The organism is Streptomyces sp. NBC_00503, from assembly GCF_036346895.1.
Taxonomy (GTDB): Bacteria; Actinomycetota; Actinomycetes; order Streptomycetales; family Streptomycetaceae; genus Streptomyces.
Genome location: NZ_CP107855.1, coordinates 2720732 through 2835244, shown reverse-complemented (window position 1 = coordinate 2835244; position 114513 = coordinate 2720732). Strand labels below are relative to the sequence as shown.

At 72.2% G+C, this 114513-nt stretch carries 94 protein-coding genes, 3 tRNA genes and 1 pseudogene (2 of these 98 only partly in view); 47 read left to right on the top strand and 51 right to left on the bottom strand.

Going from position 1 to position 114513, the window contains the following annotated elements; genetic code table 11:
* Positions 1-2: a 2-nt sliver of a hypothetical protein gene (locus tag OG490_RS13205; protein ID WP_330296478.1), read on the top strand. The gene continues 412 nt to the left of window position 1, outside the view; only 2 of the gene's 414 nt are visible here; its start codon lies off the left edge, out of view; only part of the stop codon is in view: it crosses the left edge, with 2 bases visible at positions 1-2.
* A gap of 84 nt (positions 3-86) precedes the next feature.
* Positions 87-1544 (top strand): S28 family serine protease, encoded by a 1458-nt coding sequence (locus OG490_RS13200; RefSeq protein WP_330296477.1) that lies wholly within the window; start codon positions 87-89, stop codon positions 1542-1544.
* Between the two features lie 70 nt (positions 1545-1614).
* On the opposite strand, the gene OG490_RS13195 is transcribed toward OG490_RS13200, so the two are convergent.
* Both OG490_RS13195 and OG490_RS13190 read right to left on the bottom strand, forming a co-directional pair.
* Positions 1615-3459, bottom strand: a complete 1845-nt coding sequence (locus tag OG490_RS13195) for a glycoside hydrolase family 3 protein (RefSeq protein ID WP_443065951.1) — start codon at positions 3457-3459, stop codon at positions 1615-1617.
* A 192-nt stretch (positions 3460-3651) separates the two neighbouring features.
* The gene (locus tag OG490_RS13190) at positions 3652-4554 is read right to left on the bottom strand and encodes a LysR family transcriptional regulator (RefSeq protein WP_330296475.1); all 903 of its coding nucleotides are present in this window, start codon (positions 4552-4554) and stop codon (positions 3652-3654) included.
* A gap of 82 nt (positions 4555-4636) precedes the next feature.
* Here OG490_RS13190 and OG490_RS13185 point away from each other — a divergent pair, with 82 nt between their 5' ends.
* On the top strand, positions 4637-5602 hold the full coding sequence (locus tag OG490_RS13185) for an EamA family transporter (protein ID WP_330296474.1): 966 nt from the start codon (positions 4637-4639) through the stop codon (positions 5600-5602).
* On the opposite strand, the gene OG490_RS13180 is transcribed toward OG490_RS13185, so the two are convergent.
* Positions 5559-5936, bottom strand: a complete 378-nt coding sequence (locus OG490_RS13180) for a GNAT family N-acetyltransferase (RefSeq protein WP_330300908.1) — start codon at positions 5934-5936, stop codon at positions 5559-5561. The genes OG490_RS13185 and OG490_RS13180 overlap by 44 nt on opposite strands.
* Positions 5937-6156: 220 nt before the next feature.
* Entirely contained in the window at positions 6157-6747 is a 591-nt protein-coding gene (locus tag OG490_RS13175) for a DUF937 domain-containing protein (RefSeq protein ID WP_330296473.1), read from the bottom strand.
* Between the two features lie 309 nt (positions 6748-7056).
* Here OG490_RS13175 and recD2 point away from each other — a divergent pair, with 309 nt between their 5' ends.
* Together recD2 and OG490_RS13165 are read left to right on the top strand one after the other, a co-directional pair.
* Positions 7057-9303 carry an SF1B family DNA helicase RecD2 gene (gene recD2, locus OG490_RS13170; protein ID WP_443065803.1) on the top strand — a complete coding sequence of 749 codons (2247 nt, stop codon included), beginning with the start codon at positions 7057-7059 and terminating at the stop codon, positions 9301-9303.
* 182 nt (positions 9304-9485) lie between these two features.
* On the top strand, positions 9486-10775 hold the full coding sequence (locus OG490_RS13165) for a citrate synthase (protein WP_243335006.1): 1290 nt from the start codon (positions 9486-9488) through the stop codon (positions 10773-10775).
* A 385-nt stretch (positions 10776-11160) separates the two neighbouring features.
* Here OG490_RS13165 and OG490_RS13160 read toward each other — a convergent pair whose 3' ends face one another.
* Positions 11161-13467, bottom strand: a complete 2307-nt coding sequence (locus tag OG490_RS13160; protein ID WP_330296472.1) for a heavy metal translocating P-type ATPase — start codon at positions 13465-13467, stop codon at positions 11161-11163.
* 119 nt (positions 13468-13586) lie between these two features.
* Positions 13587-13820: a heavy-metal-associated domain-containing protein gene (locus OG490_RS13155; protein WP_330296471.1), complete on the bottom strand. Its 234-nt coding sequence runs from the start codon at positions 13818-13820 to the stop codon at positions 13587-13589.
* A 200-nt stretch (positions 13821-14020) separates the two neighbouring features.
* Here OG490_RS13155 and OG490_RS13150 point away from each other — a divergent pair, with 200 nt between their 5' ends.
* Positions 14021-15268 (top strand): cation:proton antiporter, encoded by a 1248-nt coding sequence (locus tag OG490_RS13150; RefSeq protein ID WP_330300906.1) that lies wholly within the window; start codon positions 14021-14023, stop codon positions 15266-15268.
* On the opposite strand, the gene OG490_RS13145 is transcribed toward OG490_RS13150, so the two are convergent.
* The gene (locus OG490_RS13145) at positions 15246-15998 is read right to left on the bottom strand and encodes a TetR/AcrR family transcriptional regulator (protein ID WP_330296470.1); all 753 of its coding nucleotides are present in this window, start codon (positions 15996-15998) and stop codon (positions 15246-15248) included. The two genes, OG490_RS13150 and OG490_RS13145, sit on opposite strands and share 23 nt — an antisense overlap.
* A 141-nt stretch (positions 15999-16139) precedes the next feature.
* Between OG490_RS13145 and OG490_RS13140 the strand changes: the two genes are divergently transcribed.
* On the top strand, positions 16140-18395 hold the full coding sequence (locus tag OG490_RS13140) for an MMPL family transporter (protein WP_330296469.1): 2256 nt from the start codon (positions 16140-16142) through the stop codon (positions 18393-18395).
* A 51-nt stretch (positions 18396-18446) separates the two neighbouring features.
* Here the strand turns inward: OG490_RS13140 and OG490_RS13135 are convergent, their stop codons facing one another.
* The 3 genes from OG490_RS13135 to OG490_RS13125 all read right to left on the bottom strand — a co-directional run bounded on the left by OG490_RS13135 (position 18447) and on the right by OG490_RS13125 (position 20981).
* Positions 18447-18647 carry a helix-turn-helix transcriptional regulator gene (locus tag OG490_RS13135; protein ID WP_030297784.1) on the bottom strand — a complete coding sequence of 67 codons (201 nt, stop codon included), beginning with the start codon at positions 18645-18647 and terminating at the stop codon, positions 18447-18449.
* 359 nt (positions 18648-19006) lie between these two features.
* A complete protein-coding gene (locus OG490_RS13130; RefSeq protein WP_330296468.1) occupies positions 19007-20020 on the bottom strand; it encodes a Gfo/Idh/MocA family protein in 1014 nt (337 codons plus the stop codon).
* 46 nt (positions 20021-20066) lie between these two features.
* Positions 20067-20981, bottom strand: coding sequence for a sugar phosphate isomerase/epimerase family protein (locus OG490_RS13125; RefSeq protein WP_330296467.1), 915 nt, complete (start codon positions 20979-20981; stop codon positions 20067-20069).
* Positions 20982-21083: 102 nt separating this feature from the next.
* Between OG490_RS13125 and iolC the strand changes: the two genes are divergently transcribed.
* From iolC to OG490_RS13105, 4 genes are read left to right on the top strand one after another with little or no spacing between them, the layout of a single operon-like run.
* Positions 21084-22082 (top strand): 5-dehydro-2-deoxygluconokinase, encoded by a 999-nt coding sequence (iolC, locus tag OG490_RS13120; protein WP_330300905.1) that lies wholly within the window; start codon positions 21084-21086, stop codon positions 22080-22082.
* 7 nt (positions 22083-22089) lie between these two features.
* Positions 22090-22932 carry a 5-deoxy-glucuronate isomerase gene (gene iolB, locus OG490_RS13115; RefSeq protein WP_330300904.1) on the top strand — a complete coding sequence of 281 codons (843 nt, stop codon included), beginning with the start codon at positions 22090-22092 and terminating at the stop codon, positions 22930-22932.
* Positions 22929-24827 (top strand): 3D-(3,5/4)-trihydroxycyclohexane-1,2-dione acylhydrolase (decyclizing), encoded by a 1899-nt coding sequence (iolD, locus tag OG490_RS13110; RefSeq protein WP_330296466.1) that lies wholly within the window; start codon positions 22929-22931, stop codon positions 24825-24827. Before iolB ends, iolD begins: the two co-directional genes overlap by 4 nt.
* 11 nt (positions 24828-24838) lie before the next feature.
* Positions 24839-26338: a CoA-acylating methylmalonate-semialdehyde dehydrogenase gene (locus tag OG490_RS13105; protein WP_330296465.1), complete on the top strand. Its 1500-nt coding sequence runs from the start codon at positions 24839-24841 to the stop codon at positions 26336-26338.
* A gap of 107 nt (positions 26339-26445) precedes the next feature.
* Here the strand turns inward: OG490_RS13105 and OG490_RS13100 are convergent, their stop codons facing one another.
* From OG490_RS13100 to OG490_RS13065, 8 genes are all read right to left on the bottom strand, one after another.
* Positions 26446-27681 carry a hypothetical protein gene (locus tag OG490_RS13100; RefSeq protein WP_330296464.1) on the bottom strand — a complete coding sequence of 412 codons (1236 nt, stop codon included), beginning with the start codon at positions 27679-27681 and terminating at the stop codon, positions 26446-26448.
* Positions 27682-27742: 61 nt separating this feature from the next.
* Positions 27743-28777 carry a WxL protein peptidoglycan domain-containing protein gene (locus tag OG490_RS13095; RefSeq protein ID WP_330296463.1) on the bottom strand — a complete coding sequence of 345 codons (1035 nt, stop codon included), beginning with the start codon at positions 28775-28777 and terminating at the stop codon, positions 27743-27745.
* Between the two features lie 99 nt (positions 28778-28876).
* Positions 28877-30169 (bottom strand): hypothetical protein, encoded by a 1293-nt coding sequence (locus OG490_RS13090; RefSeq protein WP_330296462.1) that lies wholly within the window; start codon positions 30167-30169, stop codon positions 28877-28879.
* A gap of 343 nt (positions 30170-30512) precedes the next feature.
* On the bottom strand, positions 30513-31730 hold the full coding sequence (locus tag OG490_RS13085; RefSeq protein ID WP_330296461.1) for a S8 family peptidase: 1218 nt from the start codon (positions 31728-31730) through the stop codon (positions 30513-30515).
* Between the two features lie 314 nt (positions 31731-32044).
* The gene (locus OG490_RS13080; RefSeq protein WP_330296460.1) at positions 32045-32461 is read right to left on the bottom strand and encodes a GNAT family N-acetyltransferase; all 417 of its coding nucleotides are present in this window, start codon (positions 32459-32461) and stop codon (positions 32045-32047) included.
* A 260-nt stretch (positions 32462-32721) separates the two neighbouring features.
* Positions 32722-33459: a 4'-phosphopantetheinyl transferase family protein gene (locus OG490_RS13075; RefSeq protein WP_330296459.1), complete on the bottom strand. Its 738-nt coding sequence runs from the start codon at positions 33457-33459 to the stop codon at positions 32722-32724.
* A gap of 48 nt (positions 33460-33507) precedes the next feature.
* Entirely contained in the window at positions 33508-34032 is a 525-nt protein-coding gene (locus OG490_RS13070) for a hypothetical protein (protein WP_330296458.1), read from the bottom strand.
* 232 nt (positions 34033-34264) lie between these two features.
* A tRNA-Arg gene (locus OG490_RS13065) sits at positions 34265-34337 on the bottom strand.
* A 332-nt stretch (positions 34338-34669) separates the two neighbouring features.
* On the opposite strand from OG490_RS13065, the gene OG490_RS13060 reads away from it, so the two are divergent.
* From OG490_RS13060 to OG490_RS13040, 5 genes are all read left to right on the top strand, one after another.
* Positions 34670-36286 (top strand): dynamin family protein, encoded by a 1617-nt coding sequence (locus OG490_RS13060; RefSeq protein WP_443065802.1) that lies wholly within the window; start codon positions 34670-34672, stop codon positions 36284-36286.
* A 4-nt stretch (positions 36287-36290) separates the two neighbouring features.
* Complete coding sequence (locus tag OG490_RS13055) at positions 36291-38117, top strand: GTPase (RefSeq protein ID WP_330296456.1); 1827 nt, start codon at positions 36291-36293, stop codon at positions 38115-38117.
* Positions 38118-38254: 137 nt separating this feature from the next.
* Complete coding sequence (locus tag OG490_RS13050) at positions 38255-38662, top strand: single-stranded DNA-binding protein (protein ID WP_330296455.1); 408 nt, start codon at positions 38255-38257, stop codon at positions 38660-38662.
* 245 nt (positions 38663-38907) lie between these two features.
* Entirely contained in the window at positions 38908-40077 is a 1170-nt protein-coding gene (locus OG490_RS13045; RefSeq protein ID WP_330296454.1) for a thioester domain-containing protein, read from the top strand.
* A 218-nt stretch (positions 40078-40295) separates the two neighbouring features.
* Complete coding sequence (locus OG490_RS13040) at positions 40296-41507, top strand: ALF repeat-containing protein (protein WP_330296453.1); 1212 nt, start codon at positions 40296-40298, stop codon at positions 41505-41507.
* A 38-nt stretch (positions 41508-41545) separates the two neighbouring features.
* Here the strand turns inward: OG490_RS13040 and OG490_RS13035 are convergent, their stop codons facing one another.
* Positions 41546-42259 (bottom strand): hypothetical protein, encoded by a 714-nt coding sequence (locus tag OG490_RS13035; RefSeq protein ID WP_330296452.1) that lies wholly within the window; start codon positions 42257-42259, stop codon positions 41546-41548.
* 343 nt (positions 42260-42602) lie between these two features.
* Here OG490_RS13035 and ettA point away from each other — a divergent pair, with 343 nt between their 5' ends.
* Genes ettA through OG490_RS13020 form a run of 3 tightly spaced genes read left to right on the top strand, consistent with a single transcriptional unit; the run spans position 42603 to position 45469 of the window.
* Positions 42603-44267 carry an energy-dependent translational throttle protein EttA gene (gene ettA, locus OG490_RS13030; protein ID WP_330296451.1) on the top strand — a complete coding sequence of 555 codons (1665 nt, stop codon included), beginning with the start codon at positions 42603-42605 and terminating at the stop codon, positions 44265-44267.
* A gap of 18 nt (positions 44268-44285) precedes the next feature.
* Positions 44286-44762, top strand: a complete 477-nt coding sequence (locus OG490_RS13025; protein ID WP_330296450.1) for an acyl-CoA thioesterase — start codon at positions 44286-44288, stop codon at positions 44760-44762.
* Positions 44759-45469 carry a hypothetical protein gene (locus OG490_RS13020; RefSeq protein ID WP_330296449.1) on the top strand — a complete coding sequence of 237 codons (711 nt, stop codon included), beginning with the start codon at positions 44759-44761 and terminating at the stop codon, positions 45467-45469. Before OG490_RS13025 ends, OG490_RS13020 begins: the two co-directional genes overlap by 4 nt.
* Here the strand turns inward: OG490_RS13020 and OG490_RS13015 are convergent.
* Positions 45466-45870 (bottom strand): globin, encoded by a 405-nt coding sequence (locus OG490_RS13015; RefSeq protein ID WP_330296448.1) that lies wholly within the window; start codon positions 45868-45870, stop codon positions 45466-45468. The genes OG490_RS13020 and OG490_RS13015 overlap by 4 nt on opposite strands.
* Before the next feature lie 118 nt (positions 45871-45988).
* Here OG490_RS13015 and OG490_RS13010 point away from each other — a divergent pair, with 118 nt between their 5' ends.
* Positions 45989-46978, top strand: coding sequence for a methyltransferase domain-containing protein (locus OG490_RS13010; protein ID WP_330296447.1), 990 nt, complete (start codon positions 45989-45991; stop codon positions 46976-46978).
* An 18-nt stretch (positions 46979-46996) separates the two neighbouring features.
* On the opposite strand, the gene OG490_RS13005 is transcribed toward OG490_RS13010, so the two are convergent.
* The 14 genes from OG490_RS13005 to OG490_RS12940 form a co-directional block, all read right to left on the bottom strand.
* Positions 46997-48097: an FHA domain-containing protein gene (locus OG490_RS13005; protein WP_443065801.1), complete on the bottom strand. Its 1101-nt coding sequence runs from the start codon at positions 48095-48097 to the stop codon at positions 46997-46999.
* Between the two features lie 78 nt (positions 48098-48175).
* Positions 48176-49495: a vWA domain-containing protein gene (locus OG490_RS13000; RefSeq protein WP_330296446.1), complete on the bottom strand. Its 1320-nt coding sequence runs from the start codon at positions 49493-49495 to the stop codon at positions 48176-48178.
* 26 nt (positions 49496-49521) lie between these two features.
* Complete coding sequence (locus OG490_RS12995; RefSeq protein ID WP_330296445.1) at positions 49522-51336, bottom strand: protein phosphatase 2C domain-containing protein; 1815 nt, start codon at positions 51334-51336, stop codon at positions 49522-49524.
* Positions 51337-51339: 3 nt separating this feature from the next.
* Complete coding sequence (locus OG490_RS12990; RefSeq protein WP_330296444.1) at positions 51340-54081, bottom strand: tetratricopeptide repeat protein; 2742 nt, start codon at positions 54079-54081, stop codon at positions 51340-51342.
* Positions 54078-55397 carry a hypothetical protein gene (locus OG490_RS12985; protein ID WP_330300902.1) on the bottom strand — a complete coding sequence of 440 codons (1320 nt, stop codon included), beginning with the start codon at positions 55395-55397 and terminating at the stop codon, positions 54078-54080. The genes OG490_RS12990 and OG490_RS12985 overlap by 4 nt, the downstream gene beginning before the upstream one ends.
* Before the next feature lie 98 nt (positions 55398-55495).
* Positions 55496-56428, bottom strand: a complete 933-nt coding sequence (locus OG490_RS12980) for a glutamate ABC transporter substrate-binding protein (RefSeq protein WP_330300901.1) — start codon at positions 56426-56428, stop codon at positions 55496-55498.
* A 191-nt stretch (positions 56429-56619) separates the two neighbouring features.
* Entirely contained in the window at positions 56620-58026 is a 1407-nt protein-coding gene (locus OG490_RS12975) for a hypothetical protein (RefSeq protein WP_443065800.1), read from the bottom strand.
* Positions 58027-58211: 185 nt separating this feature from the next.
* Positions 58212-59234, bottom strand: a complete 1023-nt coding sequence (locus tag OG490_RS12970) for an N-acetylglucosamine kinase (protein ID WP_330296443.1) — start codon at positions 59232-59234, stop codon at positions 58212-58214.
* The gene (locus tag OG490_RS12965; RefSeq protein ID WP_330296442.1) at positions 59225-60490 is read right to left on the bottom strand and encodes a 6-phospho-beta-glucosidase; all 1266 of its coding nucleotides are present in this window, start codon (positions 60488-60490) and stop codon (positions 59225-59227) included. The genes OG490_RS12970 and OG490_RS12965 overlap by 10 nt, the downstream gene beginning before the upstream one ends.
* A 5-nt stretch (positions 60491-60495) precedes the next feature.
* Positions 60496-61404 carry a carbohydrate ABC transporter permease gene (locus OG490_RS12960; protein WP_330296441.1) on the bottom strand — a complete coding sequence of 303 codons (909 nt, stop codon included), beginning with the start codon at positions 61402-61404 and terminating at the stop codon, positions 60496-60498.
* 5 nt (positions 61405-61409) lie between these two features.
* Positions 61410-62387: a carbohydrate ABC transporter permease gene (locus tag OG490_RS12955; protein WP_330296440.1), complete on the bottom strand. Its 978-nt coding sequence runs from the start codon at positions 62385-62387 to the stop codon at positions 61410-61412.
* Positions 62388-62392: 5 nt separating this feature from the next.
* Complete coding sequence (locus OG490_RS12950) at positions 62393-63727, bottom strand: ABC transporter substrate-binding protein (protein ID WP_330296439.1); 1335 nt, start codon at positions 63725-63727, stop codon at positions 62393-62395.
* Positions 63728-63885: 158 nt separating this feature from the next.
* Complete coding sequence (locus OG490_RS12945) at positions 63886-65127, bottom strand: ROK family transcriptional regulator (RefSeq protein ID WP_330296438.1); 1242 nt, start codon at positions 65125-65127, stop codon at positions 63886-63888.
* Positions 65128-65312: 185 nt separating this feature from the next.
* Positions 65313-66410 carry a mechanosensitive ion channel family protein gene (locus OG490_RS12940; protein WP_330296437.1) on the bottom strand — a complete coding sequence of 366 codons (1098 nt, stop codon included), beginning with the start codon at positions 66408-66410 and terminating at the stop codon, positions 65313-65315.
* Between the two features lie 260 nt (positions 66411-66670).
* Here OG490_RS12940 and OG490_RS12935 point away from each other — a divergent pair, with 260 nt between their 5' ends.
* On the top strand, positions 66671-67213 hold the full coding sequence (locus OG490_RS12935; RefSeq protein WP_330296436.1) for an HNH endonuclease: 543 nt from the start codon (positions 66671-66673) through the stop codon (positions 67211-67213).
* 42 nt (positions 67214-67255) lie between these two features.
* Here OG490_RS12935 and OG490_RS12930 read toward each other — a convergent pair whose 3' ends face one another.
* Positions 67256-70105 (bottom strand): beta-N-acetylglucosaminidase domain-containing protein, encoded by a 2850-nt coding sequence (locus tag OG490_RS12930; RefSeq protein WP_443065799.1) that lies wholly within the window; start codon positions 70103-70105, stop codon positions 67256-67258.
* A 429-nt stretch (positions 70106-70534) separates the two neighbouring features.
* Between OG490_RS12930 and OG490_RS12925 the strand changes: the two genes are divergently transcribed.
* Genes OG490_RS12925 through OG490_RS12915 form a run of 3 tightly spaced genes read left to right on the top strand, consistent with a single transcriptional unit; the run spans position 70535 to position 73056 of the window.
* Complete coding sequence (locus OG490_RS12925; RefSeq protein WP_330300899.1) at positions 70535-70714, top strand: hypothetical protein; 180 nt, start codon at positions 70535-70537, stop codon at positions 70712-70714.
* A 12-nt stretch (positions 70715-70726) separates the two neighbouring features.
* Positions 70727-72796, top strand: coding sequence for a 4-alpha-glucanotransferase (locus OG490_RS12920; RefSeq protein WP_330296434.1), 2070 nt, complete (start codon positions 70727-70729; stop codon positions 72794-72796).
* 20 nt (positions 72797-72816) lie between these two features.
* Positions 72817-73056 carry a hypothetical protein gene (locus tag OG490_RS12915; protein ID WP_330296433.1) on the top strand — a complete coding sequence of 80 codons (240 nt, stop codon included), beginning with the start codon at positions 72817-72819 and terminating at the stop codon, positions 73054-73056.
* Between the two features lie 87 nt (positions 73057-73143).
* Here the strand turns inward: OG490_RS12915 and OG490_RS12910 are convergent, their stop codons facing one another.
* Positions 73144-73656: a MarR family winged helix-turn-helix transcriptional regulator gene (locus OG490_RS12910; protein ID WP_330296432.1), complete on the bottom strand. Its 513-nt coding sequence runs from the start codon at positions 73654-73656 to the stop codon at positions 73144-73146.
* Between the two features lie 105 nt (positions 73657-73761).
* Between OG490_RS12910 and OG490_RS12905 the strand changes: the two genes are divergently transcribed.
* The 4 genes from OG490_RS12905 (at position 73762) to OG490_RS12890 (ending at position 78001) form a co-directional block, all read left to right on the top strand.
* Positions 73762-75084 (top strand): MFS transporter, encoded by a 1323-nt coding sequence (locus OG490_RS12905; RefSeq protein WP_330296431.1) that lies wholly within the window; start codon positions 73762-73764, stop codon positions 75082-75084.
* Positions 75085-75151: 67 nt separating this feature from the next.
* Complete coding sequence (locus OG490_RS12900) at positions 75152-76093, top strand: EamA family transporter (protein ID WP_330296430.1); 942 nt, start codon at positions 75152-75154, stop codon at positions 76091-76093.
* Positions 76094-76134: 41 nt separating this feature from the next.
* Positions 76135-77088, top strand: coding sequence for a DMT family transporter (locus tag OG490_RS12895; RefSeq protein ID WP_443065798.1), 954 nt, complete (start codon positions 76135-76137; stop codon positions 77086-77088).
* A gap of 10 nt (positions 77089-77098) precedes the next feature.
* Positions 77099-78001, top strand: coding sequence for a LysR family transcriptional regulator (locus OG490_RS12890; RefSeq protein WP_330296428.1), 903 nt, complete (start codon positions 77099-77101; stop codon positions 77999-78001).
* Between the two features lie 182 nt (positions 78002-78183).
* Here OG490_RS12890 and pepN (OG490_RS12885) read toward each other — a convergent pair whose 3' ends face one another.
* Positions 78184-80769, bottom strand: coding sequence for an aminopeptidase N (pepN, locus tag OG490_RS12885; protein ID WP_330296427.1), 2586 nt, complete (start codon positions 80767-80769; stop codon positions 78184-78186).
* Between the two features lie 102 nt (positions 80770-80871).
* On the opposite strand from pepN (OG490_RS12885), the gene OG490_RS12880 reads away from it, so the two are divergent.
* Positions 80872-81111: a ribbon-helix-helix domain-containing protein gene (locus OG490_RS12880; RefSeq protein WP_330296426.1), complete on the top strand. Its 240-nt coding sequence runs from the start codon at positions 80872-80874 to the stop codon at positions 81109-81111.
* Positions 81047-81547, top strand: a complete 501-nt coding sequence (locus tag OG490_RS12875; RefSeq protein WP_330296425.1) for a DUF1203 domain-containing protein — start codon at positions 81047-81049, stop codon at positions 81545-81547. The genes OG490_RS12880 and OG490_RS12875 overlap by 65 nt, the downstream gene beginning before the upstream one ends.
* A 60-nt stretch (positions 81548-81607) precedes the next feature.
* Here OG490_RS12875 and OG490_RS12870 read toward each other — a convergent pair whose 3' ends face one another.
* On the bottom strand, positions 81608-82636 hold the full coding sequence (locus tag OG490_RS12870; RefSeq protein ID WP_330296424.1) for an aspartate-semialdehyde dehydrogenase: 1029 nt from the start codon (positions 82634-82636) through the stop codon (positions 81608-81610).
* Between the two features lie 252 nt (positions 82637-82888).
* Here OG490_RS12870 and OG490_RS12865 point away from each other — a divergent pair, with 252 nt between their 5' ends.
* Complete coding sequence (locus OG490_RS12865; RefSeq protein ID WP_330296423.1) at positions 82889-84385, top strand: M28 family metallopeptidase; 1497 nt, start codon at positions 82889-82891, stop codon at positions 84383-84385.
* A gap of 111 nt (positions 84386-84496) precedes the next feature.
* Here OG490_RS12865 and OG490_RS12860 read toward each other — a convergent pair whose 3' ends face one another.
* Together OG490_RS12860 and OG490_RS12855 are read right to left on the bottom strand one after the other, a co-directional pair.
* The gene (locus OG490_RS12860) at positions 84497-87820 is read right to left on the bottom strand and encodes a S8 family serine peptidase (RefSeq protein WP_330296422.1); all 3324 of its coding nucleotides are present in this window, start codon (positions 87818-87820) and stop codon (positions 84497-84499) included.
* A gap of 273 nt (positions 87821-88093) precedes the next feature.
* Positions 88094-88660, bottom strand: coding sequence for a CGNR zinc finger domain-containing protein (locus OG490_RS12855; protein WP_330296421.1), 567 nt, complete (start codon positions 88658-88660; stop codon positions 88094-88096).
* A gap of 141 nt (positions 88661-88801) precedes the next feature.
* Between OG490_RS12855 and OG490_RS12850 the strand changes: the two genes are divergently transcribed.
* Positions 88802-89683, top strand: coding sequence for a pyridoxamine 5'-phosphate oxidase family protein (locus OG490_RS12850; RefSeq protein WP_330296420.1), 882 nt, complete (start codon positions 88802-88804; stop codon positions 89681-89683).
* 14 nt (positions 89684-89697) lie between these two features.
* Here the strand turns inward: OG490_RS12850 and OG490_RS12845 are convergent, their stop codons facing one another.
* Positions 89698-90657 carry a hypothetical protein gene (locus OG490_RS12845; protein ID WP_330296419.1) on the bottom strand — a complete coding sequence of 320 codons (960 nt, stop codon included), beginning with the start codon at positions 90655-90657 and terminating at the stop codon, positions 89698-89700.
* A gap of 288 nt (positions 90658-90945) precedes the next feature.
* Positions 90946-93501, bottom strand: a complete 2556-nt coding sequence (pepN, locus tag OG490_RS12840) for an aminopeptidase N (RefSeq protein WP_330296418.1) — start codon at positions 93499-93501, stop codon at positions 90946-90948.
* A 109-nt stretch (positions 93502-93610) separates the two neighbouring features.
* Here pepN (OG490_RS12840) and OG490_RS12835 point away from each other — a divergent pair, with 109 nt between their 5' ends.
* Both OG490_RS12835 and OG490_RS12830 read left to right on the top strand, forming a co-directional pair.
* On the top strand, positions 93611-94267 hold the full coding sequence (locus OG490_RS12835) for a mycothiol-dependent nitroreductase Rv2466c family protein (protein WP_330296417.1): 657 nt from the start codon (positions 93611-93613) through the stop codon (positions 94265-94267).
* A 42-nt stretch (positions 94268-94309) separates the two neighbouring features.
* On the top strand, positions 94310-95005 hold the full coding sequence (locus OG490_RS12830) for a hypothetical protein (RefSeq protein ID WP_330296416.1): 696 nt from the start codon (positions 94310-94312) through the stop codon (positions 95003-95005).
* 39 nt (positions 95006-95044) lie between these two features.
* Here the strand turns inward: OG490_RS12830 and OG490_RS12825 are convergent, their stop codons facing one another.
* The 3 genes from OG490_RS12825 to OG490_RS12815 all read right to left on the bottom strand — a co-directional run bounded on the left by OG490_RS12825 (position 95045) and on the right by OG490_RS12815 (position 98799).
* On the bottom strand, positions 95045-95701 hold the full coding sequence (locus tag OG490_RS12825; protein WP_330296415.1) for a superoxide dismutase: 657 nt from the start codon (positions 95699-95701) through the stop codon (positions 95045-95047).
* 163 nt (positions 95702-95864) lie between these two features.
* Positions 95865-97286 (bottom strand): amino acid permease, encoded by a 1422-nt coding sequence (locus OG490_RS12820; protein ID WP_330296414.1) that lies wholly within the window; start codon positions 97284-97286, stop codon positions 95865-95867.
* Between the two features lie 106 nt (positions 97287-97392).
* Complete coding sequence (locus tag OG490_RS12815) at positions 97393-98799, bottom strand: amino acid permease (protein ID WP_330296413.1); 1407 nt, start codon at positions 98797-98799, stop codon at positions 97393-97395.
* Between the two features lie 283 nt (positions 98800-99082).
* Between OG490_RS12815 and OG490_RS12810 the strand changes: the two genes are divergently transcribed.
* Positions 99083-99673 carry a biotin transporter BioY gene (locus OG490_RS12810; protein WP_330296412.1) on the top strand — a complete coding sequence of 197 codons (591 nt, stop codon included), beginning with the start codon at positions 99083-99085 and terminating at the stop codon, positions 99671-99673.
* Between the two features lie 10 nt (positions 99674-99683).
* On the opposite strand, the gene OG490_RS12805 is transcribed toward OG490_RS12810, so the two are convergent.
* Both OG490_RS12805 and OG490_RS12800 read right to left on the bottom strand, forming a co-directional pair.
* Positions 99684-100091, bottom strand: a complete 408-nt coding sequence (locus tag OG490_RS12805) for a hypothetical protein (RefSeq protein WP_330296411.1) — start codon at positions 100089-100091, stop codon at positions 99684-99686.
* Between the two features lie 102 nt (positions 100092-100193).
* Entirely contained in the window at positions 100194-101633 is a 1440-nt protein-coding gene (locus tag OG490_RS12800) for an amino acid permease (RefSeq protein WP_330296410.1), read from the bottom strand.
* A gap of 219 nt (positions 101634-101852) precedes the next feature.
* Here OG490_RS12800 and OG490_RS12795 point away from each other — a divergent pair, with 219 nt between their 5' ends.
* Together OG490_RS12795 and OG490_RS12790 are read left to right on the top strand one after the other, a co-directional pair.
* Positions 101853-102338: a ribose-5-phosphate isomerase gene (locus tag OG490_RS12795; protein WP_330296409.1), complete on the top strand. Its 486-nt coding sequence runs from the start codon at positions 101853-101855 to the stop codon at positions 102336-102338.
* 80 nt (positions 102339-102418) lie between these two features.
* A complete protein-coding gene (locus tag OG490_RS12790) occupies positions 102419-103228 on the top strand; it encodes an Fpg/Nei family DNA glycosylase (RefSeq protein WP_330296408.1) in 810 nt (269 codons plus the stop codon).
* Between the two features lie 97 nt (positions 103229-103325).
* Here the strand turns inward: OG490_RS12790 and OG490_RS12785 are convergent, their stop codons facing one another.
* Positions 103326-104561, bottom strand: coding sequence for a GNAT family N-acetyltransferase (locus tag OG490_RS12785; RefSeq protein WP_330296407.1), 1236 nt, complete (start codon positions 104559-104561; stop codon positions 103326-103328).
* Positions 104562-104677: 116 nt separating this feature from the next.
* Between OG490_RS12785 and OG490_RS12780 the strand changes: the two genes are divergently transcribed.
* Together OG490_RS12780 and OG490_RS12775 are read left to right on the top strand one after the other, a co-directional pair.
* Positions 104678-105823, top strand: coding sequence for a PP2C family protein-serine/threonine phosphatase (locus OG490_RS12780; RefSeq protein WP_330296406.1), 1146 nt, complete (start codon positions 104678-104680; stop codon positions 105821-105823).
* A 150-nt stretch (positions 105824-105973) separates the two neighbouring features.
* Positions 105974-106789, top strand: a pseudogene (locus OG490_RS12775) (ABC transporter ATP-binding protein); the annotation flags it as partial.
* Between the two features lie 13 nt (positions 106790-106802).
* Here OG490_RS12775 and OG490_RS39175 read toward each other — a convergent pair.
* Entirely contained in the window at positions 106803-107402 is a 600-nt protein-coding gene (locus OG490_RS39175; RefSeq protein WP_443065797.1) for a DUF4232 domain-containing protein, read from the bottom strand.
* Positions 107403-107517: 115 nt separating this feature from the next.
* Here OG490_RS39175 and OG490_RS12765 point away from each other — a divergent pair, with 115 nt between their 5' ends.
* The 3 genes from OG490_RS12765 (at position 107518) to OG490_RS12755 (ending at position 109710) form a co-directional block, all read left to right on the top strand.
* Positions 107518-108912 (top strand): pyridoxal phosphate-dependent decarboxylase family protein, encoded by a 1395-nt coding sequence (locus OG490_RS12765; protein WP_330296404.1) that lies wholly within the window; start codon positions 107518-107520, stop codon positions 108910-108912.
* Complete coding sequence (locus OG490_RS12760; protein ID WP_330296403.1) at positions 108909-109385, top strand: HD domain-containing protein; 477 nt, start codon at positions 108909-108911, stop codon at positions 109383-109385. The genes OG490_RS12765 and OG490_RS12760 overlap by 4 nt, the downstream gene beginning before the upstream one ends.
* Positions 109386-109515: 130 nt before the next feature.
* Positions 109516-109710: a hypothetical protein gene (locus OG490_RS12755; protein WP_330296402.1), complete on the top strand. Its 195-nt coding sequence runs from the start codon at positions 109516-109518 to the stop codon at positions 109708-109710.
* A gap of 55 nt (positions 109711-109765) precedes the next feature.
* Here OG490_RS12755 and OG490_RS12750 read toward each other — a convergent pair whose 3' ends face one another.
* Positions 109766-110002: a hypothetical protein gene (locus OG490_RS12750; RefSeq protein ID WP_330296401.1), complete on the bottom strand. Its 237-nt coding sequence runs from the start codon at positions 110000-110002 to the stop codon at positions 109766-109768.
* Positions 110003-110113: 111 nt separating this feature from the next.
* Positions 110114-110184, bottom strand: a tRNA-Gly gene (locus tag OG490_RS12745).
* Positions 110185-110351: 167 nt separating this feature from the next.
* On the opposite strand from OG490_RS12745, the gene OG490_RS12740 reads away from it, so the two are divergent.
* The 5 genes from OG490_RS12740 to clpX all read left to right on the top strand — a co-directional run.
* Positions 110352-110428, top strand: a tRNA-Pro gene (locus tag OG490_RS12740).
* 185 nt (positions 110429-110613) lie between these two features.
* Positions 110614-112017, top strand: coding sequence for a trigger factor (tig, locus tag OG490_RS12735; protein ID WP_330296400.1), 1404 nt, complete (start codon positions 110614-110616; stop codon positions 112015-112017).
* Between the two features lie 297 nt (positions 112018-112314).
* Positions 112315-112932: an ATP-dependent Clp protease proteolytic subunit gene (locus OG490_RS12730; RefSeq protein WP_250739480.1), complete on the top strand. Its 618-nt coding sequence runs from the start codon at positions 112315-112317 to the stop codon at positions 112930-112932.
* 82 nt (positions 112933-113014) lie between these two features.
* Positions 113015-113686, top strand: coding sequence for an ATP-dependent Clp protease proteolytic subunit (locus tag OG490_RS12725; RefSeq protein ID WP_330296399.1), 672 nt, complete (start codon positions 113015-113017; stop codon positions 113684-113686).
* A gap of 153 nt (positions 113687-113839) precedes the next feature.
* Positions 113840-114513, top strand: the 5' portion of a protein-coding gene (gene clpX, locus OG490_RS12720; protein ID WP_330296398.1) for an ATP-dependent Clp protease ATP-binding subunit ClpX. It continues 613 nt past the right edge of the window; the window shows 674 of its 1287 coding nt (coding positions 1-674); the start codon lies at positions 113840-113842; its stop codon lies off the right edge, out of view.

Genomic DNA, 114513 nt, shown 5'->3' with positions numbered 1-114513 from the left:
GACGGTGCGACCCAACTAGGTCTGGTCAGCTGTGCGTTGACCCCGCTAGGTTCACGGCGACCGAAGTGAACTCAAGGGGAGGGTGAATGCGCAAGACGCTCGGATGGCTGCTGTCACTCGTGGTGCTCATCGGCACCATGGGGGCAGCCGGCTTCACGGCACAAGCGGCCACCGCCGCAGGGCCGGCCGCCGCCACGGATGCCACCGCCGCCACGACCACGGACATCAAGGACCAGATCCTCTCCATCCCGGGGATGAGTCTGATCGAGGAGAAGCCGTATCCCGGATACCGCTTCTTCGTACTGAACTACGAGCAGCCGGTCGACCACCGCGCGCCGTGGAAGGGCACCTTCAAGCAGCGTCTGACCCTGCTGCACAAGGACGTCTCCCGGCCCACCGTGTTCTTCACCTCCGGCTACAACGTCAACACCAACCCGCGCCGCAGTGAGCCCACGACCATCGTCGACGGCAACCAGGTGTCGCTGGAGTACCGTTTCTTCACCCCCTCCCGGCCCGACCCGGCCAACTGGTCCAACCTGGACATCTGGCAGGCCGCCAGCGACCAGCACCGGATCTTCACCGCGCTGAAGAAGGTCTACAAGAAGAACTGGCTGGCCACGGGCGGCAGCAAGGGTGGCATGACGGCCACCTACTTCGAGCGCTTCTACCCCCGTGACATGGACGGGGTCGTCGCGTACGTCGCACCCAACGACGTGGTCAACAAGGAGGACTCGGCCTACGACCGGTTCTTCACCCAGGTCGGCACCAAGGAGTGCCGCGACAAGCTGAACGCGGTGCAGCGCGAGGCGCTCGTGCGCCGCGACCCGCTGGAGGTCAAGTACGCGGCCGCCGCGGCCGAGAACGGCTGGACCTTCACCACCGTCGGCAACCTCGACAAGGCCTACGAGGCCGTCGTGCTCGACTACGTGTGGGCCTTCTGGCAGTACAGCCTGCTCTCCGACTGCGCCTCCCTCCCGGTCGCCGCGACCGCGAGCGACCAAGAGATCTGGGACACCGTCGACACGATCTCCGGCTTCTCGGCCTACGCCGACCAGGGACTGGAGACGTACACCCCGTACTACTACCAGGCGGGTACGCAGCTCGGTTCGCCCGACATCAAGCAGCCCCACCTGGGCAACCTGAGCCGCTACGGCTACCAGCCGCCGCGCAACTTCGTGCCCCGCGACATCCCGATGACCTTCCAGCCGGGAGCGATGAAGGACGTGGACAGCTGGGTCAAGCACAACGCGAACCAGATGCTCTTCGTCTACGGGCAGAACGACCCGTGGGGCGCAGAACCGTTCCACCTCGGCTACGGGGCCCGCGACAGCTACGTGATGATCGCGCCGGGCGCCAACCACGGGGCCAACGTGGCCAAGCTCCAGGACGGCGAGAAGGCCCTGGCCACCGCCAAGATCCTGCAGTGGGCCGGAGTAGCCCCGGCCGCCGCGCTCGCCGATTCGGCGAAGGCCGCGCCGCTGGCAAAGCCGGACGCGCAGCTCGACCGGCGGGACGTGGAGCGCGAGCCGATGCTGCGGCCGTAGTACCGCGGTAGTACCGCCGTAGTACCGACGCCGCAGGGGCCACGCGCCGGCCGGGCGCCAGGGACATTCCCTAGGGCGCGTACGCCAGCCCGTGGCCCAGCGGGTAGCGGCCCGGCACCGGGACCGGCAGGCGCCCGGTGGGCCGCAGCGCCCCGGTGATCACCCGGGCCGCCGCCCGCAGCTCCACGTCGGTCCAGGTGTACGTCGCCAGCTCGGCCGCACACGTCGGCAGCCGGGCCGGGTCGTAGGGGTTGCGCAGCGCGAGCAGGACCACCGGCACCCCGGTGGCCAGCAGTTCCCGGACCAGCTCGCGCTGCGGGCTCTCGCCCTCCGGGACGTTGTACGTGCACACGAGCACGGCGGCGTTCCCGGGCGCGGCCGCCACCGCGCGGGCCGTCGCCACGGCCGTCGCCCGGCAGCCCAGCGCGGACAGCTCCCGGGCCAGTACCGACGTAGGGGGACCCGTAGTACCCGTGGGGGAGGCCGGGTCGGCCCCGGTGACCAGCAGCAGCGGCCGGGCCGTCGGGTCCAGCGGGAGCAGCTTCACCGGATTGGCCAGCAGCGTCGTCGTACGGGCCGCGATCTCGTCGGCGGCCGCCAGGTGCGCCGGGATCCCGACCGTCGCGTCCACGGCCGCGGTGACCGCCGCGGCCGTGACCGCCGTCCGTGCCGTGTCGAACAGACCCCGGCGGGCCTTCAGTTCCAGGATCCGCAGGACGGACTCCTCGATCCGGGCCCGCGTCAGCTCGCCCGATTCCACGGCCGCCAGCACGCTGCGGTGCGCGAGCCCCAGGTCCGGAGGGTTCAGCAGCTGGTCGCAGCCCGCCTTCAGGGCCAGCACCGGGACCCTGTCGTCCCCGTACTTCTGCCGTACCCCGGCCATGTCCAGGGCGTCGGTGACCACCACCCCCTGGAACCCGAGGCGTTCGCGCAGGATGCCGGTGACGATGGGCCGCGACAGGGTCGCGGGATCCCCCGAGGGGTCGAGCGCCGGGAAGACGATGTGCGCGGTCATGACCGCGTCCACACCCGCCGCCACGGCCGCCCGGAAGGGAGGCTCGTCCAGCTCCTCCCACTTTTCGCGAGTGTGGGTCATCAGCGGCAGCCCCACGTGGCTGTCGGTGCCGGTGTCCCCGTGCCCCGGGAAGTGCTTCACGGTGGCGGCCACCCCGGCGCCCTGGTACCCGCGGACCTGGGCGGCGACCAGGGCCGCCACGGCGTGCGGGTCGGAGCCGAAGGACCGTACGCCGATCACGGGGTTGGCGGGGTCGACGTTCACGTCGGCCACCGGGGCGTAGTTGTGCCGGATGCCCATCGCGGCCAGCTCGGCGCCCGCGATCCGCGCGGCCCGGCGGGCCTCGGCGGTGGACCCGTCCTCTCCCCGCGCCAGCGCGCCCAGCGCCATCGCCCCCGGGAGCAGGGTCGCGGGCTTGCCGATCCGTGCGACGGCGCCGTGCTCCTGGTCGATGGACAGGAGCAGCGGGATGCCCGGGACTCCGTCGGTGCCCGGGGCCGTGGCCGCCCGCTGGAGACCGGCCGACAGCTCGGCGATCTGGTGCGGGGTACGGGTGTTGTGCGCCCAGCCGAAGTAGACGATCCCGCCGAGGTGGTAGCGCGAGACCAGCTCGGCGGCGGTGCGCACCCCGAACAGCGCCCGGTTCTGTTCGGCGTCCTCCGGGTCGGGATCGGTCGCCGAATGCCCGTACGCCCGCGACACGAAGAGCTGCCCGACCAGTTCGGCCGGGCTCATCCGGGCCATGGCCGCGCGCAGCGCCGCCCGGTCGGGGGTGCGCGCGGGGACCTCGTCGCCGGGCCGGTGGTCGTCGGGGAGCGGTCCTCCGGGGGCCGGTCCGGCTGGGGCCCGGGAGGTGGTGACGGCGGCCGAGACGGCCCCCGCAGCGGTGACGGCGGCCATGGCGGCCGCGGCGAGCAGGGTCCGGCGGGAGGCTTGGTACGGCACGCGCCGGACGCTACTGCCGGGCCGCGCCCCCGGAGCGGCGGACACTCGACAGGTCCCCCGGACGGGGGCCATCCGGGCCATCGGGGTCATCGGGTCATCGCGGTCATCGGGTCATCGAGGTCAACGCGGTCATCGGGTCCCCGCCGGTCAGTGCTCCTGCCGCCAGTGCTCCTGGAGGGTCCGCACCGCCTCGGTGATCGCGGGCCGGCGGGCCGCTCCGGTCCGCCACAGGGCGTACAACCGGCGCACCGGACCCGGCTCCAGGGCCACGGCCACCGCCCCCGGCGGCAGCGCCCCGGTTCCCAGGCGCGGTACGACGGCCACCCCGAGCCCGGCCGCGACCAGCGCGACGATGGTGTGGTTCTCCTCGGCGACGTGCGCGATGTCGGGCTCGTACCCGACCGCGCGCAGGGTCCGTACCAGCCAGTCGTGGCAGACCCGGCCGGGCGGCTGGCACACCCACCGCAGCCCGCCCAGATCCTCCCTGCGGATGACGGCGCGGCGGGTGAAGGGGTGCCCGGCCGGCACCACGAGGTCGCAGGGGTCGTCCCCGATCACCGCCTGCTCCACCCCCTCGGGGGTGGGCAGCGGGGCGATGTCCCAGTCGTGGGCGACCGCCAGATCGGTGACGCCCCGGGTCACCAGGTCCACCGAGAGGTGGGGGTCCACCTCCGTCAGGCGTACTTCCAGCGCCGGATGCCGGGCGGCCAGATCGGCCAGCACCCCCGGCAGCAGCCCGCGCGCGGCCGAGGCGAAGGCGGAGACGGTCAGCAGCCCGCTCGGCTGCCCGCGCCGCTCCTCCAGAGTGGTCTCGGCGCGCTCCACGATGGCCAGCAGCTCCTGCGCGGTGTCCGCCAGGTGGTGCGCCTCCTCGGTGAGCGCCACCCCGCGCCCGCGCCGCTCCAGGAGCGTGGTCCGGGTCTCCCGCTCCAGCTTGGCGATCTGCTGGGAGACGGCGGAGGGGGTGTATCCGAGTGCGGCCGCGGCGCCCGCGACCGAACCGTGGACGGAGACGGCGTGCAGGGCGCGGAGCCGGGCGAGATCGAGCATGGGAGAAGCGTAAGCGTTGCTTCATCCATCCCGGAAGAGATCCGCGCTGGTGCTAAATGGTCGCGGGGACGATGCTCGGAGCATGCGTCCCGTACACATCGCACTCGCCGTACTCGTCGCCGCCGTCTGGGGCTTCAACTTCGTCGTCATCGAGATCGGCCTCGGCCACTTCCCTCCGCTGCTCCTGTCCGCCCTGCGCTTCCTCGTCGCCGCCGTCCCCGCCGTCTTCTTCGTCGGACGGCCCAAGGTCGCCTGGAAGTGGATCGTGGGAGTCGGAGTCGCCCTCGGCATCGCCAAGTTCGGCCTGCTCTTCACGGGGATGGCGCACGGGATGCCGGCCGGGCTCTCCTCCCTGGTCCTGCAGATCCAGGCCGTCTTCACCGCCGTCCTCGCCGCCGTCTTCCTGCGCGAACGCCCGGGCCGGGTACGGATCCTGGGCATGGCGGTGGCGCTCGCCGGGATCGCCGTCGCAGCCGTGGACGGGGGGACGTCCGGGCCGGTGCTCGGCTTCGTGCTCGTGGTCGCGGCCGCCGCCTGCTGGGGCGTCTCCAACGTCCTGACCCGCAGGGCCGCGCCGCCCGACGCGCTCAACTTCATGGTCTGGGTGTGCGTGATCCCGGTGCTGCCGCTGTTCGCGCTCTCGCTGCTGATCGAGGGCCCCGAGCGGGATCTGGCCGCCCTGAGCGGCCTCGACTGGTCCGGGGCCGCCGTGATCGGGTACGTCGCCTGGGTGTCCACCGTCTTCGGCTTCGGGGCCTGGGGCTACCTGCTGCGCCGCTACCCGGCCTCCGCCGTGGCGCCGTTCTCGCTGCTGGTCCCGGTGTTCGGGATGTCCTCGGCCGCGCTGGTCCTCGGGGAGGGGATCTCGGGGCTGCGTTGGGCGGCCGCGGCCCTGCTCGTCGGCGGAGTGGCGCTCACCTCGCTGGCTCCCGGGAGCGCGAAGCCCCGTACGGCCGACCCCGAGGGGGCGGCGGATTCCGGATGGACCACGGGGCCTACGAGGCCTACGGGTGCTCCCGTAGGGGCAGCCGCCAGTCCTGCCCCGTGAGGGTGACCCCGTAGGACCGGTGGGGGCGTTCGGCGACCAGGGTGAATCCGGCGCGCTGGTAGAGGGCGCGGGCCGAGGTCAGCACGTCGTTGGTCCAGAGCACCAGCTCGCGGTAGCCGACCGAGCGCGCGAAGTCGACCACCGTGGCGGCGAGCAGGGCGCCGATGCCGTGGCCGCGGCCCGCCGGGTCCACCAGGAGCAGCCGCAGCCGCGCGGTGCCGGGGGCGCCGTCCTCGCGCACGCACATCACCGAGCCGACCGGTTGGCCGTCCAGCTCCGCGATGCAGAGCGCGTGATTCACCCGGCTGAGTGATTCTCCCGGTTTCAGCTCAATAGGTGCGCCATTGGCGAAGTACGTTACTGGTCTCTTTCGGGAGCGGTCAGGGCTTGGCCGTCACGATGATCCTAGGGTTGGAGTGAGAAGCCGCCTCATTCGTGAGGGGGAGGAGTCACGGCGCCCGAGGATAGCGAGGCGTGGGTGGGGCGAGGCCGGGGGATGGCTCTCGCCCCACCTTTATGCCTGCCAACCAGGTGTGGCGGGCCGGATTCGAGGGCTACTTCTTGCCGCCGCCCAGGATCTGGCCCAGCAGGTCGCCGAGGCTGCCGCCGGCCGACGGGGCGGCCGGGGCCGCGCCCGCCGCTCCCGGCACGGCTCCGGGGGAGGGGATCGGGGAGTCGGCGCCGGACCCGGCGGCCGACGGGGCGGCGCCGCCCCCGCCCTTGCCGGCGGCCGCGCGCTTGGCGAAGACGGCCAGCAGCACCGGGATCAGCAGCTCGATGACACGGGCGATCGTGGGTGCGGGAATGCCGGTCTTCTTGGAGACGGCATTGGCCACGGGCTTGCTCACCTTGGCCAGCACCCCGGCCATCATCCCGCCGCTGAGCATGCCGCCCAGGCCGCCGCCGAGGGTGGCCACGCCTTCCAGCGGGGCCTCGGTCACCTCGGCGAAGGCCTGGCGGACCTCGTTGCCGTCGTCGTCATCGGTGTCGGCCTTCGCCTGGAGGTCGCCGGTCATCGCGCCGATGGTGGTCGCGACGGTGTCGCGGGCGCCGGTCGCGTCGGTGCCGAGGAGTCCGGCGATCTCGGTGAGCCGGTCTTCGCCGAGCTCGTTGATCACGTCGTCCTGGAATGAAGGTTCGCTCATGCCTGAAACGCTACTTCTGTGGTGATTTACCGGCACCTTGTATCGCGCTGGGGTCACCCTTGGGTAATGGTGGAGTAAAGCTGTGAATCGGCGTGCAACCACCGGCGGGGGTCGCGGGTCGTATGTTGCGTCGGCGCTTCCGGGGAGGGATCTGGGGGGATCGGGAAGTCCGACGAGGGAGGGGTAACCGTGAGGGGGTCCGGCCGGAAGGCCGGACCCCCTTTCGGTTTTCTTCCGCTTTTCCGGGCCGCGGCGGGTAGTTGTCCACAGGCCCGGCGGGCTGTCGGCGCCACGCGGTAGTTTCGGGTCGTGAATACCAACGCGGCGGTGCAACCGGCAGTGGTCGAGGGGGTGCTGGAGCGCATCACCTATGCCAATGAGGAGAGCGGATACACGGTCGCCCGGGTGGACACCGGCCGCGGCTCCGGTGACCTGCTGACGGTCGTCGGATCCCTCCTCGGGGCCCAGCCGGGCGAATCGCTGCGCATGGAGGGCCGCTGGGGCTCGCACCCCCAGTACGGCAAGCAGTTCACCGTCGAGAACTACACGACGCTCCTGCCCGCGACCATCCAGGGCATCCGGCGCTACCTGGGATCCGGACTGATCAAGGGCATCGGCCCGAAGATCGCCGACCGGATCGTGGAGCACTTCGGCACCGACACCCTCGACGTCATCGAGGACGAGCCGAAGAGGCTGATCGAGGTGCCCGGCCTCGGCCCCAAGCGGACGAAGATGATCGGCGCCGCCTGGGAGGAACAGAAGGCCATCAAGGAGGTCATGGTCTTCCTCCAGGGAGTCGGCGTCTCCACCTCCATCGCGGTGCGCATCTACAAGAAGTACGCCGACGCCTCCATCTCCGTGGTCAAGAACCAGCCCTACCGGCTCGCCGCCGACGTCTGGGGCATCGGCTTCCTCACCGCCGACCGCATCGCCCAGGCCGTGGGCATCCCGCACGACAGCCCGGAGCGGGTCAAGGCCGGCCTCCAGTACGCCCTGTCCCAGGCCACCGACCAGGGCCACTGCTTCCTGCCCGAGGACCGGCTCATCTCCGACGGGGTCAAGCTGCTCCAGGTGGACACCGGACTGGTCATCGACTGTCTGGCCGAGCTCGCCGCCGACCCGGAAGGGGTCGTACGGGAATCCGTGCCGGACCCGGCGGGCGGCCCGGACCCCCTCACCGCCGTGTACCTCGTCCCCTTCCACCGGGCCGAGCTCTCCCTGGTCGGCCAGGTCCGCCGGCTCCTGAACGCCGACGAGGACCGGATGCCGGCCTTCCAGGACGTGGACTGGGAGAAGGCGCTGGGCTGGCTCGCCGGCCGGACCGGGGCCAAGCTCGCCCCCGGGCAGCGGGACGCGGTCCGCCTCGCCCTCACCCGCCGGGTCGCCGTCCTCACCGGAGGTCCGGGCTGCGGCAAGTCCTTCACCGTCCGCTCGATCGTGGAACTGGCCCGCGCCAAGAAGGCCAAGGTGGTGCTCGCCGCCCCCACCGGCCGGGCGGCCAAGCGGCTGGCCGAGCTCACCGGGGCCGAGGCCTCCACCGTGCACCGGCTGCTGGAGCTGAAACCGGGCGGGGACGCGGCCTACGACCGCGACCGGCCGCTCGACGCCGACCTGGTGGTCGTGGACGAGGCCTCGATGCTCGACCTGCTGCTGGCGAACAAGCTGGTCAAGGCCGTGGCGCCCGGAGCCCACCTGCTGCTGGTCGGGGACGTGGACCAGCTGCCCTCGGTCGGCGCCGGCGAGGTGCTGCGCGATCTGCTCGCCGAGGGCGGGCCGGTCCCCGCCGTCCGGCTGACCACCATCTTCCGGCAGGCCCAGCAGTCCGGGGTGGTCACCAACGCCCACCGGATCAACACCGGCCTGCCGCCGATCACCGACGGACTGCCCGACTTCTTCCTCTTCCCCGAGGAGGACACCGAGGAGGCCGGAAAACTCGCCGTGGACGTCGCCGCCCGTCGTATTCCGGCCAGATTCGGACTCGACCCGCGCCGCGACATCCAAGTGCTCGCCCCCATGCACCGGGGCCCGGCCGGAGCCGGAAACCTCAACGGCCTCCTCCAGCAGGCCATCACCCCGGCCCGGCCGAACCTGCCCGAGAAGCGCTTCGGCGGCCGGGTCTTCCGGGTGGGCGACAAGGTCACCCAGATCCGCAACAACTACGAAAAGGGCGCCAACGGCGTCTTCAACGGCACGGTGGGCGTGGTCACCGCCCTCGACCTGGACGAACAGCGCCTGACGGTGCGCACGGACGAAGACGAGGAAGTGGAGTACGAGTTCGGCGAGCTCGACGAGCTGGCCCACGCGTACGCCGTCACCATCCACCGCTCCCAGGGGAGTGAATATCCGGCCGTGGTGATCCCGGTCACCACCGGGGCCTGGATGATGCTCCAGCGAAACCTGCTCTACACGGCGGTGACCCGGGCGAAGAAATTGGTCGTCCTGGTCGGGTCCCGCAAAGCCCTTGGTCAGGCGGTGCGTACCGTTTCCGCAGGCAGGAGGTACACGGCTGTAGCACCAAGGCTGTCCGGACGTATACCGGTGGGAAACATCACCTAGATGATCGATCATTTGGGGTTCCACCAACCGGCGTGGAGGGGCAGGATGAGCAGCTTGGCGGCACTGAGTGCCGTCGAAACCGCCAAAGGCCGACCCCGAGTGCACTCTCCTGCGCCAAATGGGGGAAGGTAGAGGCAGTCAGGGCACCTCGAAGAAGAGGCACTACGTCGGTGAGGGATGACGTGAGCGACAACTCTGTAGTACTGCGGTACGCGGACGGTGAATACACCTACCCGGTGGTCGAGAGCACCGTCGGTGACCAGGGCTTCGACATCTCGAAGCTCAGGGCTCAGACCGGGCTGGTCACCCTGGACAGCGGCTACGGAAACACCGCCGCCTATAAGTCCGCCATTACCTACCTCGACGGTGAGCAGGGCATCCTGCGCTACCGCGGATACCCGATCGAGCAGCTGGCGGAGCGCTCGACCTTCATCGAGGTCGCCTACCTGCTGATCAACGGGGAGCTGCCGACCGTCGACCAGCTCGCGTCGTTCCGCAACGAGATCACCCAGCACACGCTGCTGCACGAGGACGTCAAGCGGTTCTACGACGGCTTCCCGCGCGACGCGCACCCGATGGCGATGCTGTCCTCCGTGGTCAGCGCGCTGTCGACGTTCTACCAGGACAGCCACAACCCGTTCGACGAGAAGCAGCGCAACCTCTCGACGATCCGGCTGCTGGCCAAGCTCCCGACGATCGCGGCCTACGCGTACAAGAAGTCGGTCGGCCACCCGGTGGTCTACCCGCGCAACGACCTCGGCTACGTCGAGAACTTCCTGCGCATGACCTTCTCCGTGCCGGCCCAGGAGTACGACCTGGACCCGGTCGTGGTCGCGGCGCTCGACAAGCTGCTGATCCTGCACGCGGACCACGAGCAGAACTGCTCCACCTCCACCGTGCGCCTGGTCGGCTCCTCGCAGGCGAACATGTTCGCCTCGATCTCCGCCGGCATCTCGGCCCTGTGGGGCCCCCTGCACGGTGGCGCCAACCAGTCCGTTCTGGAGATGCTCGAGGGCATCAAGAACGACGGCGGCGACGTCGACGCCTTCATCCGCAAGGTGAAGAACAAGGAAGACGGCGTCCGCCTGATGGGCTTCGGACACCGCGTCTACAAGAGCTTCGACCCCCGGGCGAAGATCATCAAGGCTGCGGCGCACGATGTCCTCTCGGCTCTCGGCAAGGACGACGAGCTGCTCGACATCGCGCTCAAGCTGGAAGAGCACGCGCTGGCCGACGAGTACTTCGTCGAGCGCAACCTCTACCCGAACGTGGACTTCTACACGGGCCTGATCTACCGCGCGATGGGCTTCCCGACCGAGATGTTCACCGTGCTCTTCGCGATCGGCCGGCTGCCCGGCTGGATCGCCCAGTGGCACGAGATGATCAAGGAGCCCGGCTCCCGCATCGGCCGCCCGCGCCAGATCTACACCGGCGAGGTCCTGCGCGACTTCGTCCCGGTCGAGTCCCGCTGACCCGAGGCTCTCGCCGCAGTACCCGTAGGACCGCAGTACCGGTAGGACCCGCAGTACCCGTAGGACCGCATTGCCTGTGAATACAGGAAAAGCGCCCCGCCATCGATCCCCCCACGGGTCGAAGGTCGGGGCGCTTTCCTTACCCCGGAACGGATTCCCCCCACGGGACCCGGACCGGGTGTCTGCGTGCCGGGATCCGTGGATCGGGGAGGCCGCTCAAAGCTCCCCCAGAGGCTGCACGCCCCGGCCGACGATGCCGGAAGTCCCCCAAGACGTTCCCGGCATCGCCCCATTAGACCCACGGGCCTGCCCGATGGTTACGTTGCGGCCCCTGTGATCTGCGTCTCGCGTGAAGGAAGTGTGTGCGAGATGCGAAGGGGGGTCACTAGCGGAAGGAGCGCAGCCGCAGGCTGTTGGTGACCACGAAGACCGAGGAGAAGGCCATCGCGGCCCCCGCGATCATCGGGTTGAGCAGTCCGGCGGCCGCCAGCGGCAGCGCCGCGACGTTGTAGCCGAAGGCCCAGAACAGGTTGCCCTTGATGGTGGCCAGGGTCCGCCGGGAGAGCCGGATCGCGTCCGCCGCCACCCGCAAGTCTCCCCGTACCAGGGTCAGATCGCTCGCCTCGATCGCCGCGTCGGTCCCCGTGCCCATCGCCAGGCCCAGGTCGGCTTGGGCGAGCGCGGCCGCGTCGTTGACCCCGTCGCCGACCATGGCGACCGTACGGCCCTCGGCCTGCAGGCGGCGTACGACGTCCACCTTGTCCTGCGGCAGGACCTCGGCGATGACCTCATCGATGCCCACCTCGCGGGCCACCGTCTCGGCGACGGCCCGGTTGTCGCCGGTCAGCAGCACCGGGGTCAGCCCCAGGGCCCGCAGCCGGGACACCGCCTCGGCGCTGGTCTCCTTGACCGCGTCGGCCACGGTCAGCACCCCGCGGGCCTCCCCGTCCCAGGCCACCAGGACGGCGGTGGAGCCCGCGGCCTCGGCAGCGGCCTTGGCCTCGGCCAGGGCGGCCGGCAGCGTGATCGACCAGTCGGCCAGCAGCTTCTCGCGGCCCACCAGGACGGCGTGTCCGTCGACCACGCCCTGGACGCCGAGGCCGGCGAGGTTCTCGAAGTTCTCCGGGACCGGCAGGGCCCCCGCCCTCTCGGCGGCGCCGGTGGCGATCGCCCGCGCGATCGGGTGCTCGGAGGCGTGCTCCAGGGATCCGGCCAGGCGCAGCAGCTCGTCCTCGTCCACGCCCTCGGCGGGGTGCACGCCGGCCAGGGTCATCCGGCCCGTGGTCACGGTGCCGGTCTTGTCCAGGACGATGGTGTCCACGCGGCGGGTGGACTCCAGTACCTCGGGGCCCTTGATCAGGATCCCGAGCTGCGCGCCCCGCCCGGTGCCGACCATCAGCGCGGTCGGTGTGGCCAGGCCCAGGGCGCACGGGCAGGCGATGATCAGGACGGCCACGGCGGCGGTGAACGCGGCCGTCGGGTTGTCGGTGATCAGCAGCCAGGTCACCCAGGTGCCCAGCGCCAGTACGAGCACGATCGGCACGAAGACGCCGGAGATCCGGTCGGCGAGGCGCTGCACCTCGGCCTTGCCGTTCTGCGCGTCCTCGACCAGCTTGGCCATCCGGGCGAGCTGGGTGTCGGAGCCGATCCGGGTCGCCTCGACGACCAGGCGGCCGGAGGCGTTGACGGTGGCGCCGGTGACCCAGTCGCCGACGGCGACCTCGACCGGGACGGACTCGCCGGTCAGCATGGAGGCGTCCACGGCGGAGCTGCCCTCGACGACCGTGCCGTCGGTGGCGATCTTCTCGCCGGGCCGGACGACGAACCGGTCGCCGACGGCCAGCGCGCTCACGGGGATGCGCACCTCGGCGCCCCCGCGCAGGACGGCCACGTCCTTGGCGCCCAGGCGCATCAGGGCCTTGAGGGCGGCGCCCGCCTTCCGCTTCGAGCGGGCCTCCAGGTAGCGGCCGAGCAGGATGAAGCTGACGACTCCGGCGGCCACCTCCAGGTAGATCGCAGAGGAGCCGTCCGTGCGGGAAATGGCGAAGTCGAAGCCGTGGCGCATGCCGGGCATTCCGGCGTGGCCGAAGAACAGGGCCCACAGCGACCAGGCGAACGCCGCTCCGGTGCCGACGGAGACCAGGGTGTCCATGGTGGCGGCGCCGTGCCGGGCGTTGGTCCAGGCGGCCTTGTGGAAGGGGAGGGCGCCCCAGACGAAGACGGGGGCGGCGAGGGTGAGCGAGAGCCACTGCCAGTTGTCGAACTGGAGGGCCGGGACCATCGAGAGCAGCACGACGGGCAGCGAGAGCGCGGCGGAGACCAGGAGGCGCTGGCGCAGGGCGGCCAGTTCGGGGTCGCGCGGGGCTTCCCCGGACTCCACGCCCCCTGCGGCCCCGGGCTCGGGTTCGGGTTCCGGCGGCGGGGGCTCCTCGGCGGTGTAGCCGGTCTTGACGACGGTCGCGATGAGGTCGGCGACCGCCACGCCTTCGCCGTACGAGACCTTGGCCTTCTCGGTGGCGTAGTTCACCGATGCGCTGACCCCGTCCATCCGGTTCAGCTTCTTCTCGATGCGGGCCGCGCAGGAGGCGCAGGTCATCCCGCCGATGGTCAGCTCGACCTCGGCGGTGCCGGCGGCCGCTGCCGCTGCTTGCGCCACCGCTATGGGTCCGTCGTGCACTGTGCTGCTGCTCATGTTCCGGCTCCAGGGGGATGGCCGGGCCGTACGGAACCAGTATGAGCTGGCCGGTACGGCCCGGCGGGGTACTGCGGGGTACTGCGGGGTTCTGCGGGGTTCTGCCGAAGAGGAAGGGCTCAGACCTGGCCGGCGAGCTCGTACCCGGCCTCGTCGACGGCGGCGCGCACGTCGGCCTCGTCGAGCGGGGCGGCCGAGACCACGGTGACCTCGCCGGTCGCGGCGACGGCCTTGACCGAGCTGACGCCCGCCAGGGCGGAGAGCTCGGTGGTGACCGCGCCCTCGCAGTGCCCGCAGGTCATGCCGGTCACCCGGTAGACGGTGGTGGTCTGGGTGTCCGTGTCGGCGCTCATGTCGTTCTCCTCTTCAAGGGCGTATCCGGGCGGCGGGGAACCGGTGGATCGCTCCACCGTGCCCCGACACTCGAAGACTATACCCCTAGGGGGTATGGATGCGAGCATGCGCCGGGATCTTTCGCGCGGGCCGCGACCGGGCGCCGCACCCGGATACCGTGAAGTGGACAAGCGCTGCAAACCATATGTAAATGGCACATATGGCGCACTCGGGGACAACTCTTATCCTGATCATGGCGATCGCGGTGCTCGCCCCCCTGCTTGCGTACGGGGTCTCGCGCTGGCTGCCCGTTCCGCTGGTGATCTTCGAGATCCTGCTGGGCGTCCTGGTCGGCCCCGACATCCTCGGGTGGGCGCACTCGGACCAGGTCATCGACGTACTGAGCGAACTCGGCCTGGCCATGCTGATCTTCCTGGCCGGCTACGAGATCCAGTTCGCCCAGGTCAAGGGCGACACCCTGAAACGGTCGGCGTGGGCCTGGGTGGCCGCCCTCGCGCTGGGGCTCGGCATCGGGCTGCTGCTGTCGGGCGGCGGATTCGACAAGGGCGTCTACATCGGCACCGCGCTCACCAGTACCGCCCTGGGCACGATCCTGCCGGTCCTGCGGGACGCCGGGGACACCCAGAGCCGGTTCGGCTCCGTGATGATGGCGATGGGCGCGGTCGGCGAGTTCGGGCCGATCATCGCGATGGCGCTGCTGCTCAGCGGGCGGGCGCCGGGCCGCTCGGCGGCCCTGCTGATCGCCTTCGCGGTGCTCACGGCCGCGGCGGTGTTCTGGGCGATGCGGCCCAAGCCGCCCTGGTTCTCCCGGGTCATCGCCCGGACCCTGCACAGCAGCGGGCAGTTCGCGGTGCGGCTCGTGGTGCTGATGCTCGTGGCGTTCCTGGCCCTCGCCGAGGTGCTCGGCCTCGACGTGCTGCTCGGCGCCTTCGCCGCCGGGCTGATCACCCGTCTGGTCCTGCACGGGGCCGCTCCGGAGAGCAGTGAGGTCGTGCTCTCGAAGGTGGAGGCCATGGGCTTCGGCTTCCTGGTTCCGCTGTTCTTCGTGGTCACCGGGATCGAATTCGACCTGAAGGCGCTGCTCGAAGGCGGACGGGTGCTCCTGTTGCTGCCGGTCTTCCTGTTGCTGTTCCTCGTCGTGCGCGGGCTGCCCCTGTGGCTGCTGGCCCCCCGGGACCTCGGGCGCCGGGACCGGTCGGCGCTGGTGCTGTTCGGGTCCACGGCGCTGCCGCTGGTGGTGGCGATCACCACCCTCGGCGTGCAGGACGGCAAGCTCGGGTCGGGGGAGGCTGCGGCGCTGGTGGGGGCCGGGATGGTCTCCGTACTGGTGTTTCCGCTGCTGGGGCTGCGGTTGCGGTCGGGGTCCCCGGGGGCCGGGTCCGGTGCGGGCGGCTCCGGGGCGGCCGGCGGGTCGGGGGTGCGGGTCAGTGAGGAGGAGGCGTGGTGAGCATCGGGTCCAGGTAGCGCAGCAGGACGGTCTTCAGCTCGGCGACGTACGTGGCGCGTTCGGCGCCCTCGCTGGCGAGGATCAGTTCGAGCGAGGCCTTGACGATGCCGAGGACCATGTGGGCGACGTGGGTGAGCTCGGCCGGCTCCGGTGACCCGGCCGCGGCCGGGGTGCAGGCGCGCAGCACCGCCTCGACCCGGGTCAGCATCCCGACGTGCAGCTCCTCGTGCTCCTGGGCGATGCCGGGGATGCCGGAGCCGTGCATGAGCGCCAGGAAGGCCGGGTTCTCGCAGTTGAAGGCGACGACCGGGTCCAGGACGGCGTCGAGCAGCTCCGGCAGCGGCCGTTCCAGGTTCTCGGGGAGGAAGGCCTGGCCGTGTGCCTCGTGGGCGCGCTGGAGCAGCTGGCCGCCCAGCTCGACGGCGATGGCCTCCTTGTTCGGGAAGAACTGGTAGAGCGTGCCCGGGGACACGCCGGCCTCGCGGGCGATGGCATTGGTGCTGGCGGCAGCGTAACCCGTACGGCAGAACACCCCGGCGGCGGCCGACAGCAGCTGGGCGATACGGCGCTCCCCGCGGGCCTGGCGGCGGCGGGGGGCGGTTTCGGGGGCCGCCACGGTGGTCGGGTCGGGGGCCGTTTCGGAGGTCGCTTCGACGGCATCGGGTGCCGTCGCTCCGGCAGCCGTTTCGCCTGCTTTGTCGGTGCTCTTTGCCCTGGAGCTCGCCCGCATGTCCAATCCCTTGCTTCCCGTTGCTTCCCGTGGGTGATTGACAAACGCGAGAGATCGCTCGCATTCTTGGGGAACGCGAGCGACTGCTCGTATTTGCCAGTCTATGTGGCCTGGTAACCACGGTGAAGGGGACACCGAGTCATGTCCGAAGTCAAGAAACCACCGTCGCCCGGGGAGGGCGGCCGGTGGACCCGGTTCGTCACCGCACGTCCGAGGCTCTCGCTGCTGCTCGCGCTCGTGGTCACGGCACTCGCCGTCTTCGCGGGAGGCGGAGCCGCGGACCGCATGGGCAGTGGCGGCTGGGAGGACCCGGGCGCCCGGTCCACCTACGCCACCGAAGCCCTGGAGCGCGAGTTCCCGGGCTCCCAGCCCAATCTGCTCCTGCTCGTCGACGCCGGGGCGGGGGCCGCCGGAGTGGACGATCCGGCCGTCGCCGCCGAAGCCGAGCGGCTGACGGCCGAGCTCGCCGCGGAGCACGGGGTGACCGGCGTGGGCTCGTACTGGCAGACCCGCCTGCCCACCCTGCGCTCCGAGGACGGCCGCCAGGCACTGATCGCCGCCCGGGTCCTCGGAGACGAGAAGACCGTCATCACCGTCCTCGACCGGATCGCCCCGCGCTACCGGGGTGAGCACGGCCCGGTGAAGGTCTCCCTCGGCGGACCGGCCGCCGTCCAGCGCGAGGTCACCTCCACCATCCAGGAAGACCTGCTGCGCGCCGAGCTGATCGCCCTGCCCGTCACGCTCGTCCTGCTCATCCTCGTCTTCGGCAGCGCCATCGCCGCCCTGCTGCCCCTCGGCGTCGGCATCGTCGCCATCATCGGGACCAATGCGGTGCTGCGCGGTCTCACCGAGTTCACCGACGTCTCCGTCTTCGCGCAGAACCTGACCACCGCGCTCGGACTCGGACTCGCCATCGACTACGCCCTGTTCATCGTGCGCAGGTTCCGCGAGGAGCTGGCCGCGGGGCGCGATCCGGTGGCGGCCGTCGGAGCCACCCTGCGGACCGCCGGACGCACGGTGCTCTTCTCGGCGCTGACCGTCGCCGTCTCCCTCTCCGCCATGCTGTTCTTCCCGATGTACTTCCTGCGCTCCTTCGCCTACGCCGGGGTCGCGGTGGTCCTGCTCGCCGCGGCCGCCGCACTGATCCTGCTCCCGGCGGCACTGGTGCTCCTCGGCGAGCGGGTCAACTCCTTCGACCTGCGGCGGCTGTGGCGGCGGCGCCGGAAGGCCGCCGAAGGCAGCACGGCCGGGGCCGCGGCCGGGGGCGGTCGGGGCTGGGACCGGCTGACCGGGCTCGTGATGCGACGGGCCCCACTGTTCGCACTGGCCACCACGGCCGGACTCCTCTTCCTCGGACTGCCCTTCCTCGGGGTGAAGTTCGGCACGGTGGACGACCGGCAGCTGCCGAAGACCGCCGAATCGCATGTGGTGTCACAGCAGATACGGGACGCCTTCCCGGGCAGTCCCGGCGGCACCCTGACCGTGCTGACCGAGGGCGCGCCCCCCAAGGCCGACCTCGACGGCTACAAGCGGCGGGTCGAGGCCCTGCCCGGAGTGCTGCGGGTGGACGGGCCGGTGAGTTCTCCCTCCGGCGGCGGGTACGCGTACCTCTCGGTCCTCACCGAAGGCGAGGCCGTGGGAGAGCGGGCCCAGGACCTGGTCGGCCAAGTCCGCAAGGTGGACGCCCCCTTCGAGACCTCCGTGACCGGACAGGCGGCGGTGCTCGTCGATGCCCGCAGCGCCATAGCCGAGAAGCTGCCCCTGGCGCTGGGCGTCGTGGTGCTGGCCACGCTGCTCCTGGTCTTCCTGCTCACCGGTAGCCTGCTGATACCCCTCCAGGCGGTCCTGCTCAACGCGCTGAGCCTGACCGCGATGTTCGGTGCGGTGGTCTGGGTCTTCCAGGACGGGCACCTCTCCGGACTGCTCTCCTTCACCGCCACCGGTGACATCGAGACCACCCTGCCCGTGCTGATGTTCTGCATCGCCTTCGGACTCTCCATGGACTACGGGGTGTTCCTCATATCCCGGATCAAGGAGGAGTACGACCGGACCGGGGACCACGAGGGCGCGGTGCGCACCGGACTGGCCCGCACGGGCGGACTGATCACCGCCGCGGCCGTGATCCTGGCGGTGGTGATGGTCGCCATCGGCAGCTCGCGGGTGACCAACACCAAGATGCTGGGCCTCGGCATCGCCCTGGCCGTACTCATGGACGCGATGATCGTCCGGAGCCTGCTGGTCCCGGCGGTCATGAAGCTGACCGGGAAGGCCACCTGGTGGGCGCCCGCGCCGCTGCGCAGACTGCACGAACGGTTCGGGCTGAGCGAGGGCGGCGGCGAGCCCGCTCCGGCCGCCGGGGAGGCGGAGGTGGAGCCCGTACCGGCGGGGAGCCGTTAGCGGCCGGCGGACGGGGCCCGGGAGGGCCCGTCCCCGGCCCGGTGGCCGGGATCAGTCCTCGCGGCGCCCCCGGTTGCCCGGACGGCGGGCCACCCAGGTCCGGATGGTGTCGGCGTACCAGTAGGGCTTTCCGCCCTCCACGTGGTCGGGCGCGGGCAGCAGCCCGTGTTTGCGGTAGGAGCGCACCGTGTCCGGCTGGACCCGGATGTGAGCGGCGATCTCCTTGTACGACCACAGCTGTCGGTCGCTCATCCTCGACACCTCCTTGTCCACGCCGCGGGGGCCGGCCGGGAGGCCGTCGGGGGAGCCGGCGCGTGGACACTGACGATCACTCAAGTTCTGCCCGGGGAACGACGGGCGGTGATGTCAGGGGAGGGGCTGTCGGTCGGCTGTGACGGAAAACCCGCGTAATGGGGATATGCGTGACAGAAAGGAGACCCCTGTGACACGGACGGCACATACCGCTCATGCGGCTCATGCCGCCCAAGTGGCTCATGCGGCTCATGCAGCTCATGCCGCCCAAGCGGTACATGTGGCACAGGGGTGAGCCGGAGGGGCGGCCGAGGAGAGGTTGGCCGGAGGTCCGGGCGGAGGTCCGGGCGGGGCCCGGATCAGCGGTAGAGGGCCGGGCGCTCCGCCAGCTCCACGAGGGTCCGTACGCCGCTGCGTGCCGCGGCCAGGCCCGCTTCGGAGACGGCCGCAGCCGCGTAGCCGTCCCACGCGTCGGGCCCGTCCACCCGGCCCCGGGCGGCCGCGGTGACCCAGCGGCGCAGCTGGCGGTCGTAGGCGTCGGCGAACCGCACCGTGAAGTCCTGGTCGATCTCCCCGCCCCATCGGCCCGCCGACTGGACGACCATCGCGTGGCCGTCGCCGATCCTGGCGCTGCCGGACTCGCCGACCGCCTCGCACTGGACCTGGTAGCCGAAGCCGCAGTTGACGAAGATCTCCACGTCCACGACGGCCCCGCCGGAGGTCTCCATGAGGACGAGCCGGGGATCGCGCAGTCCCTCGCGGGCGGCGGAGGTGGGCGTGGGCGAGAGCACGGTCACGGCGGTGATCTCCTGGCCCAGCAGCCAGCGTGCCGCGTCCACCTCGTGCACCACCGAGTCGCTGATCAGCATGTCGCTCGTGAAGAAGGACGGGGAGGAGGCGTTGCGGTGGCGGCAGTGCAGGAAGAGGGGCCGCCCGATGCCGCCCTGGTCGAGCAGTTCCTTGAGCCGGGCGTACTCGGCGTCGTAGCGCCGCATGAAGCCCACCTGGACGAGCCGGCGCCCCTGCCGGGCCTCCGCCTCCATGATCCGCAGGGAGCCCGCCGGATCCGGGGTCAGCGGCTTCTCGCAGAGCACCGGCAGTCCCCGTTCCAGCGCGTGCAGGATCGCTTCCTCGTGGGCCGGACCGGGCGAGGCGATCAGCACCGCCTCCACGCCGGGCGCGGCTATCGCGGCCGCCGGATCGGTGTGCGCGCTCGCGCCCTCCAGCCCGGCCGCGACCTCCTTGACCCGGTCCCCGTCCGGGTCGGCCACGGCCACCACCCGGGCCCCGCCGACGGTCCGCCCGATCCGGCGGACGTGGTCGGAGCCCATCTTCCCGGTGCCGATGACGGCGATGCCGAGCGTGCTGGTCATGTCGGGTTCTCCTCCGTGAGGGGTGGCGGGGCGGTTCGGGGTGCGGTCAGCGGGCGCCGCAGGAGCGCAGGTAGGCGCGGGTGCGGCGGGCGATCGGCAGCGGCCGGTCGGGCGGGCACGGGTACATGTCCTGCTCCACGATGGCGAACAGGTCCACGCCGAGCCGCTGGGCGGCCGCCAGCACCGGTTCCAGCGCGGGCACCCCGGCGGGCGGCTCGCACATCACCCCCCGAGCCACGGCGGGCCCGAAGGGCACCTCCTGCGCGAGGACTTCGGCCAGGATCCGCGGGTCCACCTGCTTGAGGTGCAGGTAGCCGATGCGCTCCGCGAAGGTCTCGATCGCCTGCACGCTGTCCCCGCCGCAGTAGGCGTAGTGCCCGGTGTCCAGACAGAGCGAGACCAGCGCGGGATCGGTGGCGTCCAGGAACCGGGCCACGTTCTGCGGGGTGTCGATGTGCGTGTCCGCATGCGGGTGGACGACGATCCGCAGCCCGTACAGGTCCTGGACCCGGCGCCCCAGCAGCTCGGTCCGGGTGGTCAGTTCACGCCATTGTCCGGGCGTCAGGGTGCGGTCCTCCAGGACCTCGCCCGTCTTGTCGTCCCGCCAGAAGGAGGGGATCACGACGAGGTGCGCCGCGCCCATGGCCCGGGTGAGTTCCGCGATCCGCGACACGTGCTCCCAGGTGTCCTCCCACACGGCGGGCCCGTGATGGAGTCCGGTGAAGACGGTTCCGGCCGACACCCGCAGGCCGCGCTTGGCGAGCTCGTCGGTGAGCCGGACGGGATCGGTGGGCAGATAGCCGTAGGGCCCGAGTTCGATCCACTCGTACCCGGCGTCGGCGACCTCGTCGAGGAACCGCTCCCACGGTGTCTGCCGCGGATCGTCGGGGAACCAGACACCCCAGGAGTCCGGAGCCGAGCCGACGCGGATGCGGGTCAACGCGGGCGATGAGGACGTCATGCGGCCACCTTAAAGTGCGAGGCTCGAAGGGACGGGGAGCATGGGGCCGGGAGGAATGGCGTGGTGACGAGTACGGATCCGTTGGCTTTCGACCTGATCACGATGGGGCGCATCGGGGTGGATCTCTACCCGCTGAAGACGGGCGTACCGCTCGGGGAGGCGGACACCTTCGGGAAGTTCCTGGGCGGTTCCCCGACCAACGTCGCCGTCGCGGCGGCCCGGCTGGGGCGGCGGACGGCGGTGATCACGCGGACCGGCGCGGACCCCTTCGGGGCGTATCTGCGGTCGGAGCTGCGCGGGTTCGGGGTGGACGACCGCTGGGCCGGCGAGGTCGCGCGGTACCCGACCCCCGTCACCTTCTGCGAGATCTTCCCGCCCGACCACTTCCCGCTGTACTTCTACCGCTACCCGAAGGCACCGGACTTGGAGATCCGCGCGGAGGAGGTGGACCTCGACGCCGTCCGGGCCGCGCGGGTGTTCTGGATGACGGGTACGGGGCTCAGCGCCGAGCCGAGCCGGTCGGCGACCCTGGGCGCGCTGGAGGCACGGGCGAAGGCCGGGGTCACCGTCTTCGACCTGGACTGGCGCCCGATGCTGTGGCCCTCGGGGGGCGGGCCGGAATCCGGGGACGCGGCCGGCCCCGCACCCGGGGACCCGAGCGGGCCCGCACCCGGGGACCCCGGACCCGCCGAGTGGTACCGCCGGGCCCTGGCCTTCGCGACGGTGGCGGTCGGCAACGCCGAGGAGTGCGCGATCGCCACCGGCGAGACCGAGCCGCACGCGGCGGCCCGCGCCCTGCTCGCGGCCGGGGTCGAGCTGGCGGTGGTCAAACGGGGCCCCGAAGGAGTCCTGGCCGTCCACCGGGACGGGACGGTGGCGGAGCTCCCGCCGGTCCCGGTGAATGTGGTCAACGGGCTGGGCGCGGGGGACGCGTTCGGCGGCGCCCTGTGCCACGGACTGCTCGCGGGATGGGAGCTGGAGCGGGTGATCCGCTTCGCGAACGCGGCCGGGGCGATCGTGGCCTCGCGCCTCGCCTGTTCCACGGCGATGCCGTTCGCGCAGGAAGTGGAGGAGGTGCTGGGCCGTGCCGGTGGTGTCTGAGCGGGTCATGGAGTGGACGAGGCTGCTCGTGCTCGACCTCGCGCCGGGGGAGGAGTACGCGCACGAGTGCGGGGACGCGGAATGGATCGTGCTCCCGCTGTCCGGCGGCTGCGAGGTCCGCTGCGAGGCCTGCTGCGAGGAGTCCGTCCCGCACCCTGTCCCGCATCTCTTCGAACTGCACGGCCGGCGCGGGGTCTTCGAAGCGGTCACCGACTTCGCCTACCTACCCCGCGACGGGCGCGCCGGGATCGCGTCCGCCGCCGGCGGGCGGTTCGCGCTCGTCGGGGCGCGCTGCGAGCGAGCTCTCCCCGCACGGTACGGGCCCGCCCGGGAGGTTCCCGTGGAACTGCGCGGGGCCGGTCAGTGCTCGCGGCAGGTCAACAACTTCGCCGCCGCCGACTCCTTCGACTGCGACCGGCTCATCGCCGTCGAGGTGCTCACCCCCGGCGGGAACTGGTCCTCGTACCCGCCCCACAAGCACGACGAGCACCGGCCCGGCGAGGAATCCCGCCTGGAGGAGATCTACTGGTTCGAGATCCGGGACCACGAGGGCACGCCCGGCCTCGGCTACCAGCGTGTCAGCCCGTCCCCCGCCGGGAAGACCGACATCCTCACCGAAGTGAGGACCGGGGACGCCGTGCTCATCCCGGACGGCTGGCACGGGCCCTCCATCGCCGCGCCCGGCCATGACATGTACTACCTCAATGTCATGGCGGGACCCGGCGCCACCGGCGCGCCCCGCCAGTGGTTGATCAGCGACCACCCCGATCACGGCTGGATCCGCTCCACCTGGACCGCTCAGGAAGTCGACCCCCGGCTGCCCTTCTACCGCGCGGAGGACCCCGTATGACGCCGACGACCGGGACCGGAGGGCACGTCCGGCTCACCGTCGCGCAGGCCCTCGTCCGGTTCCTCGGCAGCCAGTACACCGAGCGCGACGGGCGGCGCAGCCGGCTGATCGCGGCCACCTGGGGGATCTTCGGCCACGGGAACGTCGCCGGGATCGGGCAGGCGCTGCTGGAGAGCGGCCCCGAGGCCATGCCGTTCCTCCAGGGCCGCAACGAGCAGGCCATGGTGCACGCCGCCGTCGGCTGGGCCCGGCAGAGCGGGCGGCTCTCCGCGCACGCCGTCACCACCTCCATCGGGCCCGGGGCGACCAACCTCGTCACCGGGGCGGCCCTGGCCACCATCAACCGGATCCCGGTCCTCCTGCTGCCCGGGGACACCTTCGCCACCCGCCCCGCCGACCCCGTGCTCCAGCAGCTCGAAGTCCCGTACGCGGGTGACATCTCGGTCAACGACACCCTGCGGCCCGTCTCCCGCTATTTCGACCGCGTCACCCGCCCCGAAGCCCTGATCCCCGCGGTCCTCCAGGCGGTCCGGGTGCTGACCGACCCGGTGCGGACCGGCGCCGTCACCCTGGCCCTGCCGCAGGACGTGCAGGCAGAGGCGTACGACTGGCCGGAGGAGTTCTTCGCCGAGCGGGTGTGGTCCGTGCGCCGCCCCCGCCCCGACCGCTCCGAGCTCGCGCACGCGGCCGAGGCGGTACGGGGCTGCGCGCGCCCGCTGATCATCGCCGGCGGCGGGATCCGGCACAGCGGGGCCGAGGCGGCCCTGGCGGAGTTCGCCGAGGCCACCGGGATCCCGGTGGCCTCCACCCAGGCGGGCAAGGGGGCGCTGCCCTGGGACCACCCCGCCGACGTGGGCGGGATCGGGCACACCGGCACGGCGACCGCCGACACGCTGGCCCGCGGGGCCGATCTGGTGATCGCCGCCGGGACCCGGCTCACGGACTTCACCACCGCCTCCTCGACCCTCTTCCGCGAGCCCGGCGTCCGGTTCCTCGGGCTCAACCTCGATCCGTACGACGCCCACAAATACGCCGCCCGCCCCTTGGTCTGCGATGCGCGGGTGGGCCTGGAAGACCTCCGGGACGCGCTTTCGGGGTACCGCGTGGACCCCGGGTACGTGTCGGCGTACAAAGAGAAGAAGAGGGAATGGGAGCTGCTGGTCGACCGGGCCTGCGCGGCTCCCGACGAGGACGCCCTCCCCACGCAGGCCCAGGTGCTCGGGCTGCTCGACGGGCTCGTGGACGACACCGACATCCTCATCAACGCCGCCGGCTCGCTCCCCGGGGACCTGCACAAGCTGTGGCGGACCCGGTCCCGGGACCAGTACCACGTGGAGTACGGCTACTCCTGCATGGGCTACGAGATTCCGGCCGCGATCGGGGTGGCGCTGGCCGCCCCCGGCCGCCCCGTGTGGGCGCTGGTCGGCGACGGGACGTACCTGATGAACCCCACCGAAATGGTCACCGCCGTGCAGGAGGGAATCCCCGTCAAGGTCGTCGTCCTCGACAACCACGGCTACGCCTCGATCGGAGGGCTGTCGGCGGCGGTGGGCGGCGAGGGCTTCGGGACGGCGTACCGCTTCCGGGCACTGGACGGTTCGTACACCGGGGACCCCCTTCCGGTGGACCTCGCGGCCAACGCGGCCTCCCTCGGGATGGTCGTCATCTGTGCCCGGACCGTCCGTGACCTGCGGAAAGCCCTCGCCGAGGCGCGGGCTTCGGACCGTCCCACATGTGTCTACGTGCAGACCCGAACACCCGACACTGTGTCGGGCCCACCCCCGGCACAGGCATGGTGGGATGTTCCTGTGGCCGAGACCGCGACCCGTGCGGAAGCGGCCCAGGCCCGTGAAGAGTACGACCGGCAAGCCGCGCAGCGACGTCGCCATCTGTGAAGGAGCAAGGCATGAAGACCGTCAACCACTGGATCGGTGGCAAGACCGTCGAGGGCGCGTCGGGCAACTACGGCCCGGTCACCGACCCCGCCACCGGCGAGGTCACCACCCAGGTCGCCCTCGCGTCCGCCGCCGAGGTCGACGCGGCCGTACAGGTCGCCAAGGAAGCGTTCCTGTCCTGGGGCCAGTCCTCCCTGGCCGCCCGCACCAAGGTGCTGTTCGCCTACCGCGCCCTGCTGGACGCCAACCGCGACGCGATCGCCGAGCTGATCGTCGCCGAGCACGGCAAGGTCCACTCGGACGCGCTGGGCGAGGTCGCCCGCGGCCTGGAGATCGTCGAGCTGGCCTGCGGGATCACCGTGCAGCTCAAGGGCGAGCTGTCCACGTCCGTATCCAGCCGCGTGGACGTCTCCTCGATCCGCCAGCCGATCGGCGTGGTCGCGGGCATCACCCCGTTCAACTTCCCGGCGATGGTGCCGATGTGGATGTTCCCGCTGGCCGTGGCCTGCGGCAACACCTTCATCCTGAAGCCGAGCGAGAAGGACCCCTCGGCCTCCACCCTGCTGGCCCAGCTCGCCAGCCAGGCCGGTCTGCCGGCGGGCGTGCTCAACGTGGTCCACGGTGACAAGGTCGCCGTCGACGCGCTCCTCGCGCACCCCGACATCGCGGCCGTGTCCTTCGTGGGCTCGACCCCGATCGCCCGCCACATCCACACCACCGCCTCCGCCAACGGCAAGCGCGTCCAGGCCCTGGGCGGTGCCAAGAACCACATGCTGGTGCTGCCGGACGCCGACCTGGACGCGGCCGCCGACGCGGCGGTCTCGGCCGCCTACGGCTCGGCCGGCGAGCGCTGCATGGCCATCTCCGCGGTCGTGGCCGTCGGCTCCATCGCCGACACCCTCGTCGACAAGATCCGCGAGCGCGCCGAGAAGATCAAGATCGGTCCCGGCAACGACCCGACCTCCGAGATGGGCCCGCTGATCACCGCAGCCCACCGCGACAAGGTCGCCTCCTACGTGACGGGCGCCGCCGCCCAGGGCGCGGACGTGGTCCTGGACGGCACCGGCTACACCGTCGAGGGCAACGAGAACGGCCACTGGATCGGCCTCTCGCTGCTGGACAACGTCAAGACCGACTCCGACGCCTACCGCGACGAGATCTTCGGCCCGGTGCTGTGCGTGCTGCGCGTCGAGACCTACGAGGAGGGCGTGGCGCTCATGAACGCCTCGCCGTTCGGCAACGGCACGGCGATCTTCACCCGCGACGGCGGCGCCGCCCGCCGCTTCCAGCTGGAGATCGAGGCCGGCATGGTCGGCGTCAACGTCCCGATCCCGGTGCCGGTGGGCTACCACTCCTTCGGCGGCTGGAAGGACTCCCTCTTCGGGGACCACCACATCTACGGCAACGACGGCATCCACTTCTACACCCGGGGCAAGGTCGTCACGACCCGCTGGCCCGACCCGTCGGACGCCCCGGCAGGCGTGGACCTCGGGTTCCCGCGCAACCACTGACCGGTTGCACGTTTCGTAGGACCGCTCGCCCCGTAGGACCGCTCGCCGTAGGACCGCTCGCCCCCCGCAACCCTCACCGCGGGGGGCGAGCCCGTTCCCGGCCGCGGTCAGAGCAGGGACCAGACGTCCGTCTCCGCCGTCGCGGACCAGACCGCGTCGCCGTGGCCGTAGCCCGGGACGAGGGTGAAGCCGACGCGCCCGTTGCCGCCCGCGCGGATCAGTGCCGCGCCGCGCGAGTGGTCCCCGCGGCCCAGTTCGGTGTTGATCCACACCACTTCGGCGCCGATCCGGTCCCAGTCGATCGCGTACGTCTTCCCGTCGCCCGCCCACAGCGCCGCAAGATCCCGCATCAGGGCGGTCGGGATCAGCCCGCTGCCCAGGCAGGCCGTGGCCGCGTGCCAGGTGGCGAGCGGGGTGCGGGTCAGGGTGAAACGGTCCTCGGCCGGGGTCCCGCCGAAGGTGTAGGAGCCCGCGCTGTGGCCCTGGGCGTAGATCCAGTTCGCGGGGCCGGGCAGTGCCGAGGTGCGGATCAGCGCGAAGTGGGCGAGCCCGGCGTTGGTGAAGCGCAGCGCGGGATCCGGCGGCCAGGGGACCGGGGAGGGGGCCGCCGGGTCGGTGACGGCCCGCGCGACCAGCGCCGCCAGCCCCGGGTCCGTGGCGTACGTGCCCTGCGCGAGCTGGGCCTCGTACGCGTCCCGGAGCTGGGCCGCCCGCTCGGCCGGGTCACCGGTGTACGGGCCGGTCGTGTCCAGGGCCACCACCCGGGTCAGCCGCGGCGAGGGGTCGTGCGAGGCCGCGTCCAGCGCGAGGGCGGCCCCGGCGGAGTGCCCGGCGTACTGGTACGGCAGCCCGAGTACGCCGTCCAGCGCCGCCACGACCACGGCCAGGTCCCGGCGGTGCGCCGCGAGCCCCCAGTCGGCGGTGACCTCGGCCGCCGTGGCGGAGTCCTCGCGCGGGGTGACGCCGACGACCAGCAGGCCCCGGCGGAGCAGGTGGTGGGCGAGGCCGGAGTCCGGGGAGGCCGCCGTGCGCGGCGTGAGGAACTCGGCGGCGAAGTTCAGGCCGCCGCCCGGCAGGAGGTACGCGATCCCGTGCGGCGGCTGCTGCGGGTCCGCGAGCACGTCCACCGTGACCGGAGCGGGGCCGCCGTCCTCGATGGGGAGGGTCAGCCGGATCCAGCCGTCGCCCGGCAGGTACGCGGCGGTCCCGGTGCCCAGCGTCCGCTCGATGCGGGTCAGCAGCCCGATCCCGTGGGCGGTGGGATCCGGCCCCGCCGGCCCGTCCGCGGACGCCTCCCCGCGAACCGGCCGGCCGGGCCCTTCCTCGCCGTGCTGTCGTTCCATCGGTGGCGCCTCCCCCTGGCGGTGATGGCTGAATGCCATCGCCTGGGGACACCCTTACCGGTCAGAGGGCTCCAGCCAAGTCCGGGACGGATTCCGGCCGTTCGGACCCGGACCGACGGCGCCGGCGCAGCACCCGCAGGGTGATGGCCGCGCCCGCCAGCACCAGGACGAGGCCCAGGGCGGGCCACGGAACGGCGAGGAAGTCCGTAGCGGATTCGGACACCAGGTCGGGGTAGGCCGAGGCGCCGGCCGCGATGTGGACGGTGACCCAGTCCGACTGCGGGGCGTCGGCCCACTCCTCGGTCAGTTCGATCCGCTGGCCCGGCAGCAGCACCAGCTTCAGCTCACGGGCCGGCCGGTCCAGGACGGTGCGGCCGAAGAGGCCCTCCGCGGAGACCGTCACCTTCGGCTCGACGACCACGTTGCCCCGGTTGACCAGCGAGTACGTGATCTTCGCGTGGGCGTCCTCGACCCAGGGCAGCAGCGGCGCCGCCCGGCTCACCTTCACGTCCTCCACGCTCAACCCGGGGGTCACCGGCCCCGGGACCCGGAAGTAGAGCCGGGCTCCGACCTGGCGCTTCACCCCGACCTTGACCTGGCCGTCCTGCTGGACGCCCTCCACGGCCGTGTTGAGGGCGACGATCCCGCCCACGTGGTCACCCGGGGTCGCGTCCGCCGGGACCTTCACCGAGAACGGGACGTCCTTGCGGCCCTTGGCCGGCACGGTGACCGTGCCCTTCGTCTCGGGAGGCAGCGCTATCCAGGTGCCGACGTCCTTGGGCTTGGTCTCCACCGGCAGCAGCGCGAAGCCGCCGCCCACCGGGGTGTTCACGGCGTCGGTGGCGAAGATCTGGAACGTCATCTCCTTGTCGGAGGAGTTCACGATCGTCGCGCTGTCCTCGACGGTGGCGCCGGCCGCGCCCTGGTGGAAGAAGTACGCGCGGTCGGTCATCGCGGCGCCGGCGGGAGGGGTCGGGAAGACCCCCCAGGTGCCGTTGTCCGCGGCGGTCGCGGTGGCCGCGGTGAGCAGGCCCGTACCCAGGAGCAGGAGCGTGACGAGCAGACCGTGGAGCAGGGTGCGGGTGCGGGTGCGCATGGGCGGTTCTCCAGTCGGCGCGGACGGGGGCGGGGAGCGCGGAAGGGTGGTGCGGCGCCGGAGCGCCGCACCACCCGGGTTGGAGCGGGGCCGTACGGGTCAGGCGATGGAGAAGGTGACGACCGACTCGTAGCTGTCCGCGAACATGAACGGCGGGAGCTGGATCATTCCGGCACCGCCGACCTCGAACTCGCCACCGGTCAGGTTGTCCCCGCCCGCGGCCTGCGAGGCGATCTTCATCGGGGTGTCGGAGATCGCACCGGGCGTACCTGCGGAGCAGGTGCTCGGGCTGTCCGCGTTGGTCACCTTGCAGGTCGGCTGGATGCCGATCTGCGCCTTGGCCATGGAGTGGCCGGTGACCTCGTTCAGGAACGGCGTACGGGTCGCCGAGACGTCCCAGCCGAGGGTCCCGCCGCGGAAGTCCTGGACGGCCATCGCGGTGAACTGACCCACGACGGACTGGGACTTGCCGTTGATGGTGACCTTGCCGAAGCTGACGGCCGGGTTGCCGGCCTGCGGGCCGATGGCCAGCGGGCCGGGCAGCACCTCGACGTCGACCGGGTTCTTCACACCGGGCTGGTCGACGACGAAGACGAAGTCCTTGTACGGGGTGATCGAACCGTCGATCTTGATCTGGTCGGCGGCCTTGGTGACGGTGATGTTGCAGGTCGCGACGCCGGCCGCGGTGGCCGTGCCGGCACCGGTGTCACCGGTGGCGACGCCCGCCTTGAGCGCGGAGCAGGTGACCGCGCCGGCCGGGAAGTTGGCGCCCGTGACGGTGACCGCGGTGCCGGCCTTGCCGCTGTTGGGCGTCAGCTTGGTGGTGATCGGGTCCTTGGGCAGGGCCTCCACGGCCACCGAGCCCAGGGAGGCGCTCGGGCGCGGTGCCGGCGTGCAGGTGGTGGTGAAGACCGAGCCTGAGAGGTCCGCGTCGACCACCGACAGGTCCAGCGCGACGTCGACCGTGGTGCCCTCGGTGCCGTCCGGGATCTTGATGGTCCCGGAGAACGCCTTGGGGTCGAGCGGCTGCCCGGCCACGACGCTGACCGTCTCCGGCGGGCTGGTGACCACCTGGGTGGTGGCCCCGACCTTGAGGGTGACCTTGGAGGTGTTCACCGTCGTGACGGAGAAGCCGGGGAGCAGGGGGCTGGCGCCCGGGTCGATGGTGATCGGGACGACATCGCCGGCCTTGGCACCGTCGGGCAGGGTGATCGTGTAGTTCTGGTTGCCGGAACCGTCCGCCTGAGGTGCCGGGGCGTCACAGTTCTCGAAGACGGGGGTGGTCTTCGTCGCGGCCTGCGCGGAGCCTGCCAGGCCCACCACGCCGCCCGTCAGGGCCAGGGACAAAGCGCCCGCCCCGGCCAGAACTCTTCGTCGGAACGTTGTACTCACTGGGTCGCGACTCCTTCGTCATACGAACCCTCCCCCCACCCGCTGTGTGGGGGAGGTCGAGCCGGTGCGGTGGCCGACATTGACGCGTCGCGGGATTGAGAAGTCAATGACTTGCTTTCGCCCGAAGCACACAGAAATTGATGTGCCATCAGGCCGGGTGGCGGACCGGCCGGGATACCGACCGGACGGTGAGCTGGGCGGGTGGGGCGGATGGGGCTGCCGGACGCGCCCGCTCCGCTCCTGAGCTGGGCCTCGGCGCAGGCGGGACCAGCGCCCTCGGCCCGCCCCGGCGGCTCCCCGCCGGGGCGGGCGGGGGCGCCGCCGGCGGGTGTCCCCGTACGGGCTACTCGGCGGCCGGGAGGTGCAGCAGCAGGTTCGGCGTCCCGACCGGCAGGCCCGTGATCCGGGCCGGCACGGCGCTGCGCCGAAGGGTTTCGGCCACCTGCGCGGGCGTCTTGCGCGGGCCCCCGGCCGCGAGGCCCTCCGCGAGCACCAGCGCGGCGACGCCCGCCGCGTGCGGGGCCGCCATGGAGGTGCCGGAGGCGCGGGCGAGGGCCGTCGCGGAGCCCTTCCACGCCGAGACGACGGCTACGCCCGGGGCGGAGAGGTCCACGCAGCGCCCGTAGTTCGAGAAGGTCGCCCGCCGGTCCTCGGCGTCGGTCGCGCCCACGGTGACCGCCTGCGGGACGCCGGCCGGGGAGCCGGTGCAGGCGTCCTCGGCGGAGTTCCCGGCCGCCACGGTGAAGGTGATCCCGGACGCGATCGCCCGCGTCACGGCCCGGTTCAGGGCGTAGCTGTAGCCGCCGCCCAGGCTCATGTTGGCCACGGCCGGGACGCCCGGCGACTTCAGGGAGTCCCGCACCATCCAGTCGATGCCGCCGGTGATGGCCGACAAGGTCGCCTCCCCGCGGCAGTCGGCCACCTTCACGGCGACGAGCGAGACCCCCTTCGCGACCCCGTACGTGGCCCCGCCGACGGTCCCCGCGACGTGCGTGCCGTGGCCGTTGCAGTCGGTGGCGGCCTCCGTGAACACCGCGTTGGCGCCCCAGCGGGCGCGGCCGCCGAACTCCTGGTGCAGGGTGTTGATCCCGGTGTCCACGATGTACGCGGTGACCCCCTCCGCCTTCGTCGGGTACGTGTACGAGTCGTCGAGCGGGAGCCCGGTCTGGTCGAGCCGGTCCAGGGACCAGGGCGCGGGCGCCTGTACGAGGGGCTGGACCTCGGCGTCGTTCGTCCGGAAGACCGCGTCGGGCTCCACGGACGCCACCCGGGGATCGGCGGCGAGTTCGGCGGCGCGGGCCGCGGTGGTGCGGACGGCGAAGCCGTTCAGCGCGGTGTCGAAGACCGTCCCGACCCGGCCGCCGGAGGCCTCGGCCTCGGCGGCGAGGGCGCGGGTGGCGGCGACGGCGGAGACGCGGGAGGTGCTGTCCTTGAGGACGACCACGTAGGGGGCGGTGGGGGGTTCGGCGTCGGCGGCGGCCGCTGAGGCGGCGCGGGGCGCCACGGCGGTGGCCGCCGCCAACAGGGCGGCGGCCGGGAGCAGCGCGGAGAGTGGGCTCATGCGGCCGATGCTCGGCGAGGCACGCTCCGGCCGCGCGGAGGGTGCGCCGACTGGCCCCACGACACGCCGCCGCGGGGGCTAGTGCTGTGACCGGAAAGGTTCACCGGGTCGCGGCGCCCGGCACGGCACCTCGCCGCGTTGTCGGACCGCGGCGGTACGTCCAGTACGAGCCGCGGTCCTCCGCCTTGCGATGCACCGCACCGGACGCCGCGACCCGGCAAACCTTTCCGGCCACAGCACTAGGGGCCGTCGTCAGACGTCCCTTCCGGATCTTGCCGGGCCCGCGCCGCCCGGCGAGATCCGCAAGAGACGGCTCAGACCGGGGTGATGGGCCAGCCGCGCATGGCGAAGACGCCTTCGTCGAGGGCGCCGGCCGCTTCGTAGGTGGCCAGCGCGGCCTCGTTGTCGGTGTCGACGCCCACCCACATGCCGTAACAGCCGCGCGCCTTGGCCTCGGCGGCGAGTGCCTGCGTCAGGGCGCGGCCGATGCCGCGCCGCCGGTAGCCCTCGTCCACGGAGAGTTCGTACAGGCACATCTCGGTGCCCTTGTCGGGGTGGCTCATCTCGATGCCGGAGACCATTCCGGCGGGTACGCCGTCCACGTAGGCGATGAGCATCAAGTGCCCGGGAGCGGCGAGGAACCGCTCGGACCAGTCCGGGCGGACGGGCCCGTCGAAGAGGGGTTCCGCGGCTTGGAGTTCGGCGGGGGTGCGGGCGGCTCGGATGTCCATGGCGGCGACGATAACGGCCCGGTGTCCGGGGGGCCGCGGGATTTCGCTACGGCGTGGCGCGTGGCGCGGCGCGCGGGGCACATGGCGCGCGGGGCGTGGCCGGGGCGCGTGGCGTGTGGCGCGCGGGCGGGGGTGCGGCCCGGGGCGCGGCGACGCCGTGGAGTCGGCGGTAGCCCTGCCCGATGGGCGCGGCGGCGGCCGGGTGCACGCGCCCGGCCGGGTTCACGCCTCGGCGGCCCGGTTCATGCGCCCGGCCCGGGTCAGGTGGCGGTCGGGTCCGCCGTGCGCAGGGCGAGGGCGGCGGCGAAGCCGGGAGGGGCGGGGAGATCCGCCAGGATCCAGCCGGGGAACGGTGCCGGGGTGGCGGCGGAGCCGACGTAGGGCTCGACCAGGCCCAGTGCCACGCCCGTCCCGGTGGCCTTGAGGCAGGCCTCCTTGCGGGACCACACGCGGGCCAGCGCCTGCGGCCGGTCCGGCTCGGCGAGGGCCGTGAGCTCGGCGGTCTCCGCCGGGTGCAGGTTGTCCAGTACGGCTTCCACCGCCGCCGCGCCCGGAACGGCCTCCACGTCCACGCCGACGGGTACCCGCGCGAAGGCGAGGTAGGCCATGTCGTCGCTGTGCGAGAGGGAGAAGTGCGGGACGCTGCCGCCTTCGTGGCGCCCGTCGGCGGCGACGGCGGGCCGGCCGTGCGGGCCGCCGCAGCAGGGGCACTCCTCGCGGATGAACGCGACCTCGGCCGGAGCCAGCCCCAGGTGGGCGCCGAGCAGCACCCGCAGTCCCAGGTGCGAGGCCACGTACCCGTGGCGGGCGTCCGCCTTCAGGAACTGCTCGGCGCGATCGCGCTCGGCCGCGTCCAGCAGCGGCAGCGCCTCGTCGACACGGAGCCCGCCGACCACGTCCAGGGTGGTGTCCAGGGACCACACCGAAGGCAGCACCCCGACGCGCGGCACGTCGGCGCCGAGCCGGTTCACGCCCAGGTCGTCCGCATGCGTGGTCACCGCGAAAGCCTAACCGCACGCGGTGTGAAGGAAATCTGGGCGTGCGGATCAGCGGGCGTGGCTCGTCGCCGGGTGGACCGGGGCGCCGTCGTGCGTCTTCGCGCCGGGGGACGGGGTGCCGTCGGTCCAGGCGTAGACGTTCTTTCCGCGCACCGCGACCTGGTACTGGTAGTAGTCACGGCATTCGGGGCGCGCCTCGGCCCGGATGTCGCCCGGCCACCACTTGGCCGCCAGCGCCGTCCGCGCGTTCTTCTTCGGCTTGCCCGCCGAGCACTGCGGACCGTCGAGCGGGGTCGCGCCCAGCGTGAACCGGATCAGCCGGGCCCCGCCGTCGGTCCGCGCCTTTATTCGGACATCGGTGGCGTCCTTCGGTATCCAGCCGGGCAGTACCCACGCCGGCTTCCCGCGCGTGGGTGCGTCGGCGGCCGTCGCGAACCGCTTGCCCTTCTCCTTGAACACGTGGTCGTTGATCGTGTCGGTCAGGGGGTTGTTCGGCAGGTTGGGGAGGGCGATGGCGGCGGTGGCGAGGACTCCGACGGTTGCGGCGGCGATGACGAGAGGACGGCGGCTCATGTCTACGAGTATTCGTGGCCCGATCCGTAACCCGCGTCCCTCTCGAGGACGAACCGGATCTCTGCCGAAAGAGTGACACCGACTCATACCTGAGTCCCGGTCCTGTCCTTGGACAGGAGGCCGCGGAGCCGGAGCCAGAGGCTTACGTCGTCGCTACGAGGCTCTGGGTAAAGTGCGCTGACCTGCACGAAAACCCTCCCTGGAGGGAGGGTTCGGGACGGGACGCGGGAAGTGCCCCCGGCAGGACTCGAACCTGCGGCCAAGTGCTTAGAAGGCACCTGCTCTATCCACTGAGCTACGGGGGCCGGAAGGTGGCCGTGGTGGCCTGGAGCCCCGGGGTGGGGGTGGGACTGTGGTCCGTGCCGGGTCAAGGATAGGGCTCCGGTTGCCTTGTCCCGGTTGCTTCACCCGCGTGCCACGTTGTGTAGGTTCGGTGAAGCGGTCCCGATAATCGCAGGCAGGTGCGATTCTCGCATCGCTTTTGCGCCGTGGCGCCCTGGGTGTTGTGCACTCGTTATGCCTGCGCCCCACTCGTCCGCACTGTCCAGGATGTCCCAGTGGAGTAGCGCTCGGCGCGCAGAGGACGTATAAGCTTCAAAAATGGTCCCAAATTGGGCATTCTTCGCATGTGGTGACCTTGGATGTTCGGCCTCAGCTGCTCGATGCCCTGTCCGCCCTGCGCGACCGGGTCGCGTCCGTGCGTCTGCCGCTGCCCCTGCCCGGCGCTCCGCGCGCCCGCCAGACCAGAGCCGAGCTGCTCGCGCAGCTCGACGACTACCTCGTACCCCGGCTGAAGGCGCCCGAGGCGCCGCTGCTCGCCGTCGTCGGCGGGTCCACCGGAGCCGGTAAGTCCACCCTCGTCAACTCCCTCGTGGGGCGCAAGGTGAGTGAAGCCGGAGTCCTCCGGCCCACGACCCGGACCCCCGTGCTCGTCTGCCATCCGGATGACCATCACTGGTTCGCCGGGATGCGGGTGCTCCCCGACCTGATGCGGGTCTGGGATCCGCAGGCCGACGAGGACTCCCTTCCGGCCATCCGGAAGACCCCCCACCGTCCGGGCGACAGGCACGCGAACGCCGCCCGGGAAGTCCGCATCGAGACCGTCTCCACCCTGCCCCGCGGTCTCGCCATCCTCGACGCCCCCGACATCGACTCCCTCGTCGTCGACAACCGGACGCTCGCCGCCCAACTCATCTGCGCCGCCGACGTCTGGGTCATGGTCACCACTGCCTCGCGCTACGCCGACGCCGTGCCCTGGCACCTCCTGCGCACCGCCAAGCAGTACAAGGCCACCCTGGTCACCGTCCTCGACCGGGTCCCGCACCAGGTGCTCACCGAGGTCTCCCGGCAGTACGGGGCCCTGCTCACGCGGGCCGGGCTGGGCGACGTACCGCGGTTCACGGTGCCCGAACTGCCAGAATCGGCCGGCGGGGGCGGGCTCCTGCCCGCCAGCGCCGTCGCGCCGCTGTTCGCGTGGCTCGCCCACCACGCGCAGGATCCGGCCGCCCGCCAGTACGCCGTCGGGCGCACCGCGCTCGGCGCGCTCGACTCCCTCGGGCGCCGGATGCCCGAGCTCGCCTCGGCCGTCGCGGCCCAGCACGCCGCCTCCGTGCGGCTGACCTCCGCGGTCGAGGACGCGTACAAGAGGGAGGGCAAGCGGGTCCGGGGCCGCCTCGACCGGGGCGCCGTACTCGCCGGGGACGCGCTGACCCGCTGGCGCGGCTACCCGCTCGACACCAGCGCCGACGAACTCCTCGACTCGCTCGCGGAATCCCTCGCCGCACTCCTCCAGTGCGCCGTCGCCGCCGCCGACGAGCGGATCGCCGACGCCTGGAGGCGCGAGCCCGCGGCCGGCGCCGTGGCCCTGCCGGCCCCCGACCGCGAGGCGGCGGAACGTATCGGCATGTCCGTACGGCGCTGGCGGCGCGTGCTGGAGGAACTCGCCGAGGAGGAGGTCGCGCGGCTCGACAAGCAGCCCGCACCCGACCCCGACGGGATCGCCGCCCTCCTGGTCGCCGCCCTCCTCGGCGGCAAGCGGGCCCGCCCGGCGGGGGAGAAGCTCGCCGAACGGATCGGCGTACAGGCCGCCGTACGCCTGCGCGACCGGGGCGGCGAACTGGTCGCAGAACACCTCGACGAGGTGCTGCGCGCCGAACGCGACCGCCGCCTCGCCCCGATCGAGGCGCTCGAAGTCAGTCCCGAACCCCAGGCCGAGCTGATCGCCGCACTGTCCGTACTGCAGAAGGAGAGGTGACGCGGTGACCGCCTTGACCGACCGGACCGACGACCGCTGGGACGACGGGCTCATCGCGCGCTCGCGCCCCCGGGTCGCCGACGACGACTGGCCCGCGACCGGGGACGACGAGGGCGACGAAGCACTCGTACGGGCGGTCTCCGGCGCAGGCAGCGACGGCGGCAAGGCCCCCGCGCCCCCGCTCAGCCCCGAAGCGCAGGCCCTGCGCGTCCGCCTCGACGCACTGCGCCAGCTCATCGGACTCTCGCGGACCCGGATCCTCGACGGCAAGACCCTCACCGAGGCCGGACGGGTGCTGGACGAGGCGGCGGCGCGGCGCGGGCTGTCGGCGCAGCACACCGTCGTCGCCATCGCCGGGGCCACCGGAAGCGGCAAGTCGACCCTCTTCAATTCACTCGCCGGAGTGCAGATCTCCGAGACCGGGCTGCGCCGGCCCACCACCGCCGCACCCATCGCGTGCAGCTGGTCGGACGGCGCAGCCGGCCTGCTGGACCGCCTCGAGATCCCCGGGAGGCTGCGCCGCCGCCCCCGCGAGACCTCGGAGGCCGAGGTGCTGCGCGGCATGGTCCTCGTCGACCTCCCCGACCTGGACTCGGCGGTCGGCGCGCACCGCGACCACGTGGACCGGGTCCTGGCCCTGGTCGACGCGGTGGTGTGGGTGGTGGACCCGGAGAAGTACGCGGACGCGGTGCTGCACGAGCGGTACCTGCGCCCGCTGGCCGGTCACGCCGAGGTGACCTTCGTCGTGCTGAACCAGGTGGACCGGCTGCCCGGCGAATCCGCCGACCTCGTACTGGACGACCTGCGCAGGCTCCTCGACGACGACGGGATCGCCCTCGGCGAGCACGGCGAGCCCGGGGCCACCGTCATCGGGCTCTCCGCCCTTACGGGTGAAGGCGTCGGGGAGCTGCGGGAGATGCTCGGGCAGTTCACCCAGGAGAAGGGCGCCGCGACCCGGCGGATCTCGGCCGACGTCGACCGGGCGGCGGCGCGCCTGCGGCCCCTCTACATCGCCGACGGCCACACCGGGCCGGAGATCGGGGAGACGGCGCGCGCCGAGTTCGAGGACCGCCTCGCCGAGGCGGTCGGGGCCTACGCGGCCGGCCTCGCCGCCGAGCGGGCCTGGCGGCGCAATGCCGGAAGGGCGTGCGGGACCCCGTGGCTGCGGCTGTGGCGGTGGTACGAGAACCGGCGCGCCCCGCGCTCGCTGGTCGGCCTCGCCGCCCTGGCGGCGATCGGCCGCTCACCGGCGGCCCCCGAGGTGCCGGCCGAGGAGGAGGTGACGGCCCGCCAGCGGGTGGAACAGGCCGTGCGGACCGTCGCCGACGAGGCGATCCGAGGCCTGCCCGACCCCTGGGCGCAGGCCGTACGGGAGACAGCGGTCCGCGGCGCCGAAGGGCTCCCGGAGGCGCTGGACGAGATCGCGGTGACCCTCGGCGCAGCTGTCGCGGTGCCCGGCGCCAAGCCGCCGCGGCCCTCGTGGTGGCCGGCGGCGGTGCTCGCGCAGGCGGCCATGACCCTGCTCCAGATCTACGGCGGGCTCTGGCTGGTCGGGCAGATCGCCGGGGTCCTGGAACCGCGGCTGATGCCGCCGGTGCTGCTGATGGTGGCGGGCATCATCGGAGGCCCGCTGGTGGAGTGGGCCTGCTCGATCGGGGCCCGGGGCCCGGCCAGACGGTACGGGCAGGACGCGGAACGCCGGCTGCGGCAGGCGGCGGCCGGCTGCGGGCGGGCCCGGGTGCTGGAGCCGGTGGCGGCGGAGCTGCTGCGCTACCGGGAGGTGCGGGAGCAGTACGCGACGGTGGCGAGGTTTTCCACAGCCCGTCAGTAATCCACAGGCCCCAGCGGGTTCCGGCGGACCGGGCCAGCATGGTCGTACCTCGTGCGGATGGTCCGGGCGGGTACGGAATGCGGATCGGGGCGGCGCGTTGCCGAGCGCGCGGCCGCGATCCCGGGAGGACGGCCGGGATGAACGACACCCAGGTGACGCTGGTGGGCTACGTGGCCACCCAGATCGACTACAAGGAGACGACGAGCGGTCCGGCGGCCCGGTTCCGCTTCGCCGTCACCCCGAGGTACTACGACCGGAAGAAAGAGGCCTGGGCGGACGCTCCCACCAGCTTCTACACGGTCTGGGCCCGGCGCGCCCTCGCCGTGAACCTCGCCGGATCCGTTTCCGTGGGGGAGCCGCTGGTGGTCCACGGGCGGCTGAGGGTGCGCGACGCACCACCCGACGCGGAGGGGAACAGGTGGATCTCCGCGGAGATCGACGCGACCGCCATCGGGCACGACCTGAACCGGGGAACGGCCGCCTTCCGGCGGGTGGTCAGGACGGACACACCGCTGATGGGTACTCAGAAGGCGGCGGTGGTCTGAGTGTTCGAGGCGGCTAGGATTCCCCGGTACTCACGGGCGCCTGGGCCTTCGGCCCGAAGGGGAAGACTGTGTCGATTGCCGTTCCCGCATCCTCCGTTCCTGCTGCTGCTCACGCCGAAGCTCCGGATTCCGTTTCGGATGACGATCGGACTCCTGCCGTTCTTCCGGCTCCTGGTCGGGCTCCCGGTCCGGCTCGCGTCCCGGCCGGCGCGGCCAGACGGGGCTCCGCGCGGCTGCCCATCGCGGTGGCGCTGCTCGCCGCGGCGCTCACCACGGCGCCGGGCGCACGCGCGGCCGCCGACACCGGCCCGCTCCCACCCCGGGCGCCGGAGGGCGCGAGCGCCGTGCTGGACGGGCTGAAGACCTACGGGCAGGCCGTCCTGCGCGGAGCGGACGGCTCCGTGCGGCAGATCCCGGCCGGACTGTACGAGATGCGGGTCGACGGCGGTGGAATGCTCCAGACGTACGGAGTCGGCATCGCGGGCAACGCGCAGCCCCAGGCCCGGTACGCGGAGAGCGGCTGGAACGGCACCCCCCTGGCCGGAAACGGCGAGGGCGGCCGGGTCCGCTGGGTCCTGGAGCACTCCTACCCCCAGCTGAACGATCTCGCCGGGCTGGCCAAGGCGGCCGGAGCCTCCGGGCTGACCGCAGAGAGCGCCGCGGCCGGGACCCAGGTGGCCATCTGGCGGCTGGCCGACGGCGTGCGGGTCGAGGCGGCGGATCCGCAGGCGCAGAAGCTGGCCGACTACCTCCAGCGGGAGGCGGGCCGGCTGCCGGAGCCCCCGGCCTCGCTGGGGCTGGACCCCGGCGAGGTGTCGGGACCGGCGGGCAGCCGGATCGGGCCCGTCACCGTGCGGACGGGCGCGCAGAGCGTGAGCGTGACCCCGGACGCGGCGGCCGTGGCCATGGGGGTGCGGGTGCTGGACGCCGAGGGACGGCAGGTCGACACCGCCACCAACGGAACGAAGCTGTTCTTCGAGGTGCCGGCGGGGACGCCGGACGGCACCGCCTCGGTCACCGTCCACGGGTCCACGCGGGTTCCGGTGGGGCGGGTCTTCACCAGCGGGGTGCCCGCACAGGCCCAGATCGTGGCCGGCTCCAGCGAGTCCGCCCTCGGGGCCACGGCCACGGCGAAGTGGCCGCGGCCCACGGCGGTCCAGCAGGCCGACGCGAAGGACGCGGCCGCCTCGGGCGCGACGGTGTCGACGCTGGGCACGATGTCCGTCCCCGCCTCGGCGGGCTCGGTGGAAACCTCGGAGGAGCGGCTGGCCACGAGCGGCAGCTCGACGGCCACCCCGGTCATCGCGTCCCTGGCGGTCGGCCTGGTGGTCCTCGGCGGCCTCGTCGTCCTGCTGCTGCGCAAGCGCCCGCTGGAAGAGGGTCCCGGCGCGGACCGGGGGACGGGCGGGCAGTAGGCGCTGCGGCCGGAGCTCCGGTCGCTCGCGACAGCGAACGCGGGTGCGCCCGAGCGTCCTCGTGCGAGGCCGAGATCCGGACGTGTGCGTGGTTTGTCCGGTGTATCGGCGCCCGTAACCGGACGAATTCAATCCACTTCAATTGAAGTGGATCATGCGGTTCTTCGTGGCTAAGGTGAACCGGCAAACGTGATCATTTCAATGTTGAGGTGCTGCTCGTGAAGTTGTCCCGGATAGCCGCGTCGGTCGTCACGGCGGCCATCGCCCCGGCCGTTCTGTTCGCCTCGCCGGCCTTCGCCGCCGACTCGGCGAACCCCGCGACCCCGGCACCCGCGTCCGCCCCGGACGGGGCCCCGGCCGGTGCCGCGGTGGTGAAGGCCGACGGCGGCGGGCAGCAGGCCGAGGACGACCGGGTGGCCATCCTGCGCCTGATGGCGGCGACGCCCGCGGGCTCGGAGTTCCGCAAGGCGGGCAGCAAGGCCATCGACGGCGGCCCGGCGGCGATGCGTGCCTTCCTGGAGACAGGCCAGTACGTCGCCCGGGACCAGGACAACCGGGTGCTGATCGGGCAGATCATGGACCAGGCCATGAGGAACTCCGAGGTCAGTGCCGGCGTGGTCGAGGCGGGCGGCGCCGCCCTCAGGGGCTCGGCGGCCGACCGCGAGGCCTTCCTGAAGACGGGCCAGTACGAGGCCCGGGACGACGACAACCGCGTCTGGATCTCGCGGATCATCCACAAGGCCCAGGCGGGTACCGGCGTCAACCGCGGCGTGATCGAGGCGGCGAAGGCGGCCCTCCAGGGCTCGGCGGCGGACCGCGAGGCCTTCCTGAAGACCGGCCGTTTCAAGGCCCGCGCCTCCGACATCCGGGTCGAGCTGGCCCGCATGGAGGGCACGGCGGGCCCGATCCTCGCCAAGGCGATCGACCAGATCTTCAACACCAGCCCGACCCTGGCCGAGCTGGAGCAGTTCCTCGCGGTGACCCAGTTCGAGCTGCGGGACGAGGACAACCGCCTCGCCATCACGAAGATCATCAGTGTCGGTGGTCCCGAGGTCCAGAAGGCCGGCAAGGCCGCCCTCAAGGGCACTCCCGCCGACCGCGAGGCCTTCCTGAAGACCGGACAGGCCGAGGCCCGCGCGAAGGACGAGAAGGCCGCCGGAGCCAAGCCGGACGCCGGCAGCGGCGCCGGCACCGGGACCGGGACGGGCACCGGCACCCCGGGGGTCGTCGTGGCCGACGCCAAAAAGGGCTCCGGCACCAGCACCACGGGCAACGCCAACACGAATCCGACAGGCTCCACCGGAACCAAGGTGCTCGCCGCCACCGGCACCGACCCGCTGTGGGTGTCCACCGGAGCGGGCGCCGCGCTGGTCGCGGGCGCGGGCTTCGTCTTCGCCGCCCGCACCCGCCGCCAGGGCCCCAAGGCCTGACCCGGACCGGGCGCCGCCCCCGCGGTGGCGCCCGGCCCTCAGCCGCCCGCGGCCGGCCCGTCCGCGCCCCGGCCGCCCAGCTCCATCGCGTCGGCGCCCCGGCCGCCTGCGCCCGGGACGTCCAGGTCACTCGCGCCGACGCCCCGGCCGCCCGCGCCCCGGCCGTCCAGGCCGCGGCCGTCCCTATCGGGTGCGTCCGCGCCGTCCCGTGCGTCCACGCCGAGGTCCACGCGCATCGCGGCCCGCATGCGCTCCCAGCGCGCCCCGAGCCCGAGCAGCTCGGCGTGGATCTCCTCGAACGAGCCGTTCGCGACGGGATCGCCCTGCCCGAGCCGAACCGTCCGGTGGTACGTCCCGGAGAGCGCCTCCGTCAGCAGGTCCAGCTCCGCGAGCACCTCCGAGGACGCGACCATCTGCGCCTCGGCGAACGCCACGTGGTGCGTGCTGCGGGCCTCCTCCAGGACCGTGCGCTCCTCCGGGGTGGCCCGCGCCCCGCGGGCGAGCCACAGGAACGACATGAGGGCGATCCGGTACCTCCGGTACGCGGCATTGGCCGCCGTGTAGCAGTCGCGCCTGCGGGCCTGCTCCGCCAGCTCCCGTTCCCGCAGCCACCGCGTCTGCGCCACCCGCTGCTCGCGCTCGAACTGCGCCGCCTGCACGCCCGCCACCATCCGCTGCGACAGCACGGTCGCCAGCAGCGTCCCGGCCACGCCGACCACCGCGGCTCCCAGCGCGATCAGCCCGTTGTCCACGGCTCCACCGCTCCCCCCGCCCCGGCCGCGACCCCCCGGCCGCCGCCTGTTCCGCGCCATCCTGCCGTGGCGCGGGGCCGCGGGACAGCCGTACCCGCCCACCAGGCCGGGCGCGGGTCCCGCAGTCCTCCACGCGCTTTCCCTCGCGGAACATCCACAGCCCGGAGCGGGCCCCGTGCGACCGCACGCGGCCCCCACGGGCAAAGCGATTCCCCGGAGGCGACCGCCCCTCCCGGTGGTGCCCAGGTCAGGGCGCCGGGACCATACGGGTTTCCCCCGGGGGATGGACGTCAGGCAAGATGGGGTGTATCTGCCCACCCATCGATCTGCCGGACGGTTTCTCTTGGCTGAGTTCATCTACACCATGCGCAAGACGCGCAAGGCGCACGGCGACAAGGTGATTCTTGATGACGTCACCCTGAACTTCCTGCCCGGCGCGAAGATCGGTGTGGTCGGCCCCAACGGCGCCGGTAAGTCCACCGTCCTCAAGATCATGGCGGGGCTGGAGCAGCCGTCCAACGGCGAGGCGTACCTGTCTCCCGGCTTCACCGTCGGCATCCTCATGCAGGAGCCCAAGCTCGACGAGGCCAAGACGGTCCTGGAGAACGTCCAGGACGGCGCGGCCGACATCATGGCGAAGCTGAAGCGCTTCAACGAGGTCGCCGAGGAAATGGCGACCGACTACACCGACGCGCTGCTGGACGAGATGGGCAAGCTCCAGGAGGTCCTGGACCACGCCAACGCCTGGGACCTCGACGCCCAGCTCGAGCAGGCCATGGACGCCCTGGGCTGCCCGCCCGGCGACTGGCCCGTCACCAACCTCTCCGGTGGCGAGAAGCGCCGCGTCGCGCTCTGCAAGCTGCTGATCGAGGCCCCGGACCTGCTCCTCCTCGACGAGCCCACCAACCACCTCGACGCCGAGTCGGTGAACTGGCTGGAGCAGCACCTTTCGCAGTACAAGGGTGCCGTCGTGGCCGTCACCCACGACCGTTACTTCCTGAACAACGTCGCCGAGTGGATCCTCGAGCTCGACCGCGGCCGCGCCCACCCGTACGAGGGCAACTACTCCACCTACCTGGAGAAGAAGGCCACCCGTCTCAAGGTCGAGGGCCGCAAGGACGAGAAGCGCCAGAAGCGCCTCAAGGAAGAGCTCGAGTGGGTGCGGTCCAACGCCAAGGGGCGTCAGACCAAGTCCAAGGCCCGCCTCGCCCGCTACGAGGAGATGGCCGCCGAGGCGGACAAGATGCGCAAGCTGGACTTCGAGGAGATCCAGATCCCGCCGGGCCCGCGTCTGGGCTCGATCGTGGTCGAGGTCAACAACCTCTCCAAGGCGTTCGGTGACAAGGTCCTGGTCGACGACCTGTCCTTCACGCTGCCGCGCAACGGCATCGTCGGCATCATCGGCCCGAACGGCGCCGGCAAGACCACGCTCTTCAAGATGCTCCTGGGCCTGGAGGAGCCGGACTCCGGCTCCGTCAAGGTCGGCGAGACCGTGAAGATCTCGTACGTCGACCAGAGCCGCGCCAACATCGACCCCAAGAAGTCCCTGTGGGCCGTCGTGTCGGACGAGCTGGACTACATCAACGTCGGCCAGGTCGAGATGCCGTCCCGCGCGTACGTCAGCGCCTTCGGCTTCAAGGGTCCGGACCAGCAGAAGGCCGCCGGCATCCTCTCCGGTGGTGAGCGCAACCGCCTCAACCTGGCGCTGACGCTCAAGGAGGGCGGCAACCTGCTGCTCCTCGACGAGCCCACCAACGACCTCGACGTCGAGACCCTGTCCTCGCTCGAGAACGCGCTCCTCGAATTCCCCGGTGCGGCCGTGGTCATCTCCCACGACCGCTGGTTCCTGGACCGGGTCGCCACGCACATCCTGGCGTACGAGGGCGAGTCCAAGTGGTACTGGTTCGAGGGCAACTTCGAGTCGTACGAGAAGAACAAGGTCGAGCGGCTCGGTGCGGACGCGACCCGTCCGCACCGCGCCACCTACAAGAAGCTCACCCGAGGCTGAGGGCTGAGGTCGAGGGCCATGGCCAGACACCACTACCGCTGCCCCCTGCGCTGGGCGGACATGGATGCCTTCGGGCACGTCAACAACGTCGTCTTCCTCCGCTATCTGGAGGAGGCGCGGATCGACTTCATGTTCCGCCTCGCGCCGGGGGAGGGCAGTGAGTCCTTCACGGGCGGTTCCGTCGTGGCCCGCCACGAGATCGACTACAAGCTGCCCCTCGTGCACCGTCACGAGCCGGTCCTCATCGAGTCCTGGGTGACCCGGATAGGCGCCGCGTCCCTGACCATCCGCTACGAGGTCAAGGACGAGGCGACCGAGGACGCGCCCGAGACGGTCTACGTGCGCGCCGAGACCGTGGTCGTGCCGTACAACCTCGCCGAGGGGCGGCCCCGCCGCATCACGGCCGAGGAGAAGCTCTTCCTCCAGGAGTACCTGGACGAGCCGAAGGCGCAGCCGAAGACCGGCGCCGCCGGCGTCGAGGGCATCGCGGCATGAACGAGCAGCTGCACTTCGCCGACTCCGGGGAGGCGGCGGACCTCGCCGCCTTCCTGGGCCGGCTGGTGCACTACGACCGCGCCGCCGCCGTCCGCCTGCAGGCGCAGGCCGGCGGCGGCGCGCTCGCCGTCTTCGGGCGGCCGCCGTCCTTCGACGTGCTGGCCATCCGTACGGTGCGCCTCGCCGTGCCCGTGGGGACGCCGCTGGACGTCACCGTGTCGGCCGGCGAGCTGCTGGAGTCGGTCGACGAGACCTCCGGCGGAGCCCTCGTGCCCGCGGCCGTCACCGGACCGCCCTGGGCCGGGGTGCTCCCGCCCCGCGGCGGCTGGGCCCCGGTCGCCGGGCTGCCGGGACCCGAGGCGATCCGCGGGGCCCTGGCCGCCTCCGTCGCCGAATTCCGGGCCCGTGACGAGGCCCTGCCCCCGCAGCACCGGACCCGGTCCGAGCGCGACCGCATCGGCCGCGAGATCTGGTCCCGCACCCTGGGGGACACCGAACTTCCGCTGCGCGCCGTCCACGCCGCGCAGTCCCTGGGCTTCCTGCGGCCGGTACGGTCCACCGTGCCCGCCGGACCCACCCCGCCCGGAGCCCCCGAAACGGTGGCGCTGTTCGCGTCCGGGGGCTGGCTGCGGCTGCGCACCCCGTACGGGTCGATCGCCACGCGCCGCCCCGGCGGCCTCGGCGCACTGCTGGTGCGTCCGGTCTAACCCGCGGTGTTGACCATGGATGCGGCGGCGTACGTCAGGTAGCGCCACAGCTGCGCCTCGTACTCCGGGGCGAGGGCGAGCTCGTCCACCGCCACCCGCATGTGCTTGAGCCACGCGTCGTGCGCCGCCGCATCCACCTGGAACGGTGCGTGCCGCATGCGCAGGCGCGGGTGGCCGCGGTTCTCGCTGTAGGTGTTCGGGCCGCCCCAGTACTGCATCAGGAAGAGCGCGAACCGGTCCTCGGCGGGGCCCAGGTCCCCCTCCGGGTACATCGGCCGCAGCAGCGGGTCCTCGGCCACCCCCTGGTAGAAGCGGTGCACCAGGCGGCGGAAGGTGTCCTCGCCGCCCACCAGCTCGTAGAAAGTCTGCTCCTGGACCGTACCCCGCGGAATCTCGTTCACCCGACCATCGTCTCAGACGCCCGGACGGAGGTCCCCGGTCCTAGGACTCCCGGGACGGACCTCCCGGGCCGGACCTCCAGAGGTCGCCCGCGAGCCCCGTCCGCAGGACAGTGGAGGCATGGGCGCTGACGCCGGGGTACGCGACATGCGGGAGACCGCGCATGCCGCCCAGGTACGGGAACTCACCGCCGCCGGGGCGCTGGGGGACCCGGCCTGGCGGGCGGCCTTCGCCGCCGTACCGCGGCACGTCTTCGTCCCGTACTACTTCACCGGCCGCGGGGCCGGGCACGAGCGGCTCTGGGCCGAGGACCCCGATCCCGAGCGGCGGGCCCGCTGGCTGCGCGGGGTCTACGCGGACGCCCCGCTCGCCACCCGGCTGCGCGACGGCGAGCTCGTCTCCTCCAGCAGCCAGCCCTCGCTGATGGCGAACATGCTGGAGGCCCTGGAGGTGCGCGACGGGGACAACGTGCTGGAGATCGGCGCGGGCACCGGCTACAACGCGGCCCTGCTCTGCCACCGGCTCGGCGACGGGCTCGTCACCACCGTGGACCTGGACGAGGAGATCACCGAGTCGGCGCGCTCGCACCTGGCCCTGCTGGGCTACCGGCCCGCGGTGGTCACCGGCGACGGGGCGCGCGGATGTCCCTCCAGGGGCCCCTTCGACCGGATCCTGGTGACCTGCACGCTCCCGCTGATCCCGCCCGCCTGGCTCGCCCAGTGCCGTGCGGGGGCGCGGATCCTGGCCCCGCTGTCGACCGGGCTGATCGCGCTGACCGTGCGGGACGAGGGGTTCGCGGAGGGCCGCTTCCTGCACACCCCGGCGTACTTCGTACCGCTGCGGGGCGCCACGGCGGCGCCGCCGGGCACCTACGGGACCCCGCAGGGGCTCCCGTACGAGCTGGTGGAGAACGAGCGCTTCCAGTTCATGCTGGTGCTGACCTCGGGCGCACTGCACCCCCGGGAGGCGCTGGACCTGTGGCGGCGCGAGGACCGGCCGGCGCGCGAGCGCTTCGGCGTGACGGTCACCGCCGAGGGGCAGTGGTCGTGGCTCGACGATCCCCAGGGGCCCTACGTGTGGCCCCTGGGGGAGTCGGACGGCCGGGCCTAGCCCTGCCCGGCCGCGGGCTCAGCCCTGGCGGATGGTGATCGTGGTCCAGGCGCCGACGTGGACGCGGTCGCCGTCGCCGAGCGGGACCGGCACGTAGGGCTGGATCGACTCCTCGCCGCCGTTGATGGTGGTGCCGTTGGTGGAGTTCTGGTCCACCACGGCCCAGCTGCCGTCGGGCTGCTGCACCAGTACCGCGTGCTGGTGCGAGACGCCCGGGTCCTCCGGGGGCACCGACAGGTCGATGTCGGGGGACTCGCCGGTCGAGGCGCGGCGGCGGCCGATGGTGATCTGGCCGCCGGAGAGCGGGAGGTGCTGCTCGGGGGAGTACGCGGGCAGGTTGAGGCCCGCCGCCTCGGGGCCGCTGCGGTGCATCATCGCCATGAAGTACGAGCGGTCCGGGCCGATGGTGGCGGTCCAGGGGCCGCCGCCCTGCCGGTGGGGTGCGAAGGGCTGCTGCGGCTGCTGATGTTGCTGCGGCGGCTGGTACTGACCCGTCGGGGGCTGCTGCTGGTACCCCTGCTGCTGCGGGGGCGGCGGAGGCTGCTGCTGGTACTGGGGCTGCTGGTACTCCTGGTGCGCCGGAGGCGGCAGCATCCAGTCGTCCTCGCGCTGCAGCGGCTCGGCGGCGCGGTTGACCTGGGAGGGGCGCGAGCCCTCGTACTCGAAGTGGTCCTGGGAGTACGCGGGCGGAGCGGACGGCGCGAGCGGAGCCGGGGCCGGGGGCGGCGGCGGAGGACCGGGCGTGCCCTGGTGCTGGCCCTGATTCTGGCCCTGGCCCTGGCCCTGGCCCTGACCCTGGTTCTGGCCCTGGTTCTGGACCCGACTCAGGTCCGGGGCGAGCGGGGTGTACGAAGTCGCCGTGCGCGTCAGGAAGTTGTACCGGCACTCCTCGCAGAAGGGGGCCATCGCCTCGCGCGGGGTCCGGCACTGCGGGCAGAGCTCGGCCTGGGCGGTCGCCTCGCCGGTCGGAGGGTAGCCGTAGCCGTAGGTGGGCGCCGCGGGGGTGCCCGTAGGGGCAGCCATGCGGTGACCGCAGACCTCGCACCAGTCGTCGGAGGCGGACTGGTGCCCGTTCGGGCAGGTCGGCATCGCGGCGCTTCCTCCTTCTTCCTGCGCCATCGCGGCAGGCTCTTCGGCTTCGTCTGTGTCTTGCTTCTTCGTCTGTGCAATCGGCGTGCGGTTGAGCTGAGCTGAGCGTCAGGCTTTTTTCACTCGAACGGTCTGGGTCGAACGCGTTTCAAGGGTCATCTCGTCCGCATCGGCGACCTTCGCCTTCAGCCGCACAGTACCCGCCGCCGCATCGACGACGTCCACCACCTTCGCGAGGAGCTTCGCGGTGTCCGCGTTGCCCGAGCTGCTCGCCAGCTGCACGGCGCGGCCGAGCTTCGCCGTCGCTCCGCCGACATCACCCAGTTTGCGGGCTTCGAGACCCTGCTGGATGGCCTGCGCGAGCTCCGCCTGCCCGGTGTAGTGGGCGACCTGGGCGTTGATGGCGGTCGAGGCGGCGAGGTCGTTCGTCCACACCGCGCGGACCAGCCCCTGGGAGAGGACGGTCGGGGCCTCGCCGGGTGCCCCCGGCATGATGAGCGTGGCGCGGGCGGCCAGCATCTCCTGTCCCACGGCCGCGCCCGGGACCCGTACGCACACGTGGTACTCGCGGGACTCGTCGCCCCAGGAGCCCGTCGGGTAGTCCCCGGCGCGCGGGCCCGCCTCCGTACGGCGGTCGGTGAGGTCCTGGACGGTCGGCGCGACCTGCTTCACGTACTGGATCTCCACGCCCACCGGGGTCCACAGGCGCAACGCGACGTCCGCGACCTCCTTGCCCATGACGTTCTCCATCATGTGCGTGAAGTCCTCGCTGAGGTGGGCTGGGTCGGCCACGATGTCGGCGGTGCCGAGCAGCGCGCTCGCGATGCCGGTGACCTCCCTGACCTCCCAGTCGGTCCCCACGCCGCGGGCGTCACAGGTGAAACGGCCCGCACAGGCGTCGAGGGTGGCGCGGAGGACCTCCGGATCCTCGTGCTCGTTGCGGCCGTCGGTGAGCAGGATCCCGTGCCGGATCGAGGCGGTGGACTGGCGCAGCAGGCCGTCGGCGAGGCGCAGCCAGGTGCCGATGGCGGTGCCGCCGCCGGAGGAGAGGCCGCGCAGGGCCTCCTTGGCCTGGGCGCGGGTGGCGGCGTCGGCGGTGGCGAGGCGGCCCTGGCCGGGGTAGACCTCCTTGGCCACGTGCGTGCCGGCGATCACGGCGAAGGAGGTGCCGTCGCGGAGGGTGTCGATCGCGGCGGCGGTGGCCTCGCGGGCTCCGCGCATCTTGTCCGGCGGGTACTCCATGGAGCCGGAGCAGTCGACCATGATCACGACGGCGGCGCCCTGCACGGACGTCCGGGTGGCGGTGGCCCCGCCGGTGGAGGTGACCGTGACGATGGCGTGGACGTCGCGGCCGCCCTCCGGGAGGTACTCGTTCTGGTAGACCTCCACGTTGAAGCGCGGGGCGCTCGGCTTGGCGAAGTTCGCCATCGGTCGGTACTCCTCGCAGACGGGGATCAGGCCTGGACCGGGGCGGGGCCCTCGGGCGCGGCGAAGGGGACGACGGCCACGGTGACGTTGTCGTGTCCGCCGCCGTCGAGCGCGTGGCCCACCAGCACCTGCGCACTGTGCAGGGGCCGGGCGGCGGCGTCGGCGGGAAGGACCTGGGCCATGTCCCGGGCGGATTCGGCGTAGTTCCACAGGCCGTCGGTGCAGACCACGATCACACCGTCGTGATCGGGCTTGAAGGTGGCGGTGTGCGGTTCCAAGTCGTACGCGTCGGCCCCGAGCCAGCCGGTGATGGCGTGCGCGCGGACGTCGGCGTAGGCCTCGGCCTCGCCCATCAGGCCCGCCGCGACCATCTGGGCGGCCCAGGAGTCGTCCTCGGTGAGGCGGCGGGGGAGCGCGGCGCGGTCGTCGGGGACCCAGTAGGCACGGCTGTCGCCGACCCAGCCGATGGTCAGCAGACCGCCGCTGACGACGGCGCCGACCAGGGTGCAGGCGGGGGCGTTCTGGGCGCCCGGCACCTCCGGAGCCAGCGCGTTCACCGCCGCGGCGGCGGCCAGGATCGCCTCGTGCATGGCCTCTTGGGGGTGGGCGCCGCGGGGCAGGGCCTCGAGCAGCGCCTCGTTGGCGGCAGCCGCGGCGGCGGCCGAAGCCTCGTCGGGGCGGCTGGCGGAGGAGACGCCGTCGCAGACGATGGCCACGGTGGCGGCGGAGCCGTCGGGCAGCGCGGTGGCCGCCACGGCGAAGGAGTCCTCGTTGCGGTGGTGGCGCAGCCCGCGGTCACTGACGGCGGCGACGCTCCCGAGCTCCTCCTCCAGGTGGTCCCGCTCCCGGGGCTGGGCGTGCCCGCAGTGCTCGCAGTACCCGTCGGTGTCCACCCGCCCGGCCCGGCAGGCCACACAGGTCTTCCCGGCGCCTTCGCCCTGCGGGGCGGTGCTCCCGTACGGGGCTTCGCCGCCCGGGGTCTGCGCTTGGCCCTGCGGGGCGGGGCTGTCGTACCGGGCTTCGCCGCCCGGGGTCTGCCCTTGCGGGGCGGGGGAGTCCTGGTGGGCTTCGCCGCCGGAACCGGTGCCCTGCGGGCCGGTGTTCCAGTGGGCAGCGCCCTGCGGGGCGGCGATGTCGTAGGAGGTGTCGGGCCCGCCCTGCGGGGGCGTGCCTTCGTACGGGGCTTCGCCCGCGGAGGTCTGCCCCTGCGGGGCGGCGAGGCCGTACCCGGGTTCGGCCGCCGGGCCCGGATCCTGCGCGGCCGCGGCGCCGTACGGGGCTCCGTCCGCGGGACCTTGTCCTGGGTGGGATGCGGCGCCGTACGGGGCTTCGGGCCGGAGGGGTGAGCCGTGGGGGTCCGGGGCGGCGGCCGTGTCGGACCAGCCGACGGGACCCTCGACCAGCGTGGGGGCGGCGGTGGAGACGCTGCCCCAGCCGGGCGCGGGCTCGCCGGCGTACCCGGCGGCGGCCGGCCCGCCGTATCGGCCGTGGGTGGTGGCGCCGGAGGGCCGGGACACGAGGCCGTCTTCGGCCGCCGCGGCTGAGCGCGTGGCCGGAACGGCGGCCGGAGGCGGGGCGACCGCCGCAGCGGCAGCGGCAGCCGCCGGAGCCGGGGCGGCCGGGGCAGCGGGAGCCGGAGCCACCACCGCAGCCGGAGCCGCCGCCCGAGCCGGGGCAGAGGCAGCCTCAGCCGCGGCCTGGTCCGTGGCGGCCGTCGACGGCGCCGCCGGCCCCGTGGGGTCGGCGGCCGTCAGGGCGTAGCCGCACAGGCCGCAGAAACGGTCACCCTCCTCAAGGGGCTCCGCGCAGCTGGGGCAGCCCGACAGCCGATGCATCGACATCAATCACACCCACGTCCGGGGACGGAAACGGTTTGCCCGCTCCACCAGTTCGATCCTCTCCTCGCCCCGCTGCGCCAGCCGTGCCAGCACGCGGAACGAGCGCTCCAGGCCGAAGCGCAGCCCCCGCTCGTCCAGTTGGCAGCCGAGCAGCGAGGTCGGTCCGGGGTCGGAACCCCGACTACCCGACAGTACCCAGTCGAGCGCCGCCCCCAGAACTTCCGCCCTCAGCCGCTCGTGGCGCACCGAGTCCAGACCGAACCTGTCCAGTGCCTCCACCTGCGCCGCGGCCGCCGTCAGATCGGGCAGCAGGGCGTCGTGCGGTGACCGGTCGCGCAAGCGTGCCCGTACGGCGGCCACCCGGGCGGCAGTGTGGTGGATCGACACCTCGGGCACGGATTCCAGCGTGCGCACCGCTGCGCCCCGGTCCCCGGCGGCCAGTTGCACCCGGGCCAGCCCGAAGGCCGCGCCGACGAACCCGGGGTCCGTGGCCCACACCAGGCGGTAGTACTCGGCGGCGTTGTCCAACTGCCCCAGGACCTCGGCGCACAGCCCCAGTGCCAGCTTCGGCGCGGGTTCGCCGGGGAAGGCGTCGTAGACGGCGTCGAAGGACAGGGCGGCCGTCTCGTCCTCCCCGACGGCCAGGGAGGCGATGCCGCGGGCCCACACCACCCGCCAGTCGTCCGGATGCCGCTCCTCCAGCCGGGCCAGCGCCTCGGCGACGAGGGGCGCGTCGGTCTCGCCCAGTTCGAGCCGGGCCCGGAGTTCCCGCAGTCGCAGTTCGGCGGATTCGGCCGGAGCCGAGCTCAGCGCGGCCAGCAGGTCGGCGGGGGCGGAGGCCAGCAGACCGGCCAGGAAACCGGCGTTGGGGTCCGACGCGTCGACCAGCGGCACGGGCAGCGCCAGCGAGGCCTCGCGGGTGTCCAGCGTCGACAGTGCCGGCTGCCGGGGAGCGGAGCCGTTGCCGGAGACCGACGCCGAAGGCGTGGACAGCGGCAGCGGCAGTGGAGCCGCCGAGGGCGCCTGTCGCGGCGCGGGGACCGCGGGTCCGCCGCCGCCGGCCTTGTGCGTGGCCGTCGTCACCAGCCCGGTGGTCCCGTACCCGGTGAGCGGGGCCGCCGCGGGGGTGGTCGTCGGGACGGCGGGAAGGGAGGCGGGTCCCGCCGCGGACTGCGGGACCGGGGGGAGCGCGGCCGGTGCGGCGCCCCGCCACCGCTTCACGGCGCGTGCGCCCAGCCGGGACACCTCCGCGCCCGGCTCGTCGGCGAACAGCAGGTCGTCCGGGACCCGGAGTTCGGGGCTGAAGAGGGTGGAGACCTGCGGCCTCGGCCGGCCCGTCTGGAGCGCGACGACCTCCCGCAGTACCCCCGTCAGCTGGTCCGCCATCTCCTGGGCGGAGGCGAACCGCCGTCCCGGATCGGGGTCGGTGGCCCGTACGAGCAGCCGGTAGAAGGATTCGTACCGCCCGAAGACCTCGATGTGCTGCGGGTCCGGCAGCGAGTCCACGAAGACGTTCGTGTACCCCTGGAAGTCGAAGGTCAGGACGGCCAGGGTGCGCGCCACCGTGTACAGGTCGGAGGCGACCGACGGGCCGACGTCCCCGACCTCCGGCGCCTGGTAGCCCACGGTGCCGTAGATGGCCGACTCCTCGTCGTCCATCCGCCGTACCGCGCCCATGTCGATCAGCTTCAGCTGGTCGGCCTGCTGGATGGCGTTGTCGACCTTGAAGTCGCAGTACAGGAGGTTCCTGCTGTGCAGGTGGCCGAGGGCCTCCAGCGCCTCGATGCCGTACGCGCAGGCCTGCTCGACCGGCAGCGGATCGCGCCGGCCGTCCGGCCGCCGCCGCTCGTTGGCGATCTCCTTGAGCGATTTGCCGCCGACGTACTCCATGACGATGTACCCGTCCAGCGAACCGGTCCGCTCGTCCAGGTGCTCCACGAAGTTGTAGATCCGCACGATGTTGGAGTGCTCGATCTCCGCGAGGAAGCGCCGCTCCGAGATCGCGGCGGCCATCGCGTCCTCGTCCCCGGTGTCGAGCAGGCCCTTGAGGACCACCCACCGCCGGGCCACGGCCCGGTCCACCGCCAGGTAGACCCAGCCGAGGCCGCCGTGCGCGAGGCAGCCCGCGACCTCGTACTGGCCGTGGACGAGGTCACCCTCGCGGAGCTTGGGGACGAAGGAGTACGGATGCCCGCATTTGGTGCAGAAACCTTCCGTCCGGCCCGGCCGCTCACCCCGGGCCCGGCCCACCGGAGCACCGCAGTCCGAGCGCGAACAGAACCGCTTGCGCTCCGGCACCTCCGGATTCTCCAGCACCGCCTCCGAAGGATCCGGACGAGGCACCTCCGGTACGGCGACCAGCCCGGCCCCGAGGCGGCTGCGGCCCGAAGCCGCCGCGCCCGAGACCGAACTGCGCACCGACACCGACCGGGTGGACGCGGCCCCCGACAGGGCGCGCGAGAGCCGCCCCGACACCGAACGGCGCGAGGAGGAGGAGCGCGAGGACCGGGAGGCCCGCGAGGACGAGGAGGAGGAAGCCGACCGTCCGGACCCGTGGGAGCCCTGCGACTCCCCGAGGCGCGCCGCGCTCGTCATCGCGGTCGGCACCGACACCAGCGGCTCCGCACCCGCCGCGACCGCGCCGGCCGGCGCCAGCCCGCAGGTGTCGCAGTACAGCTCGCCGCCGCCCATGTCCTCGTACGAACCCGAGCAGCCGGGGCGCATGCACGCCGTTCCGATCAGACTCATGCGTCCCCCTCCCTCGGCCCCTCGGCCCATTCCCGATCCTGCGGTGACTGCGGTGACTGCGCTTGCTGCACCTGTGGTTGTTGCGGTTGCGCTTGCCCCAGGGCAAGTGTCTCCGCCGCCGCCCGCTGGTAGCGCAGAACGGCCTCCTCGGCGGCCCGGAGATCGCACGGCGCGCTCCACAGCATCCGCCGGGCCACGTCGTACCGCTCGATCAGCAGCGGGTCCTCCGCCATGCCGTGCCGGGCCACCTTCGCCTTGTAGGCGTCCAGCCGTCCGCGCAGCTCCGCCCGGACCGCCAGCGGAGCCGTCACCGCGGTCAACGATTCGCGGGCCCGCAGCAGTTCCTCCTCGGCGCGCTCCTCCAGCGACTCCAGCAGCGGCGAGAGCCGGTGCCACTGGGACTGCCGCCGGTACTCGGCCGCCGCCGACAACTGCTCCTGCAGCGCCGTCGGCGGGCCGCTCACCGCGGGCACCTCGGAGGCTGCGATCTTCGCCAGTACCTCGCCGCGCGCCACCCGGGCCTCCGCCAGCGTCCGGTCGGCCCGCGAGAGCACGTCCCGCAGACCGATCAGCCGCTGCTCGGAATCGTGCCGGACGGCCCGCACCGCCTCGACCTCCCGGCGTACGTCCTCCAGCGCGAGCGCGGCCCGGTCGTAGCGCCCGGTGTCCGGACGGCCGCCCCCCGGGGCCGAACTCCCCGCCACCGCGACCCAGAACGCCAGCGGATCCTCGATCACCCGGGCCCGCAGCTCCGCCAGTTCGGCGGTGATGGCCTCCAGGTCGTCGCCCGAGGGGTGTTCCCCCGGACGGACCCCGACCGAGTGGGCCAGGGAGCGGGTCCGGTGCAGTTCGGCGGAGAGCAGGTCGATGCGGGCGGGCAGGGCCGACCACACCGAGTCGGCGGCGACCACCACGTCCAGGGAGCCCGCGTACAGCTCGTTCATCCGGGCCACCAGCTCGGCGAGCGAGAACCGCTCCGCCAGCGCCACGCCCTCCACCCCGGCTCCGGCGATCAGCACCCCGGGTCCGCTCAGCCGGTCCGTCAGCTCGACCAGGTCCTCGCGGGTCGGCCAGCGGCGCCGCTCGCGGATCGCCCGGGCGGCGGCCAGCGCCCCGCTGTAGGCGTCGAAGTACCGCCACAGCCGGGTGATGGACGCGTCGGCCGCGGCCCACCGCTCCTTGGTGACCCCGGTCAGCCCGGCGCCCTCCAGCAGCCGCCGTCCGGCATGGTCCTGGAGCGCGAGCAGGGAGGTCTCGACGGCCTCGTGCTCCGCGCCCAGCCGGGCCAGCGCACGGTCCACGCCGTCCCGGTCCATCACCGCGGGCTGTGCCCCGAACGACCGTGCCTCCACGGGCTCCGCCTCCGCCTTCGTCTTCGGCCTCCTGCCGTCGGGCTCCGAATCCGCCACCGGCCTCAGTCCCGGTACTTGGGCGCGGGCGGGCCGCTCACGCCGGGCAGCACGGGCTGGAGGTGGGTCCGGTAGGCGGTCATCCAGAGGCTGTTGTCACCGCCCGCACGATAGTCCTCCAGCACCTTGTTGACCCGGCGCACCAGATCGCCGGCGTCCTTGTTCATGGCCACCCCGTAGAACTCCTTGGTGAAGGGGGAGCCCACCAGCTGGATCGACGGGTCCTGCGCGGCCTGGCCGGCCGCGAGGGCGTTGTCGGTGATGATGCCGTCCACCTCGCCCAGCTGCAGCCGCACCAGGCAGTCCAGCTGGTTGGGCACGCTGACGGGAACGGAGCCGTACGACTGCGTGGCGAGCGCCGCTTCCGCCGTGGAACCGGCCGCCGTGCAGATCCGCTGGCCCTTCAGCGAGGCGTCGTAGCCGGTGATCTTGGAGACCTTGGGCGCCAGCACCTGCTGGCCGGCCTCGAAGTAGGCCGTCGAGAAGGCGACGTCCTCCAGCCGCTTGCAGTTGATCGTCATGGTCCGCACGACGATGTCGACGGTGCCGTCCTTGAGTGCGGGGATGCGCTGGCTGGTGGGGATCGCCCGGTAGATGACCTTGTTGGGGTCGCCCAGGATGTCCTTCGCTATGGCCTTGACCAGGGCGATGTCGAAGCCGTCGAGCTCACCGGCCGGATTGCGGTAACCCCATTTGAAACTGTTCTGGTCCACGCCCGCGACGAGGTGCCCCGCGGCGCGGATCCGCTGGATCGTCGAACCGTCCAGCCCGCTCGGCCGCAGGCTGGCTTCGGGGTCCTGGCAGGTGTCGCCCGGAGCCAGGGGGGCGACGGCCATCCTGGCCGGCTCGCGCACCTGCGGGACGTGCCCGCTGCCCGGGGCCGCCTGGGCCAGCGGCAGCAGGACGGCGGCGGCCGTCAGCGCGCAGGCGACGGCCATCGCACTGACCCCGCCCCAGCCGCGCAGCCGGCCCGCGAACCGCCGCACGCCGCGCGGCCCGTGGCCCTCCAGGGCTTCGTGGCCCTCGTAGCGCTCCGGGCCCTCGTAGTGCTCCGGGACCCCCTGGACCCCGGTGCCCACGTACCGCTCCGTGCGCCGGACCTCGCGCCTGACACGTCTGCGCACCGCTCTCACCTGTACTCCGAAAGCCTGCGCCCGATGCCGAGCAGTGCCGCCGCCGCGCCGACGACCGCCAGGGCCGCCGCGCCTGTCACCAAACCGTCGAGCGCGCCGAGACCGCCCTCGGCGGCCCGGGTGAACTGCTGCTGCTCGTGGGCCACAGCCTGTTCCAGCGAGGCGTCCACCGTGTCGAAGGCGGCGCCGCTGTACTCCTTGTGTTCCTTGTCCCCGATGACCTGGCCGAGGGCGCCCTGGTAGTCGCCCTTCAAGTCCGTCTGCCGGGCCGCCGCGTGCAGTTCCTTCCACCGCTTCACGCCGTCCGCCGCACGGGTGACCGGCGTCCGGCCGGCCTCGTCGTCGGCGAGCTTCGACGCCGTCGCGAGGCCCGCTTCGAGGTCCTTCATGTCGTTCCCGAAATCCACGTCGTACTTGTCGGACTTCTTGTCCTCGGCCAGTACGGCGCCGCGCGAGATCAGCGTCAGGTTCTCACTGGCCCGCGCCTGCAGCGAGGCGATCCGCGCGTCGTTGAGCACCTTCAGCGACTCCTGCCCCTGGGTGCGGGCCTCGCTCAGCCCCGAACGGGCGACCGTGTGCCCCGCGGCCAGCCACAGCAGCACCACCAGCGAGGCGGCCGTCGCGGCGACGAGCCCGTGGTTGAAGACGCGGTGGGTGCGCAGGTAGTTGCGCCGCTGGGCCCACACCAGGGCGGCGAGCGCGAGCACGCCCGTACCGATCGAGGCCAGCGGCAGGGAGCGGGCGTCGTCGTAGTCGGTGTAGAGCCGGCCGGTCTCCGCCTCGTAGAGCCGCTGGGCGGCCGGCAGCAGCTGGGTGCTCATCTGCTCGTTGGCGTAGCGGAGATAGGCGCCGCCGAGCGGCAGGCCCTGCTTGTTCGTGGCGCGCGCCTGCTCGATCAGGCCCGCGTATCGGGGCAGTTGCTCGCTCAGCAGGGTGATCTGCTTGCGGGAGTCGTCGCCGGCCCCGGTGTTCGCGGCCGCGCTCACCAGCAGCCGCGAGGCGTTGGCTATGTCCTTCTCGTACCGCAGGCGGACCTCGCGCGGCTCGTTGCCGCCGGCGAGGAACCCGCTGGAGGAGACGGTGTCGGCGTCCGCGAGGGAGCGGTAGATGCTGGCCGCGTCGGCGCTCAGCGGCTGGCTGCGGCCCACGACGTCGTCGGCGGCCGTGACCCGGCCGGAGATCTCCCAGACGGAGACCAGCCCGAACAGCAGGACCAGCGCGGCCAGTACCGCGCCGATGATCCGCAGCCGGCCGGGCTCGGTCGTGGCGGCGGCGCGCAGCTGCTCCACGCCCTCGGCCCAGGCGCTGCCGCGTCCGGGCAGGCCGTCGGGTGGTGGCGCCGGCGGGCCGGAGGGCGCCGCGACGGCGCCGCCCGGCGCGGGCGCGCGTGATGTGATGGCCACCGTGACCTCCCCCTCGGTCCTGAGTGCTTGGCAGCAGTATGGCCTTAGTGAGGGTGGACCACAGCACCCGGTGCTGGATCAGTCACAATCCGCCCCGGTCCGTCCCCCTCAAGTCGTCCCGGCCGTCCCTCCCCTTCACCGTGAATACGCCCCGCCGGCCGTCGTGGTTCCGCGTCGGTGCGCGTTCACTCGAAATGGGCACGGAGCTTTTCGTAGGCCTCCGGACCGGCTCCGAGGGCGTCCAGGCCCAGCAGTCCGGCGCCCAGGACCGGCGGGGCCGTCACCACCGAGACCCGGGCGTACGGGGCCCGTTCGGCGAGCAGCGCCTCGATCCGGCCGTTCAGCTGCGGGTGCCGGGCCGCCAGTACGCTGCCGCCCAGCAGTACGGGCGCCTCCTCGGCCAGCAGGCCGAGCCGCTCCAGCGCGACCGAGGCCAGCGCGACCACCTCGTCCGCCTGGCGCTCCACCAGCGCCGATGCCACCGGATCGCCGGCCGCGGCCGTGGCGAACAGCACCGGTACCAGCTCGTGGACGCGGCCGGGCGCGAGCGAGCCCAGGTGCACGGCCTCGATCAGCTCGTACATGGAACCCAGCCCGAAGTGCCCGGGCAGCGCCGCCGCCAGTGCGGTCGGGCCGCCGCGGCCGTCCTCGGCCCTTGCCGCCCACCACATGGCCTCGCCGGCCAGTCCGCCGCCGCCGCCCCAGTCGCCGGAGATCTGTCCGAGCGCGGGGAACCGGGCCGTGCGCCCGTCGGGCAGCATGCCCACGCAGTTGATGCCGGCCCCGCACACCACGGCGACCCCGCGCGGCCCCTCGGCCGCGGCCAGTCCGGCCCGCAGGATGGCGAAGGTGTCGTTGCGGACCTCGGTGGCCGCGCCCCAGCCGCGGGCTCCGATGGCCTGCGCGAGCAGCCGTTCCTCCACGGGGAGGTCCGCGTTGGCCAGACAGGCCGAGACCTGGACGGCGTACGGGTTCCCGGGTGCGGGCCGGGACAGTCCGGCGGCCTCGGCCGCCTCCTCGACGGCCCGCCCGAGGACGTCCACCGCCGTTTCCACCCCGACGCGCGGGGGCTGGAAGCCTCCCGCGCGCCCGGTCGAGAGCACCGTGCCGTCCGCGGCGATCAGGGCCACGTCCGTCTTGCTGTTGCCCGCGTCGACGGCGAGGACCGCCGCGCCCGCGGACGGGTGGGCGGGTCGGCTCACGCCCATGCCAGGTGCTCCTTGTTGTGCGCGAGGAGCCGGTCGGTCAGCCCCTCGGCGAGGTCGTACTGGCCGACCAGCGGGTGCGCCAGCAGCGCCCTGAAGACCCGCTCGCGGCCGCCGCGCAGCGCCGCGTCCAGCGCGAGGTCCTCGTACGCCGTCACGTGGGCGATCAGTCCGGAGTACAGGGGGTCGAGGCGGGGCACGGCCAGCGGCACCGGTCCGGAGCGGTCCACCCGGGCCTGGACCTCGATGACGGCGTCGTCCGGGAGGAAGGGCAGGGTGCCGTTGTTGAGGGTGTTGACCACCTGGTGGGAGCTGCCGCCGTCGCCCAGCAGGGCCGCGGCCAGGTCCACGGCGGCTTCCGAGTAGAAGGCGCCGCCGCGCTTGGCGAGCAGTTCCGGCTTCTCGTCGAGCGCGGGATCCCCGTACAGGCCGAGCAGTTCCTTCTCCATCGCGGCGACCTCGGCGGCGCGCGAGGGCTTGGTGGCGAGCTCGCGGACCACCTCGTCGTGCGCGTAGAAGTAGCGCAGGTAGTACGAGGGGACCACGCCGAGCCGGTCCAGGACCGCGCGCGGCAGGCGCAGGTCGGCGGCGATGGCCTCGCCGTGCGCGGCCAGCAGCTGCGGCAGCAGGTTCTCGCCCTCGGGGCCGCCCTTGCGCACCCCCAGCTCCCAGGTGAGGTGGTTGAGGCCCACGTGGTCGAGGTGGATGTCGGCCGGGGTCAGGTCCAGCATCGCGGCGAACCGCCGCTGGAAGCCGATGGCGACGTTGCAGAGCCCGACGGCCTTGTGCCCGGCCTGGAGCAGGGCGCGGGTGACGATGCCGACCGGGTTGGTGAAGTCGATGATCCAGGCGTCCGGGTTGGAGCGCCGGACGCGCTCGGCGATGTCGAGGACCACCGGGACGGTGCGCAGCGCCTTGGCGAGGCCGCCGGCGCCGGTGGTCTCCTGGCCGACGCAGCCGCATTCCAGCGGCCAGGTCTCGTCCTGGAGCCGGGCGGCCTGCCCGCCGATGCGCAGCTGGAGCAGGACGGCGTCGGCTCCGGCGACGCCCGCGTCGAGGTCGGAGGTGGTGGTGATCAGGCCGGGGTGCCCCTGCTTGGCGAAGATCCGCCGGGCGAGGCCGCCGATCAGTTCCAGCCGTTCGGCGGCCGGGTCGATCAGCACCAGCTCGCTGATGGGCAGGGTGTCGCGCAGCCGCGCGAATCCGTCGATCAGCTCGGGGGTGTAGGTGGAACCGCCGCCCACCACTGCGAGTTTCATGGTCACTAGCCTTTCACTCCGGTCAGGGTGACGCCTTCGACGAACGCCTTCTGGGCGAAGAAGAAGAGGACGATCACCGGGGCCATGACCAGCACGGTCGCGGCCATGGTCAGGTTCCAGTTGGTGTGGTGGGCGCCCTTGAAGGACTCCAGTCCGTAACTGAGGGTCCAGGCGGCCGGGTTGTCGGAGGCGTAGATCTGCGGGCCGAAGTAGTCGTTCCAGGCGCAGAAGAACTGGAACAGTGCGACCGCCGCGATGCCGGGCTTGGCCATCGGCAGGACCACCCGCAGCAGGGTGCGCACCTCGCCGCAGCCGTCGACCTTGGCGGCGTCCAGGTACTCGTCGGGGATGGTCAGCAGGAACTGGCGCAGCAGGAAGATGGAGAAGGCGTCGCCGAAGGCCATCGGGATGATCAGCGGCCACAGGGTGCCGGACAGGTCGAGCTGTTTGGCCCAGAAGAGGTACATGGGGATGACGACCACCTGGGGCGGCAGCATCATCATGGCGATCACGAGCAGCAGCGACAGTCGTCGGCCGCGGAAGCGGAACTTGGCGAGCGCGTAGGCGACAGGCACCGAGGAGACCACGGTCAGCAGGGTGCCGAGGCCCGCGTAGAGCAGGGTGTTGCGCCACCAGGTCAGGAATCCGGGGGTGTTCCAGACCTTGGCGTAGTTGCCCCATTCCCAGGTGTGCGGCCACAGGTTGCGGGTCAGGGCCTGTTGGTCGCTCATGAGCGAGGTCAGGAAGAGGAAGACGAACGGCATGACGAAGAAGAGCGCCGCCGCGACGCCGAGGCTGTGCACGGCGACCCAGTGGAGTGCGGCCCTGCGGCGCGCGGTGCGCACGGCCCGGGCGGAATCGGCGCTACCGGAACCCCGAGGCCGGGTGGTGCCGCGGTCGATTACCTGAGTCATGGTCCTCAGTCACCTGCTTCGATCAGTCCGCCGCGGCGACGCATGAGCAGCGCGGTGAAGGCCATGGAGAGGGCGAACAGCACCAGGGCCACCACGCAGGCGGCGCCGTAGTCGAAGCGCTGGAAGCCGAGGTTGTAGATGATCTGGGGGAGGGTCAGTGTGGACTTGTCGGGGTATCCGGGCTCGACCGGCTGGCCCGAGCCGCCGATCACGCCGGCGGCGACCTTCCCCGCCACCAGGGGCTGTGTGTAGAACTGCATGGCCTGGATCACCCCGGTGACCACCGCGAACAGGATGATCGGGGAGATGTTCGGCAGGGTGATGTGGCGGAACCGCTGGAGAGGTCCGGCCCCGTCCAGCTCGGAGGCCTCGTACTGCTCCTTCGGTACGTCGAGGAGCGCGGCCATGAAGATGACCATGAGGTCGCCCACCCCCCACACCGCGAGCGCGGTCAGGGCCGGTTTGGACCAGGCGGGGTCGGTGAACCAGCCGGGTGCGGTGATCCCGACCGAGTCGAGCAGGACGTCGACGGGGCCGGTGCCGGGGTTGAGCAGGAAGACGAAGGCCAGGGTCGCGGCGACCGGCGGCGCCAGGTAGGGCAGGTAGAACAGGGTGCGGAAGAGGCCGGTGCCGAGCTTGATCTTGGTGATGAGCAGGCCGATGCCGAGCCCGAAGGCCACCCGGCAGGCGACCATCACCACGACCAGCCACAGGGTGTTGCGCATGGCCGGCCAGAACATCGGATAGTCGGTGAACACGTACGACCAGTTCTCCAGCCCGTTGGGGACCGGCGGGCGGAAGCCGTCGTACTTGGTGAAGGAGAAGTAGACCGTGGAGAGCAGCGGGTAGGCGAAGAAGACGCCGAACCCGATGAGCCAGGGCGACATGAAGGCCGCCGTGCGCAGCGCGGACCTGCGGCGCTTCGCACGGAGCTCCGGCGAGGGGGAGGGGGCAGTGGCGGGGGAGGTGCCCGTCGCGTTCATGGGGGCTACTTCGCCTTCGCGATGTCCGTGTCGATCTGCTGGTCGGTCTTGGCGAGACCGGCCGCGATGTCGGCGACCTCGCCCTTCTCGACCGCGTACGCGAAGTCCGCGAAGGTCAGCTGGTAGGTGCCGCCGTCGGCCTGGGCCGGGGTGGTGGTCGACTTCGGGTGCTTGGCGATGTCGAGGAAGGTCTTGAACTCCGGGGTCACCTGGAGTTTGGGGGAGTCCAGCGCGGCCAGCGTGGAGGGCACGTTGTGGATGGCGTTGGCGAAGTCCACGACCGCGTCGGTGTCGGTGGTCATGTACTTGGTCAGTTCCCAGGCCGCGTTCTGCTTCTTGCTCGCCGAGGAGATGCCCATGATCGTGCCCGCGAGGTAGCCCTTGCCGTAGTCGGCGAGCCGGTCGTCGGGGACGGGCATCGGCGCGGTCGCGACCTCGAACTTGACTCCGGCCTCCTTGGCCATGGCCGCCCGCCACTCCCCGTCGATCTGCATGGCGACCAGGCCCTGGTGGAAGGGGTGCTCCGCGCTCCACTCGTCGCCGAAGGTGGTGCGGAACTTCTCCAGCTTCTCGTAGCCGCCGAGCTTGGCGACCAGGTCCTTCTGCGCGGTGAGCATCTGCGCGAAGCCGGGGTCCTTCGCCAGGTTCGACTTGCCCTGGGCGTCGAAGTAGGACGGGCTCCACTGGGCGGCCATGCGCTGGGGGGCGGTCTCGTAGCCGTGGAAGGTGGGCATGATGCCCAGCTGCTCGTACGAATCGCCCTTGGCCACGGTCAGCTTCTGCGCGTCCGCGACGAACTCGCTCCAGGTCTTGGGCGGTCCGCTGATGCCGGCGGCGTCGAAGGCGGTCTTGTTGTAGACGAGGCCGTAGGCGTCGTTGAGGAGCGGCAGCGTGCACTGGTTGCCGTTGAACTGGGTGTACTGCAGGAGGGTCTTGGGGAAGACCTTCTCCTTGTCGACCCCGGACTTCTTCAGGAAGGGGTTCAGGTCGGTGAAGGCGCCGGAGTTGCAGAACTTGCCGACGCTGTCGGTGGTGAAGGAGGAGACCACGTCGGGGGCCTTGTCGCCGCCCGCGCGCAGCGCCTGGTTGATCTTGTCGTCCGTCATGTTGCCCGTGACGTTCACCTTGATGTTCGGGTGCGCCTTCTGGAACCGGGCGATGTTGTCCTCGATGGCCTTGATCTCGCTCGGGGCGGACCAGCCGTGCCAGAAGTTGAGGGTGACCTCCTTGGCCGGGTCGTCGGCGACCGTGTTGGCGGTGGAACCCGTACAGGCGGTGGCGAGTACGGATATCGCGGCGACGGCGACGGCTGCGGCTGTCAGGCGGCGGGTTCGGGGCATGACGGAGTCACTCTCTGCGCGGGGGGACTTCCTGGAGGGGTGTTGCGGGTGGGGTGTACGGGGCAGGGGCTTGTGGGGCTGCCGGTCTACGGGACTGCGTGCGGGGCGGGTGCTGCGGGGACGGAGCGGGGTGGGGCAGATGGGGCGGGTGGTGCGGTTCAGCGGCGCGAGGTGTCGAAGACCTCGTCGCGGGTGGCGGCCAGGGCGCTCTCCAGCGCCCCGCGCAGTACGGGTCGTTCCCGTACCTCGCCGGTCACGAGCAGGGGGCGGGACGGGGCGAGGTCGGCGAGTTCGGCTTCGATGAGCTCGCGCAGGGGTTCCCCGCCCGCGATGGTCAGCGCGCCGGAGAGGACCACGATCTCCGGGTCCAGCACGGCGACCAGAGAGGCGAGTCCGGTGGCGAGCGCGGTGGCGTACTCCTTCAGCAGCCGCAGGTGGGCCCCTTCGGGAGCGGCGGCCGCCTGGGCCAGCAGGGCGGCCGCCGCGGCGACCATCGCCCCGGACTCGGCGCCGTGCACGGCTCCGTGCACCGACCCGGAGGGGGCCGCGGGGGCCTCGACGCCGAGGCGGGCGGCCATCGAGGGCAGTACCTGGGCCCCGGCCAGTTCCTGGTAGCCGCCGGAGTTGACCCGGGTGACCTGGCGGACCAGCGGATGTCCGGGGACCGGCAGGAAGCCGACCTCGCCGGCGCCGCCGGTCCAGCCGCGGTGCAGCCGGCCGCCGAGCACCAGGGCGGCGCCCAGGCCCTCCTCGTTCCACAGCAGGACGAAGTCCTCGTGTCCGCGGGCGGCGCCCAGGCGCTGTTCGGCGACGGCGACGAGGTTCACGTCGTTCTCGTACTCGACGGGCATCGGCAGGGCCGCCGCCAGTTCCTCGAGGAGCGTGGGGGACTGCCAGCCCGCGAGGTGGTCGGCGTAGCGGAGCACCCCGGTGCGGGGGTCGAAGGAGCCGGGGGTCGCGATGACCACCCGGTGGATGTCCCCCAGGTGCAGCCCGGCGTCCTTGACGGCCTCGCCGAGGGCCCGGCCGACTTGTTCGACGGGGCCGGTGCCGGGGGCGTACGGGAGCTCGTGGCTGCCGATCACCTCGCCGGTCAGGTCGGCGACGGAGGCGAGGATCCGGCCCGGGGTGACGTCGAGTCCGGCGACGTGGGCGGCCCGCGCGTTGATCGCGTAGAGCTGGGCGTTGGGGCCGGGGCGCCCGGTGGCGGTGCCCGTGGCGACGACCAGGCCGGCGGCTTCCAGGCGGGCCAGGAGCTGGGAGGCGGTGGGCTTGGAGAGTCCGGTGAGGTGCCCGATCCGGGTCCGGGACAGGGGACCGTGCGTCAGCAGGAGTTCGAGCGCGGCCCGGTCGTTCAGGGCGCGCAACAGGCTGGGCGTACCGGGGGTGGCGGCGGGCATGGGGTGTGTTTTCTCCCTCACCGAGGTGAACTGTTAGGTAAGTTTCCTATCAGGCTGTGAGTCGTGTCAATGGCACTGCCCATACCGTGCTCCCACCGTTGTCCGCGGACGCCCTGAACACGCCGCTGCCCCCGCAGGTGGGACCTGCGGGGGCAGCGGCGTACGGGTGACGGGCGGGGAAGGGGCTACTTGGTGATCCGGGGACCGGAACCCGAACCGCCGACCGCCGGCGGCGGGATCGCCGCGGTCGCCAGCGACTGCGGCGAAGCCGGGTTCGCCAGCGCCGACGGCGGGGCGACGGCGGCCGCGGGATCGGCCGGAGCCTCGTCCTCGGCGGGAGCCGCCGTGCCCCCGATGATCCCGATGCCCGCGGAGTGGAAGGAGTCCTTGATCCGCCAGCGCAGTTCCCGCTCCACGGCGAGCTGCTGGCCCGGCATCGTCTTCGCCGACACCTTCACCGTCATCGAGGCCAGCAGCACCTCGTCCAGGCCCAGCACCTCCACCGGACCCCACAGCCGCTCGTCCCAGGGGGACTCCTTGGCCATGGTGTCGGCGATGCCCTGGATGACCTCGCGGATGTGCGAGAGGCTCTCGGTCGGCTTGACCTGCACGGCCACGCCCGCCGTGGCCCAGCCCTGGCTGAGGTTGCCGATCCGCTTGATCTCGCCGTTGCGGACGTACCAGATCTCGCCGTTGTCCCCGCGCAGCTTGGTGACGCGCAGCCCCACCTCGACGACCTCGCCCGAGGCCACCCCGGCGTCGATCTTGTCGCCGACGCCGTACTGGTCCTCGAGGATCATGAACACGCCGGAGAGGAAGTCCGTGACCAGGTTGCGGGCGCCGAAACCGATCGCCACACCGGCCACACCGGCGGACGCCAGCAGCGGGCCCAGGTTGATGTCGAGCGCGCCCAGCACCATCAGACCGGCCGTGCCGAGGATCAGGAACGAGGCCACCGAACGCAGCACCGACCCGATGGCCTCGGACCGCTGGCGGCGCCGCTCGGCATTGACCAGCAGCCCGCCCAGCGCGGTCCCCTCGACGGCCTCGGCGCCGCGGTTCATCCGGGTTATGAGCTTGGTCAGGGACTTGCGGACCACGGAACGCAGGGCGAAGGCGATGACCAGGATGAGGAGGATCCGCAGGCCGAGGTACAGCCATCCGGCCCAGTTGTCCTCGATGAAACTGGCGGCGTTGGTGACGCTCTCGTGGGTCTCTCTGATCGTTTGGGAAGCGTCCGGGGTGTCGGCTGCGAGGGGGAACAGGGCGGCAGGCCTGGGCACGGCGGGGACCTCCAGATATAGCGGTCTGTCCGCGAAACGGGGTGGCGGGCAGACCAACCACCCTAACGGGGCACTCGACCGAGCTTGTTGCCGTGTTCGAGGGAGAGACCAGACTCACGCGGGGATGAAGCGGATGTGGTCGAAAACACCTCGGACCCGTTACGGGCGCGTGGTGGCGCTTCGACCAGCCGTAAGGGGAGACTGGAAAGCAGATCGTCCCGGCGCGAGCCACGCGCCGCCGACGTACAAGGAGGCAGTCCGTGCCGCACGTCCTGGTCCTCAACGCGTCGTACGAGCCCCTCGGCGTCGTACCGCTCCGCCGCGCGCTCGTCCTCGTCCTGGAGAACAAAGCGATCTCCCTCGAGGAATCCGGCGCCTTTCTGCACAGCGCGACACGGGCCCTCCCCGCTCCCAGCGTGGTCAGGCTCAAGCGCTTCGTGCGGGTCCCCTACCGGGGGCCCGTTCCGCTCACCCGGCGCGCACTGTTCGCGCGGGACGGCGGCCGCTGCATGTACTGCGGAGCCGTCGCCACCAGCGTCGACCACGTCGTCCCGCGCAGCCGGGGCGGACAGCACGCATGGGACAACGTCGTCGCCGCGTGCCGCCGCTGCAACCACGTCAAGGCCGACCGCCACCTGGTGGACCTGGGCTGGCGCCTGCGACACCAGCCCGCTCCGCCGTCCGGACTGGCCTGGCGGATCATCGGCACGGGCCACCGGGACCCCCGGTGGATGCCGTACCTCGAGCCGTACGGCGCCGAAGACGCCCTCGACCGGATCGGAGTCACGGCCGCGGCGTCCTGACCGGCGGCCACGCGCTTCGGCCGGGCCGTCTCTTCCGGACTCCTACGGGGCCGCCGCGAAGGCCTCCGCCGCGATCAGGCTGCAGCCGAAGCGCGTGGCCCGCACGTCGCAGGTGACGCGCACGAACCGCGCGGGCTCCACCGCCGTCAGGCGGACCGAGTCCACCCCGCCCGTCGAGGAGACCGCCGCCGCCTGGGTCCAGGAGACCCCGTCGGCGGAGGTCTCCACCCGGAACCGGGACGGGTACGCCTCCTGCCAGCGCAGGCGCAGCAGCCCGATGCGGGCCGCCGCCGGGAGTTCGGCCTGCCACCAGGCCCCGTCCGCCGCCGGGGAGGACCAGCGGGTGACCGGGGAGTCGTCCAGGGCGGCCGAGGCCGGGAAGGCCGGGGTCTCGTCGGCGGAGGACGTGGCCCGGGCGCCCCGCAGCAGGTTCGGGCCGGCCGTGCGCGGGACGGCGCGGACCTTCAGCGTGTGGGTCTCGGAGCCGGTCCCGGAGCCGAAGGTCACCGGGACCTCGTAGGTCCCCGGGGCCGTGCCGGCCGCCACCGCGACCTCCACCGGGACCACCGCCCGGGTTCCGCGCGGGGCCACCGCGGTCGCCGGGAGCCGGACCTCGATCCCTGCCGGAGCGGCCGCCGCCAGGGGGCCGCGGACCTCGCCGGGCCGCAGCGCGGAGAGCTCCGCCGCAACCCGCGCCGCGGGCCCGCCGATCTCGACGTCCACGGTGTCGGCCAGTTCGAAGCGGGCTTCGGGTCCGTCCGCCGTCCAGGGGACCACGCTGTGCACGGCCGGAGCCGGGCCCGACCAGGTGAGGCGGACCGCGTCGGCCCGCAGGCCGCCGACGTCCGCCTGCGTCCAGCCGGAAGCCGCCGCCTCCGCGACCTTGCGCCAGCCCTCGCCCGGTACGTGTGCCTCGATCGCCGCGCCCCGGCTCCCGGCCGGCAGCGGGTCGGTCATCACGGTCACCGTCGACACCGGCCGGGCGGTGGACAGCTGGACCGTCCAGGAGTCCGCCGCCTTGGAGACGCTCCCGGTGGAACGGGCCGCGCCGGTCCACGCGTCGGCCTCGGCCGCCGCCCTGGAGAGGAAGGGGTCCAGTACCGCCTTGTCCACCCGGACATCGCCCGCCGCCGTCTCGGACAGCGCCTTGCGGGCGGCCGTCAGGGCCTGCGAGGACTGCCAGGCCGCCGCCCCGTCCCCGCGCGCCTGCGCCTGGAGCACGTCCAGGGCCAGTTCCCCGGCCGCTCCGTAGCGCGCCAGGCGTGACAGCCAGGGGCCGGCCTCTCCGGCAAGGCCCGGCAGCCGGTCCGGTGCCTCGCGCAGCACGCGGAACGCGGCCCGCAGCTTTTCCCCCGCCGCCGGATCGCCGGCGGAGCGGGTGCGCCAGAACTCCTCCACCAGCGGCGCCAGATAAGCCGATTCCGGCTGCGCGAGCCCGGAGGAGGCGGTGTTCCCGGCCAGTGCGGCCAGCGCCTCCCGGGCCTTGGGGTCCGGGCCGGCCAAATCGGCGACGGCCGCCACCCAGGATGCGGAGGCCCGGTAGCCGCGCGGGTTCCAGGTGAAGTCCGCCACCGTGAACAGGGGGACGCGGGACAGGGCGCCCTGGGGCATCCCGTTGGCCAGGACGGCCGCCGAGCCGCCCGCCACCGCCGGGTCCCGCCCCGCGTACGGGCCGAGGAAGATGCGGTCCGGATCCCAGTCGTTGACCGGGTAGTTGTCCATGGTGACCAGCGGATGCCCGAGCGCGGAGCGCGCCCCGGCCAGTTCGCGCCCGGTGATCGTGCGCGGCACCACGCCGACGCCCGTCCAGGCGACCTCCACGCGGCCGTCCAGGGCCCCGGCCAGCGCGGTCCGGTAGGCGGTCGCGCCGTCCTGGTAGTACTCGGTCGGCAGCAGCGACAGTGCGGGCGCCCCCGGGTAGCGCGCGGCCAGGTGCGCCGCCAGTTCGCCCGCGACCTCCGCGTGCGCCTTCGCGGCCGCCGCCGGGCCCTTCCCGTAGCGCTCCTGGTCGTCCCGGCAGCCCCACTCCGTGTAGCTGACGTCCTGGAACTGCAGCTGGAACGCCCGGAATCCGAGGTCCCACATGGAGTCCACCTTGCGGGCGAGGGCGGCCCGGTCGGATGCCCGGGACAGGCACATGGACTGTCCCGGTGCGACCGCCCACGCCAGGACGACCTTGTTGGCGCGGGCCCGTTCGGCCAGGGTCCGCAGCTCCGCCGCCCGCTCCGCCGGGTAGTCCCGGCGCCAGTCCGTGGTCCGGTAGGTGTCGTCGCCGGGTGCGAGCAGCAGCCGGTTCTGCTTGGTGCGGCCCATGAAATCGACCTGCTCGAGCCGCTCGGCGGCCGTCCACGGGGTCCCGTAGAACCCTTCGGTGATCCCGCGTACGGGCGCGGTCGGCCAGTCCCGCACGAGCACCCCGGGAACCTTTCCGGCGCCGGAGGCGATCAGCTGGCGCAGGGTCTGTGCGGCGTGGAACAGTCCGTCGTCCCCCACGCCCGCCAGCGCGACCGTGTCCCGCCCGCCGGCCCGGCCCACCGCCAGCCGGTACCCGCCGGCCGGCAGGTCCCCCGCGCCGGCCGCGCCCAGCTCGCTCAACGCCCTTTCCGCATCCGTCCCTTGGAGCCGCACGACGGGGATCCCCGTAGGCAGCGACTCGCCGTCGGCCCGCTCGTACAGGGTCCGGACGCCCGCCCCGCGCAGGGCCTCGCGGACCACCCCGACGGCGTACGGGTCCACGCCGTCGGGCAGTACCAGTACGGCCTCGGCGCCCAGCGGCACCGCCCGGGCCGGATCGGCGGCCATGGACTGCGGGCGCGGCCACACCGAGGGCCCCTCGGCGGCGACCCGCCCCGGATCGGCCCCGGGTTCCAGGACGGGTACGGGCGCGGGCACGGGGTCGAGCGCGGGCGCGGACCCGGGCGCGGCTATAGAAACGGCTGAGGGATCGAGGGCGGGAGAGGGCGTGGAGGGCGCCGCGAAGGCGCCGGGCGGACCCACGGCCACCGACCCGCCCAGCAGCGTCCCTATCACGGCGACGGCCGCAGCCGTCGCCCGCTTGTTGCCCCTGAGCTGCACGTAGCCTCCTCGCCCCGAGTCGTCCCCCGCTCGTACGAATGGGCCCGAGCCCACCATCCGTACGGCCGGGGTGTCAACGCCTGAGGGTGATCTGACCTGGATACGCCAGGAATGCGGTGCGTCCGACTGGGTATGGCTGCGATGTTCTCCGGCGGTGTTCCATGGTTCTGACAGATCCTCACGCACAAAGGAGTGCCTGCCGTGAACACCGTCGATGTCCGGATAGCCCGCCCGCCGCTCGCCCACCTGCCCGCGCAGGGCGGACCCGCCGAGGGGCTCGCCCTCGCCGAAGGACCCCTCACCAGCGAGCCCCCGCTCGCCGATTCCGCGCACGCGCCGCTGACCAGCGAGCCCCCGCTCACCGACGAGGCCCCGCTGACCAGCGAGCCGACCACCTCCGCCGCGGCCGCCGCGGCGGGTGACTAGACAAGGATCCAGATGGACGACCTCGCCCGGCTCGCGGCCCTCTACGGCGTCGCCACCACCTACCAGCCCGCCGAGGACGTCACCGTCCGGGTCCCCGAGGCCACCATCGCCGCCGTACTGCGGCAGTTGGGGGTGGACACCGACACGCCGGAGTCGCTGCGGGCGCACCTGTACGGAGCCGAACGCGAAGCGGCGGGGCGGCTGTTGCCGAAGGTGCTGGTGTGGTGGGCCGGGGCGAGGCCGCCCGCGGAGCTGGCTGCGCCGGCGCCCGGCACCCTCCTGCGGCTGGAACCGGAGGCGGAGGCGGGCTTGGAGGCGGGCGAGGTAAGGGGTGAGGCGCCGGGCGAGGCGGCCGGGTCGGGTGGGCCGTGGCCGCTGCGGGAGCCCGGGGGAGCGCTGCGGGAGCCGCCGCTCGGGGTGTACCGGCTCCATGCCGAGGCCCCCGACGGCCGCACCGCGTCCGCCACCCTGATCGTGGCCCCCGACCGGGCCCCGGCCGCGCCGGAGCGCACCCACGGGCTCCTCGTCCAGCTGTACTCCCTGCTCTCCGAGCGCTCCTGGGGCATGGGCGACCTCGGAGACCTGGCGGCGCTGGCGAGTTGGGCGGGCCGGGTCCACGGAGCCGGGTTCATCCAGGTCAACCCGCTGCACGCGGCCGTGCCCGGCACCCCGACCGACCCCTCCCCGTACCGGCCCTCCTCGCGCCGCTTCCCCGACCCGGTGCACCTGCGGATCGAGGACGTCCCGGAGTACGCCGACTGCCCGGACCGCGAAGCCCTCGCCGAACTGGCCGCCCGGGGCGGGGAGCTGCGCCGCGAAGTCCTGGAGAAGGGTGCGCTGATCGACCGGGACGCCGTCTGGGCCCTCAAGCGGGCCGCCCTGGAGCTGCTCTACACCGTCCCGCGCTCACCCGAACGGGAGGCGGACTACGGGAACTTCCGCGCCGAGCAGGGCGCGGAGCTCGATCTGCACGCCGCCTGGTGCGCCGGGCACGCCGGGGACGACCCGAAGACCCGGGCCGACTTCCACCGCTGGCTGGTCTGGCTGACGGACGCCCAGCTGGCCGCAGCCCAGCGGGCCGCCAAGGACGCCGGGATGGCGGTCGGCATCGTCCACGACCTGGCCGTCGGGGTGCATCCGCAGGGCTCCGACACCTTCGGCCTGCCCTTCTACGCCAAGGGCTGCTCCGTGGGCGCCCCGCCGGACGCCTTCAACGCGCGCGGCCAGGACTGGGGGCTGCCGCCCTGGCGCCCCGACCGGCTGGCCGCCACCGGGTACGCGCCCTTCCGGGCCCTGCTGCGCGGGGTGTTCCGGTACGCCGGCGCCCTGCGCATCGACCACGTCATGGGACTCTTCCGGCTCTGGTGGATCCCCGAGGGGACCCCGCCCGCCGAGGGCGCGTACGTCGGCTACGACGGGGAGGCGATGCTCGCCCTGCTGGTCCTGGAGGCCCACCGGGCGGGGGCCCTGGTCATCGGCGAGGACCTCGGCACCGTGCAGCCGGGGGTCCGTCAGGCGCTGGCCCGGCGCGGGGTGCTGGGCACCTCGGTGCTCTGGTTCGAGCGGGACTGGGGCGGCGACGGGGAACCGCTGGAGCCGGCGCGCTGGAGGTCCGACTGCCTGGCCACCGCCACCACCCACGATCTGCCGCCCACGGCCGCCAAGCTCGCCGGATCCCACGTGGAACTGCGCGACCGCCTCGGCCTGCTGACCCGCCCGCTGGAGCGGGAGCGCGCCGAGGACGCCGCGGACACCGCGCGCTGGCTGGACGTCCTGGAGGGCCTGGGCCTGGACACCAAGGGCGAGGAGGCCGCCGTACGGTCGCTGTACGCGTTCCTGCTGCGCACCCCGGCCCGGCTGGTCGGGGTCTGGCTGCCCGACGCGGTGGGGGACCGGCGGCCGCAGAACCTGCCCGGTACCTGGGACCAGTACCCCAATTGGCGGCTTCCGGTCGCCGACGCGGAGGGCCGGCCGCTGACCTTGGAGGCGCTGACCGCCTCGCCGCGCGCGAACGCCCTGCTGAGCGCGGTGCGGGGCGGGGCGGAACCCCGTACGGCACCCCCGGGCGCGCGCGTCGTTTAGGTGTTCGCTACGTTTGCACCGTGGACAAGAAGAACGCTCTGCGCGCCGGCGCCGTCACGGCCGGAACGACGCTGATGATGCTGCTGATGACGTCTCCCGCCCTCGCGCTCACCCGCGACGACGGTGACGACCCGGGTCCGGGCCTGAGCATTGCCGAGACGCTCGGCCTGTACGTGGCCGCGCCGATCGTGCTGTTCCTGGTCATCGCCGGTCTGGTGATCGTGGGCGACAAGTCGCGCAAGGAGCAGAAGGAGAGCTGACCCCGACGGGGTCTTCGCTCCACTCGACACTTCCGGGGCGCCGGAGGTCCGTATGGACCTCCGGCGCTCAGTCGTACCCGGTCCCGGTTACGGGGCCCCCGCCAGCAGCTTGCGCAGTAGCCCGGTGAGCACCGCGACCTCCGCGTCGTCGAGGCCCGTGAGCGCCGCGCGCTGCACCTCCAGGCCCGCCGTGACCGCCTCGTCGATGAGTGCGAGACCGCGGTCGGTGATGGTCACCTGGAGCCCCCGCCGGTCGTGCGGATCGGGGTTGCGGCACAGCAGCCCGGCCTTCTCCAACTTGTCCAGCCGCCCCGTCATCCCGCCCGTGGTGAGCATGAGGGTGGCCGAGAGCTGCCTCGGTGAGAGCGTGTACGGGGCTCCGCTCCGGCGCAGGGTGGCCACGACGTCGAACTCGCCGCGCGAGATCCCGTAGCGGTTGTAGGTCCGTTCCATGGCGTCGCCCATGGTCTTGGCGATCCGGTAGATCCGGCCGAATACGGCCATGGGTGCGGTGTCCAGGTCGGGTCGCACGGCGAACCACTGGGCGGCGATCGCATCGACGGCGTCGGCGGCTTCGGCCGCGGGCGTGTGCTCGGTCATGGGCGCAGTATCCGGCTTCCGCTTGCTTGTCCGCAAGAAAGTTACTTGACGCTAAGTAGCTTAGCGGTAAGCTACTTGCAAGCGACCTACTCGGGGGAGAAGAAAATGGCGGTCAGGAGCAAGCGGGAGCGGGTGGCGGGCGAGCGGTCCCTGCTCGCCGGAGTGGGGATCAGCGCCATCGGGATCGGCATGTACGTGCCGTTCTCGCTGGTCTTCTTCCACCAGGTCACCGGGCTGTCCTTCGCCCTCGTCGGCGCCGTGCTGACCGTGACCGGCCTGGCCGGCCTCGGCTTCATGCCGCTCGCCGGCTCGGCCGTCGACCGCTTCGGAGCACACCGCCTCAACCTGGTCCTCTACGCGGTCCGGGCCCTCGGCTTCGCCCTCTACCCGCTCGCCGACTCGCTGCCCGCCTTCGCCGCCGTCGCCCTGGTCACCGCACTGGCCGACCGCTCCTTCTCCGTCGTCCAGCAGTCCCTGATCGGGGAGGTCGCCCGGGGCGCCGCCCGCGACCGGCTCCAGGCCTCCGTCCGGGCCCTGCAGAATGCCGGCATGGGCGCGGGCGGCCTGCTCGTCTCCGGGGTCCTGGCCGTCTGGGGTCCGGCGGGATTCGCCTACACCGCCTACGGGAACTCCCTGGCCTTCGCCCTCGCCGGACTGCTCGTCGCCCGGGTCCGCCCACTGGGCGACGCCTCCGACCGCTCCACCCCCTCCGCGCCCTCGGCCGGGCGCCCGGCCGCCGGCTACCGCATGGTGCTGCGCGACCGCCCCTTCCTCGCCCTGACCGGCGCCAACTTCCTGACGGCGCTGGGCTACGCGGCCCTCTCCGTGCTCTTCCCGCTCTACATCTCCACCTGGCTGCACGGCCCCGCCTCCCTCACCGGAGCGGCGTTCACCGTCAACACCGTCCTGTGCGCCGGGATCGGCGTCCTGGTCGCCGGCCGGGTCCGCCGCTCCGGGGCCCGCCGCACCCGCTCGGCCGCGCTGGGCTCCCTGCTCTTCGCCGCCGCCTTCGTGGCCCAGATCGTCCTCGGCACCCTGCGCCCCGGGCCGGGCGTGACCATGGTCGCCCTGCTCGCCGTCGTGGTCGTCTACACCCTCGGCGAACTGGTCCACAGCCCCGCCGGCGGCGCCCTGTCGGTCTCCGCGGCCCCCGAGGCGGTCCGCGGCCGCTACCTCGCCACCTACAGCCTGTCCTACTCGCTGGCCAGCGCGCTGGCCCCCTCGCTCTTCACCGGGCTGATCGCCCTCGACGGCCGCCTGCCCTGGGCCGTCCTCGCCGTCGCCGCCGCCGTCGCGGCCCTGGCGCTGGTCCGGCTGGAGCCGTACCTGCCGGCCGAGGCCGTCCACGCGGAGCCGCCGGCCGTGACCGCCGCCCCAGGGGCCGCGGCCGCCGGTCCGGCCGCGCGGCCCGAGCCCGCCGCCGTCTGAGCCCGCAGCCCCTTCGAACCCCCTGCCCGCGTCCCGCGTTCCTCACCTGCCCGAGGAGTCACCCGCCATGAAGCGCATCGCCACCATCGCCCTGACCGCCCTCGCCCCCGTCTCCTGGGGCTCCACCTACGCCGTGGCCTCCGAGCTGCTGCCGCCCGACCGGCCCCTGTTCACCGGGGTGATGCGGGCCCTGCCCGCCGGGCTGCTGCTCACGGCCCTCGCCCGGACCCTCCCCAAGGGGCAGTGGTGGTGGAAGTCCGCGGTCCTGGGCGGCCTCAACATCGGCGCCTTCTTCCCGCTGCTGTTCCTCTCGGCCTACCGGCTGCCCGGCGGGGTCGCGGCCGTGCTGGGCTCCGCCGGACCGCTGTTCGTCGTAGGACTGTCCGCGCTGCTGCTGGGGGAGCGGGCCCGGCTGCGGACCGTGCTCGCCGCCGTCGTGGCGGCCCTCGGGGTGAGCATGGTGGTGCTGACCGCCGAGGCGGAGCTCGACCTGATCGGGGTCGCGGCCGGAGTCGTCTCCTCGGTCTCGATGGGCGCCGGCACCGTCATGACCAAGCGCTGGGGGCGCCCCGAGGGGGTCGGCCCGCTGGCCATGACCGGCTGGCAGCTGACCGCGGGCGGCCTGATGATCATCCCCGTGGCCGCGCTGGTGGAAGGGGCGCCGCCGGCGCTCGACGGCAGGGCCTTCCTCGGCTACGGCTACATGATGCTGATCAACACCGGGATCGCGTACTGGCTCTGGTTCCGCGGCATCGGGCAGCTCAGCGCCACCTCGGTCACCCTGCTCGGCCCGCTCTCCCCGCTGACCGCGGCCGTCATAGGCTGGGCCGCGCTGGGGCAGGCGCTCTCGCCCGTACAGGTGATCGGCATGGCGATCGCCTTCGGCGCCACCGTCGCGGGGCAGCTGGCGGCCGGGTCCTCGCGGCCCAAGGCGGAACCGTTCAGTTCTGCTGAAGAAATCGATCGAAATGATTCGATGGACCTGACGGGTGATTCGGTGCGACGGTAGGGCGAAGAATCGACAAACCGACCCCGAGGGGGAGACGCACAGTGGCCGTCATGGACCGCGACCAGACCGTTCCACAAGCAGAGCAGCAGCACGGCGACCAGGGCGCCCCGGCCGAGGCCGGGAACAAGAAGGGGTCCGCCGGCCTCGGCGTGCTCCTCGCCCTGCTCGCGACGGTCGTCTGGTCCGGCAGCTTCGTCGCCACCCGCGGCATGGCGGACAGCATCCCGCCCGTCCAAGCCGTCTTCTGGCGCTGGACGATAGCCACCGTCGCCGTCGCACCCTTCGCCGCCCGCCAGGCCTGGCAGCAGCGCGCCCTGATCCGCAAGCACTTCGGCTACACGGCCCTCGCCACCCTCTTCGGCGTCACCCTCTACAACACCCTCGTGCACCAGGCCGGACTGACCACCTCCGCCTCCAACATGGGCATGATCATGGCCGCCTCGCCGGTCATCATGGCCCTCTACGCCCGCCTCGGCGGCGAACGGCTCGGCGCCCGGCGCACCTTCGGCCTCGCCCTCGCGGCCCTCGGCGTCCTGCTCCTCGTCGGCAAGGGCTCGATCCGCTTCGACTTCTCCGCCGGCGACCTGTGGATGTTCGCCGCCGCGCTCTCCTTCGCCACCTACAGCGCGCTCCTCAAGCGCAAGCCCGCCGAACTGGGCGGCCTCGCCTTCCTGATCACCACCTTCGTCCTCGGCGCCCTCATGCTGGCCCCCGCCTACGCCGTCTCCGTCAGCGTCCAGGGCGGCTTCCACGTCACCCCCTCCACCGCCGGAATGCTCCTCTACGTCGGCGTCTTCTCCTCCGCCGTCGCCTTCTTCGCCTGGAACAAGGCCGTCTCGATCATCGGCGCCGCCCGCGCCGGAGTCGTCTACTACCTCCAGCCCGTCTGCGTCGCCGGACTCGGGTTCCTCCTCATCGGCGAGCACACCGGCCCCGCGCAGCTCCTGTGCATGGCGCTGATCCTCGGCGGCGTGAGCCTGGGTGCCCGGCGGTAGGTTCGGTCCCATGATCGAGTGGGACATCAAGAAGCTGCGGATCCTGCGGACCCTCGCCGACCAGGGGACCGTCACCGCCACGGCCGAGGCGCTGCACATGACGCCCTCGGCCGTTTCGCAGCAGCTGACCAACCTGGCCAAGCTGCTGGGGGTCCCGCTGCTGGAGGCCCAGGGCCGCCGGGTCCGCCTCACGGACGCCGCACACCTCGTGCTGCGCCACGCCGAAGCGGTCTTCGCCCAGCTGGAGCGGGCCGACGCCGAACTCACCGGGTACCTGGCCGGGGAGGCGGGGGAGGTGCGGATCGGGGCCTTCTCCACCGCCGTACCGGTCCTGGTGGTCCCCGCGGTGGCGGCCCTGAGGCGCTCGCACCCCGGAGTGGAGGTCCGCGTACGGGAAACCGAGGCTGCCGAGTCCTACGAGCTGCTCTCGGCCGGGGTCGTCGACCTGGCGCTGTCGCTGGCCGCGCACGCCCCGACCGCCCGCGACCCCCGCTTCACCCGGATGACGCTGCTGGAGGACCCCCTCGACGTGGCCCTGCCCCCGGACCATCCGCTGGCCGGAGCCCCGGAACTGCGCCTCGCCGACCTCTCCGGCGCCCCGTGGATCTACGGCGGCAGCGGGCCCTGGTCGGAGATCACCCGAGGCGCCTGCGAGGCGGCGGGTTTCGTACCGGAGCAGGCGCACTCGGCGTCCGGCTGGACGGCGATCCTGGCCATGGTCGAGGCGGGCATGGGCGTCGCCCTGGTGCCCCGCATGGTGTCGAGCCGGGCGTCGGGCGTCGCCGTCCGGGTCCTGTCCCACGACCGCCCCACCCGCCACGTCATCGCGGCCCTGCGCCGCGGCTCCGAATCGGCCCCGGCGGTGGCGCATGCGCTGGCTGCCTTGCGGGCCGTGGCCGCCGCGAGGGCGTAACCGCTGCGCGGGGCTGTCCCCTACCCGCCCTTCCGCCATCCCCCAGACTCCGTCCGGGGGGACCCCCAGCCGGGCTCTGCCCGGACCCGGTCCTCAAACGCCGGACGGGCTGGATACATCCAGCCTCGCCGGCGTTTGAGGCGCGGGGTCCGGGGCGGAGCCCCGGGAGCGGAGCCGCAGGATCAGGCGGCAGCGGCAGCCGCGTCCGCCGCCTGGGCGCGCAGCGCGCGCTCCACGCCCGAGCGGGACTCCGAGACCAGTCGGCGCAGGGCGGCGTTCGGCTCGGCCGAGGCGAGCCAGGCGTCCGTGGTCTCCAGGGTCTGCTGGGAGACCTGGAGGGACGGGTAGAGGCCCACCGCGATCTGCTGGGCGATCTCGTGGCTACGGGTCTCCCAGACCTGCTTGACCACCGCGAAGTACTTCTCGGTGTACGGGGCGAGGAGCTCGCGCTGGTCGGTCTGGACGAAGCCGCCGATCACCGCCTCCTGCACCGCGTTCGGGAGCGAGTCGTCCTCGACGACCGCGGCCCACGCCTGGGCCTTGGCCTCCGCCGTGGGACGGGCCGCGCGGGCGGTCGCCGCGTGGCGCTCGCCCGCCGCCGTCTTGTCGCGCTCCAGCTCGGCCGCGATGGCCGGCTCGTCGGCGACGCCGGTGGCGACGAGGCGCTCCAGGAAGGCCCACCGCAGCTCGGTGTCGACGGCCAGGCCCTCGATCTCGGCCGAGCCGTCCAGCAGCGCCGACAGGTAGGTCAGCTGCTCCTCGGTGCGGGCCGTCGCCGCGAAGGCACGGGCCCACGCCAGCTGGTGGTCGCTGCCGGGGGCCGCCGCGCGCAGGTGCTCCAGCGTGGCCTCGGTCCAGATGGCCAGGCCCTGGTCGCGCCACGCCGGGTCGGCGTACAGGTCGACCGCGAGCCGCACCTGGCGGTGCAGCGACTGGACGACGCCGATGTCCGACTCCTTGCCGATGCCCGACAGGACCAGCGCGAGGTAGTCGCGGGTGGCCAGTTCGCCGTCGCGGGTCATGTCCCAGGCCGAGGACCAGCACAGCGCGCGCGGCATCGACTCGGTGAAGTCGCCCAGGTGCGCGGTGACGTGTCCCAGCGAGACCCCGTCCAGGCGGACCTTGGCGTACGACAGGTCGTCGTCGTTGAGCAGTACGACGGCCGGGCGGGTGCGGCCGGTCAGCTCGGGCACGACGGTCAGGTCCCCGTCGATGTCCAGCTCGATCCGGTCGGTGCGCACCAGCTTGCCGTCGACCAGGTCGTACATGCCGACCGCGATGCGGTGCGGACGCAGGACGGGCTCGCCCTTGGCGCCGGCCGGCAGGGCCGGGGCCTCCTGGCGGACCGCGAAGGAGGTGATGGCGCCGGAGGCGTCCGTCTCGACCTCGGGGCGCAGGATGTTGATGCCGGCCGTTTCCAGCCACGCCTTCGACCAGGCGGTCAGGTCGCGGCCGGAGGTCTCCTCCAGTGCGCCCAGCAGGTCGGACAGGCGGGTGTTCCCGAAGGCGTGCGCCTTGAAGTACGCCTGCACGCCCTTGAAGAAGGCGTCCGTGCCGACGTAGGCCACGAGCTGCTTGAGCACCGAGGCGCCCTTGGCGTACGTGATGCCGTCGAAGTTGACGAGGACGTCGTCCAGGTCACGGATCTCGGCCATGATCGGGTGCGTGGAGGGCAGCTGGTCCTGCCGGTACGCCCAGGTCTTCATGGAGTTGGCGAAGGTGGTCCACGCCTGCGGCCACCTCGAACCCTCGGCGTCGGCCTGGCAGGCGATCGAGGTGTAGGTGGCGAACGACTCGTTCAGCCACAGGTCGTTCCACCACTCCATGGTGACGAGGTCGCCGAACCACATGTGGGCGAGCTCGTGCAGGAGCGTCTCGGCGCGCGCCTCGTACGCGGCGTCCGTCACCTTCGAGCGGAAGATGTACTGGTCGCGGATGGTGACCGCGCCCGCGTTCTCCATCGCGCCCGCGTTGAACTCCGGCACGAAGAGCTGGTCGTACTTGGCGAAGGGGTAGTCGTAGGCGAACTTCTCCTGGAACCAGTCGAAGCCCTGCCGCGTGACGTCGAAGATGTGGTCGGCGTCGAGGAACTCGGCCAGCGAGGGCCGGCAGTAGATGCCGAGCGGGACGGACTGCCCGTCCGGGCGCTCGTAGGAGCTGTGCACCGAGTGGTACGGGCCCACGATCAGGGCCGTGATGTACGTGGAGATGCGCGGGGTGGGCTCGAAGCGCCAGACGTTGTCCTTGACGTCGGCTGCGTCCGGCGTGGGGGAGTTCGAGATGACCGTCCAGCCCTCGGGGGCCGTCACGGTGAACCGGAACGTCGCCTTCAGGTCAGGCTGTTCGAAGTTGGCGAAGACGCGGCGCGCGTCCGGAACCTCGAACTGGGTGTAGAGGTAGGCCTGCTCGTCGACCGGGTCGACGAACCGGTGCAGACCCTCACCGGTGTTGGTGTACGCGCAGTCCGCGACGACGCGGAGCTCGTTGGCACCGGCGGCGAGGTGACCCAGCGCGATCCGGGAATCCCGGAACACGGCGGCCACGTCCAGCGCCTTGCCGTTGAGAACGACCTCGTGCACGGCCGGAGCGACCAGGTCGATGAAGGTCTCGGCGCCGGCCTCGGCGGAATCGAAGCGCACGGTGGTGACGGACGGGTACGTGCCGCCCTCCTGCGCTCCGCTGAGATCGAGTTCGATCTCGTACGAGTCGACGGTGAGCAGCTTTGCGCGCTGCTGAGCCTCTTCACGGGTCAGATTCGTGCCTGGCACGCGTTCATCTCCTTTGATGGTGACGTAGGTCCGCCATCTTTCCACGCGGGGCCGCGAACCCGTCGGGAGATACCTTGCGTGGTCGATTGCCTACCATGAGGCATGAGGATCAGCTTGAGCCTGCCCATCGAGGACATCGACTTCCTCGACCGGTACGCGGAGCGGAACGGCCTTCCCTCCCGCTCCGCCGTTCTCCGGATTGCAGTCGGCCTGCTGCGGGAGCGCGAGGGCGGAAACCCGCCGGACAGCGGCGGGCGGCGGCGCGACGCTGATGGGCATGACCATCAGGTACTGGGCGAGGCCCATCGAGGAGGCGGCGCTCAAGGAGCTCCGCGTACGTGACGACGCGGGGCGGGAGTGCGTCCCGTACGCCGACGGCGAGGGCGGTGCGCCGTTGAGGTGCTGCCTGAGGCCGAGCGCGGCCGGGGAGCGGATCGCCCTCGTCTCCTACGCGCCCCTGCGGCGCTGGGCCGCCGCCACCGGCGCCGAGCCCGGTGCGTACGACGAGCAGGGGCCCGTCTTCATCCACGCCGAGCACTGCGGCGGTCCGGCCGGCCGCGAGGCGTACCCCTTCGGCAGGACGGCGGCGCAGCGCACCGCCCGGCGGTACGACGCCCGCGGGCACATCCTGGGCGGGCGGGTGCTCGATCTCGGCGACGACCCCGACGGTGTGATCGAGGGTGCCCTGGACGAGGCGTTCGGCGACCCAGAGGTGGCCCTCGTGCACGTCCGGGCCGCCGAGTTCGGCTGCTTCCACTACGAGGTGCGCCGGCCCTGACACGAGGAAGGGGCGGCGCCGTGGCGGCGCCGCCCCTTCCGTTCCCGCGTGCGAGGGGGATCAGCCGCGCAGTTCCTCGGCGACCAGTTCCGCGATCTGGACCGCGTTCAGCGCGGCGCCCTTGCGGAGGTTGTCGTTGGAGAGGAACAGCGCGAGGCCGTTCTCGACCGTCTCGTCGACACGGATGCGGCCCACGTACGAGGCGTCCTTGCCGGCGGCCTGGAGCGGGGTCGGGATGTCCGAGAGCTCGACGCCCGGGGCGTCCTTCAGCAGCTCGTAGGCGCGCTCCACGCTCAGCGGACGGGCGAAGCGGGCGTTGACCTGGAGGGAGTGGCCGGAGAAGACCGGCACGCGCACGCAGGTGCCGGAGACCTTGAGCTCGGGGATCTCCAGGATCTTGCGGGACTCGTTGCGGAGCTTCTGCTCCTCGTCGGTCTCGAAGGAGCCGTCGTCGACCAGGTTGCCCGCGAGCGGGACCACGTTGTAGGCGATCGGCCGCTGGTAGACCTTGGGCTCCGGGAACTCCACCGCGCCGCCGTCGAAGGTCAGCTGGTCGGCGGCCTCGGCGACCGCGCAGGCCTGGCCCTTGAGCTCGGCGACGCCCGCCAGGCCCGAGCCGGAGACGGCCTGGTAGGTGGTGGCGATCAGCGCGGTCAGGCCGGCCTCGTCGTGCAGGGGGCGCAGCACCGGCATCGCGGCCATGGTGGTGCAGTTCGGGTTCGCGATGATGCCCTTGGGGCGGTTCTTGATCGCGTGCGGGTTGACCTCGGAGACGACGAGGGGAACCTCGGGGTGGCTGCGCCAGGCGGAGGAGTTGTCGATCACGACGGCGCCCTGCGAGGCGACCTTCTCGGCGAGGGCGCGGGAGGTGGCGCCGCCCGCGGAGAAGAGCACGATGTCCAGGCCGGAGAAGTCGGCCGTGGAGGCGTCCTCGATGGTGATCTCGCGGCCCTGCCACTCGATGGTCGAGCCGGCCGAACGGGCCGAGGCGAACAGCCGCAGCTCCTCCACCGGGAACTTCCGCTCGGCGAGGATGCCGCGCATGACTCCGCCGACCTGTCCGGTGGCTCCGACGATTCCGACCCTCACGGTGACTCCCTTTGATCCGTACGACGCGGGCGCGCGTGAAGCCATCATGCGTTCGACCCCACGAGCCTTGTCCAATCCATTGTCCGAGGAGCGGACGGTGTGCGGAGTGTGAACCACGGTGACAACTCCGTGGCGGCCGTGTTGCACCCCTGCTCACTGCCCTTTTTGCCAGGTCGAAGCCGGTTACGGTCCGGTCTGTCGCGTCCGTAATGCGGACGTGTTTTCCGTACTTCGAACTCGGGGGGAACCACCGTGCGCTCCATCCGCCACCGCCGCCGGTCCATACCGGCGCTCGCCGCCCTCGCGGCCGTCGCCGTCGCCGCACCCGTCCTGCTCGCCGCCACCCCGGCGGCCGCCGCCCACGGGCCGCGCGAGGGCAGACTCGCCAAGGAGCTGGTGGAGGAGGTCACCGCCCGCGGCGCCTACCGGCACCTGGCGAAGTTCCAGCAGATCGCCGATGCCAACGGCGGCAACCGTGCCGCCGGCACGCCCGGCCACGCGGCCTCGGCCGCCTACGTCCACGACACCCTGGCCAAGGCCGGCTACCAGGTCTCGTACCAGGACTTCGACATCTACGAGGCCCGCACGAGGACCGAGAAGACCACTGTCGTCGGCGGCGCCGATCCGCGGGAGCTGGCCACCGCCGCCTTCACCTTCACCAAGTCCACCCCGGCCGGCGGACTGACCGCCCCGCTCGCCCTGGCCCGGGTCGACGAGAGTCCGGGCTGCACCGCCGACGACTACCCGGCCGGTGCGTTCGCGGGGAAGATCGCCCTGGTCAAGCGCGGCGCCTGCACCTTCGTGGAGAAGCAGAAGGCCGCCGCCGCGGCCGGCGCGATCGGCGTGATCGTCTACAACCACAGCGGGACCACCCCGGTCCGGGGCGGGTTCTCCTCGCCCGCCGAGGGGATCGTCCCGAGCGCCGGGATCACCCTCGCCGACGGCGAGGCGCTGACCGCGGCCGCCGCCAAGGGCGAGGTGACCGTACGCCTGGACCTTGACCAGGAGCACGTGAAGAAGACCACCCGCAACGTGATTGCCGAGACCAGGGGCGGCCGCTCCGACCGCGTGGTCGCGGTCGGGTCCCACCTGGACTCGGTCACCGAGGGTCCCGGCATCAACGACAACGGCTCCGGCTCGGCCGGTCTGCTGGAGGTGGCCCTCAAGCTCGCGGACCAGGGCGCCAACAAGAAAGGCAAGGGCAAGCAGACCACCAACAAGGTCCGCTTCGCGTGGTGGTCGGCGGAGGAGCTCGGCCTGCTGGGCTCCGAGCACTACGTGGCGCAACTGTCCGACCAGCAGAAGAAGGACATCGCGCTCTACCTCAACTTCGACATGATCGCCTCGCCGAACCCGGTGCAGTTCGTCTACGACGGCGACGACTCGGACAAGACCGGTGAGGGCGCCGGTCCGGCCGGCTCGGACCGGATTGAGGCGCTGATCAACGGCTTCCTCGACAAGAAGGGCAAGCCGCACGAGGGCAGCGACTTCGACGGCCGCTCCGACTACGGCCCGTTCATCGCGAACGGCATCCCGGCCGGCGGCACCTTCACCGGAGCCGAGGGCATCAAGACCCCCGAGCAGGCCGCGCGGTACGGCGGCACGGCCGGGGCCCCGTACGACCCGAACTACCACGGGGCGGGGGACACCCTGAAGAACCTGGACCTCAAGGCCTTCGACACCAACTTGGACGTGATCGCCCACGCGGTCGGCACGTACGCGCAGGACCTGAGCTCGCTGGGCAGGTGACGTAGCGCCCGAGGGGGGGCAAGCAGAAGGGGCGGGTACCCGATCGGGTACCCGCCCCTCCGTCATGAGGTCATACGGTCACGCTGTCACGCTGTCACGCGGGAACTGCCGTTACGGCAGGACCTTCTCGATCTGCACGCTGCCGGTGCCGGCGGCGGTGCCGCGGGCGTTGAGCAGCTTGACCTCGCCGAAGAACTGGCGGCCTTCCGGAGCGGCGCTGGAGACCAGCACGTTCGCGGAGACGGTCGCCGAGGCGCCGTTGGCGAGGTTGACCGCGGCGGCCTCGTCGACCTGGACGGTGCCCAGGGCGGCCGAGTAGTAGACGTCGCGGTAGTCGTACGTGGTGGACCCGGACGGGATCGCGTAGCCGATCACGTTGACGGTGTAGGTGCCCGCGGCCGGGTTGACCAGGCTCACGGCCTCCTCGGAGTCGCCGTCGGCGGAGGTGCCGACCTTGACGCCGTCCTTGTAGACCTCGAGGTCGAGGTCGGCGGCGGCGTCGGAGACGTTGCCGATCGCGACGTCGAGGCGGGAGACGCCCTCGCCGATGGTGATCTCGGTGGTCTGGGTCTCACCGGGGGCGATGGTCGGCTTGGCGACCTTCGCGGAGCCGAGCGGACCGCCCTGGAGCTTGCCACCGGAGATGGCCGCACCATCGTTCTTGACGGTCCACTGGACCGGCGCCGGGGTGCCCTGCTTGACCTCGGGCAGGACCTTGACCGCGGGGTCGAAGGCCGCGCCGAGCACGGAGACGTCCAGCTTGAACGGGTTGTCGAGCAGCGGAGACGTACGGCGCGACTCGACCTCGATCTCCCAGACGCCCGGCTGCGGGTTCGGGTACGAACGCAGGTCGGGGCGGCACTGGTTCGCCGGGTTGTCGTAGTTCGGGTAGCACTGGGTCGTCGCGCTGTCCTCGACGCCCACACCGTACGGGTGGATCGAGATGAAGCGCGTCTGGCTGCCCGGCTTCAGACCGCCGAGGGCGACCTCGAGGGTCTTGGCGCCCGCGGGGACGGTCACGAAGTACGACTTGTGGCTGTTGCGCTGCACGGACGAGGTGTCCGAGTAGGCGAACGACGGCTTCTCCAGCGGGGTGGAGACCACGACCGTGGAGAGGATCTGCTTGTCGACGCCCTCGGTGAAGGGGTTGTCGAGCTCCAGGATGCCGCTGTGGACGCCGGCCGACTTGGCCTTGGCCTCGACCTTGACGGTGACCGGCTTGTTCAGCGGCAGCATGACGAAGTCAGAGCCGAGGATCTTGAACGTACCGTCGTTGTTGCGCCAGCTGAGCAGCGTCGGGGTGCTGTACGTGGCGCCGGTGGTGCGGGTGACGACGACGTCGTAGACCTTCTTCTGGCCGACCTTCAGGCCGCCCTCGCGGTCGTAGACGCCGGTGCCGAAGCCCGGGGTCTTCAGGAACTGGTCGATCGCGGTGTCGACCGGGGCCTTGACGGTGTACTCGTCGGCCTTGGCGCCGCGCTGGATGGACTCCCACGCGCCGGGGATGTTGATGAGGCCCGCGCCCTGGGCGTGCGCCGGGACGTCGTCGATCTTCTTCGCGCTGCTGGTGAGCGCGACGCGCAGGTTCGCCGGGGTGAGGGCGATGTGGCGCTGCTTGGCGGCCGAGATCAGCAGGGCGGTGGCGCCCGTCGCCTGCGGCGAGGACATCGAGGTGCCCTGCAGCATCGAGTAGCCGGCCGGCAAGGTGTAGCCGGCCTCCTTCACCGGGGAGCCGGGCAGCCACGTCTGGGTGGTGTTGATGGACGCACCCGGGGCGGTGATCGTCGGCGTGAAGCCGCCGTCCTCACGCGGACCGCGCGAGGAGAAGGGGAACATGTTGTACTTCTTGGTCACGCCGGAGCCGTAGTTGGCGGCCCAGGTCTCCTTGGAGACCGCCGCGCCCACGGAGACGACCTTGTCCGCGAGGCCGGGGTCACCGATGGTGTTGATGCCGGGGCCCTCGTTGCCCGCCGAGATGACGAGCTGGACACCGTAGGTGTCGATGAGGTTCTTGTAGAGCTCGGAGCGCGCGTTGTTGCCGTCGTTCAGGGCCGGCAGGCCGCCGATCGACATGTTGACGATGTCCACACCGCGGTTGACGACGAGGTCGATCATGCCCTCGGTCAGCGCGATGTTGGTGCAGCCGCCGGACCAGGAGCAGGCGCGCGAGGAGACGATCTTGGCGCCGGGCGCCTCGCCGTTCATCGCGCCGCCGAACAGGCCGTTGGCGGAGGTGATGCCCGCGACGTGCGTGCCGTGCTCGGACTCGATGATGCCGATGTTGACGAAGTCGGCCTTCTTGCCGACCCAGTCACCACCCAGCGGGTCCATCGGGACGTCCTTGCGGATCTGGATCACGAACGGGATCCGCTCGGCGACCTCGGTCGCCGGGTTGTCCGTGCCGAAGTAGCCGATCTGGTAGCCGTCCTTGTACGGCTTCATCGGCTCGTTGTTCGTGAAGTCGTTGTCCTGGTCGGTGTCGACGCGGACGGTCCCGGCGACCGGGTCGTAGAGCATGCCGAACCGGTCGGTGGTGTCCCCGTCCCGGTTGACGTCGCCCTTCATGTCACCGGTGGCGGTGATCGACTCGGTGAAGCGGCTCCACTGGAACGAGCCCGCCGGAGCCTTCCAGCTCGCGCCGCCCGCGGTGAAGGTGCCACCGGTGACCGGGGTGATCTGGGCACGCCAGGTGGCGTCGCCGTCGGCGATCGGGTCGGTCGCGGTGACCCAGTCGACGATCTTGCGCTCGCCGGTGGTGGTCTTCTGGAGCGCGGGGTGACCGAGGTCGACGCCCGAGTCCAGGATGCCGATGGTCACGCCGCGGCCGTCGGCCGTCGGGTTCTTCTTGAGGAAGTCCAGCGAACCGGTCTCGAAGGACGGGTTGTACGGGTTCTTCGCGGGGGTGTTCTTGTCCGGCCCGGGGTAGGACCCGGGGGCGGGCTTCGCCGCGCCGGACTCCTTGCCCGCATCCGGACGGGGGTCCGGAAGCTGGATCTCCTGCCGCAGGTCGATGCCGTGCACGGAGGACAGCTTGGCGGCCGCCTTCAGTGCGGCCTCGGCCTTGTCGGTCGGCAGGGTGGCGCGGACGTAGCCGAGCTTGTCGTACGTCTGGCCCACCGAGGCGCCCTTGACGTCGTTGAGCTGCTTCGCCACCTGCTGGGTCTCGCCGGGGGCGGTCGCCAGCATGACGGTGACGGTCTTCTCGCCCTTGGACTTGGCTTCCTGCAGCAGCTCGACGTCGGCCGAACCGAGCTTCTCCTCGGCCGACTTCACCGCCGGGTTGGCCGTGGGTTTGGCCGGGGGGACGTCGGTGCCGGTCGCCGCGAAGACGGGCATGGCGCCGGTGGCCGCGAGAGCGACCACCAGGCCGGCCGCGGCCGCGACGCGCACGGCGCGCCGGGACACGGGTATGGAGCTGGGGGAGTCGAGGGTCATCAGCATCCCTGGCTAAGTGAAAGATACGGTCCGGATTTCGGTGCCGGATGACCGGTCAGCTTCGTGTAAGCGACAGCCCTTTGGGGAGAGTTGTCACCGATCGAGACATGACATGGCGGACTCCCGCCAGCTCACGGGATGTGCCAGGAGGTCCGTACCGGGACACAGCGGTACGGACCTCCTGGCTCAGAAATTGATTTATCGATTTCCCGACCATCTGTCAGGGCTGGAGTACGCCCCTGTCCCGGATCGGGTGTGACAACTTCGGGGCGGTCAGCGCTCGCGCGTGCGCGCGTAGTGCCGGGATGCTTTCGCCCGGTTTCCGCAGGCGGCCATCGAGCACCAGCGCCGGGTGCCGTTGCGCGAGATGTCGTGGAAGTGCAGGACACAGGTCTCGGAGGCGCACTTGCGGATCCGGTCCGGGGCGGATGTCAGCAGCTCCAGGTAGTCGCGGGCGGCCGTCCAGGCCGGACCCCATGTCGGGTCGTCGAACTCGGAGCGCTCGCCGGCGCCCTGCGCGGTCAGGGTGATCCGGATCCGGCCGTGTTCCAGGACGGCGTCGATCAGGGAGCGGGCGCTCGCGTCGGACGGGTCCGCGACCGCGCGGGCCAGTGCCTCGCGGGCGGTCAGCAGGTGCACCAGGGTGGCCGCGTCCGCGCGGAAGCGGCCGGCCAGTCCGGCGCTTTCCAGCCAGATCGCGAGCCCCTCGACGCGGGTGAGCCCGAAGGCCCCAGCGAAGAGGTCGGTGAGCTCGCCCTCGTGCATCCAGCGCGTGTTGATCAGGTCCAGGGCCACCGGTTCGCCGGTCAGGGGGCGGGGGTCCGTCGCCGGTGTCGCCATCTCTCGGTCCTCCTGGTGCCCGTCTCGCTAACCCCCTAAGCGTACGGGAACGGTTGACGGTTGCGACTCTAACCGTTAACTTTGTTTTAGAAGGTTGGATCGCTTGGATCGCCCGTGAGGGGCCTGTCGAAAGGACCAGCCATGCCCGAGTACCACTGGGGCTCATTGGCCGTACAGGAGCGGGTCGGCGTCCGCGAGGCCGCGGCCCATGTGGGCCGCTCGGTCGCACCGCGGATCAAGGAGGTCGCCGCGGCCTTCCTGGCGCAGCAGCCGCACCTGGTCGTCGGCGCCGCCGACGCGCACGGGCGGCTGTGGACCTCACTCCTGACCGGCGCCCCCGGTTTCGTGCGGGCCACCGCGCCGGACCGGATCGCGGTCGTCGGCGCGGTGCCGGACGGCGATCCGCTCGCCGGGGTGCTGGCCACCGGCGGTACCCGGGTCGGGACGATCTCCCTCGATCCGCGAACCCGGCGCCGGATGCGGCTCAACGGGACCCTCGAGGCGACCCCCGGCGGGTTCGCGATCACGGCGGAGCAGGTCTTCGCGAACTGCCCCAAGTACCTCCAGAAGCGGCAGCCTGTCCAGCTCGTCGCCGAAGGAGCCGGTGTCGTGCGGCGTGGGTACGCGCTCACCCCCGACCAGGAGCGGGCCGTCCGCGCCGCCGACACCTTCTTCGTCACCACCACCGCCGAGGCGGACAGGGTCGACGCGAGCCACCGGGGCGGGCTGCCGGGGTTCGTGGAGGTGTTGTCGCCGACCGAGCTGACCTGGCCGGACTATCCCGGGAACGCGATGTTCCTGACGCTGGGGAACCTGCTGACGGACGCGCGGGCCGGGCTGCTGTTCCCGGACTGGGAGAGCGGGGCGCTGCTCCAGCTCAGCGGCCGGGCGGAGACCGAATTCGGGCCGGGCGGGTCCCGCCGGGTCCGGTTCCGGGTCGAAGCGGTGGTGGAGAGCGTGCACCCGGGGCGGCTGCGGTGGAGCACCCCGGAGTACTCGCCCGCGAACCCGGCGCTGCCTTAGCCGTGGCCGCCGCCTCACCGGGGGAGTACGACGAGGTAGGCGGCCGGCTCGCGGTCGCCGGACGCGGTCAGGGCGGTGCGGACGACCGCCGCCTGCTGCTCGGGCCAGTCGCGGAGCTTGCGCGGGGTGATGTGCAGGACGGTCACCCCGCACCGCTCCAGCGTCTCCCGCTTGCGGACCGACTCCGACCACTCCTCGTCCTCGCCCTGGCGCGGGGCCCGGGTGTCGATCTCCAGGGCGACGGCCTGCTCGGGCCAGTACGCGTCGACCCCGCCGAGGTGCGGGCCGCCGGGCAGGCGCAGGTCCACGTTCCAGACCGGCTCGGGGAGGTCGAAGCCGCGTACGAGCTGGTACAGCCGGTCCTCGGCGATGGCCCGGCCCTCCGCGAGCAGGGATTCGACGGCGTCGACCACGTGCGGCCGGTTCAGCAGCCGGGCCACCGTCAGCTCCCGTACCACGGCGGCCGGTTCGCAGTGCCCGCCGCGGACGGCTTCGCTGAGCAGCCTGCGGACCGTACCGGCGTCGGAGAGCTGGGCGACGGCGTCGGCGACGGCTCGGGCCACGGGGGCGACGGGCAGGCCGTTGACCTCCATCGGCCGGGGCGGGGTGTGCGTCCGGACGATGCGGACCTGTCCGGCGGACCGCAGCCGGCGGGTGTTCGGGACGAGGACGTCGATGTGGGGGAGGCCGGCCAGGGCGGGGGCGGCGGAGAACCGGTACAGCGCGAGGGCGGCGAGCCCGGTGACCATGACCTCGTCGCCGCGCCGACCCGCGTACAGGAGCGCCGCGTGCAGCCGCTCCTCGCCGGTCGCGGGGCCGGAGTGGAGCAGGAACACCCCGGGCAGGATCTGCTGCCAGTCGCGGTCGGCGGCGTCGGAGGCGGAGACGCCGTGCTCGCGGAGCTGGGCCAGCGAGAGCACGCGGGGGCGGCTGCCGGTGAGGTGGGCGAGGGGGAGGGGTGCGTTGTGGTTCATGACGCGGTGATTCCCTCAGGCCATGGCCTTGCTAACCCCTGTTACACATCCGTCGGCAAATCGGGACAAGCCGGGGCTAAAGTACGGACGTTCGACTGCCGATGGAGTGCGCCGGTTCGCAGGCGCGGCGCCGCTCCCGGGGCTCCGCCCGGACCCCGCGCCTCAAACGCCGGCGGGGCTGGATATTGCCGCTGAGCGGCATCTTCCAGCCCGTCCGGCGTTTGAGGACCGGGTCCGGGCAGAGCCCGGTTTCGGGAAGGGGCGGGGTGGGGGAATGGCCCCGCAGGGCTAGCCCGCCGCGGTGTCGCAGGCCTGCGCCCGCAGGGCCCTGGCCAGGTCGTCCCGGGACTCCACTACCAGGCGGCGCAGAGCCGGGGCCACATCGGCATGCTCGGCCAGCCACGCGTCAGTGGCGTCCAGGGTCTCCTGGGAGCCCTGGAGCGACGGGTACAGCCCGCGCACCACGTCGATGCCGATCTGGATCGACCGGTCCGCCCACACCCGCTCGAGCACGGCGAAGTACGGCGCGACGAACCCGGCCAGCAGCCCCCGCTGCGAAGGCTGCTGCATCCCCGAGATCGTCGCCTCGACCAGCGCGTTCGACAGCGCGTCCGACTCCACGACGGCCGCCCAGGCCTGGTCCTTGACCGCGGCCGAGGGCCGCGCCGCCAGGCAGCGCACCTGGTGGCGCTTGCCCGACGCCGTGTCGTCCCGGGTCAGTTCGGCGGCCAGGACGGACTCGTCCACCGCGCCGTGCGCGGCGAGCGGCAGCAGGAAGTCCCAGCGCAGCTCCTGGTCCACCTCCAGCCCGTCGATCCGCGCCGAGCCCTCCAGCAGGCCCAGTAGCAGCTGGAAGTCGCCCTCGGTGGCCGCGCCCGCCGCGAAGAACCGGGCCCAGGTCAGCTGGTGCTCCGACCCCGGCTCGGCGAACCGCAGTTCCTGCAGCGCGCACGCGGCCAGCACCCGGCCGCCCTGCTCCCGCCACTGGGGGTCCGCGTAGTGGGTGACCGCGGACAGTGCCTGGGAGTGCAGCATCTGGAGCACGCCGACGTCGGTCTCCCGGCCCGCGTGGGCCAGTACGAGCGAGACGAAGTCCCGGGCCGGCATCAGCGCGTCACGGGTCAGGTTCCACAGCGCCGACCAGCACAGTGCGCGGGTCAGCGGGTCCGCCACCGAGCCCAGGTGGGAGCGGAGCGTGGCCAGCGAGTCCGCGTCGAAGCGGATCTTGCAGTAGGTGAGGTCGTCGTCGTTGACCAGGACCAGGGCGGGACGCTCCTGGCCGGCCAGTTCGCCCACCACGGTCCGGGCGCCGGCCACGTCGGCCTCGGCCCGTGCGTAGCGGACCAGCGCGCCGTCCGCGTCCAGCCGGTACAGGCCGACCGCGACCCGGTGGGGGCGCAGTTCGTCGCCGTCCTGGAGCACGGCCAGCTCGGTCACCCGGCCGCCCGCGTCGCAGGTCACCACCGGGGTCAGCGCGTTCACGCCGGCCGTCTGCAGCCAGGCCCGCGACCATTCGGCCATGTCCCGGCCGGAGACCTCCGCGAGCACCGACAGCAGGTCGTCCAGGGTGGTGTTCCCGTACGCGTTGGCCTTGAAGTAGCGCCGCGCGCCTTCGAGGAAGGCGTCCCGGCCCACGTACGCCACGAGCTGCTTGAGCACCGCCGCGCCCTTGGCGTAGGTGATGCCGTCGAAGTTCAGCTTCGCGTCCTCCAGGTCACGGATGTCGGCCGTGATCGGGTGCGTGGACGGCAGCTGGTCGGCGCGGTAGGCCCACGCCTTGCGGCTGTTGGCGAAGGTGACCCACGCCTGGTCGAAGCGGGTGGCCTCGACCAGCCCGAAGGAGCCCATGAAGTCCGCGAAGGACTCCTTCAGCCACAGGTCGTCCCACCACTTCATGGTGACCAGGTCGCCGAACCACATGTGCGCCATCTCGTGCAGGATGACGTTCGCGCGCCGCTCGTACGAGGCCTGCGTGACCTTCCCGCGGAAGATGTACTCCTCGCGGAAGGTCACCATCCCCGGGTTCTCCATCGCGCCCAGGTTGTACTCCGGCACGAATGCCTGGTCGTACTTCCCGAAGGGGTAGGGGTAGTCGAAGATCTCGTGGAACAGGTCGAAGCCCTGCTTGGTGACGAGGAACACGTCGTCCGCGTCGAAGTGCTTGGCCAGGCCCTTGCGGCACATCGCGCCGAGCGGGATCGTCAGGTCCCCGCGCGTGTAGGTGTCCGTCACGTAGTGGTACGGGCCCGCCACCACGCAGGTGATGTAGGTGGAGATCGGCGCGGTCTCGGCGAAGCGGCGGGTGTCGCCCTCGCGGGACTCCTCGGCGCCGTTGCTCCAGACCTGCCAGCCCTCGGGCGCGGTCACCTCGAAGCGGTACGGGGCCTTCAGGTCGGGCTGCTCGAAGTTGGCGTACACCCGCCTCGCGTCGGCCGGCTCGTACTGGGTGTAGAGGTAGACCTCGCCGTCCTCCGGGTCGACGAAGCGGTGCATGCCCTCACCGGTGCGGCTGAAGGCGCAGTTCGCGTCCACGACCAGGACGTTCTCGGCGGCCAGGCCGTCCAGCGCGATCCGGGCCCCGTCGAAGACGGCGGCCGGGTCCAGCTCGTGCCCGTTGAGGGTCACGGAGTTGACCGAGGGCGCGATGAGGTCCGCGAAGGTGGCGGCTCCCGGGGCGGCGGCCCGGAAGCGGACGGTGGTCACCGAGCGGAAGGTCCGGGGCCCGTCGGCCGGTTCGGCCTCGTCCACCGCGGACCTCAAGTCGAGGACCACCTCGTACCCGTCGACGGACAGCAGCTCGGCCCTCTCGCGGGCCTCGTCACGGGACAGATTCTCTCCGGGCACGTGCACTCCTTCGTGCGTGATCGCGATACCTGACCGAATCCTCCCATGGGGAATGCGTGTGCGGTCGGGGCGGTTGGGCAGGGAGGAACGTTCCGATCTGAGGAGAGACATGGCTGACACCCAGGACACCCAGGTGCGCGAGAAGACCCCGGTCGACTTCTGGTTCGACCCGCTCTGCCCCTGGGCCTGGATGACCTCCCGCTGGATGCTCGAGGTCGAGAAGGTCCGTGACGTCGAGGTGAGCTGGCACGTGATGAGCCTCGCCGTGCTGAACGAGAACAAGCTCGACGAACTGCCCGAGCGCTACCGCGATCTGCTCGGCCCCAAGGGCTGGGCCCCCGTGCGCGTGGTCGTCGCCGCCCAGCAGAAGTTCGGCGACGAGATCACCGGCAAGCTCTACACCGCGCTCGGCACCCGTTTCCACAACGAGGGCCAGGGCCCGACCCGCGAGGCGATCGCCGCGGCCCTGGACGAGGTGGGCCTGCCCGCCGAGCTGATCCACTACGCCGACTCCGACGAGTACGACGAGGTCCTGCGCGACTCGCACAACGAGGGCATCAACCGCGTCGGCCAGGAGGTCGGCACCCCGGTGATCTCGGTGCCCGGCGCCGACGGTGAGGAAGTGGCCTTCTTCGGCCCCGTCGTCACCCCGGCCCCGCGCGGCGAGGCCGCCGCCCGCCTCTGGGACGGCACCCTGCTGGTCGCCTCCACCCCCGGCTTCTACGAGATCAAGCGCACCCGTACCCAGGGCCCGATCTTCGACTAGGTTCGACTAGCAGCGGTCCGCTTCCTCCCTTAACGTCCCCCTATGGGGACCAGCCCGGCACAGGAGGAACCGCTCGGTCGCAGTGGCGGCCGGGCGGAGCCCGCGATACCGAACGACAACGCCGCGCACGCCAGCCTGCCCGCACGCCCCCGAGACCGGGTGCTGCGGGCAGCTTGCGTAGCGGTGCCCCCGCTGTGGGCGGCCCTCGGCGTCCGGCACGCCGCCGGCACCCTGCGGCACTACCTCCGGGGCACGGGCCGCCCGTACCGGGTCGACGCGCGGGCGCTGCTCGCGGTACCCGTCGTACGGGAAGAGGTGGACGCCCGGCTCGCAGAGTGGCGGGCGGCCGCCGGGGCCCTGGGCGAGCCGGGCGCGTACGCGGCGGACAGCGGCTGGCGCGGGGTGCTGATCGGCCGGCGGGCCGGTGCGGGAGGCAGCGCGGACTGGTGGCTGGCGCTGCGCGGGGCCCAGTACCGGATCAGCGGCACGGTACGGGTCCACGAGGACGGGTCCGTGGTGAGCGACTACCGCTTCCAGGTGCACAAGAGCTGGAACTTCGACCGCGGGGAGTCGGAGTTCGGCATCCCCTTCGGCCCGTTCGCGCGGTTGCACGAGACGGGGCTGGCCCGGGAGTTCACGGCGGTCGGCGAGGTGGACGGCCTGGTGGACGCAGTAGGCCCCCGCGAGTCACGTCCTCGCGGGGGCCTTCTGGTGGACACGCCCGCCGGTGAAGGTTGAGAAGACGATCACGAGGCGGACGGGCTCTGGTGGCGGCGATCAGCCCTTGGCGGGGATCAGCAGCGGGGTGTTCGCCTTGGCGTCGGCGTAGCGCCCGGCCACGTCCTGCCAGTTGACGACCTTCCACATCGCCTCGATGAAGTCCACCTTCTGGTTCTTGTACTGCAGGTAGAAGGCGTGCTCCCAGGCGTCGAAGACCAGGATCGGAGTGCTGGCGACGCCGACGTTGCCCTGGTGGTCGTAGATCTGCTCGACGAGCAGGCGGCCGCTGACGGGCTCGTACGCGAGCACGCCCCAGCCGGAGCCCTGGGTCGCGGAGGACGCGAAGGTCAGCTGCTTGCGGAACTTCGCGAAGGAGCCGAAGGACTCGGTGATCGCGTCGGCCAGCTCGCCCAGGCCGTCGGCCGCGGTGGGCTCTCCGCCGCCCTCGCCGGTCTTCGGGCTGGCCATGTTGTGCCAGTAGATGCTGTGGAGGATGTGGCCGGAGAGGTGGAACGCGAGGTTCTTCTCCAGGCCGTTCAGCGCGCCCCAGTTCTCCTTGTCGCGCGCCTCCTCCAGCTGCTCCAGCGTGGTGTTGGCGCCCGTGACGTAGGCCGCGTGGTGCTTGTCGTGGTGCAGCTCGATGATCTGCGGGTTGATCACCGGCTCGAGAGCCGCGTAGTCGTAAGGAAGCTCAGGAAGCGTGTAGATGGCCATGCGTGTGATCCGGTCCCCTCGGCGTGCCAACTGCTTATTGCAATTAATGCGCAACTGCACGCTAGCAGCATCTGATCAAGGGGTGGCGTAAGGGGTCCCGGAGACGACGAAGGCGCGCCCCGTGCCTTCGCACGGGGCGCGCCTGTGTCGTCTCCGGGGCAGGTCAGGCCCTGGCCGCCGCCCGGCGCTGCATCACGTACCCCGTGACGGCCAGTGCGAGGGTCAGGCCGCCGGTGAAGACGAGCTGGACGCGCGTGTCGTCGCCCATGGCCATCAGGACCAGGACCCCGGCCAGTCCGGCCAGCGCGACCCAGGTCAGATACGGGAAGCCCCACATCTTCACGACCAGCTTCTCGGGGGCCTCGCGCTCCATGCGGCGCCGCAGCACGAACTGCGAGACGGCGATGAAGCCCCAGACGACGAGGATGACGCCGCCGACCATGTTCAGCAGCCAGGCGAAGAGGGTGTCCGGATACCAGTAGGACAGCAGCACGGTGACGAAGCCGAAGCCGGAGGAGGCGAGCACGGCGCGGCGCGGCACCCGGCCCGTGACCTTGCCCAGGGCCTTGGGGCCCTGGCCGCGGGAGACGAGGGAGTAGGCCATGCGCGAGGAGCCGTAGATGTTCGCGTTCATCGCGGACAGCAGGGCGATCAGGATGACCACGTTCATGACCTGGCCGGCGTGCGGGATGCCCAGGTGGTCCAGGGTGGCCGCGTACGGGCCCTCGGTGGTGACCGCCGGGTCGTTCCACGGCAGCAGCGTGACGATGACCAGCATCGAGCCGACGTAGACGATTGCGATCCGCCACATGGTGGTCTTCACGGCCTTGGCCACGCCCCGGACCGGGTTGTCGGACTCGGCGGCCGCGATGGTCACCGTCTCCAGACCGCCGTACGCGACGACGGAGGCGAGCAGGCCGACCAGCAGCCCGTCCACGCCGTTGGGCAGGAAGCCGCCGTCGTGCAGCAGATTGGCGGAGCCGGGGGAGTCGGTGCCGGGCAGCAGGCCCAGGACGGCCAGGACGCCGAGGCCCAGGAAGAGTCCGATGGCGCCGATCTTCAGGGTGGCGAACCAGAACTCGAACTCGCCGAAGTTGGAGACGGCGGCCAGGTTGGACCCGCAGAAGAGCGCCATGAAGATCAGCACCCACATCCACGAGGGGGTGCCCGGGAACCAGCCCGTCATGATGTGCGCCGCGCCGATGGCCTCGATGGCCACGCCCACGCACAGCAGGGTCCAGAACATCCAGCCCGCCGTGAACCCCGCCCACGGGCCGATGGCCCGGTCCGCGTGGACCGAGAAGGAGCCGGAGGCGGGGTTGGCGGCGGACATCTCGCCGAGCATCCGCATCACGAACATGACGAGCAGGCCGGAGGCGGCGTAGGCGAGCACGATCGAGGGGCCGGCGGCCGCGATGCCGGCGCCGGAGCCCACGAAGAGGCCGGCACCGATGACTCCGCCGAGGGCGATCATCGAGAGGTGGCGCTGCTTGAGTCCGTTGCCGAGTGGCGAGGAACCGCCGGATCCGGCGTCGGGCTTCGCGGGGCTCTGCTGCTCGGGCGGGGTCAGGGTGCTCTGGCTCATGGAGTGGTGCCTGTCCGGTGTGCGGGTGGACGGGGTGAGGTGTCCCATTCTGCCCACTGTCCGGTTATCGGACATTCGCTGTCCAAGATCCGGACACCGGGCTCGCTCAGGGGCGAACAGCCCGCTTCTCCCGCAGCTCACGGATCCACGCCACCAACAGCACCGCGGCCGCCGCTCCCGAGGACCACAGCAACTGCGGCCGCGCCGAATCGTCGAACAACATCAGCACCAGCACCGTGGCCATCGCGATCAGCGCCGCCCAGGTCGCGTACGGGAAGAGCCACATCGGCAGCGTCAGCCGCTCCGGCATGTCCCGCTCGATCTTCCGGCGCAGCTTCAGTTGCGAGACCGCGATCAGCACCCACACGAAGAGCAGCACCGCGCCCACCGCGTTGAGCATGTAGAGGAAGATCGTGTCCGGCCACAGCAGGTTCAGCACCACCGAGACGAACCCGAAGGCCACCGAGGCGACGACCGCCCGGCGCGGCACCCCGCCGGGCGAGACCTTCAGCAGGGCCTTGGGCGCCTCGCCCCGCTCCGCCAGCGAGAACACCATGCGCGAGGACCCGTACAGGTTGGCGTTGAGCGCCGACAGCAGGGCCACGAAGATCACGACGTCCATGATCTGGCCGGCGTGCGCGATGCCGATCGAGTCGAGGACCGCCACGTACGGGCTCTGCCCCGGCTCGAGGGAATCCCACGGCAGCAGGCTCACGATGACCAGCATCGAGCCCACGTAGAAGAAGAGGATGCGCCATACGGCGCTGCGCACCGCGCGGGCCACGGACCGGGCCGGGTCGTCCGACTCGGCGGCCGCGATGGTGACGACCTCCAGGCCGCCGAAGGCGAAGACGACGGCCAGCATGCCGGCCACCACCCCGCTCGCCCCGTTCGGGAAGAACCCGCCCTGGCCGGTCAGATTGGCCATGCCGACCGGATCGGTGTCAGGCAGGAAGCCGAAGACGGCCAGCGTGCCGAGGATCAGGAACAGCACGATCGCGCCGACCTTGAGGGCGGCGAACCAGAACTCGAACTCGCCGAAGTTGCGCACCGCGGCCAGGTTGCTCACGGTGAAGACCACCATGAACAGGAGCACCCAGACCCACTGGTCCACCGAGGGCAGCCAGCCGCTGGCGATCTTCGCCGCCGCCGTCGCCTCCACGGCCAGCACCACGACCAGCAGGAACCAGTACAGCCAGCCCGCCGAGAAACCGGCCCACCGGCCGAGCGCCTTCTCCGCGTAGACGGAGAAGGAGCCGGAGGCGGGCATCGCCGCCGACATCTCACCCAGCGCCCGCATCACCAGCATCGCCAGGACGCCCGCGAGCAGGTACGAGCAGATGATCGCGGGACCCGCGATGGTGATCCCCGCGCCGGAGCCGACGAACAGCCCGGCGCCGATCACACCGCCGAGGCCCAGCATGGTCAGGTGGCGCTGCTTGAGGCTGTGGCTCAGGGGTTCCGGTGGCAGGTCGTCCACGGGGGAGGGCGGTTCGGGCAGGCGGTCGCGCATGAGGGGTGCTCGTACTCTCTGTGGCCTGGTGGCGGTGGGGGCCGCGAGGATTGGAGGGACCCCACAGTCTCCCCGCACAGCGTCCATCCGCGCAAAACGGACGACCGGTGGCTAGTGGGTCGTGATACGGATCACTTCAACTCGGGCGTCGGACCGGGTCTTTGTGCACTCCCCACCAAACCGGGGAGCGAGGCTTTGTCCCGGGCGACGCTGGGGCGGCGCCGGTCCCCGCACTAACGTCGGTGATCGTCCCTCTCACCACGATCTTCGCGGAGCCCCCGTCATGAGCACTGCTTCCGTCTCCTTCCGGCCCGGCGCCGTCCTCGCCGACCTGCTGCCCGCGTCCGCGAGCCGCGTCCGCGACATCGCGCTCGTCGCCGGCGGAGCCGCGCTCACCGGTCTGGCCGCGCAGATCGCCGTGCCCGTCCCCGGCTCCCCGGTCCCCGTCACCGGCCAGACCTTCGCCGCGCTCCTGGTGGGCACCGCCTTCGGCGCCCGCCGCGGCTTCCTCTCGCTCGCCCTCTACGCCCTGGCCGGCATGGCCGGCGTGCCGTGGTTCGCGGGCGGCACCTCCGGCGCGGGCGGGGCCTCCTTCGGCTACGTGCTCGGCATGCTGCTCGCCGCCACCGTCGTCGGCGCCCTCGCGCGGCGCGGCTCCGACCGCTCGGTCCTGCGGACCGCGGGCACGATGGTGCTGGGCTCCGCCGTCATCTACGGGGTCGGCGTCCCCTATCTCGCGCTGTCCACCGGGATGTCCTTCGGCGCGGCTGTCGCGGCGGGGCTGACGCCCTTCCTGATCGGCGACGCGCTCAAGGCCGCGCTGGCGATGGGCCTGCTGCCGGCCGCCTGGAAGCTGGTGGGCCGCCGCGGCTGAGCCCATGGGCTCACGGACCCGGTGCCGGCGCCCCGGCCCGGGCGGCGGCCGCCTCGATCAGGGTCCAGCCGTCGAGTTCCACAGGACCGCGCTCATCGGGCCGCCATCCGCGGGCCATGGCCTCGTCCAGCAGGGCCCGTACGGCGCCCGGTTCGTGCAGGTTGAGGTCGGAGCCCCGGGTGAAGCCCACATCCCCGGAACCCAAGGGGGCCCCGCCCGGGACGTACCGGCCGGGGCCTTCGGCGAAGACGATCCGCAGCGGGCCGCCGGTGCCCGACGGCTGCGGGGACAGGGTGAGGGTCTGGCGGCAGTCCACGGCCCGGCCGTCCCCGTCCCTGCGGTGACGGTGGCGCATCGTCCACATGTACACGCGCCCGTCGGCCACCAGCCGGCGGGGCTTCTTTTCGTTGCGGGGCACGGGGTCGAGGGTACGGGGCCCCGCGCACCGGACCCGGACGGCGGCAGCCCCGGACCGTGAGCACGGTCCGGGGCTGCCGCCGTCGTTCCTACGGGGCCGCGATCACGCGGCGAGGCGCGCGGCGGCCTTGCGGCGCACGTCGCGGACCACGCCGATGGCGATCACCACGGCCGCCACCAGCAGCGACAGCATGACGGTCTCGCGGTTGTCCTTGTCGTAGACCATGTAGCCCAGGACGAAGGTGATCATCGCAGCGGTGGCCCAGGTCAGGTACGGGAAGAACCACATCTTCACCGTCACCTTCTCCGGAGCCTCGCGCATCAGGATTCCGCGCATCCGCAGCTGGGTCAGGCAGATCACCAGCCACACGAACAGCGCGATCGCGCCCGAGGCGTTCAGCAGGAAGCTGAAGACCGTGTCCTTGAAGGCGTAGTTGAAGTAGACGGCGACGAAGCCGAAGACCACCGAGCCCAGGATCGCGGCCGTGGGCACACCGCGCTTGCTCACCTTGGCGAAGGCCTTGGGGGCATCGCCGCGCTCGCCCAGCGAGAAGGCCATGCGGGAGGCGGTGTACAGGCCCGAGTTCAGGCAGGACAGCACGGCCGTCAGCACGATCACGTTCATGATCTGTCCGGCGTGCGCGATGCCGATCGAGTCCAGGGCGGCGACGTACGAGCCCTTTTCGGTGATCGACTTGTCGTTCCACGGCAGCAGGGTCAGGACGATGAAGATCGAGCCCAGGTAGAAGACGCCGATCCGCCAGATCACCGAGTTGGTGGCCTTGGTGACCGCGCGCCGCGGGTCCTCGGACTCGCCGGCGGCCAGCGTGACGATCTCGCTGCCCATGAAGGAGAAGACGACCATCAGCACACCGGTGAGGACCGAACCCCAGCCGTTCGGCATGAACCCGCCGGTGTCGGTGAGGTGCGCGAAGCCCGCGCCCGGGTTGTCCGAGCCCGGCAGCACGCCGAAGACGGCCAGCATGCCGATGACCACGAAGCTGCCGATGGCGACGACCTTGATGCCGGCGAACCAGAACTCGAACTCGCCGTACGAGGCGACCGAGCCGAGGTTGGTGACCGTCAGCACGGCCATCACGATCAGGGCCCAGGCCCACTGCGGGACGGCCGGCACCCAGCCTTCGAGGATCACGGCCCCGGCGGTGGCCTCCACGGCCAGCACGACGACCCAGAAGAACCAGTACAGCCAGCCGATGGAGAATCCGGCCCAGCGGCCGAGCGCGCGGTCGGCGTACGCGGAGAAGGACCCGGAGTTCGGGCTGGCCGCGGCCATCTCGCCCAGCATCCGCATGACGAAGACGACCATCGCGCCGACGAGCGCGTAGGAGATCAGGATGGCGGGACCGGTCTTGGCGATACCGCCGCCGGAGCCGACGAAGAGGCCGGCGCCGATGACGCCGCCGATGGCGATCATGGACAGGTGGCGGTTCTTGAGACCGGCCTTCAGGCCATCGGAGGGCTGGGCGGAACCGGGTTCACCGGTCGGGTCGCCTGCCTTCTGCAGGGTCGTCATGGAACTCATGGACGGATCCTTAGGTTCTCGGGGTGCGAGCCCGGGCATTCAAACCTGAGATGAACGCAGGGCGGAAGACCCCAATCCGGATCGTTGCGATGGGGCGAACGTCCAGGACCTTGGTCCTACCGTGTCCCATCTGCGTCCTTTGGGTTTACTTGAGCTTTAGAAGTGACTTACGCGACACCCGCTGCGGCCCGCCGGGGGCGCTCGTGCCACACTCGACCCATGCGCGTGTACCTCGGATCCGACCATGCCGGCTTTGAGCTCAAGAACCACCTGGTGGACTGGCTCAAGAACAACGGCCACGAGCCCGTCGACTGCGGGCCCCACATCTACGACGCGGTGGACGACTACCCGCCGTTCTGCCTGCGCGCCGCGGAGCAGACCGCCGCGGACGCCGACGCCCTCGGCATCGTGATCGGCGGCTCCGGCAACGGCGAGCAGATCGCCGCGAACAAGGTCAAGGGCGTCCGCGCCATCCTGGCCTGGAGCGTCGACACCGCGAAGCTCGGCCGCGAGCACAACAACGCCAACGTCATCTCGGTCGGCGGCCGGATGCACACGCAGGACGAGGCCGTCTCCTTCATCGAGGCGTTCCTGGCGACCCCGTACTCCGGCGAGGAGCGTCACACCCGGCGCATCGACATGCTCTCCGCCTACGAGACCACCGGCGAGCTGCCCCCGATCCCGGCGCACCACCCGCAGGGCTGATCCCGCTTTCCGGCCGCGACGCCTTCCGGGGCGGCGCGGCCGGTTTTTCTTTTCCCGTCGGCTTTCCGAGGAGTCCCGCCGTGCCCGAGGGGCATACGATCCACCGCCTCGCCGAGGACCACCTCGACCGGTTCGCCGGCCGCGAGGTCTCCGTCAGCAGTCCCCAGGGCCGGTTCGCCGAGAGCGCCGCCCTGCTCGACGGGCGGATCCTGGACGGTGCCGAGGCGCACGGCAAGCACCTCTTCCTGGCCTTCGAGGGCGGGGACTGGATCCACATCCACCTCGGACTGTTCGGCAAGTACGCCCTCGGCACGCCCCCGGTGCCCCCGCCCACCGACACGGTCCGGCTGCGCATCGCCAACGGCGACCACTACTCGGACCTGCGCGGCCCCACCACCTGCGCGCTGATCGCGGACGGCGAGAAGAAGGCGATACACGAGCGCCTAGGCCCGGACCCGCTGCGCCCGGCCGACGACCCGGACCGCGCCTGGGCCCGGATCTCCCGCTCCCGCACCACCGTCGCCGCCCTGCTGATGGACCAGAAGATCGTCGCGGGCGTCGGCAACGTCTACCGCGCCGAGGTGCTCTTCCGGCACGGCATCGACCCGTACCGCCTGGGCAAGGACCTGGCCCGCCGCGAGTGGGACGCGATCTGGGCCGACCTGGTGCTGCTCATGCGCGAGGGCGTGCGCAACAACCGGATCGACACCGTGCGCGACGAGCACCTGCCGGAGGCCATGGGCCGCCCGCCGAGGGTGGACGACCACGGCGGCGAGGTGTACGTCTACCGGAGGGCGAACATGCCCTGCCACATCTGCGGGGGCGAGATCCGCACCGCCGGTCTCGCCGCCCGCAACCTCTTCTGGTGCCCGGGGTGCCAGGGCCGCTAGACGACCCGGCCGCGGGAACGGGAGCGGGCGGTGCAGCCCGGCGGCGCCGGAGGCCCACCGGGCGCCCCGGGTCCGAGCCGGCCGGGCCGCCGCCGCGCTAGAAGCCGTGCGGCAGCCAGGGGGCCACGTCGCCGGCGAAGCCCCGTGACGCCGCCATGAGCGCCCCCGCGCGGACCTCGCGCACCAGGCCGGCCGCGGCCAGCGAGTTCAGGGTGGTCCCGCCCAGATACGCCGCCCCGAGCTCCCGAACCGACAGTTCCAGGTCGGCCGGGTCCTCCGTCCGGGTACAGGTGGCGGGCCCGTCCGCGTCGGCGGACAGCCGCCAGCGCCCCGCGTTCCACGGGCAGAACGCGTCCTCGACCTCCAGCACCACGTCCAGCGCAGCCCCGTAGGTCCGCGCGGACAGCGCCGCGGGCAGGTCCACGAGCCGCACGTGCAGCGAGTCGCGCAGCCGCGCCCGCGTCCGCCGGACGTCGGAGACCAGGTGGAGCAGCGCATCGTCCGCCGGCCGCTTGTTGGCCCGGACGGTCCAGGTCAGGTCGATGGAGAACACGTACTGCCACAGCGCCGCGTACGCCGCCGGGTCGAGCGCGTCGAGATCGGCGACGTCCACCTTGCCGTCCGAGCCGGACAGCTCCCAGTCGTCCTTGACCCGGTAGCGGGCGTACCCGACCACCTCGCCGTCCGCCCGCTCCGCGACCACGCACTTCAGCGGAGACGCGCCGTTGCGGGAGGACTCCGGGTCCAGCAGCGCCTGCTGCTCCCAGCCCGGCTGCCGGGCCGGCATCCCGGGGCGGCCCGCGACCAGCGCCGCGTAGACCCGCTCGCAGTCGGCCAGAGCCTTGCGCGGATCGACCAGCCGCAGCCGTACGCCGTCGGTCCCCGGCGGCACGGAAAGCCGTACGCGGGTGGTGTCGATCTCCACCGACATCGAGTACGCGCCCGTGCCGTAGCCGAAGCGCCCGTAGATCGCCGGATCCGAGGCCGTCAGCACGGCGAGCGGTTCACCACCCGCACGGACGTCGTCCAATTGCCGGCGCATCAGCGAAGTCAGCACCCCCCGCCTGCGGTGGGTGGGGGAGACGCCCACCATCGTGACACCGGCGGCGGGCACGAGCGCCCCGCCCGGCACGGAGAGGCGGAAGGAGAAGGCCCCGGCCGCGCCCACGCAGGTCTCCCCGTCCCAGACTGCGAGGGAGCGCTCCGTCTCGGTGAGTGATTTGTACAGCTCCCGCTCCTCAGCGGATTCCGGCACCCCACCGAACGCCAGTTCCAGATGGTCGTACCAGACATCCCACTCATCAGCTTGCAAAACGCGCATCTCAAGAGCCATACGGCCATCCCTATCAGGGCAATCCGTCCCGGTCGATCTCTTTTCGGTTGCCGATGGGCCCATCTCAGGGGGTACCCCTGCGCGCGCACAGCCAGGATGGATAGGGTCCCGAAGCAATGGCCGGAGCACACGTGGAGACTCTCCTGGCCCGGACGCGCATGCTGTCGCACCGGGCCCGCACCGCCCTGCGCAAATCCGCCGTCGACTACTTCCGCGGCGACGCCTCCGACTGGCTCGCCTTCGGCGGACTGCTGCTCACCATCCCCGCCATCGCCTGCGGCACCCTGATGCTGCCGGTCTGGTTCTCGCCCTCCGCGCTGGTCCTGCCGATCGTCGCGGGCGGCCTGCTGCTGCGCCCCGCCAGCCTCCTCGCCCTGTACGCGGCCTCCGCGGCCGCGCTCATCGTCGAAGCCCTGGTCCTCGGTCCGTACACCCAGGGCCCCGCCCGGGTCACCCCCGGCACCGTGCTGGTCGTCGCCGCCTGCGGATTCTTCGGACTGGTCATCGCCCAGTTCCGCAGCCGCGTCGGAGTGCCCTGGCGGCGCGGCGGCACCATGCTCTTCGACCTGCGCGAACGCATCCGGGTCCAGAGCAAGCTGCCCGCCCTTCCGCGCGGCTGGCACCGCGAGATGGCCCTGCGCCCGGCCGGCGGCCAGTCCTTCTCCGGAGACTTCGTCGTCGCCGCCCGCACCAACGGCGGCCGCACCCTGGAGATCGTCCTCACCGACGTCTCCGGCAAGGGCATGGAGGCGGGCTCCCGCGCCCTCCTCCTCTCGGGCGCCTTCGGCGGCCTCCTCGGCGCCCTCCCACCGCACGGCTTCCTGCCCGCCGCCAACGGCTACCTGCTCCGCCAGGACTGGGACGAGGGCTTCGCCACCTCCATCCACCTCGTCCTCGACCTGGAAACCGGCGACTACGAACTCCTCTCCGCCGGCCACCTGCCCGCCCTCCAGCTCAGCGCGGGCACCGGCCGCTGGCAGGAAGTCTCCGGCGAGGGCCCCCTGCTCGGCGTCTACGACGGAGCCGAATTCGTACCGGCCCAAGGGAACCTGCGGCGCGGCGACGTCCTGATGCTCTTCACCGACGGCCTCGTCGAGACCGCCGAACGCGACATCAGCGAGGGCATGGACCGCCTCACCGGCGAGGCCGACCGCTACGTCGCCGCCGGCTGGGAAGGCGCGACCTGGCACCTGATCGAAAAGGTCGCCAAGGACGTCAACGACGACCGCGCGCTGCTCCTGATCCGCCGCGCGCCCTTTTAACGCGCCGCTCGCACGGCTCGGCCCTGCGGGGTCGGGTTTACCCCACCACCGGTCCGCCGGCTTCCGCCATGGTCACCGCCCCACCGCCCTCCGTAGCGTCGTGGACACGATCACCACCGGGTGGTCGACCGGCACGGAAGGCGGCACACCATGGGGCTCCGGCGCAGCAAGCGGCAGGCCGACCAGCAAACGCGGCAGCCCGGGCAGACCGGCCAGGCCCACGACCCCGCCGCCGCCGTCGAGCTGCGCGGGGTCCGGCGGAGGTACGGCCGCGGCCCCACCGCGGTCCACGCGCTGCGCGGGATCGACCTCAGCCTGCCCCGCGGCAGCTTCACCGCCGTGATGGGCCCCTCCGGCTCCGGCAAGTCCACCTTCCTCCAGTGCGCCGCGGGCCTGGACCTCCCCACCGAGGGCTCCGTCCGGCTCGGCGGCACCGAGATCACCGGCATGAACGAGAACCAGCTCACCGAGCTCCGCCGCAGCCGCCTCGGCTTCGTCTTCCAGGCCTTCAACCTGCTGCCCTCCCTCACCGTCGAGCAGAACGTCCTGCTCCCGATGCGCCTGGCCGGCGGCCGTCAGGACACCGCGCGCGCCGCCGACCTGCTCGCCCGCGTCGGCCTCGAGGGCAAGGGCAGGCGCCGACCGGCCGAACTCTCCGGCGGCCAGCAGCAGCGCGTGGCCATCGCCCGCGCCCTGGTCACGCGCCCCGACGTGGTCTTTGCCGACGAGCCCACCGGAGCCCTCGACACCACCACCGCCTCCGAGGTGCTCGGCCTGCTCCGCACCGCCGTGGACTCCCTCGGCGCCACCGTGGTCATGGTCACGCACGACCCGGCCGCCGCCGCCCACGCCGACCAGGTGCTCTTCCTCGCCGACGGCATGATCGCGGACCGGCTCCCGCGCAGCTCCGCCGCCACGATCGCGGCCCGGATGACCACGCTCACCGCCGCCCCACGGACGGCCACAACCGTCAACGGCCTCACCGCGCGAGCGCAGTCCAGGGCCCGATCCCGAGCTTCCCCGTGTTCCCCAGATCAACCGGCCGGGTCAGCCGCAGCACCAGCTTCGGCGCACCCGGCCGGGGGACGACCTCCAGCACCCACCCCTCCGTCGCGACCACGTCCGTCTCGGTGACCAGGTTGCGCCACACCATCGGCACATACGCGGACTGCCCCGGCGCGATGACCACCTCCTGCGGGGGAGCGTCCACGTTCGGGGCCCCGGTGGTGATGCCCGCCGCGCCGCGCGCCACGGTCACCTCCACGGGCGCCTGCGCCTTGTCGAGCAGCCGCAGCTGGGGATACCCCTCCACCACGTAGGGTCCGGTCCCGCAGTTGACCAACTGCACGGACTCCGCCCGCAACCCCATGGCGGCGTTCCCGTCCCCCTCGACCAGCCGCACCCCGCCCTCGGGGCACGCCTCACCGGCCGAAGAGGCCCCCGCCCGAGGCCCGCCCGAGGGGGTGCCGGCGGTCGGCCCCGGCGCCGCCGGAGGTGCCGGTGGGGTGTCGCACCCCGCCAGCACCGTCACCAGAACTCCCGCCCCGCCCAGGGCCCGCCCCCACCGTCTCCAGGTCATCCCCCGACCCTACGGCGCGGCGGATCCGGCCCGCCGGGGTCCGCGGCCCGGCGTCCGGGCCACTCGCCCCCGATTGGCCGGTCCGACGCCCTCGCGGGGCGCCTAACCTGCCCCCATGGACCGCACCCTCGCCGCTGACCTGGCCCGCTTCCCCGCACTGCTGGATGCCACCCGCGACGCCGCCGCCGCGACCCTCGCGGCCCTGGACGCGCGTCCCGTCGTAGCGGACGTCCAGGACGGCCCTCCGGCTCCGGAGCCGCTGCCCGAGCGCGGGGCGGGCACCGAGGAGGCCCTCGCCGCCTTCGCCGGACGCTGGGCCCCGCGGCTGTCGGCCTCCGCCGGACCCCGCTACCTCGGCTTCGTCACCGGCGGCGCGACCCCCGCCGCCCTCGCGGGCGACTGGCTGACCGCGGCGCACGACCAGAACTCCAACTCCGCGTTGGACGGCGGCGGTCAGGACCTCGAACGCGAGACCGTCGGCTGGCTCCGCGAGCTCTTCGGCCTCTCCGACGCGCACACCGGCACCTTCGTCAGCGGCGCCACCATGTCCAACACCACCGGCCTCGCCATCGCCCGCGAATGGCTGGGCGAACGCCTCGGCGTCTCTCCGGCCGAGGACGGCGCGGCCGCGCTCGGCCCGGTCCGGGTGCTGTCCGGCGCCCCGCACTCCTCCATCGCCAAGGCCCTCTCGGTCCTCGGTCTCGGCCGCCGCGCCCTGGTCCCCGTACCGACCCTGCCCGGCCGAGAAGCCGTCGACCCCGCGGCCCTGGAACGCGCCCTCGCCGACGAGCCGGGCCGCCCCGCCGTCGTCGTCGCGAACGCCGGCACCGTCAACTCCGTTGACTTCGACGACCTGCGCGCCGTCGCGGCCCTGCGCGAACGCCACGACTTCTGGCTGCACACTGACGCCGCCTTCGGCGCGTTCGCCGCGCTCTCCCCGGACCACGCCCACCTCACCGCCGGACTCGACGCCTCCGACTCCGTCTGCGTCGACCTCCACAAGTGGCTCAACGTCCCCTACGACAGCGCAGTGCAGTTCACCCGCCGCCGAGACCTCCAGGCCCGCGTCTTCCAGAACTCCGCCGCCTACCTCGGCCCCCTCGGCGACCACCCCGACCTGGTGCACCTCACCCCGGAGAACTCCCACCGGCTGCGGGCGCTGGCCGCCTGGTTCACGCTGCGCGCCTACGGCCGCGAGGGCCACCGGGAGATCGTCGAACGGGACATCGCCTGCGCCCGCTCCCTCGGGGATTCCCTCTCCGCGGACCCGTCCTTCACGGTCCTCGCCCCGGTCCGCCTCAACGTCGTCTGCTTCACCCTCGCCGAGGACCCCACCACGGCCCGTCTCGCCGCCCTGCGCGAAGCGGTCGGCCCGGAGGTCTTCCTCACCCCCACCGTCTACGCGGGAACCCCCGCCCTGCGCGCCGCGTTCTCCAACTGGCGCACCACGCAGGCGGATGTGCGCCGGGTCGCGCAGGCCCTGCACACCGCGGCGAAGGAGCTCGGATGACCGATAGGCACCCCCTGACACCCCCGACACCCCTGACCCTCGCCGAGGTCGAAGCCCTGGCCCGCGCCGCGCACGAGGGCCAGACCGACAAGGCCGGCCGGCCGTACGCGGAGCACCTCGCTGCCGTGGCCGAGGGGGTCCGCGCCCGCGGCGGGTCGGACGCACAGCAGGCGGCGGCCTGGCTCCACGACTCGATCGAGGACGACGCCCTCACTCCGGCCTGGCTGGAATCCGCCGGACTCCCGCAATCCGTCAAGGAGATGGTCCTCGCCCTGACCAAACGCCCCGGCGAACCGGTCGAGGAGTACACGGCCCGCATCCTCGCCACCCCGGGCGCCCTGCTGGTCAAGGAAGCCGACCTCGCGCACAACGCGGACCCGGCCCGCCTGGCGGTCCTGGACGCCCCGACCCGGGAGCGCCTGTCCGTTAAGTACCTCTACGTCCGCTCCCTCCTGGGCCTCAAGGCCCCCTGAGGCAAACGCGCCACTGCCGATTCGTCACGAGACGGATAGCCGGGGCGCGTTGGTGGGAGGATGGTCCATGTGGGGGTACGCCTGATCGTGCCCCGGGCCGACCAGGGGACGACCGAAGGTGTGATCAGAAGTGGCCATTTCGCTGTCAGTAGTGGTTCTGTTGGCGATCATCCTCGTGGTGCTCGTCCGCGGAAATCACCTCAAGGCCGGCCCCGCGATCGTCGCGGTCCTCTTCGGCTTCTTCCTCGCGTCCAGCTCCATCGCCCCGGACGTCAACAACTTCCTGGACTCCCTGGCCACCACGATCGCCGGCATCAAGCTCTGATCCGATCAGCCGGAGCCGCGGCCGAAAACAGGCCGCGGCCCGCTGTGAGGTCGGATCAGCTCCCGGCGACCGCGTCGCCGACGGGCGGCGCGACCTCCTGCCAGTCGGTGACGGGCTTGGTGCGGAACATGCCCCGATAGACCTCGCGGGTCAGCACGACGGCCCCCTCGCCGTACTCCTGCAGCTCCTCGAAGGCTTCCTCCGCGGATTCGTAGACGAACTTCCGCCCCTTCGCGTTGCGGATGATCCATTCCCTGTCCCGACTGACCGCGAGTGCCATTCCTGCGCTCATGCGATACCCCCCCGTTCAAGTTGAGGGCTGATCGTACTGAGAGGCGTGGCCGCAAACGCATCAGGGCCAGATCCGAGGAAACATCCTCTGACCTGGCCCTGAGCCATGAAGAGCGGGCGACGGGAATCGAACCCGCGTAGCTAGTTTGGAAGACTAGGGCTCTACCATTGAGCTACGCCCGCACAGCGTGCGCCGCGGATCCGGGGAGCGCGGCACGGACAGCATCCTAGCGGGTCGCGGCGGGGCATCGCACACCCCATTACGGGCCCGCGTGTGGGCGGGGCGGGGGTTGTGCGCAAACACCGCGCGGCAAAGGGTCTTCGGGCATGTACCCTACGTGTCGCACCGACGGGGTGTGGCGCAGCTTGGTAGCGCGTCCGCTTTGGGAGCGGAAGGTCGTCGGTTCGAATCCGGCCACCCCGACCAGCAGTGTCCTCCGACAGATCTCGCGACCTCGCGTTGATGATCGCGTTGTGGGCTGATTGCCGCTTGCGGTTACTATGCAAGCTGCGTGCCCGTGTGTCTGATGTACCGGGCCCGATCCGACGAACCGCTGAATCTCAGCGTGACGGCGGAGACCCCCAGCAGTCAGCCACCAAGGAGACCAAACCGTGAAGAGCGCCGTGGAGACCCTGAACCCGACTCGGGTTCGGCTCACTGTTGAGGTGCCCTTCGAGGAGCTCAAGGACAGCCTCGACGCGGCCTACAAGAAGATCAACCAGCAGGTCACGGTGAAGGGCTTCCGCAAGGGCAAGATCCCGGCCCGCGTCATCGACCAGCGCTTCGGCCGCGGTGCGGTGCTGGAGGAGGCCGTCAACGACGCCCTCCCGAAGTTCTACACCGAGGCGGTCAACGAGGCCGACCTGAACCCGCTGGGCCAGCCCGAGGTCGACATCACGGAGCTGAAGGACGGCGAACTGCTGGCCTTCACCGCCGAGGTCGACATCCGCCCCGCGATCGAGATCCCGGACTACTCCGGCATCGAGGTCACCGTGGACGCCGTCGAGGTCTCGGACGAGGACGTCGAGAAGTCGGTCGAGCAGCTGCGCGGCCGCTTCGCGTCCACCAAGGACGTCGAGCGCGCGGCGGAGGACGGCGACGTCGTCACCATCGACCTCGAAGCCAAGGTCGACGGCGAGGTGCTGGAGGACGGTGTCGCCCAGGACGTCTCCTACACCATCGGCTCCGGTGAGCTTCTCGAAGGCATCGACGAGGCCGTCAAGGGCCTGGAGGCCGGTGGCGAGGCCACCTTCACCTCCCAGCTGAAGGGCGGCTCCGCCGAGGGCAAGGACGCCGAGGTCACCGTCAAGGTCACCAAGGTTTCCGCCCGCGAGCTGCCGGAGCTGGACGACGAGTTCGCCGGCATGGCGAGCGAGTTCGACACCCTCGAAGAGCTCAAGGCCGACAGCCGCAAGCGCCTTGAGAACATGAAGCAGTACGACCAGGCCACGCAGGCCCAGGAGCGCGTCCTGGAGAAGCTGCTGGAGCTGGTCGAGGTCCCGATCCCCGAGAAGCTCCTCGCGGACGAGGTCCAGACCCGCAAGCACAACCTCGAGCACCACCAGCTCGGCCAGATGGGCCTGTCCATCGAGAAGTACCTCGAGATCCAGGGCAAGACGGTCGAGGAGTTCGACGCCGAGACCGCCGAGCAGGCGATCAAGGGCATCAAGACCCAGTTCGTCCTCGACGAGCTGGTCAACAAGGAGAAGCTGAACGTCAACCAGGAGGAGCTCACCGAGCACCTCATGCGGCGCGCTGCCTCCTCCGGCATGTCCCCCGACCAGTTCGCCCAGGCCGTCGTCGAGGGTGGCCAGGTTCCGATGCTCGTCGGCGAGGTCGCCCGCGGCAAGGCCCTCGCGGCCGTCGTCGAGGCCGCCAAGGTCACCGACACCAACGGTGAGGTCGTCGACCTCTCCGACGACGAGGACGACGAGAACGCGGTCGAGCAGGCCGCCGAGACCGTCGAGAACGTGGTCGAGGCCGACGGCGAGATCGCGGCCGACGAGGCCAAGTAACACCTGCCGGGCCACGCCGGGGACACCCTCGGCCGCGGTACCGGAGCACGGCCCGAAGGGCCCGTACGCGGCTGCGTGCGGGCCCTTCGGCATGCCCGCCCGGGACCCCCGGGACCTTGCGCTCCGAGCGAACAGTTCGGGAAGCGGGATGGCGTTGTCCTACCTGCGCGTTAGGGTCCATGAATACGAGGGCACGGGAGTACCCGACGCCGGTGGACATCGTCCGCACGGTTGGTCCGCGCCCCAGAACGAGACGCTGAGACGGCACATGGCCGTCGGAGACGAGCAGGTGGATACGTGACGAATCTGAAGCCTTACGCCGCGGGTGAGCCGTCCATCGGTGGCGGCCTCGGCGACCATGTCTACAACCGGCTGCTCGGCGAGCGCATCATCTTCCTCGGCCAGCAGGTAGACGACGACATCGCGAACAAGATCACGGCGCAGCTCCTGCTCCTGGCCGCCGAGCCGGAGAAGGACATCTACCTGTACATCAACAGCCCCGGCGGCTCGGTGACGGCCGGCATGGCGGTCTACGACACCATGCAGTACATCCCGAACGACGTCGTCACCATCGGTATGGGCATGGCGGCCTCCATGGGCCAGTTCCTGCTCACCGGCGGAACCCCGGGCAAGCGCTTCGCGCTCCCGAACACCGACATCCTGATGCACCAGGGCTCCGCCGGCATCGGCGGCACCGCCTCGGACATCAAGATCCAGGCCCAGTACCTGCTGCGCACGAAGCAGCGCATGGCTGAGATCACCGCCCACCACTCCGGTCAGACCGTGGAGACGATCATCCGCGACGGCGACCGCGACCGCTGGTACACGGCGGAAGAGGCCAAGGCTTACGGCCTCATCGACGAGATCATCTCCGCCGCGTCCCTGGTTCCCGGCGGCGGCGGCACCGGGGCCTGATCCCGGCCCCGGCGCGCAGGGCCCCGTAGAGGGCCCCGCCCGCCCGCACCAGGCAAGCCTCAGCCCGCAGAACGCCACCAGGATGGTGAACACCCAGATGCACATGAACAATCTCTCTCCCGCGAGCGGCCTCTACACCGGCGCACCGGTGGACAACCGCTACGTCATCCCGCGCTTCGTCGAGCGCACCTCGCAGGGCGTGCGTGAGTACGACCCGTACGCGAAGCTCTTCGAGGAGCGCATCATCTTCCTCGGCGTGCAGATCGACGACGCCTCCGCCAACGACGTCATGGCGCAGCTGCTGTGCCTGGAGTCGATGGACCCGGACCGCGACATCTACCTGTACATCAACAGCCCCGGCGGCTCCTTCACCGCGCTGACGGCCATCTACGACACGATGCAGTTCGTGAAGCCGGACATCTCGACGGTCTGCATGGGCCAGGCGGCCTCCGCCGCCGCCGTCCTGCTCGCCGCCGGCGCCCCCGGCAAGCGCATGGCGCTCCCGAACGCCCGCGTGCTGATCCACCAGCCCTCGGGCGGCACCGGCCGCGAGCAGCTCTCCGACCTGGAGATCGCGGCCAACGAGATCCTGCGCATGCGCGACCAGCTGGAGAACATGCTGGCCCTGCACTCCTCGACGCCGATCGAGAAGATCCGCGACGACATCGAGCGCGACAAGATCCTCACGGCTCAGGACGCGCTGGCGTACGGCCTGATCGACCAGGTCGTCGCGACCCGCAAGACTTCGAACTGATCCTTGCCGCCAGTTGGCGTGGGCACGTCGCCGGATTCGGCGATGTGAACCACGTCAAGGGGGCCCCGCACGGGGCCCCCGGCAAGGTACCGTCGGATATGAGGCACCAGGAGCGCTGAACCAGGCGTCTCCCAGGCGAAGGGGAAGCACCTCGTGGCACGCATCGGTGACGGCGGCGACCTGCTCAAGTGCTCGTTCTGCGGAAAGAGCCAGAAGCAGGTGAAGAAGCTCATCGCGGGACCCGGTGTGTACATCTGCGACGAGTGCATCGACCTCTGCAACGAGATCATCGAAGAGGAACTCGCGGAGACCTCCGAGGTCCGCTGGGAAGAGCTTCCCAAGCCGCGGGAGATCTACGAGTTCCTGGAGAGCTACGTCGTCGGCCAGGAGCCGGCGAAGAAGGCGCTCTCCGTAGCGGTGTACAACCACTACAAGCGCGTCCAGGCCGGCGAGAACGGCGGCGGGACGGGCCGCGACGACGCGATCGAGCTCGCGAAGTCCAACATCCTGCTGCTGGGCCCCACGGGCTCCGGCAAGACCCTCCTCGCGCAGACCCTCGCCCGGATGCTCAACGTCCCGTTCGCCATCGCCGACGCGACGGCGCTGACGGAGGCCGGGTACGTCGGCGAGGACGTCGAGAACATCCTGCTCAAGCTGATCCAGGCCGCTGACTACGACGTCAAGAAGGCCGAAACCGGGATCATCTACATCGACGAGATCGACAAGGTCGCCCGCAAGAGCGAGAACCCGTCGATCACGCGCGACGTGAGCGGCGAGGGCGTGCAGCAGGCCCTCCTGAAGATCCTGGAAGGCACGACCGCTTCGGT

What these genes read in the sequence shown, in the direction of transcription:
- OG490_RS13095 (WP_330296463.1), bottom strand. Translation starts at nt 28,777, where the DNA reads ATGCGCACCCGCACCCGCACCCTGCTCCACGGTCTGCTCGTCACGCTC.
- OG490_RS12955 (WP_330296440.1), bottom strand. Translation starts at nt 62,387, where the DNA reads ATGAACGCGACGGGCACCTCCCCCGCCACTGCCCCCTCCCCCTCGCCG.
- OG490_RS13155 (WP_330296471.1), bottom strand. Translation starts at nt 13,820, where the DNA reads ATGAGCGCCGACACGGACACCCAGACCACCACCGTCTACCGGGTGACC.
- OG490_RS12920 (WP_330296434.1), top strand. Translation starts at nt 70,727, where the DNA reads ATGGACGACCTCGCCCGGCTCGCGGCCCTCTACGGCGTCGCCACCACC.
- OG490_RS39175 (WP_443065797.1), bottom strand. Translation starts at nt 107,402, where the DNA reads ATGACCTGGAGACGGTGGGGGCGGGCCCTGGGCGGGGCGGGAGTTCTG.
- iolD (WP_330296466.1), top strand. Translation starts at nt 22,929, where the DNA reads ATGACGCCGACGACCGGGACCGGAGGGCACGTCCGGCTCACCGTCGCG.
- OG490_RS12860 (WP_330296422.1), bottom strand. Translation starts at nt 87,820, where the DNA reads ATGACCCTCGACTCCCCCAGCTCCATACCCGTGTCCCGGCGCGCCGTG.
- OG490_RS13175 (WP_330296473.1), bottom strand. Translation starts at nt 6,747, where the DNA reads ATGAGCGAACCTTCATTCCAGGACGACGTGATCAACGAGCTCGGCGAA.
- OG490_RS13025 (WP_330296450.1), top strand. Translation starts at nt 44,286, where the DNA reads ATGGCCAGACACCACTACCGCTGCCCCCTGCGCTGGGCGGACATGGAT.
- OG490_RS12765 (WP_330296404.1), top strand. Translation starts at nt 107,518, where the DNA reads ATGGACCGCACCCTCGCCGCTGACCTGGCCCGCTTCCCCGCACTGCTG.
- OG490_RS12875 (WP_330296425.1), top strand. Translation starts at nt 81,047, where the DNA reads ATGACCATCAGGTACTGGGCGAGGCCCATCGAGGAGGCGGCGCTCAAG.
- OG490_RS12850 (WP_330296420.1), top strand. Translation starts at nt 88,802, where the DNA reads ATGCCCGAGTACCACTGGGGCTCATTGGCCGTACAGGAGCGGGTCGGC.
- OG490_RS12970 (WP_330296443.1), bottom strand. Translation starts at nt 59,234, where the DNA reads ATGGGCGTGAGCCGACCCGCCCACCCGTCCGCGGGCGCGGCGGTCCTC.
- OG490_RS13085 (WP_330296461.1), bottom strand. Translation starts at nt 31,730, where the DNA reads ATGAGCCCACTCTCCGCGCTGCTCCCGGCCGCCGCCCTGTTGGCGGCG.
- OG490_RS13080 (WP_330296460.1), bottom strand. Translation starts at nt 32,461, where the DNA reads ATGGACATCCGAGCCGCCCGCACCCCCGCCGAACTCCAAGCCGCGGAA.
- OG490_RS13195 (WP_443065951.1), bottom strand. Translation starts at nt 3,459, where the DNA reads ATGGCCGCCGTCACCGCTGCGGGGGCCGTCTCGGCCGCCGTCACCACC.
- OG490_RS12815 (WP_330296413.1), bottom strand. Translation starts at nt 98,799, where the DNA reads ATGCGCGACCGCCTGCCCGAACCGCCCTCCCCCGTGGACGACCTGCCA.
- OG490_RS12910 (WP_330296432.1), bottom strand. Translation starts at nt 73,656, where the DNA reads ATGACCGAGCACACGCCCGCGGCCGAAGCCGCCGACGCCGTCGATGCG.
- OG490_RS13185 (WP_330296474.1), top strand. Translation starts at nt 4,637, where the DNA reads ATGCGTCCCGTACACATCGCACTCGCCGTACTCGTCGCCGCCGTCTGG.
- OG490_RS12855 (WP_330296421.1), bottom strand. Translation starts at nt 88,660, where the DNA reads ATGGCGACACCGGCGACGGACCCCCGCCCCCTGACCGGCGAACCGGTG.
- OG490_RS12905 (WP_330296431.1), top strand. Translation starts at nt 73,762, where the DNA reads ATGGCGGTCAGGAGCAAGCGGGAGCGGGTGGCGGGCGAGCGGTCCCTG.
- OG490_RS12725 (WP_330296399.1), top strand. Translation starts at nt 113,015, where the DNA reads ATGGTGAACACCCAGATGCACATGAACAATCTCTCTCCCGCGAGCGGC.
- OG490_RS12780 (WP_330296406.1), top strand. Translation starts at nt 104,678, where the DNA reads ATGGCCGGAGCACACGTGGAGACTCTCCTGGCCCGGACGCGCATGCTG.
- OG490_RS12900 (WP_330296430.1), top strand. Translation starts at nt 75,152, where the DNA reads ATGAAGCGCATCGCCACCATCGCCCTGACCGCCCTCGCCCCCGTCTCC.
- OG490_RS12820 (WP_330296414.1), bottom strand. Translation starts at nt 97,286, where the DNA reads ATGAGCCAGAGCACCCTGACCCCGCCCGAGCAGCAGAGCCCCGCGAAG.
- OG490_RS12800 (WP_330296410.1), bottom strand. Translation starts at nt 101,633, where the DNA reads ATGAGTTCCATGACGACCCTGCAGAAGGCAGGCGACCCGACCGGTGAA.
- OG490_RS12980 (WP_330300901.1), bottom strand. Translation starts at nt 56,428, where the DNA reads ATGGCCGTCGCCTGCGCGCTGACGGCCGCCGCCGTCCTGCTGCCGCTG.
- OG490_RS12990 (WP_330296444.1), bottom strand. Translation starts at nt 54,081, where the DNA reads ATGAGTCTGATCGGAACGGCGTGCATGCGCCCCGGCTGCTCGGGTTCG.
- OG490_RS13135 (WP_030297784.1), bottom strand. Translation starts at nt 18,647, where the DNA reads ATGAGCGACCGACAGCTGTGGTCGTACAAGGAGATCGCCGCTCACATC.
- OG490_RS12795 (WP_330296409.1), top strand. Translation starts at nt 101,853, where the DNA reads ATGCGCGTGTACCTCGGATCCGACCATGCCGGCTTTGAGCTCAAGAAC.
- OG490_RS12760 (WP_330296403.1), top strand. Translation starts at nt 108,909, where the DNA reads ATGACCGATAGGCACCCCCTGACACCCCCGACACCCCTGACCCTCGCC.
- OG490_RS12995 (WP_330296445.1), bottom strand. Translation starts at nt 51,336, where the DNA reads ATGTCGATGCATCGGCTGTCGGGCTGCCCCAGCTGCGCGGAGCCCCTT.
- OG490_RS12825 (WP_330296415.1), bottom strand. Translation starts at nt 95,701, where the DNA reads ATGGCCATCTACACGCTTCCTGAGCTTCCTTACGACTACGCGGCTCTC.
- OG490_RS13000 (WP_330296446.1), bottom strand. Translation starts at nt 49,495, where the DNA reads ATGGCGAACTTCGCCAAGCCGAGCGCCCCGCGCTTCAACGTGGAGGTC.
- OG490_RS13200 (WP_330296477.1), top strand. Translation starts at nt 87, where the DNA reads ATGCGCAAGACGCTCGGATGGCTGCTGTCACTCGTGGTGCTCATCGGC.
- OG490_RS12965 (WP_330296442.1), bottom strand. Translation starts at nt 60,490, where the DNA reads ATGAAACTCGCAGTGGTGGGCGGCGGTTCCACCTACACCCCCGAGCTG.
- OG490_RS13190 (WP_330296475.1), bottom strand. Translation starts at nt 4,554, where the DNA reads ATGCTCGATCTCGCCCGGCTCCGCGCCCTGCACGCCGTCTCCGTCCAC.
- OG490_RS13050 (WP_330296455.1), top strand. Translation starts at nt 38,255, where the DNA reads ATGAACGACACCCAGGTGACGCTGGTGGGCTACGTGGCCACCCAGATC.
- OG490_RS13105 (WP_330296465.1), top strand. Translation starts at nt 24,839, where the DNA reads ATGAAGACCGTCAACCACTGGATCGGTGGCAAGACCGTCGAGGGCGCG.
- OG490_RS12880 (WP_330296426.1), top strand. Translation starts at nt 80,872, where the DNA reads ATGAGGATCAGCTTGAGCCTGCCCATCGAGGACATCGACTTCCTCGAC.
- OG490_RS13150 (WP_330300906.1), top strand. Translation starts at nt 14,021, where the DNA reads ATGGCGCACTCGGGGACAACTCTTATCCTGATCATGGCGATCGCGGTG.
- OG490_RS12835 (WP_330296417.1), top strand. Translation starts at nt 93,611, where the DNA reads ATGGCTGACACCCAGGACACCCAGGTGCGCGAGAAGACCCCGGTCGAC.
- iolC (WP_330300905.1), top strand. Translation starts at nt 21,084, where the DNA reads ATGGGGCGCATCGGGGTGGATCTCTACCCGCTGAAGACGGGCGTACCG.
- OG490_RS13140 (WP_330296469.1), top strand. Translation starts at nt 16,140, where the DNA reads ATGTCCGAAGTCAAGAAACCACCGTCGCCCGGGGAGGGCGGCCGGTGG.
- OG490_RS13145 (WP_330296470.1), bottom strand. Translation starts at nt 15,998, where the DNA reads ATGCGGGCGAGCTCCAGGGCAAAGAGCACCGACAAAGCAGGCGAAACG.
- OG490_RS12950 (WP_330296439.1), bottom strand. Translation starts at nt 63,727, where the DNA reads ATGCCCCGAACCCGCCGCCTGACAGCCGCAGCCGTCGCCGTCGCCGCG.
- OG490_RS12810 (WP_330296412.1), top strand. Translation starts at nt 99,083, where the DNA reads ATGAGCACTGCTTCCGTCTCCTTCCGGCCCGGCGCCGTCCTCGCCGAC.
- OG490_RS13020 (WP_330296449.1), top strand. Translation starts at nt 44,759, where the DNA reads ATGAACGAGCAGCTGCACTTCGCCGACTCCGGGGAGGCGGCGGACCTC.
- OG490_RS12750 (WP_330296401.1), bottom strand. Translation starts at nt 110,002, where the DNA reads ATGAGCGCAGGAATGGCACTCGCGGTCAGTCGGGACAGGGAATGGATC.
- OG490_RS13130 (WP_330296468.1), bottom strand. Translation starts at nt 20,020, where the DNA reads ATGACCAGCACGCTCGGCATCGCCGTCATCGGCACCGGGAAGATGGGC.
- OG490_RS12890 (WP_330296428.1), top strand. Translation starts at nt 77,099, where the DNA reads ATGATCGAGTGGGACATCAAGAAGCTGCGGATCCTGCGGACCCTCGCC.
- OG490_RS13010 (WP_330296447.1), top strand. Translation starts at nt 45,989, where the DNA reads ATGGGCGCTGACGCCGGGGTACGCGACATGCGGGAGACCGCGCATGCC.
- OG490_RS13070 (WP_330296458.1), bottom strand. Translation starts at nt 34,032, where the DNA reads ATGAGCCGCCGTCCTCTCGTCATCGCCGCCGCAACCGTCGGAGTCCTC.
- iolB (WP_330300904.1), top strand. Translation starts at nt 22,090, where the DNA reads ATGGAGTGGACGAGGCTGCTCGTGCTCGACCTCGCGCCGGGGGAGGAG.
- OG490_RS12945 (WP_330296438.1), bottom strand. Translation starts at nt 65,127, where the DNA reads ATGCCCGCCGCCACCCCCGGTACGCCCAGCCTGTTGCGCGCCCTGAAC.
- OG490_RS12830 (WP_330296416.1), top strand. Translation starts at nt 94,310, where the DNA reads ATGGGGACCAGCCCGGCACAGGAGGAACCGCTCGGTCGCAGTGGCGGC.
- OG490_RS12985 (WP_330300902.1), bottom strand. Translation starts at nt 55,397, where the DNA reads ATGGACCGGGACGGCGTGGACCGTGCGCTGGCCCGGCTGGGCGCGGAG.
- OG490_RS13100 (WP_330296464.1), bottom strand. Translation starts at nt 27,681, where the DNA reads ATGGAACGACAGCACGGCGAGGAAGGGCCCGGCCGGCCGGTTCGCGGG.
- OG490_RS13125 (WP_330296467.1), bottom strand. Translation starts at nt 20,981, where the DNA reads ATGACGTCCTCATCGCCCGCGTTGACCCGCATCCGCGTCGGCTCGGCT.
- OG490_RS13160 (WP_330296472.1), bottom strand. Translation starts at nt 13,467, where the DNA reads ATGAGCAGCAGCACAGTGCACGACGGACCCATAGCGGTGGCGCAAGCA.
- OG490_RS12785 (WP_330296407.1), bottom strand. Translation starts at nt 104,561, where the DNA reads ATGGCTCTTGAGATGCGCGTTTTGCAAGCTGATGAGTGGGATGTCTGG.
- OG490_RS13005 (WP_443065801.1), bottom strand. Translation starts at nt 48,097, where the DNA reads ATGGCGCAGGAAGAAGGAGGAAGCGCCGCGATGCCGACCTGCCCGAAC.
- OG490_RS12960 (WP_330296441.1), bottom strand. Translation starts at nt 61,404, where the DNA reads ATGACTCAGGTAATCGACCGCGGCACCACCCGGCCTCGGGGTTCCGGT.
- OG490_RS12845 (WP_330296419.1), bottom strand. Translation starts at nt 90,657, where the DNA reads ATGAACCACAACGCACCCCTCCCCCTCGCCCACCTCACCGGCAGCCGC.